General features: G+C 44.4%; 108 protein-coding genes, 1 tRNA gene, 1 rRNA gene and 1 riboswitch (1 of these 111 running past the window's edge). Of the genes, 60 read left to right on the forward strand and 50 right to left on the reverse strand.

All coding sequences use genetic code 11. From position 1 onward, the window contains the following. Positions 1–109, forward strand: a 5S ribosomal RNA gene (gene rrf, locus AC5O63_RS16060); the annotation flags it as partial. Positions 110–198: 89 nt separating this feature from the next. Further along, positions 199–289, forward strand: a tRNA-Ser gene (locus AC5O63_RS16065). 61 nt (positions 290–350) lie between these two features. Here AC5O63_RS16065 and AC5O63_RS16070 read toward each other — a convergent pair. The 6 genes from AC5O63_RS16070 to glnA form a co-directional block, all read right to left on the reverse strand. After that, positions 351–1052, reverse strand: a complete 702-nt coding sequence (locus AC5O63_RS16070; protein WP_494505589.1) for a substrate-binding periplasmic protein — start codon at positions 1050–1052, stop codon at positions 351–353. A 126-nt stretch (positions 1053–1178) separates the two neighbouring features. Then, positions 1179–3719, reverse strand: a complete 2541-nt coding sequence (gene gepA / locus AC5O63_RS16075; protein ID WP_494505590.1) for a phosphodiesterase GepA — start codon at positions 3717–3719, stop codon at positions 1179–1181. A 167-nt stretch (positions 3720–3886) separates the two neighbouring features. Then, on the reverse strand, positions 3887–5290 hold the full coding sequence (gene glnG / locus AC5O63_RS16080; RefSeq protein WP_494505591.1) for a nitrogen regulation protein NR(I): 1404 nt from the start codon (positions 5288–5290) through the stop codon (positions 3887–3889). A 34-nt stretch (positions 5291–5324) separates the two neighbouring features. Continuing rightward, positions 5325–6371 carry a nitrogen regulation protein NR(II) gene (gene glnL, locus AC5O63_RS16085; RefSeq protein ID WP_494505592.1) on the reverse strand — a complete coding sequence of 349 codons (1047 nt, stop codon included), beginning with the start codon at positions 6369–6371 and terminating at the stop codon, positions 5325–5327. A gap of 112 nt (positions 6372–6483) precedes the next feature. Next, on the reverse strand, positions 6484–7056 hold the full coding sequence (locus AC5O63_RS16090; RefSeq protein ID WP_494505593.1) for a DUF4124 domain-containing protein: 573 nt from the start codon (positions 7054–7056) through the stop codon (positions 6484–6486). A 128-nt stretch (positions 7057–7184) separates the two neighbouring features. Beyond that, a complete protein-coding gene (gene glnA / locus AC5O63_RS16095; RefSeq protein ID WP_004749011.1) occupies positions 7185–8594 on the reverse strand; it encodes a glutamate--ammonia ligase in 1410 nt (469 codons plus the stop codon). Positions 8595–9085: 491 nt separating this feature from the next. Between glnA and typA the strand changes: the two genes are divergently transcribed. Next, on the forward strand, positions 9086–10915 hold the full coding sequence (gene typA, locus AC5O63_RS16100; RefSeq protein ID WP_004749012.1) for a translational GTPase TypA: 1830 nt from the start codon (positions 9086–9088) through the stop codon (positions 10913–10915). A gap of 77 nt (positions 10916–10992) precedes the next feature. Next, the gene (locus AC5O63_RS16105) at positions 10993–11547 is read left to right on the forward strand and encodes an AAA family ATPase (RefSeq protein WP_494505594.1); all 555 of its coding nucleotides are present in this window, start codon (positions 10993–10995) and stop codon (positions 11545–11547) included. A 27-nt stretch (positions 11548–11574) separates the two neighbouring features. Here the strand turns inward: AC5O63_RS16105 and AC5O63_RS16110 are convergent, their stop codons facing one another. Together AC5O63_RS16110 and AC5O63_RS16115 are read right to left on the reverse strand one after the other, a co-directional pair. Continuing rightward, positions 11575–11889, reverse strand: a complete 315-nt coding sequence (locus AC5O63_RS16110) for a hypothetical protein (protein WP_494505595.1) — start codon at positions 11887–11889, stop codon at positions 11575–11577. A 154-nt stretch (positions 11890–12043) separates the two neighbouring features. Next, on the reverse strand, positions 12044–12685 hold the full coding sequence (locus AC5O63_RS16115) for a DUF2959 domain-containing protein (protein ID WP_494505596.1): 642 nt from the start codon (positions 12683–12685) through the stop codon (positions 12044–12046). Between the two features lie 35 nt (positions 12686–12720). On the opposite strand from AC5O63_RS16115, the gene AC5O63_RS16120 reads away from it, so the two are divergent. The 3 genes from AC5O63_RS16120 to AC5O63_RS16130 are packed head-to-tail and all read left to right on the forward strand — an operon-like array spanning position 12721 to position 15052. After that, positions 12721–13662, forward strand: coding sequence for a virulence factor BrkB family protein (locus AC5O63_RS16120; RefSeq protein ID WP_494505597.1), 942 nt, complete (start codon positions 12721–12723; stop codon positions 13660–13662). Next, complete coding sequence (dtd, locus tag AC5O63_RS16125; protein WP_069667708.1) at positions 13634–14068, forward strand: D-aminoacyl-tRNA deacylase; 435 nt, start codon at positions 13634–13636, stop codon at positions 14066–14068. The genes AC5O63_RS16120 and dtd overlap by 29 nt, the downstream gene beginning before the upstream one ends. Positions 14069–14116: 48 nt before the next feature. Next, positions 14117–15052, forward strand: a complete 936-nt coding sequence (locus tag AC5O63_RS16130; protein WP_239852534.1) for a bifunctional GNAT family N-acetyltransferase/hotdog fold thioesterase — start codon at positions 14117–14119, stop codon at positions 15050–15052. On the opposite strand, the gene AC5O63_RS16135 is transcribed toward AC5O63_RS16130, so the two are convergent. The 4 genes from AC5O63_RS16135 to hslR all read right to left on the reverse strand — a co-directional run bounded on the left by AC5O63_RS16135 (position 15010) and on the right by hslR (position 20343). Further along, positions 15010–16968: an AsmA family protein gene (locus AC5O63_RS16135; RefSeq protein ID WP_494505598.1), complete on the reverse strand. Its 1959-nt coding sequence runs from the start codon at positions 16966–16968 to the stop codon at positions 15010–15012. The two genes, AC5O63_RS16130 and AC5O63_RS16135, sit on opposite strands and share 43 nt — an antisense overlap. 114 nt (positions 16969–17082) lie before the next feature. After that, positions 17083–18714 carry a phosphoenolpyruvate carboxykinase (ATP) gene (gene pckA / locus AC5O63_RS16140; RefSeq protein ID WP_004746111.1) on the reverse strand — a complete coding sequence of 544 codons (1632 nt, stop codon included), beginning with the start codon at positions 18712–18714 and terminating at the stop codon, positions 17083–17085. Between the two features lie 337 nt (positions 18715–19051). Next, complete coding sequence (gene hslO / locus AC5O63_RS16145; RefSeq protein ID WP_494505599.1) at positions 19052–19927, reverse strand: Hsp33 family molecular chaperone HslO; 876 nt, start codon at positions 19925–19927, stop codon at positions 19052–19054. Positions 19928–19956: 29 nt separating this feature from the next. Continuing rightward, a complete protein-coding gene (gene hslR / locus AC5O63_RS16150) occupies positions 19957–20343 on the reverse strand; it encodes a ribosome-associated heat shock protein Hsp15 (protein ID WP_004746109.1) in 387 nt (128 codons plus the stop codon). Between the two features lie 286 nt (positions 20344–20629). On the opposite strand from hslR, the gene gspC reads away from it, so the two are divergent. The 12 genes from gspC to AC5O63_RS16210 are packed head-to-tail and all read left to right on the forward strand — an operon-like array spanning position 20630 to position 31817. Further along, entirely contained in the window at positions 20630–21505 is an 876-nt protein-coding gene (gspC, locus tag AC5O63_RS16155; RefSeq protein WP_494505700.1) for a type II secretion system protein GspC, read from the forward strand. Between the two features lie 38 nt (positions 21506–21543). Continuing rightward, positions 21544–23571 carry a type II secretion system secretin GspD gene (gene gspD / locus AC5O63_RS16160; RefSeq protein WP_494505600.1) on the forward strand — a complete coding sequence of 676 codons (2028 nt, stop codon included), beginning with the start codon at positions 21544–21546 and terminating at the stop codon, positions 23569–23571. Then, complete coding sequence (gene gspE, locus AC5O63_RS16165) at positions 23571–25061, forward strand: type II secretion system ATPase GspE (RefSeq protein WP_494505601.1); 1491 nt, start codon at positions 23571–23573, stop codon at positions 25059–25061. The genes gspD and gspE overlap by 1 nt, the downstream gene beginning before the upstream one ends. Further along, the gene (gspF, locus tag AC5O63_RS16170; protein ID WP_494505602.1) at positions 25061–26284 is read left to right on the forward strand and encodes a type II secretion system inner membrane protein GspF; all 1224 of its coding nucleotides are present in this window, start codon (positions 25061–25063) and stop codon (positions 26282–26284) included. The genes gspE and gspF overlap by 1 nt, the downstream gene beginning before the upstream one ends. Positions 26285–26325: 41 nt before the next feature. After that, the gene (gene gspG, locus AC5O63_RS16175) at positions 26326–26769 is read left to right on the forward strand and encodes a type II secretion system major pseudopilin GspG (protein WP_069667717.1); all 444 of its coding nucleotides are present in this window, start codon (positions 26326–26328) and stop codon (positions 26767–26769) included. 23 nt (positions 26770–26792) lie between these two features. Continuing rightward, positions 26793–27380: a type II secretion system minor pseudopilin GspH gene (gspH, locus tag AC5O63_RS16180; RefSeq protein WP_494505603.1), complete on the forward strand. Its 588-nt coding sequence runs from the start codon at positions 26793–26795 to the stop codon at positions 27378–27380. Beyond that, positions 27367–27723, forward strand: coding sequence for a type II secretion system minor pseudopilin GspI (gene gspI / locus AC5O63_RS16185; RefSeq protein ID WP_004746102.1), 357 nt, complete (start codon positions 27367–27369; stop codon positions 27721–27723). Before gspH ends, gspI begins: the two co-directional genes overlap by 14 nt. Further along, positions 27710–28360: a type II secretion system minor pseudopilin GspJ gene (gene gspJ, locus AC5O63_RS16190; protein WP_494505604.1), complete on the forward strand. Its 651-nt coding sequence runs from the start codon at positions 27710–27712 to the stop codon at positions 28358–28360. The genes gspI and gspJ overlap by 14 nt, the downstream gene beginning before the upstream one ends. Next, positions 28353–29366 carry a type II secretion system minor pseudopilin GspK gene (gene gspK / locus AC5O63_RS16195; protein ID WP_494505605.1) on the forward strand — a complete coding sequence of 338 codons (1014 nt, stop codon included), beginning with the start codon at positions 28353–28355 and terminating at the stop codon, positions 29364–29366. The genes gspJ and gspK overlap by 8 nt, the downstream gene beginning before the upstream one ends. Then, positions 29332–30546, forward strand: a complete 1215-nt coding sequence (gspL, locus tag AC5O63_RS16200; RefSeq protein WP_494505606.1) for a type II secretion system protein GspL — start codon at positions 29332–29334, stop codon at positions 30544–30546. Before gspK ends, gspL begins: the two co-directional genes overlap by 35 nt. 10 nt (positions 30547–30556) lie before the next feature. Then, positions 30557–31048 carry a type II secretion system protein M gene (locus tag AC5O63_RS16205; RefSeq protein ID WP_494505607.1) on the forward strand — a complete coding sequence of 164 codons (492 nt, stop codon included), beginning with the start codon at positions 30557–30559 and terminating at the stop codon, positions 31046–31048. A 4-nt stretch (positions 31049–31052) separates the two neighbouring features. Next, positions 31053–31817: a type II secretion system protein N gene (locus AC5O63_RS16210; protein ID WP_494505608.1), complete on the forward strand. Its 765-nt coding sequence runs from the start codon at positions 31053–31055 to the stop codon at positions 31815–31817. 61 nt (positions 31818–31878) lie between these two features. Here the strand turns inward: AC5O63_RS16210 and envZ are convergent, their stop codons facing one another. Continuing rightward, positions 31879–33186 carry a two-component system sensor histidine kinase EnvZ gene (gene envZ / locus AC5O63_RS16215; protein ID WP_171323900.1) on the reverse strand — a complete coding sequence of 436 codons (1308 nt, stop codon included), beginning with the start codon at positions 33184–33186 and terminating at the stop codon, positions 31879–31881. A 79-nt stretch (positions 33187–33265) separates the two neighbouring features. After that, a complete protein-coding gene (gene ompR / locus AC5O63_RS16220; protein ID WP_239826857.1) occupies positions 33266–33985 on the reverse strand; it encodes an osmolarity response regulator transcription factor OmpR in 720 nt (239 codons plus the stop codon). 175 nt (positions 33986–34160) lie between these two features. Between ompR and greB the strand changes: the two genes are divergently transcribed. Then, positions 34161–34640: a transcription elongation factor GreB gene (gene greB, locus AC5O63_RS16225; protein WP_494505609.1), complete on the forward strand. Its 480-nt coding sequence runs from the start codon at positions 34161–34163 to the stop codon at positions 34638–34640. Positions 34641–34675: 35 nt separating this feature from the next. Here greB and AC5O63_RS16230 read toward each other — a convergent pair whose 3' ends face one another. Continuing rightward, the gene (locus AC5O63_RS16230) at positions 34676–36568 is read right to left on the reverse strand and encodes a putative ATP-dependent zinc protease (RefSeq protein WP_494505610.1); all 1893 of its coding nucleotides are present in this window, start codon (positions 36566–36568) and stop codon (positions 34676–34678) included. Between the two features lie 224 nt (positions 36569–36792). Here AC5O63_RS16230 and AC5O63_RS16235 point away from each other — a divergent pair, with 224 nt between their 5' ends. Continuing rightward, positions 36793–39117, forward strand: a complete 2325-nt coding sequence (locus tag AC5O63_RS16235) for a Tex family protein (RefSeq protein WP_494505611.1) — start codon at positions 36793–36795, stop codon at positions 39115–39117. Between the two features lie 92 nt (positions 39118–39209). Here AC5O63_RS16235 and AC5O63_RS16240 read toward each other — a convergent pair whose 3' ends face one another. Then, positions 39210–39680, reverse strand: a complete 471-nt coding sequence (locus AC5O63_RS16240) for an ATP-dependent Lon protease (RefSeq protein ID WP_494505612.1) — start codon at positions 39678–39680, stop codon at positions 39210–39212. Between the two features lie 121 nt (positions 39681–39801). Continuing rightward, positions 39802–40596: a pimeloyl-ACP methyl ester esterase BioH gene (gene bioH, locus AC5O63_RS16245; RefSeq protein WP_494505613.1), complete on the reverse strand. Its 795-nt coding sequence runs from the start codon at positions 40594–40596 to the stop codon at positions 39802–39804. A 59-nt stretch (positions 40597–40655) separates the two neighbouring features. Between bioH and AC5O63_RS16250 the strand changes: the two genes are divergently transcribed. The 4 genes from AC5O63_RS16250 (at position 40656) to cysQ (ending at position 43628) form a co-directional block, all read left to right on the forward strand. After that, positions 40656–41357: a phosphoribosyltransferase family protein gene (locus AC5O63_RS16250; protein WP_494505614.1), complete on the forward strand. Its 702-nt coding sequence runs from the start codon at positions 40656–40658 to the stop codon at positions 41355–41357. A gap of 86 nt (positions 41358–41443) precedes the next feature. Next, complete coding sequence (gene nfuA, locus AC5O63_RS16255) at positions 41444–42031, forward strand: Fe-S biogenesis protein NfuA (protein ID WP_054962683.1); 588 nt, start codon at positions 41444–41446, stop codon at positions 42029–42031. A gap of 163 nt (positions 42032–42194) precedes the next feature. Next, positions 42195–42740, forward strand: coding sequence for an ADP compounds hydrolase NudE (gene nudE / locus AC5O63_RS16260; RefSeq protein WP_004746086.1), 546 nt, complete (start codon positions 42195–42197; stop codon positions 42738–42740). Positions 42741–42800: 60 nt separating this feature from the next. Then, positions 42801–43628: a 3'(2'),5'-bisphosphate nucleotidase CysQ gene (gene cysQ / locus AC5O63_RS16265; protein ID WP_494505615.1), complete on the forward strand. Its 828-nt coding sequence runs from the start codon at positions 42801–42803 to the stop codon at positions 43626–43628. A 282-nt stretch (positions 43629–43910) separates the two neighbouring features. Here cysQ and recG read toward each other — a convergent pair whose 3' ends face one another. The 5 genes from recG to gmk form a co-directional block, all read right to left on the reverse strand. Next, positions 43911–45989 (reverse strand): ATP-dependent DNA helicase RecG, encoded by a 2079-nt coding sequence (recG, locus tag AC5O63_RS16270; protein ID WP_494505616.1) that lies wholly within the window; start codon positions 45987–45989, stop codon positions 43911–43913. Between the two features lie 356 nt (positions 45990–46345). Next, positions 46346–47029 carry a tRNA (guanosine(18)-2'-O)-methyltransferase TrmH gene (gene trmH / locus AC5O63_RS16275; RefSeq protein ID WP_004746080.1) on the reverse strand — a complete coding sequence of 228 codons (684 nt, stop codon included), beginning with the start codon at positions 47027–47029 and terminating at the stop codon, positions 46346–46348. Between the two features lie 68 nt (positions 47030–47097). After that, positions 47098–49215 (reverse strand): bifunctional GTP diphosphokinase/guanosine-3',5'-bis pyrophosphate 3'-pyrophosphohydrolase, encoded by a 2118-nt coding sequence (gene spoT, locus AC5O63_RS16280; RefSeq protein WP_004746079.1) that lies wholly within the window; start codon positions 49213–49215, stop codon positions 47098–47100. 41 nt (positions 49216–49256) lie between these two features. After that, positions 49257–49529 (reverse strand): DNA-directed RNA polymerase subunit omega, encoded by a 273-nt coding sequence (rpoZ, locus tag AC5O63_RS16285; RefSeq protein ID WP_004410883.1) that lies wholly within the window; start codon positions 49527–49529, stop codon positions 49257–49259. 96 nt (positions 49530–49625) lie between these two features. Beyond that, positions 49626–50249 (reverse strand): guanylate kinase, encoded by a 624-nt coding sequence (gene gmk, locus AC5O63_RS16290; RefSeq protein WP_004746077.1) that lies wholly within the window; start codon positions 50247–50249, stop codon positions 49626–49628. A 295-nt stretch (positions 50250–50544) separates the two neighbouring features. After that, positions 50545–50644: riboswitch (purine riboswitch) on the forward strand. A gap of 54 nt (positions 50645–50698) precedes the next feature. Between gmk and AC5O63_RS16295 the strand changes: the two genes are divergently transcribed. Beyond that, on the forward strand, positions 50699–52069 hold the full coding sequence (locus AC5O63_RS16295; RefSeq protein WP_069667880.1) for an NCS2 family permease: 1371 nt from the start codon (positions 50699–50701) through the stop codon (positions 52067–52069). 110 nt (positions 52070–52179) lie between these two features. After that, positions 52180–52605: a phosphate-starvation-inducible protein PsiE gene (locus AC5O63_RS16300; protein ID WP_494505617.1), complete on the forward strand. Its 426-nt coding sequence runs from the start codon at positions 52180–52182 to the stop codon at positions 52603–52605. Positions 52606–52650: 45 nt separating this feature from the next. On the opposite strand, the gene AC5O63_RS16305 is transcribed toward AC5O63_RS16300, so the two are convergent. From AC5O63_RS16305 to AC5O63_RS16320, 4 genes are all read right to left on the reverse strand, one after another. Next, complete coding sequence (locus AC5O63_RS16305; protein ID WP_494505618.1) at positions 52651–53127, reverse strand: hypothetical protein; 477 nt, start codon at positions 53125–53127, stop codon at positions 52651–52653. A 202-nt stretch (positions 53128–53329) separates the two neighbouring features. Next, complete coding sequence (locus AC5O63_RS16310; RefSeq protein WP_494505619.1) at positions 53330–54745, reverse strand: winged helix-turn-helix domain-containing protein; 1416 nt, start codon at positions 54743–54745, stop codon at positions 53330–53332. 129 nt (positions 54746–54874) lie between these two features. After that, on the reverse strand, positions 54875–56809 hold the full coding sequence (locus tag AC5O63_RS16315; RefSeq protein WP_494505620.1) for an LTA synthase family protein: 1935 nt from the start codon (positions 56807–56809) through the stop codon (positions 54875–54877). Between the two features lie 111 nt (positions 56810–56920). Beyond that, positions 56921–57787 carry a YicC/YloC family endoribonuclease gene (locus AC5O63_RS16320; RefSeq protein ID WP_494505621.1) on the reverse strand — a complete coding sequence of 289 codons (867 nt, stop codon included), beginning with the start codon at positions 57785–57787 and terminating at the stop codon, positions 56921–56923. A 169-nt stretch (positions 57788–57956) separates the two neighbouring features. Here AC5O63_RS16320 and rph point away from each other — a divergent pair, with 169 nt between their 5' ends. Then, positions 57957–58673, forward strand: coding sequence for a ribonuclease PH (gene rph, locus AC5O63_RS16325; RefSeq protein ID WP_004410877.1), 717 nt, complete (start codon positions 57957–57959; stop codon positions 58671–58673). A gap of 116 nt (positions 58674–58789) precedes the next feature. Beyond that, positions 58790–59431 carry an orotate phosphoribosyltransferase gene (pyrE, locus tag AC5O63_RS16330; protein WP_494505622.1) on the forward strand — a complete coding sequence of 214 codons (642 nt, stop codon included), beginning with the start codon at positions 58790–58792 and terminating at the stop codon, positions 59429–59431. A 334-nt stretch (positions 59432–59765) separates the two neighbouring features. On the opposite strand, the gene lpxM is transcribed toward pyrE, so the two are convergent. The 4 genes from lpxM to coaBC all read right to left on the reverse strand — a co-directional run bounded on the left by lpxM (position 59766) and on the right by coaBC (position 63648). Further along, positions 59766–60758: a lauroyl-Kdo(2)-lipid IV(A) myristoyltransferase gene (gene lpxM, locus AC5O63_RS16335; RefSeq protein WP_494505623.1), complete on the reverse strand. Its 993-nt coding sequence runs from the start codon at positions 60756–60758 to the stop codon at positions 59766–59768. A gap of 15 nt (positions 60759–60773) precedes the next feature. After that, positions 60774–61724, reverse strand: coding sequence for a Kdo(2)-lipid IV(A) acyltransferase (locus tag AC5O63_RS16340; RefSeq protein WP_367937283.1), 951 nt, complete (start codon positions 61722–61724; stop codon positions 60774–60776). Positions 61725–61729: 5 nt separating this feature from the next. After that, positions 61730–62320 carry a nucleoid occlusion factor SlmA gene (gene slmA / locus AC5O63_RS16345; protein ID WP_004743839.1) on the reverse strand — a complete coding sequence of 197 codons (591 nt, stop codon included), beginning with the start codon at positions 62318–62320 and terminating at the stop codon, positions 61730–61732. 122 nt (positions 62321–62442) lie between these two features. Further along, positions 62443–63648 (reverse strand): bifunctional phosphopantothenoylcysteine decarboxylase/phosphopantothenate--cysteine ligase CoaBC, encoded by a 1206-nt coding sequence (coaBC, locus tag AC5O63_RS16350; RefSeq protein WP_494505624.1) that lies wholly within the window; start codon positions 63646–63648, stop codon positions 62443–62445. A gap of 239 nt (positions 63649–63887) precedes the next feature. Between coaBC and radC the strand changes: the two genes are divergently transcribed. The 5 genes from radC to mutM all read left to right on the forward strand — a co-directional run bounded on the left by radC (position 63888) and on the right by mutM (position 66902). Then, positions 63888–64556 (forward strand): RadC family protein, encoded by a 669-nt coding sequence (gene radC, locus AC5O63_RS16355; protein ID WP_494505625.1) that lies wholly within the window; start codon positions 63888–63890, stop codon positions 64554–64556. A 276-nt stretch (positions 64557–64832) separates the two neighbouring features. Then, the gene (rpmB, locus tag AC5O63_RS16360) at positions 64833–65069 is read left to right on the forward strand and encodes a 50S ribosomal protein L28 (protein ID WP_004743834.1); all 237 of its coding nucleotides are present in this window, start codon (positions 64833–64835) and stop codon (positions 65067–65069) included. A 13-nt stretch (positions 65070–65082) separates the two neighbouring features. Continuing rightward, complete coding sequence (gene rpmG, locus AC5O63_RS16365; RefSeq protein WP_004410866.1) at positions 65083–65253, forward strand: 50S ribosomal protein L33; 171 nt, start codon at positions 65083–65085, stop codon at positions 65251–65253. A gap of 323 nt (positions 65254–65576) precedes the next feature. Next, complete coding sequence (locus tag AC5O63_RS16370; protein WP_494505701.1) at positions 65577–66059, forward strand: hypothetical protein; 483 nt, start codon at positions 65577–65579, stop codon at positions 66057–66059. Between the two features lie 36 nt (positions 66060–66095). After that, positions 66096–66902, forward strand: coding sequence for a bifunctional DNA-formamidopyrimidine glycosylase/DNA-(apurinic or apyrimidinic site) lyase (mutM, locus tag AC5O63_RS16375; protein WP_494505626.1), 807 nt, complete (start codon positions 66096–66098; stop codon positions 66900–66902). Between the two features lie 228 nt (positions 66903–67130). Here the strand turns inward: mutM and coaD are convergent, their stop codons facing one another. Then, positions 67131–67625, reverse strand: coding sequence for a pantetheine-phosphate adenylyltransferase (coaD, locus tag AC5O63_RS16380; RefSeq protein ID WP_494505702.1), 495 nt, complete (start codon positions 67623–67625; stop codon positions 67131–67133). Between the two features lie 106 nt (positions 67626–67731). Here coaD and AC5O63_RS16385 point away from each other — a divergent pair, with 106 nt between their 5' ends. Beyond that, positions 67732–68766: a glycosyltransferase family 9 protein gene (locus AC5O63_RS16385; RefSeq protein ID WP_494505627.1), complete on the forward strand. Its 1035-nt coding sequence runs from the start codon at positions 67732–67734 to the stop codon at positions 68764–68766. 39 nt (positions 68767–68805) lie between these two features. Here AC5O63_RS16385 and AC5O63_RS16390 read toward each other — a convergent pair whose 3' ends face one another. Continuing rightward, entirely contained in the window at positions 68806–69591 is a 786-nt protein-coding gene (locus tag AC5O63_RS16390) for a glycosyltransferase family 2 protein (RefSeq protein WP_494505628.1), read from the reverse strand. Then, positions 69591–70667 (reverse strand): glycosyltransferase family 9 protein, encoded by a 1077-nt coding sequence (locus tag AC5O63_RS16395; protein WP_494505629.1) that lies wholly within the window; start codon positions 70665–70667, stop codon positions 69591–69593. The genes AC5O63_RS16390 and AC5O63_RS16395 overlap by 1 nt, the downstream gene beginning before the upstream one ends. A gap of 93 nt (positions 70668–70760) precedes the next feature. Here AC5O63_RS16395 and AC5O63_RS16400 point away from each other — a divergent pair, with 93 nt between their 5' ends. Beyond that, positions 70761–71477: a 3-deoxy-D-manno-octulosonic acid kinase gene (locus AC5O63_RS16400; protein WP_494505630.1), complete on the forward strand. Its 717-nt coding sequence runs from the start codon at positions 70761–70763 to the stop codon at positions 71475–71477. Between the two features lie 11 nt (positions 71478–71488). Further along, positions 71489–72430, forward strand: coding sequence for a WavE lipopolysaccharide synthesis family protein (locus AC5O63_RS16405; RefSeq protein WP_494505631.1), 942 nt, complete (start codon positions 71489–71491; stop codon positions 72428–72430). Positions 72431–72452: 22 nt separating this feature from the next. On the opposite strand, the gene AC5O63_RS16410 is transcribed toward AC5O63_RS16405, so the two are convergent. From AC5O63_RS16410 to rfaD, 10 genes are all read right to left on the reverse strand, one after another. Further along, complete coding sequence (locus AC5O63_RS16410) at positions 72453–73376, reverse strand: WavE lipopolysaccharide synthesis family protein (RefSeq protein WP_494505632.1); 924 nt, start codon at positions 73374–73376, stop codon at positions 72453–72455. Between the two features lies 1 nt (position 73377). Beyond that, positions 73378–74115: a glycosyltransferase family 2 protein gene (locus AC5O63_RS16415; protein WP_494505633.1), complete on the reverse strand. Its 738-nt coding sequence runs from the start codon at positions 74113–74115 to the stop codon at positions 73378–73380. Next, positions 74112–75695, reverse strand: a complete 1584-nt coding sequence (locus tag AC5O63_RS16420; RefSeq protein WP_494505634.1) for a capsular biosynthesis protein — start codon at positions 75693–75695, stop codon at positions 74112–74114. The genes AC5O63_RS16415 and AC5O63_RS16420 overlap by 4 nt, the downstream gene beginning before the upstream one ends. Further along, positions 75686–76066: an HAD-IIIC family phosphatase gene (locus AC5O63_RS16425; protein ID WP_494505635.1), complete on the reverse strand. Its 381-nt coding sequence runs from the start codon at positions 76064–76066 to the stop codon at positions 75686–75688. Before AC5O63_RS16425 ends, AC5O63_RS16420 begins: the two co-directional genes overlap by 10 nt. Before the next feature lie 12 nt (positions 76067–76078). Continuing rightward, positions 76079–77347, reverse strand: a complete 1269-nt coding sequence (gene waaA / locus AC5O63_RS16430; RefSeq protein WP_494505636.1) for a lipid IV(A) 3-deoxy-D-manno-octulosonic acid transferase — start codon at positions 77345–77347, stop codon at positions 76079–76081. Positions 77348–77364: 17 nt separating this feature from the next. Next, complete coding sequence (locus AC5O63_RS16435; protein WP_494505637.1) at positions 77365–78147, reverse strand: glycosyltransferase family 32 protein; 783 nt, start codon at positions 78145–78147, stop codon at positions 77365–77367. A 110-nt stretch (positions 78148–78257) separates the two neighbouring features. Then, positions 78258–79286 (reverse strand): lipopolysaccharide heptosyltransferase II, encoded by a 1029-nt coding sequence (gene waaF / locus AC5O63_RS16440; protein ID WP_494505638.1) that lies wholly within the window; start codon positions 79284–79286, stop codon positions 78258–78260. 2 nt (positions 79287–79288) lie between these two features. Continuing rightward, positions 79289–80488: an O-antigen ligase family protein gene (locus AC5O63_RS16445; protein ID WP_494505639.1), complete on the reverse strand. Its 1200-nt coding sequence runs from the start codon at positions 80486–80488 to the stop codon at positions 79289–79291. Positions 80489–80520: 32 nt separating this feature from the next. Next, complete coding sequence (locus AC5O63_RS16450) at positions 80521–82305, reverse strand: bifunctional glycosyltransferase family 4 protein/polysaccharide deacetylase (RefSeq protein WP_494505640.1); 1785 nt, start codon at positions 82303–82305, stop codon at positions 80521–80523. A 94-nt stretch (positions 82306–82399) separates the two neighbouring features. Beyond that, positions 82400–83341 (reverse strand): ADP-glyceromanno-heptose 6-epimerase, encoded by a 942-nt coding sequence (gene rfaD, locus AC5O63_RS16455; RefSeq protein ID WP_494505641.1) that lies wholly within the window; start codon positions 83339–83341, stop codon positions 82400–82402. Between the two features lie 369 nt (positions 83342–83710). Between rfaD and AC5O63_RS16460 the strand changes: the two genes are divergently transcribed. From AC5O63_RS16460 to AC5O63_RS16525, 14 genes are all read left to right on the forward strand, one after another. Next, positions 83711–84751 (forward strand): Gfo/Idh/MocA family protein, encoded by a 1041-nt coding sequence (locus tag AC5O63_RS16460; RefSeq protein ID WP_494505642.1) that lies wholly within the window; start codon positions 83711–83713, stop codon positions 84749–84751. A 16-nt stretch (positions 84752–84767) separates the two neighbouring features. Further along, positions 84768–86042 carry a Vi polysaccharide biosynthesis UDP-N-acetylglucosamine C-6 dehydrogenase TviB gene (tviB, locus tag AC5O63_RS16465; protein WP_494505643.1) on the forward strand — a complete coding sequence of 425 codons (1275 nt, stop codon included), beginning with the start codon at positions 84768–84770 and terminating at the stop codon, positions 86040–86042. 47 nt (positions 86043–86089) lie between these two features. Continuing rightward, entirely contained in the window at positions 86090–86671 is a 582-nt protein-coding gene (locus tag AC5O63_RS16470; RefSeq protein WP_494505644.1) for an acyltransferase, read from the forward strand. An 11-nt stretch (positions 86672–86682) separates the two neighbouring features. Further along, entirely contained in the window at positions 86683–87756 is a 1074-nt protein-coding gene (locus AC5O63_RS16475) for a DegT/DnrJ/EryC1/StrS family aminotransferase (protein ID WP_494505645.1), read from the forward strand. A gap of 99 nt (positions 87757–87855) precedes the next feature. Then, positions 87856–88935: a glycosyltransferase gene (locus AC5O63_RS16480; protein WP_494505646.1), complete on the forward strand. Its 1080-nt coding sequence runs from the start codon at positions 87856–87858 to the stop codon at positions 88933–88935. A gap of 1 nt (position 88936) precedes the next feature. Further along, positions 88937–90346: a lipopolysaccharide biosynthesis protein gene (locus AC5O63_RS16485; protein ID WP_494505647.1), complete on the forward strand. Its 1410-nt coding sequence runs from the start codon at positions 88937–88939 to the stop codon at positions 90344–90346. Continuing rightward, positions 90333–91736, forward strand: coding sequence for an O-antigen polymerase (locus tag AC5O63_RS16490; protein WP_494505648.1), 1404 nt, complete (start codon positions 90333–90335; stop codon positions 91734–91736). Before AC5O63_RS16485 ends, AC5O63_RS16490 begins: the two co-directional genes overlap by 14 nt. 18 nt (positions 91737–91754) lie before the next feature. Further along, positions 91755–92903 carry a glycosyltransferase gene (locus tag AC5O63_RS16495; RefSeq protein WP_494505649.1) on the forward strand — a complete coding sequence of 383 codons (1149 nt, stop codon included), beginning with the start codon at positions 91755–91757 and terminating at the stop codon, positions 92901–92903. A gap of 38 nt (positions 92904–92941) precedes the next feature. Next, positions 92942–94768 carry a glucosamine 6-phosphate synthetase gene (locus tag AC5O63_RS16500; RefSeq protein ID WP_494505650.1) on the forward strand — a complete coding sequence of 609 codons (1827 nt, stop codon included), beginning with the start codon at positions 92942–92944 and terminating at the stop codon, positions 94766–94768. A 96-nt stretch (positions 94769–94864) separates the two neighbouring features. After that, positions 94865–96001, forward strand: coding sequence for a glycosyltransferase family 4 protein (locus AC5O63_RS16505; protein WP_494505651.1), 1137 nt, complete (start codon positions 94865–94867; stop codon positions 95999–96001). A 16-nt stretch (positions 96002–96017) separates the two neighbouring features. Then, positions 96018–96617: a sugar transferase gene (locus AC5O63_RS16510; protein WP_494505652.1), complete on the forward strand. Its 600-nt coding sequence runs from the start codon at positions 96018–96020 to the stop codon at positions 96615–96617. Beyond that, the gene (locus AC5O63_RS16515) at positions 96610–97239 is read left to right on the forward strand and encodes an acetyltransferase (protein WP_494505653.1); all 630 of its coding nucleotides are present in this window, start codon (positions 96610–96612) and stop codon (positions 97237–97239) included. The genes AC5O63_RS16510 and AC5O63_RS16515 overlap by 8 nt, the downstream gene beginning before the upstream one ends. Positions 97240–97243: 4 nt before the next feature. Continuing rightward, positions 97244–98419 (forward strand): DegT/DnrJ/EryC1/StrS family aminotransferase, encoded by a 1176-nt coding sequence (locus tag AC5O63_RS16520; protein ID WP_494505654.1) that lies wholly within the window; start codon positions 97244–97246, stop codon positions 98417–98419. Positions 98420–98482: 63 nt separating this feature from the next. Next, positions 98483–100420 (forward strand): polysaccharide biosynthesis protein, encoded by a 1938-nt coding sequence (locus tag AC5O63_RS16525; RefSeq protein ID WP_494505655.1) that lies wholly within the window; start codon positions 98483–98485, stop codon positions 100418–100420. A 57-nt stretch (positions 100421–100477) separates the two neighbouring features. Here AC5O63_RS16525 and pssA read toward each other — a convergent pair whose 3' ends face one another. The 3 genes from pssA to murB form a co-directional block, all read right to left on the reverse strand. Further along, positions 100478–101818, reverse strand: coding sequence for a CDP-diacylglycerol--serine O-phosphatidyltransferase (gene pssA / locus AC5O63_RS16530; protein ID WP_494505656.1), 1341 nt, complete (start codon positions 101816–101818; stop codon positions 100478–100480). A gap of 109 nt (positions 101819–101927) precedes the next feature. Then, the gene (birA, locus tag AC5O63_RS16535; RefSeq protein ID WP_494505657.1) at positions 101928–102890 is read right to left on the reverse strand and encodes a bifunctional biotin--[acetyl-CoA-carboxylase] ligase/biotin operon repressor BirA; all 963 of its coding nucleotides are present in this window, start codon (positions 102888–102890) and stop codon (positions 101928–101930) included. A gap of 2 nt (positions 102891–102892) precedes the next feature. Next, on the reverse strand, positions 102893–103933 hold the full coding sequence (gene murB / locus AC5O63_RS16540) for a UDP-N-acetylmuramate dehydrogenase (protein ID WP_494505658.1): 1041 nt from the start codon (positions 103931–103933) through the stop codon (positions 102893–102895). A gap of 67 nt (positions 103934–104000) precedes the next feature. Here murB and AC5O63_RS16545 point away from each other — a divergent pair, with 67 nt between their 5' ends. From AC5O63_RS16545 to groL, 6 genes are all read left to right on the forward strand, one after another. Further along, on the forward strand, positions 104001–104423 hold the full coding sequence (locus tag AC5O63_RS16545; protein ID WP_494505659.1) for a GNAT family N-acetyltransferase: 423 nt from the start codon (positions 104001–104003) through the stop codon (positions 104421–104423). A 57-nt stretch (positions 104424–104480) separates the two neighbouring features. Continuing rightward, positions 104481–105104 (forward strand): helix-turn-helix transcriptional regulator, encoded by a 624-nt coding sequence (locus AC5O63_RS16550; RefSeq protein ID WP_494505660.1) that lies wholly within the window; start codon positions 104481–104483, stop codon positions 105102–105104. A gap of 106 nt (positions 105105–105210) precedes the next feature. Next, on the forward strand, positions 105211–105546 hold the full coding sequence (locus tag AC5O63_RS16555) for a DUF3135 domain-containing protein (protein ID WP_494505661.1): 336 nt from the start codon (positions 105211–105213) through the stop codon (positions 105544–105546). Between the two features lie 139 nt (positions 105547–105685). Continuing rightward, on the forward strand, positions 105686–106807 hold the full coding sequence (locus tag AC5O63_RS16560) for an LPS O-antigen chain length determinant protein WzzB (RefSeq protein ID WP_494505662.1): 1122 nt from the start codon (positions 105686–105688) through the stop codon (positions 106805–106807). A 232-nt stretch (positions 106808–107039) separates the two neighbouring features. Continuing rightward, a complete protein-coding gene (locus tag AC5O63_RS16565) occupies positions 107040–107330 on the forward strand; it encodes a co-chaperone GroES (protein WP_004410737.1) in 291 nt (96 codons plus the stop codon). A gap of 75 nt (positions 107331–107405) precedes the next feature. Then, the gene (gene groL, locus AC5O63_RS16570; RefSeq protein WP_004742940.1) at positions 107406–109052 is read left to right on the forward strand and encodes a chaperonin GroEL; all 1647 of its coding nucleotides are present in this window, start codon (positions 107406–107408) and stop codon (positions 109050–109052) included. A gap of 57 nt (positions 109053–109109) precedes the next feature. Here the strand turns inward: groL and AC5O63_RS16575 are convergent, their stop codons facing one another. Continuing rightward, positions 109110–109685 carry a uracil-DNA glycosylase family protein gene (locus AC5O63_RS16575; RefSeq protein WP_494505663.1) on the reverse strand — a complete coding sequence of 192 codons (576 nt, stop codon included), beginning with the start codon at positions 109683–109685 and terminating at the stop codon, positions 109110–109112. After that, the gene (locus AC5O63_RS16580) at positions 109685–110611 is read right to left on the reverse strand and encodes a D-2-hydroxyacid dehydrogenase (protein WP_494505664.1); all 927 of its coding nucleotides are present in this window, start codon (positions 110609–110611) and stop codon (positions 109685–109687) included. The genes AC5O63_RS16575 and AC5O63_RS16580 overlap by 1 nt, the downstream gene beginning before the upstream one ends. An 84-nt stretch (positions 110612–110695) precedes the next feature. Here AC5O63_RS16580 and AC5O63_RS16585 point away from each other — a divergent pair, with 84 nt between their 5' ends. Continuing rightward, on the forward strand, positions 110696–111283 hold the full coding sequence (locus AC5O63_RS16585; protein WP_494505703.1) for a YjaG family protein: 588 nt from the start codon (positions 110696–110698) through the stop codon (positions 111281–111283). Between the two features lie 201 nt (positions 111284–111484). On the opposite strand, the gene AC5O63_RS16590 is transcribed toward AC5O63_RS16585, so the two are convergent. After that, on the reverse strand, positions 111485–112600 hold the full coding sequence (locus tag AC5O63_RS16590; RefSeq protein ID WP_272786131.1) for a hemolysin family protein: 1116 nt from the start codon (positions 112598–112600) through the stop codon (positions 111485–111487). A gap of 330 nt (positions 112601–112930) precedes the next feature. Between AC5O63_RS16590 and hupA the strand changes: the two genes are divergently transcribed. Together hupA and AC5O63_RS16600 are read left to right on the forward strand one after the other, a co-directional pair. Next, the gene (gene hupA, locus AC5O63_RS16595) at positions 112931–113203 is read left to right on the forward strand and encodes a nucleoid-associated protein HU-alpha (RefSeq protein WP_004742945.1); all 273 of its coding nucleotides are present in this window, start codon (positions 112931–112933) and stop codon (positions 113201–113203) included. Positions 113204–113284: 81 nt separating this feature from the next. After that, positions 113285–113986: a DUF1481 domain-containing protein gene (locus tag AC5O63_RS16600; protein ID WP_494505665.1), complete on the forward strand. Its 702-nt coding sequence runs from the start codon at positions 113285–113287 to the stop codon at positions 113984–113986. 74 nt (positions 113987–114060) lie between these two features. Here AC5O63_RS16600 and purD read toward each other — a convergent pair whose 3' ends face one another. Continuing rightward, on the reverse strand, positions 114061–115343 hold the 3' portion of the coding sequence (purD, locus tag AC5O63_RS16605) for a phosphoribosylamine--glycine ligase (RefSeq protein ID WP_494505666.1). The gene runs 7 nt beyond the window's last position; 1283 of the gene's 1290 nt are visible here — the last part of the coding sequence; its start codon lies beyond the right edge, outside the window; it ends in the stop codon at positions 114061–114063.

The raw sequence follows: 115343 nt of genomic DNA on the forward strand, positions 1-115343 counted from the left end.
ACCATAGCGATTTGGACCCACCTGATTCCATGCCGAACTCAGAAGTGAAACGAATTAGCGCCGATGGTAGTGTGGGGCTTCCCCATGTGAGAGTAGGACATCGCCAGGCTTACTTTATGTTTTCAGATTTTGAAAAATCTGAAGGCAAAACTAAAACATAGCATTATTAAGTAAGACTAAGTTTTAGGAACAATTTGTGGAGAGATGGCTGAGTGGTTGAAAGCACCGGTCTTGAAAACCGGCATACGTTAATAGCGTATCTAGGGTTCAAATCCCTATCTCTCCGCCACTATTTAAACCCCAGCAGAAATGCTGGGGTTTTTTCGTTCTTGCTGTATTAGAGTTTGATATTACTGAGTTTCGCATGCGGAACTGCTTCTTAAAGCGGAATTGAAGTGAGAAATAATCGCTTCTGCTAATGGGTGCTCACGACTTACAGCGATGTGTAGAGGAACTCTCTTTACCGCAAGATCTGATACGTAAAAGTCTTTTTGCTTGAGCTCCATCGTTTTTAGATTCCAAGAGAAGACAGCCTCATCCATCAAGATGGCATCCGCTCTTTGTTTAGTTAAATACAGAATGTTCTCTTTGACATCTTTCGCTGCAAGAATATTAAGCCCTGTCTTAGACTTTAATGCCTCCCCATAAGCGTACCCAGAGACTAAACCTAGCCTGATCTCGCTAAGGCTCTGAGCGTCTTGATACTTAATAGGTGCCGACTTGGGGCTTATTAATTTAATTTGATTGATGTAATAGGGATGGCTAAATAGAAAGTCTTGCTCTCTTTCCGGTGTTTTCCACACTCCAAGTAAGACGTCTGATTTTGCTTCTAGCGTTGACTTATACGCTCTCTTCCAGGGTAGAAAATGTGTTTCTAATGCATACCCCGCAAGACATAGTGTGTCTTTGACTATCTGATGGGCATAGCCAAGAGGTTGAGACGGAGCATTAAAATACGGCGGCCACTCGTCTTGAACACCAGTCAGAGGTTTCAATGCATAGCTGTGACTCGAAAAGATGAAACACAGTACTATTAAGGCATACTTTGCCACTTCAAGCTTCCTTGCTTACCATAAGTTGTTCTTTTCATCTTAGGAGGAAGGTAATCAAGAAACCGTGACTCGCTCAAAAGATATGATTATCAATACAACTTGGAGCGTTGCTTATAAAGAAGGGCCTTATTTTATGTTAACTAGATTGCTTGGCCATTCTTCATAAGGAACAGGTCTGCTGTATAAGAAGCCTTGGCCAAGTGGACAGTTGAGCTTTGATAACAATTTGGCCTGTTCATCCGTTTCAATACCTTCTGCAATAAGCGATACCTTCATTCCTTTGGTCATATTGACAATCGCAGCGACAATCGAGGTATCAAGCTCTTCAGGGTTAAGGTTATTAACGAAAGTGCGATCAATCTTAAGGCAGTTAAAGGGCAGCTTGTGCAAGTAAGCGAGCGAGCTGTAACCAGTACCAAAATCATCAATCGCGATATGAACACCGAGATCACGTATTGCCTGCATGTTCTGAATAGTGACGGGATCGTTGTCAACGATGCGTGATTCAGTAATTTCCAAGGTCAGATTGTTAGCGCTCAATGTCGACTGAGCGAGAACCTTTTGCAACGTTGAAATGAAGTCTGGTTGAGATAGTTGATTTACTGACAGGTTGACGTGTATATGGAACGATGAGTCCCATTTGCCCTCTTTCATCCCTTGAACTGTGTCGTTACAGGCTTGAAGCAGTATCTGTTCGCCAATTGCGCCAATCAGTCCACTTTCTTCTGCAATAGGAATAAAGTCCATTGGCGATACCAAACCAGCAGAAGGGGAGAGCCAACGTGCTAAGGCCTCTGCGCCGACGACTTCTCCAGTCTTAAGGTCAACAAGGGGTTGATAGAAAGGTACAAACTCATTGTGTTCCAATGCATCTTTAATTTTGACCTGCATTAGCGTGCGGTTACGAGAAATATCTGCCATTTCAGGACGGTAGTGGCTAATACTCGTCAAATCTTGTTTCGCATTACTTAGTGCGATACTGCCGTTTCTTAGCCACAGAGTCATGTTTTCATCCGGGCCATTTTCAACAATACCGATTGATACACTGACAACAACGCTTTCTTGCTCCATGACAAAAGGAGAGGCGAATGTATTTAGAACTCGATTTGCAGTTTGAAGGGAGCTCTCGCCATTTTGTTGTTCGGGTATATAAATGGCGAACTCATCTCCGCCAATTCGTGCCAAGTAATACTCACCAGTGAATACTGATTTGAGACGTCGCGAAATAGTAATCAGTAGTTGATCACCTTGATAATGACCTAGGCTGTCATTGATATCTCTAAACTTATTGATACCAACCAGCATCAGTGTGCCATTTAGAGCAGGAAGTTTGTCACAGGTATCTATCAACCCTTCTCGACTATAAAGTTTGGTTAAAGAGTCGTAGAGAAGCTGAGAGCGAAGCGCTCTGAACGAAGCTTTAAGGTTATTCGCCATCTCATTAAAGGCGTAAACCAGCATAGTTGTTTCGTAAATACTTCCGGGCTTTGGCATATGACTATCCCAATCCCCTTTCGCTAGACGCTTAGCCGCTGCCGCTGTCGATGTGATTGGCGCGACGATACGGTTAAAAGCGACCAGACCTAAACCTATGCCGATAAAACTGGCAATGACACCAATTATCCAGCTATTTCTTTGGCTTTCAGGAAGTTTACCCAATAAGTGATTTTCTGAAATGGCGACGCCGATATACCACTTCAATCCATGTTCGTCAGTGTAAGGGGTAAAATGATTGAAGTAGCGCTCACCTTCAATATCAAGCGTGTACCTTTGAGTCTCGCTTTTCTGATGCAGCTGGCGAGATGAGAAATAGTCAGCGTTAGCTTTGACGATAGGATCTGAGCTTTCGGTAGCAAGCAGCCGTTCACCTTTCTTACTTTGTGGTGTACCCCAAGAGACAATTCGCCCACTGGTCGACTGGGCGACAACACGATTCTTATCGTCGACGATGTAGAGCACGGCATTGGTTTTTTGTTGTTGAGCTTTTAGAAAGGTATTGAAGGTATCGATTTTGATGTCCGTGACGACAACACCTTGAAAAACTTGGTCGTAAAAGACCGGAGTTAATGCCGAGAGAGTGATTTCTTGTCGCTCATCCGCGTTGGCATATATTGATGACCACATAGGCACTAGACTTTTGGCAACAGGTGCATACCAAGGACGAATCCGTGGATCGTAACCTTCAAATACTGATCGAATATCTTCGCTGATCACCTGTCCACGGTAAATGACAAGCTTTCCGTCAGTGCGGTCATCTTGCACCATTAGGGTATAACCTTTATTCGGCTCCTTGCGAAAGCCGATATACTCAGCACTTTCTCCGCCAAAACCAATTACATCAAGTTGCGGGAAATTGTTGTAGAGGTTCCGAAATGAGGTAAGCAAATACTGCTCAATCTCTGTGGTGTCACCCGGAGTATAGAGTCGATTGAAACCTATGGAGTGGCTCAAAGCTAAGCTTGCTTGAAAGGGTTCGTCTAGAAAACTGTGAAGTTCAAGGTTAACGTTGTCGGTCAGGGCAGTGAGCTGCTTGTCACTGATATCTACTACCATCTCTTCGTAACTATTTTTTTGAACAGTGACGATCACGCCTATGGTGAAGATAAAAATCATCACAAACGGTAGTACTACGGCGGTTCTAAGAGTGATTTGAGTGGTCGCTGACATCCGTGTTCTTCTGCTGATACAGTACTCTGAATTTATTATTGTATTAAATGCGAGCGAGTGTATTGATTAAAAAGTAGGTGATTTATCCTTATTATTCAAGCTAATGAGTTTAGCTGTGTTGATTAAATCACCTCTATATCAATCAAGTTGTGACGTTTGTTCCAGTGTTAATAGAGTTCCTTGAGCTTACGTGTTAGTGTATTTCGTCCCCAACCTAATACTTTTGCTGCATCTTGCTTATGCCCGTTGGTATGCTCCAACGCCGCTTCCAAAAGTATACGTTCAAATTCAGGAAGTGCATAAGAAAGTAGCTCCGTATCGCCTTGTGATAGTGAACTTTTGGCCCATGTTGCGAGTTGTTGCTGCCAAGAGCCTGAAGAGGAAACATCGTTGTGTGTTTTTTCTTCAAGCAGCTCAGTGGGAAGATCGGCAGGTAAAACTTCAGTACCGCTCGCCATGACGGTTAGCCAGCGGCAGATGTTCTCGAGCTGACGTACGTTGCCTGGCCAATCTAAACGGTTGAGTGTTTCAACTGTGCTTGGATGAAGTGTTTTTACATCGACGCCAAGTTCTTCTGCGGCAAGAGCGAGGAAATGTAGCGTGAGCTTTTCAATATCTTGTTTGCGCTCTCTTAAGGCTGGGATCTGGATGCGAATAACATTGAGGCGGTGAAACAAATCTTCACGGAAATCCCCTTTATGCACCAGCTTTTCAAGGTTTTGGTGGGTTGCTGCGACAATTCTTACATCCACTTTAATTGGCGAGTGGCCGCCAACACGATAAAACTGACCATCCGCGAGAACACGCAGCAATCGCGTTTGAATATCGAGCGGCATGTCGCCAATCTCATCCAAGAACAGAGTACCGCCATTGGCTTGTTCAAAACGGCCTTGGCGAACGCTATTTGCGCCGGTAAATGCTCCTTTTTCATGACCAAACAACTCAGACTCGATTAAGTCTTTTGGTATCGCGGCCATATTCAAGGCGATAAAAGGCTTACTGGCTCTTGGGCTGTGGCGATGAAGGGCATGAGCGACCAGTTCTTTACCAGTACCTGATTCACCATTGATCAGCACAGAGATAGATGAACGCGACAAACGACCGATAGCGCGAAACACTTCTTGCATAGCGGGCGCTTCACCAATAATTTCTGGTGGTGTGTAGTTATCGTCAGCAAGGGAAGCCTGTTCTTGTTTTTGTTCTTGGCTATGGGTAATGGCGCGCTCAACTAAGGTCAGCGTTTCATCAACATCAAATGGTTTAGGTAAATACTCAAATGCCCCTTTCTGATAAGCATTTACAGCTGCATCGAGATCGGAGTGGGCAGTCATAATGATCACGGGTAATTCAGGCGAGCGTTCATGGACTTGCTTAAGGAGCTCAATGCCGTCAATACCAGGCATGCGTATATCGGAAACAAGCACATCAGGTGTTTCACGTTCAAGCGCCATCAGCACGCTCTCTGCATCAGCAAAGGTTTCACACTTGATATTGGCAGATGATAGGGTCTTCTCCATGACCCAGCGAATGGAGCTGTCGTCATCGACCACCCAAACATATCCTTTACTCATATTGTTTTCCTTACAGCAATGCCACTAATGTTGTTTAAATAGGTAAATAAATCGTAAATGTTGTTCTACCTGGCCAACTCTCAACATCAATTTTACCTTGATGTTGGTCGATCAGATTTTGTGCAATCGAAAGCCCAAGTCCTGTCCCCCCCTCACGGCCACTGACCATTGGGTAAAACAGCGTGTCTTGTAACTCGGCTGGAATACCCGGCCCATTGTCGATAATTTCGATCCGAGCGGCTAATTTGCATCTCTGGCCATGTATGTTGGCTTGATGCACCGTTCTGGTGCGAATGGTGATTTGGCTATTCGATTGGTTTTTTAGTATGTGTCCAGCATTGCTAACAATGTTAAGCAGTGCTTGTTCTATCTGATCCGCATCCATTAAGATTTCTGGCAAGCTCGGGTCATAGTCTCGTTCAATCGTGACACTTTGATTGACTTCAAGGTCGACAAGCTGGCGAACTTTTTCCAAAATCAGATGCAGATTCTCTGGTTGCTTCTTACCGGGTTTTTGCGGGCCCAACAACCTGTCGACTAACGCGCGAAGCCGGTCTGCTTGCTCAATAATGATCTGGGTATATTCCGCTAAGCTTGGGTCTGGCAAGGTTCGCTCAAGCAGTTGTGCCGCTCCTCTCAACCCTCCTAGAGGATTCTTAATTTCATGGGCTAATCCGCGCACCAGAAGCTTGGCCGCTTGTTGCTGCGCATGTTGATTGAGCTCTTGAGATAAACGACGCTGTTGGCCAATCTTTCTCATCTCGACAAGCAGCATTAACTCTTTTTTCCAAGAAATAGGGCTAACGGTAACTTCTAACATCAAAGGCTTACCATCGACCACAAAAGTCACGTCACTATCTGTGATGCTTTGACCGCTTTGCAAAGGCTGAGAGAGCAAGGCGAGATCCATCGAGGCGTGCTGAATTAAGTGGGAAAGAGGATGGTCAACGATTCGCTTAGCGCTCTGGGAAAAAAGCTGCTCTGCGGCTGGGTTGGCGTATTTGACCAACAGCGATTCGTTCATGATCAAAATCGCCGTGACTTGATGATTTAAAATAATGTCGTTGAGTTCGCTATCCACTGCTTTTGCCCCATCCTTGAACTTGAATTGTGCAATGCACCAATATGGTGCGTTAAGTAATTCAAGTATGGCGCATTGAATGTGAGAACTGAAGCGAAAATAGGTGAAAGTCCTAGGAATTAGGGATTGGTTTCACCGATTTGATGGTTGCTCGCAGTAAATGCACCGTAATAGGTTGAGACGATGCAATAAGCTTGCCGTCTCTAAATGCTTGAATGCTCAATGAGTGTTGACCTCGATCGAGGTTTTCTAACTGCCAATTGGGCTGAGTGTTAAGGTCGCCATAACTAACCCCGTTGACAAGAAGTTGTAGTTGCTCATTTCGGGCAAGATTACGGTTGAGCGTCGCTTTTATTTGCAGCGAGCCGTTATTGCTTCTTACCGCTGAGTCTGGCTCCGGCACGGTAATGTTTACTTCCAGTGGTATCGTTAGTGGGGGTGAGGAAGAGGGAACTTGCTGTTGCTCAATATTGTGCTGATCCAAGGTTTGGCCTTCTTCTTGTTGATCTGAAGGAGCAGTTATTGGTTCATGCTGAGGCAAGGTAATTGCACTGGCCGTGTTTTCGGGCTGTGAGTCACTGAAATGACGAGTACCATCATCATCAACCCAGGTATACACAGTTTGAGCTGCTGTTATAGCGCAGAAGAGTAGACTAGTTGTGAGAGCGAGTTGAAGTAGGCGCATAACCGTTCCTGATTTGATGTCACTGTCATGGTATCAGGCGCAATAAACGGCATAGAAACAAAAAGACTCACCTGCGAGGTGAGCCTTAGTTTTATGTAACTCGACGCGCTAGCGCGTACTAAAGTTGATTATACAGAGTAGTACAATTCGAACTCTAGTGGGTGAGTTGTCATGTTTACTTTCTCTACGTCTTGAGACTTAAGATCGATGTAAGAGTCGATGAAGTCGTCAGAGAATACGCCGCCAGCTGTTAGGAACTCACGGTCAGCGTCTAGACACTCTAGTGCTTCTTTTAGTGAGTAAGCAACAGTTGGGATTTCAGCTGCTTCTTCTGCTGGTAGGTCGTAAAGGTCTTTATCCATTGCTTCACCTGGGTGGATCTTGTTCTTGATACCGTCAAGACCAGCCATAAGCATTGCAGCGAAACATAGGTATGGGTTCGCAGATGGATCACCGAAGCGTAGCTCGATACGACGTGCTTTAGGGCTTGGTACCACAGGGATACGGATAGAAGCAGAACGGTTACGTGCTGAGTAAGCAAGCATAACTGGCGCTTCGAAGCCCGGTACAAGACGCTTGTACGAGTTAGTTGAAGCGTTAGCAAATGCGTTGATTGCTTTAGCGTGCTTGATAACACCACCGATGTAGTAAAGCGCCATTTCAGATAGGCCGCCGTACTTGTCACCAGCGAATAGGTTAACACCGTCTTTCGCTAGAGATTGGTGAACGTGCATACCAGAGCCGTTGTCACCAACAAGTGGTTTAGGCATGAATGTCGCTGTTTTACCAAATGCGTGAGCAACGTTGTGTACCACGTACTTGTAAACTTGGATTTCGTCCGCTTTCGCCGTTAGCGTGTTAAAGCGAGTTGCGATTTCGTTCTGACCCGCAGTTGCTACTTCGTGGTGGTGCGCTTCTACTACTTGGCCCATCTCTTCTAGGATTAGACACATTGCGCTACGGATGTCTTGAGAAGAATCCACTGGTGCTACTGGGAAGTAACCACCTTTCACGCCTGGACGGTGACCTTTGTTACCGCCTTCGATGTCTGAACCTGTGTTCCAAGCTGCTTCGATATCGTCAATCTTGAAGAAAGAACCAGACATGTCAGTTGCGAACTTAACGTCATCAAATAGGAAGAACTCTGGCTCTGGACCAACAAGTACTGTATCAGCGATACCAGTAGCGCGTAGGTAGTCTTCAGCGCGTTTTGCGATTGAGCGAGGGTCACGGTCGTAGCCTTGCATTGTTGCAGGCTCAAGGATGTCACAACGAACGTTTAGCGTTGCATCTTCAGTGAACGGGTCTAGTACAGCAGATGATGCGTCAGGCATCATTACCATGTCTGATTCGTTGATGCCTTTCCAGCCAGCAACTGATGAACCGTCAAACATTTTACCTTCTTCGAAGAAGTCTGCGTCAACTTGGTGAGCAGGGATAGATACGTGCTGCTCTTTACCTTTAGTGTCGGTAAAGCGTAGGTCAACAAACTTAACTTCGTTTTCTTGGATCAGAGATAGAACGTTTTCTACTGACATCTTGGATAACCTCCAGTGTTATTAAAGCGGTTTAGCTCGATTCGGTTTATGAAATCCAGCATTGATTAATTTCATTTCAATCGTATTAATCGATGCTATTTCTCTTAAAGCCAAAAGCGTGCCAAAAAAATTAATCCATTAATTTCAATAAATTAGCGATTTTGGTGTTAATTTGGTGCAGCTCTTTGCACCAAAATGATCTTTGTTTGCACTTAATTGGTGCGTTTGGTGTGTGTTGCACCAAGATAAGACAAAATCGACATTCATTCAGCCGAGTTTTCGACCGCATGTCAATGGGGATTTCCCTTTACTCGGAGTGAGCTTGCGTTTCATCAATAAAAAATTCGTCGAAATGGAGCGAATCAGATCACATATTTCTGGGTTTTTCGCTAGAATCTGGTACATTACGGTCGTTTTTTTAATCAAATAGGCAGTGCTCATTAAATGTTCAATTTAAGAGGGTTGCTTCTTTTATAAGTGAATCAAAATCCATGGCTACTCCACAGATTGATAATTTAAGAAATATCGCGATCATCGCGCACGTTGACCACGGTAAAACTACACTGGTTGATAAACTACTACAGCAATCAGGTACTTTAGAGTCTCGCGGTGAAGCTGAAGAGCGAGTCATGGACTCGAACGACATCGAGAAAGAGCGTGGTATTACCATTCTTGCTAAAAACACAGCAATTAACTGGAATGATTACCGCATCAACATCGTAGATACTCCGGGACACGCGGACTTCGGTGGTGAAGTAGAACGTATCATGTCGATGGTAGACTCAGTGCTACTTATCGTTGACGCAGTTGACGGCCCAATGCCGCAAACGCGTTTCGTAACGCAAAAAGCCTTTGCTCACGGCCTTAAGCCAATCGTTGTAATCAACAAGATTGACCGCCCAGGTGCGCGTCCTGATTGGGTTATGGATCAAGTATTCGACCTATTCGACAACCTAGGTGCAACTGACGAACAACTAGACTTTAAAGTGGTTTACGCTTCTGCACTAAACGGTTGGGCATCTCTAGAAGAAGGCGAAACTGGCGAAGACATGGAACCATTGTTCCAAACTATCGTTGAAGAAGTATCTGCACCACAAGTTGACCTAGAAGGTCCACTACAGATGCAGGTTTCTCAGCTAGATTACAGCTCTTACGTTGGTGTTATCGGTGTTGCTCGTGTAACTCGTGGTAGCGTTAAGCCAAACCAACAAGTGACAGTTATCGGTGCTGACGGTAAGACTCGCAACGGTAAAGTCGGTACGGTAATGGGTTACCTAGGTCTAGAGCGTCACGACGTAGATCAAGCGAACGCGGGTGACATCATCGCGATCACTGGTCTGGGTGAGCTGAAGATCTCTGACACTATCTGTGCACAGAACCAAGTTGAAGCGCTACCTGCGCTATCTGTTGATGAGCCAACAGTAACAATGACGTTCCAAGTGAACACTTCTCCGTTCGCGGGTAAAGAAGGTAAGTTCGTGACTTCACGTAACATCCTTGAGCGTCTAGAGAAGGAACTGGTACACAACGTTGCACTACGTGTAGAACAGACTGACGATCCAGACAAATTCCGCGTATCTGGTCGTGGTGAACTTCACCTATCTATCCTGATCGAAAACATGCGTCGTGAAGGTTTTGAGCTAGCAGTATCTCGTCCAGAAGTAATCATCAAAGAAGAAGATGGTCAGCTAATGGAACCGTTTGAGACGGTAACTATCGACGTGATGGAAGAGCACCAAGGTGGCATCATGGAGAACATCGGCCTACGTAAAGGTGAGCTGAAAGATATGTCTCCAGATGGCAAAGGCCGTGTACGTATGGACTTCGTAATGCCATCTCGTGGTCTGATTGGTTTCCAAACTGAGTTCATGACACTGACGTCTGGTTCTGGTCTTCTATACCATACGTTTGATCACTACGGCCCTCACAAAGGCGGTAACATTGGTCAACGTATCAACGGCGTACTGATCGCGAACGCGGCAGGTAAAGCACTAACTAACGCACTGTTTAACCTTCAAGAGCGTGGTCGCATGTTCATTGGTCACGGTGTTGAAGTATACGAAGGCATGGTTATCGGTATTCACAGCCGTGATAACGACCTAACGGTAAACGCGCTAAAAGGTAAGCAGCTAACCAACGTACGTGCATCTGGTACTGATGACGCACAGGTACTGACTCCGCCAATCATCATGACTCTAGAGCAAGCGCTAGAATTCATCGATGACGACGAGCTAGTAGAAGTTACGCCAGAAAGCATCCGTATCCGTAAGAAGTTCCTAACGGAAAGTGATCGTAAGCGTGAAGCACGTAACGCTAAGTAATATCACTTAGTTGTTATTCAAGCTTTAAAGCCCTGAGTTGATACCAACTTGGGGCTTTTGTTTTTTAGGGTGTGGAAATGAAACCTATCATAATTACTGGCGGCCCGGGTGCAGGTAAAACAACCTTGCTTGAGGCTTTAGATGAATATGGCTATGCCACATTTACTGAAGGATCTCGCGCGTTGATTGAGCAGCAGAGCCTGCTGCCAGATGGTATTTTGCCATGGACCGGCTTACCTAAATTCGCGCGTTTATGCTTAAGGTTTATGGGTAACCAAAAGCTCACTGCGCAGCAATCACAGGTGGCTTTTATGGATCGAGCCATTCCTGATATTGTTGGCTATCTTAAAGTGGGCGGCTGCGAGGTGGAGCAAGAGTTCCTAGACCAAAGTGCTGGATACCATAGTCAGGTGTTTGTGTGCCGACCTGAAGCCTCGATTTATGTTCAAGATGCGGTGCGCCCACATAGCTTTGAAGAAGCGCTTCAAATCCACCAAGTGCTTGTCGAAACCTATTCGGAGCTAGGTTATCAAGTGGTTGAGGTGCCATGGGGCACGCTGACTGAGAGGGTTGCTTTTGTTCGCCAAGTTTTAGGTTTAGATGCTGAACAAAACCAAACAGTCATCTTGTAAACACTAGATCACCGTTGGCTTCGCTGGTTATTTATAGCTGCTACTACATTGGTACATGTCATAGTTTGCACCAGACATACGGTCCCTATAATCCTTCGAAATGATTTCAGTGATACGATAGTGTGTCGCCCCTTTCATATAGGCTTGGTTGCGAATTGTTGGTGTGACATTATTTGCATGCAAGTCAGACACCGAGCCACTACCCAAAAACTCGCATGCATAGAGTTGCTCTGTGCGAGCGGTCATTGACCTTACGGAGTGAGCGCCATCAACCAGAGTTACTTTTGCCGTGCAGCCAGAGACGATGGTAATTAAAGAGATAAGAGTGAACTTTCTAAGCACTAGAATGAGTCCTCGCAGAAAATAGTAGTCATTGATTTGGCTGCATTCTTACCGTGTAGCAAGCAAAAGTGAAGTTAATTTTGCTTGTTAAGGGGCACTATTTTCTGGAGGAATATTAGGTGATTAAATGAGTCTAAAAGCTAATGGATTTATCTTACTTTTGACTTAGCTTTCGCAGAAACTTATCCGATTCTGCAATCGCAGCATTCATATCTTGTATTGCGTATTGGATATCTTGTTCCAAGCTTGCAAACTCACCCTGTAGAGAGCCAATCGCGCTCGCGTTAAGGTTGTGCTTTAGATAAAGAGTATTGTCGCGCAGTGTATTGAGTACTGGGGTCATTTTGTCTTCTGCGCGCTTCATCGCTGATAACATAGTATTGTATGAGCGCTGAGTCTCTTTAAGTTTTTGTTCACTCGAACGCTTAAGCTTGGAACTAGTGTATAGCTTTAGCTCTTCTTGCCATTCGGCAAATAGCGCATCAGACACATCTTCAATCGCGGCAATGCGGTCACTGACATCTTGCGCGGCTTTTTCACTGTCTTGGTACTTGTCGTTGATCTGGTTGTAGACGGTTTCTAGTTCTCCACCGTCGAAGTTGGTTAGTGCAGAAAGCGCTTCCAGTGCACTAGTAAATTCTTGCTGCGCGTCTTGTTGTGATTGTTTAGCGTCTTCAACACGATCCACCATGATGTCTCGTTTATGGTAGCCTACTTGTTCCATTGCAGAGTAATAGGCTGATTGACACCCTGTTAGGGTAAAAATCGACAATACAATAGCCAGTAAGTACGGCATGATGGTTTCCTTTCCTTTAGAATTAGATTGTTAGGATGACTGAGATAGTAGGGAGTTACAAGTTGAAAATCGAGCCAGTGATTAAGCAAACCGTATTATTTGCGCGCTATCTGCTGACTAGAATGGGTCACGATAGAGTCAATGTTAATGCTGGCTATCTGGCGTACATTACCCTGCTATCAATTGTGCCTATGCTCACAGTGTTGCTATCAGTATTATCCTCTTTTGCTATTTTTGAAAATGCTGGTACTGCACTGCAAGATTTTGTGATTACTCATTTTGTGCCTGCCGCAGGAGATGCGGTTAAGAATGCCTTGTTAGAGTTTGTCGCCAACACAGGAAAAATGAGTGCTGTCGGTGGTGCCTTCTTGTTTGTGGCGGCTTTGATGCTGATCTCGAATATTGATAAAAATCTCAATTACATTTGGCGCGTAACAGAAAAGCGCCGTGCTGTGTTTTCCTTTTCAATGTACTGGATGGTACTGACGCTTGGGCCAATACTTGTTGGCGCCAGTATTGCTGCGACTTCCTATGTCACTTCTCTGAAAATACTTGAGAGTGAGGCAATATCTGGTGTCTATAACCTGTTGTTACGTTGGCTACCCTTCTTACTGTCGTTCTTCGCTTTCGTCGGTTTATATCTATTAGTGCCAAACAAGAAAGTGCGATTCCCCCATGCGGTTATTGGCGCAATTGTCGCCGCACTGCTGTTTGAGGCGAGTAAGAAAGGATTTGCCGCTTATATTACCGAGTTCCCTTCTTATCAGTTGATTTACGGCGCTTTGGCTGCGATTCCTATCCTGTTTGTTTGGGTCTACTTATGTTGGCTCATTGTTCTAGTTGGTGCTGAGGTGACGGCGGCATTGGGTGAAAGAGAGCAGTGGAGTGAGCAACAAGAAATGGTAAACTCAACCCAATCTAATATTGAGCCAGACAAAGGAAAGCAGAGTGATAGCACTGATCCAGAGAGTAAGTGAGGCAGCCGTACGCGTAGATGGTGAAGTGGTAGGAGAGATCGACAAAGGTCTACTTGTGTTGTTAGGCGTAGAAAAAGACGATGATGAAGCGAAAGCAAAACGTTTGATGGAGCGCGTAACGACTTACCGTGTGTTTGGTGACGATGAGGACAAGATGAACCTCAACGTGAAACAAGTCGATGGTAAAGTGCTGGTGGTCTCTCAATTCACGTTACCCGCTGATACTAAGAAAGGCACTCGAGCCGGATTTTCTCGTGGCGCACACCCAGCGGACGCTGAGCGTTTGTATGAATACTTTGCGGATCGCTGCGCAGAAGTATTACCGACGGAGCGAGGACGCTTTGCGGCAGATATGAAAGTGTCGTTAGTTAATGACGGCCCCGTAACCTTCTGGTTGCAAGTATAATTATAAGGTTAGTAGAGAGGCGATCTCGTCTCTATAAAAAGGATTTTTATGTTTAAGCTGATCACGCCAAAAACAGATAACCAACTGAATAAGTATTATCACTTTCGTTGGCAAATGTTGCGCGAGCCATGGCGAATGCCGATTGGTTCTGAGCGCGATGAATACGATCCGATGAGCCATCACCGCATGATTGTTGATGGTCGCGGTAGACCAATGGCTATCGGACGCCTGTACATCACGCCAGACAGTGAAGGTCAAATCCGCTATATGGCGGTTAAAGGCTCGCGTCGTAGCAAAGGCATGGGTTCACTTGTCTTAGTGGCGCTGGAGTCTTTGGCGCGTCAGGAAGGAGCAAAGCGCTTGGTGTGTAATGCTCGTGAAGATGCGATCTCTTTTTATGAGAAGAATGGTTTTGAGCGACGCGGTGAACTGACCGACGAGCGTGGCCCGGTGAGACACCAGCAAATGGTCAAGCAGCTCGATCCGATGGCGAATGTACTGCGTAAACCAGAGTGGTGTACTGAGCTTCAAGAGCGATGGGAGCATCAAATCCCGATTAGTGACAAGATGGGCATTAAGATAAACCAATACACTGGCTATCAGTTTGAGTGTGGTGCGCAGCTTAACCCGAACCTCAACCCGCACAATACTATGTTTGCTGGCTCAGCGTTTACTTTGGCAACGCTGACTGGTTGGGGCATGACTTGGCTACTGATGAAAGAGCGTGGTTTAAGTGGCGATATTGTGTTGGCAGATAGCCAAATTCGTTACCGCCATCCAGTGACGCAAAACCCAGTCGCTTCAACTTCATTAGATGGTATTAGTGGTGATTTAGATCGTTTGGCGTCAGGACGTAAAGCGCGAATTGTCATTCATGTCACAATTCACAGTGGCGATCAGGCCGCGGTAGAATTCATCGGTACCTATATGCTCATCCCCGACTATAAGTCTGTGCTTGGTGATGACTCTTCAGCGTCGGTGTAAGCGTTCGCTTCTTGTTCGGCCGTTTCAGGTTTAGGCTTATCGGCCTGGCAAGTCTGCTTAATCACGTTGGCACCATTGAGGATATCTGACCAAAGTTCAGCGCACTCTTGCTGTGATTTAAACAGCAAGGTCGCAAACTGAGGTTTGGTCAAATCTATTTCACCAGCAACCTGTGAGTGGCTAGTTGGGCTACTGACAGAGATTCTTCCTCGATCTGCAATCATTTTTACAGCCCCTAAATCTAGTGGGTGCAAATACTCTTGTTCACCATCGACACTTTTCGCTGCTAGAGTGGCTTGGTGGAAATAGGTGGTTATCTTTCCTGACAAGCTATGTGACAGCATTGAATAGTCGCCAGATAGGCCTTCAAGTTCAACTTCTGCTTCTGCCAGTCCGGTGATAGAAAATGGCAGTGCTTGCTCTAGTAAATAATGTTCTAGGGGTAGACCATCGGCATGGAGTGTTAGCTGCCACGGTGCGCTTAATGTGCTTCTATCCCAAATACCATTAGCTTCTATGTAGCCCTGTTCTAGCGGAATAAAGGCGCGATCTAAGGTGAGTTTGTTATTGCTAGCATGTGCGGTCAGGTGGGCCTGTGTGGTGAGTAGCTTATCTATGCTGGCCGCATTGGCGCTTATCTCTAGTTTTCCTTCTAACAGACCGTATTGACCTTGCTCAATCAGCATCAGGTCAGAGCCTTCAATATTCAAACCTGAAACTTGCCAGTATGGCTGCTTTTCAACTTGGATAAACTGAGTGTTTTCAACCTCTAGTTGGCCAATGGCTAGATGCTGTACGGAAGCGGTGGCGTTTTTTAAACTGGGTATTAGCTGCTCGGTTTGTTCTAGCCATTTTATGCCGTCAAGTTTGAGCTGTGAGAGCGTGATGCTTTGTGGTGAAACTGCGCCTTGGAGTTGCACGCGTCCTTGTTTGAAGTCGGCGTCGAACTCTTCAATATTGATTCGATTGGAACTGAAAGCAAGCTTTGCTCTTGGAGAGAAGAGCTGCAACTCTCCGTTGCCAATGCTTTCGGCGTTAAATGAGGCATAGCCAGTCTGTTGTTGCCACATAGTCTGAGTAAGGTCGAGATCCTCTAGTGAGGCATCAAGGTGTTCAAAGCGCCAATGGCGATAGTTAAACGAGCTATTAAGAATATCTAAGCTGTTGATATGGTAGATCGGCAGATTAAGGTTACCCAGTGTGGTTGAAAGCGTTTCTATCTGGCTCGAAAGTGGCAGCTTTAGTTGGTCGATGGTGACGTTAATTAATGACCAACCTTGCGGATACTGCTCTGCTTGTCCGGAAATATTCGCTCCGCGCCAATTAAAAGAACTGCCAAAGATTGTGCTGTTGGCGGCTTGGTAACGCATATCGATGAGCAAGTTATCAAGAGCTTCTCCTTGCATGTAAAGTTGCTCAACAGATAGCTGGATATCGCCATAAGGTAGCCCGTGTTGATAGCTGTGCCACACTGGGTTTTCTATCTGCATATTCACACCACGAGCCGACCATTTGTTAGCACTGATATCGACATGTTTAAAAGCTAGCTGGTGGAGCTTAACTTGTTCGAAAAGGGGAGATTCAAGTTCATTCAGGTCTAAACTTGCGCCTTCGACTAAAATAGAGTCGAAGCTTAATTTGCCTTGCTGCCAAGGGAATTGGCTCAGCCATAAAGTGAGTTTAGGGAGCTGGATCGCCTTGTCGTCATGTTGCAGTTCAACGTCGTTTAACGTCAGTTGGAATGGAGGAGAATATTCAGCGTGGGTGGTTTCGAGTTGATAAGGCGTCAGGGTATTAATAAAAGTGGTGACGAGTTTTGCGGCATAGCTGGTTTGCATGACCGTATACAAGGCAAGTAAGGATAGAGTGATGGTACTGACTACTAGAATAGTAAGCAGCAAGAGTGCTTTTTTCACGTTGAATCACTTTCCCTCGTCTATAGATGCTACTAGCTTGGAACACTTTTTCTTTTCAGGCAACAAAAAGCCCCTCAATAGAGGGGCTTAGCTAAACAATTTCCAAGCAGGTCACTAATCTAGCTGAGGTCCAGCAGCAACCAGCGATTTACCTTCGTCATTGTCAGTGTACTTATCAAAGTTGTTGATGAAGCGCTCAGCTAGATCTTTCGCTTTGCTTTCCCATTGTAGTGGGTCAGTGTAAGTATCACGAGGATCTAAGATTGCAGGGTCAACGTCATGCAATGCAGTTGGTACTTCCAAGTTGAAGATTGGAATATGCTTGGTTTCCGCATTCTCAATTGAGCCATCTAGAATTGCATCAATGATGCCGCGAGTATCTTGAATTGAGATACGTTTACCGCTGCCATTCCAGCCTGTATTGACTAGGTAAGCTTCAGCACCCGCTGCTTCCATACGCTTAACCAGTACTTCCGCATATTTTGTTGGGTGTAGCGTTAGGAACGCAGCACCAAAACAGGCTGAGAAAGTTGGCGTCGGTTCAGTAATACCGCGCTCTGTACCCGCTAGTTTGGCGGTAAAGCCAGATAGGAAGTGGTACTTAGTTTGCTCTGGAGTCAGCTTAGACACTGGTGGTAGTACGCCAAACGCATCAGCAGATAGGAAGATAACCTTGTTTGCATGGCCTGCTTTCGATACTGGCTTAACGATGTTCTCAATGTGTTCGATTGGGTAAGAAACACGGGTGTTCTCGGTTTTAGAACCGTCATCGAAGTCGATTGAACCGTCGCTACGTACTGTGACGTTCTCTAGTAGAGCATCGCGACGAATCGCATTGTAGATGTCCGGCTCAGCTTCTTTCGATAACTTGATCGTCTTAGCGTAACAACCGCCTTCGAAGTTGAAGATACCGTCATCATCCCAGCCGTGCTCATCATCGCCGATTAACTCACGTTTAGGATCAGTAGATAGTGTGGTTTTACCTGTACCAGATAGGCCGAAGAACACAGCAACATCGCCGTTTTCTTTACACTTGTTGGCGCTACAGTGCATAGAAGCAATATCTTTAAGAGGAAGGAAGTAGTTCATCATGGCGAACATGCCTTTCTTCATCTCACCACCGTACCAAGTACCGCCAATCAACTGCATGCGTTCAGTCAGGTTAAATACCGTGAAGTTTTCAGAGTTGAGGCCGTGCTCTTCCCATTTCTGGTTAGTACACTTAGCACCGTTCATTACCACGAAATCAGGTTCGAAGGTGGCTAGCTCTTTTTCAGATGGGCGGATGAACATGTTTTTCACGAAGTGCGCTTGCCACGCGACTTCAGTGATGACACGAATGCTTAAACGAGTGTCTGGGTTGGCACCACAGTAACCGTCAATGACGAAAACGCGTTTGCCTGACAGCTGATTAGTGACGAGCTGTTTAAGATCATTCCATACCGCTTGATCAATAGGTTTGTTGTCGTTTTTCACCGCATCGGATGTCCACCACATATGTTCTTCTGTAGTTGCGTCTTTTACGATGTACTTATCTTTTGGTGAGCGTCCAGTAAAAATACCGGTATCAACAGCGACTGCGCCTAGCTCGGTGACCACGCCTTTTTCATAGCCTTCCAGATCCGCGCGAGTTTCTTCTTCGAACAACATCTCGTAGCTTGGGTTACGAATAACCTCTTTAACGTTTTGAAGCCCGTGTTTGGTAAGATCGATTGTTGCAGCCTTTGTATGTTCCATAACGGTCATAGGTGCTCCTTATAGGAATATTTTGTAGGGATTTTGTAATGATTTTTTAATTTTTATCTGCTCACCATGCTAGCAATGGGCCTCGTAGAAAACAGGGATATAGCTCAAAAAATATCCGCATTTTTAATGGGGTTTTAAGCGACACATCACATATTGGTGGAGTTAGTTTATCGTGTGCGCAAAGCTTTGCGCTAGAGCAAAATAATTATTAATTGATAAAAATTAACAGGTTAATTTATTACGGCTAAGGCTAGGTATTGCGGGGGATTGATCACAAAAAGGCCAGCGTGTGCTGGCCTTTTGAAGGGTAAATTACAGTCTTGCTATGCTGTAAAAATTAATGCAGTGTTTTGTTGCCTGAATCTGTTTGATTGAACAGCTCAGACACCTGTGCTTCGTCAAACGAATAATTCGTGCCGCAGTAATCACAATGTAAAGAAATTGAACCAACCTCGGCCAAAATGTCGTTCACTTCTGCTCGATCGATGGTCACGATAGCTGCACCGCTACGTTCACGAGAACAGCCACAGAAAAACTCGACGGCTTGCGGATCAAACAGACGAACTTTTTCTTGGTTGTAGAGGCGGTAGAGCAATTCATTCGCCTCTAGGCTAAATAGCTCTTCATCTTTTACAGTATCTGTTAGTTGCTCAAGGTGTTCGAAATCTTCAGGTGTGCCAGTACCATCAGGCATAACCTGAATTAGCATACCAGCCGCACGTTGTTGGCCTTCGTGCTCACCAGTGCGTAACCAGATGCGAGTTTTAAGCTGTTCTGAGTTGGCAAAGTAGCTTTCTAAGATTTCAGATAAGTTGTCGCCGTCTAGACCAACGATACCTTGGTAACGTTCACCTTTCTTAGGGTCGATGGTAATCACCAGATGACCTTTACCCATCATGTCATGAATAGTCGCGTTATCTGCGATATCACCTTCCCAGCGAGCAACACCACGGATTTTCTGATCGTGATCGCCATTGATGACAGCCAGTGATACAGGGCCATCACCTTGCAATTGCATCGTGATAGAACCTTCAAACTTCAACGTTGCTGTTAATAGGGTGGTTGAAACCAATAGCTCACCAAGCAGCTTTTGTAGTGGTGCTGGGTATTCCTTGCTAGAAATAATACGTTGGTAAGCGTCATCCAATTGTACCAACTCACCACGAACTGAAAGATCTTCAAATAAGTAGCGGTTCAAAACATTGCTTGCCATGTGGCGATTCCTCGTAAATCTGCTAGAGCTTATTGGTGTTTAAATTTAATAATATCGCGGCGCTGCTTTTTATCAGGACGGCGATCTGGGCTAGGGTTATGGGCGTGAAGTTTGCGACGTGCTGCATTCTCTTCACGTTTACTTAGACTCTCTGCTGTTTCAGAGTAGAGCGTTTGCGCTTCTGGGGCTCCGCGACGTTGGTCAGAAATTTTCTCTATGACCACCGTCTTTTCTTCGTGCCCTTGTCTCAATGTAATCACCGCACCGAGTTCGACAGCCTTACTTGGCTTGCTGCGTTGGCCATTATAATGGACTTTGCCGCCATCGACCATGTTGCGCGCGATGGAGCGAGTTTTATAAAATCGTGCAGCCCATAGCCATTTATCGAGTCTTACTGCTTCGGTTTGGGAACCCATCGTGTCTCTTGCCCTCTAAGGTGATGAATGTTTGTTCCATTCAGATGCAGTAACAATGGTGACGAATGTGGCATTTTTCAAGCGAGATCATAAAAATTAAGCTCTAAGAAAGTGACGTTCGATGGTTTTATGTTTAGCTTGTTTCATATTTTGATACAATGAACGGCTACATCTTTGATAACTAATATTAACTTCCGTTATACAGGGCTTAGTACCATATTCTTAACGGGTGTAACAAAGCTCCAAGCTAGCGAGATAGGGACAGCGAGTGAAGCAAAACAGTGTAATGGCACTACTTAAATTCGGTGAGGCGCTCAAAGACGTGACTATGCAGCAGCGTATCAGCTACATAGTGATGATGCTTCTACTCACAATCAGTGCTTGGATTGGTGGGCAGATGCTTTGGCAACCGTGGAGTACATCGTCAGTGTCGCAATGGCAGCCGAGTGGCGTGGTTAGTGCAGGCTCGTCTAGCTCATCGCAACTCGATATTTCAGAGCTGCAGAACAGCAATCTTTTTGGCAAGTATCAAGAAAGTGCGCCAGTGGTCGAACAACCAAAAGTACAAGATGCGCCGAAAAGTCGCTTGAACGTGGTTTTGGTTGGCGTGGTGACTAGCTCGAACCCAGAAAAAAGTTTAGCAGTGATTGCCAATCGCGGTCAGCAGGCAACGTATGGCATAAATGAAGTGATTGAAGGTACTCGCGCCAAACTTGTCCAAGTTCAGTCTGATCGAGTCATCATCGATAATTCAGGCCGCAATGAGACCGTTATGTTAGAAGGTCTGAAATATACCAAACCATCAGTAACGGCAGTTAAAGCGCCAGAAAGTGTGACACGCAGTCAGGTTTCACCAGACTCATTAAATAAAATTCGCGAAGAAATCCGCCAAGATGCTAAACAGATCTTCCAATATGTGCGGATGTCGCAAGTAAAACAAGATGGAGAGGTGGTTGGCTACCGCCTTTCTCCGGGTAAAGATAGAGCGTTGTTTGACGCTGTTGGTCTTAAACCGGGTGATATCGCAATTTCAATAAATGGACTGGATCTCAAAGATTCTGCGGCAATGGGAGAAGTGTTTAGAAGCTTGTCCCAGTTGACTGAACTCAACTTAACAGTAGAACGAAACGGTCAACCACACGAAATATACATTGAATTATAAGGTTGTCGCAGCAGCGTCAGCGATCCGAGGAGTACAGAGTGAACCATTGGCTTAAAAAAAGCGCATGGCTTTTAGCAGGAAGCTTATTAACGTCACCTGCAGTGGTGGTAGCAAATGATTTTAGTGCCAGCTTTAAAGGCACAGATATTCAAGAATTTATCAATATTGTTGGCCGTAACTTAGAAAAAACCATCATTGTTGACCCTTCGGTGAGAGGTAAAGTCGACGTGCGTAGCTACGACATGTTGACTGAAGAGCAGTATTACAGCTTTTTCCTCAATGTACTCGAAGTGTACGGCTTTGCTGTGGTGGAAATGGACAATGGCATCTTAAAAGTCATCAAAGACAAAGATGCGAAAACGTCGGCAGTGCCTGTTGTCGGTGATGGCAGTATCAATGGTGATGAAGTCGTCACTCGAGTCGTAGCGGTGCGGAATGTCTCAGTGCGTGAATTATCGCCTCTATTACGTCAGCTTAATGACAATGCGGGTGCGGGTAACGTGGTCCACTATGACCCAGCAAACATTATCCTAATTACGGGTCGTGCGGCGGTGGTGAATCGTCTGGCAGATATTATCAAGCGTGTTGACCAAGCGGGTGACAAAGAAATTGAAGTGGTTGAACTAGATAATGCTTCAGCTGCAGAAATGGTGCGTATTGTCGAAGCTCTCAACAAAACCACCGATGCCAAAAACACTCCTGCCTTTCTTCAGCCTAAATTGGTCGCTGATGATCGAACCAACTCGATTCTGATCTCTGGTGATCCGCAAGTGCGTGAGCGCCTACGTAAGTTGATCAAACAGCTCGATATTGAGATGGCGTCAAAAGGTAATAACCGCGTGGTTTACCTTAAATATGCCAAAGCAGAAGATTTAGTTGATGTGCTAAAAGGTGTGTCTGATAACCTGCAAGCAGAGAAATCATCCGGTTCGAAACAGGCGAGTAGCGCTAAACGTGGTGAAGTGATGATTGCCGCTCACCCAGATACCAACGCATTAGTGGTAACCGCACCGCCAGATATCATGAACGCGCTGCAGGATGTGATTGCTCAGCTTGATATTCGCCGTGCCCAAGTCCTAATTGAAGCGCTGATTGTTGAAATGTCTGAAGGTGATGGCCTTAATTTTGGTATTCAGTGGGGCTCGTTAGATACCGGTGCCGTGATTCAGCACTCTAATGCTGGCGCCCCAATTGGCAGTGTGATGGTTGGCTTAGAAGAAGCCAAAGATACCACCACAACCAAAGCGGTTTATGACAGTGATGGTAACTTCCTACGTAATGAAACAACGACAGAGAAAGGCGATTACACCAAGCTCGCTTCAGCACTTTCTGGTGTTAATGGTGCTGCTTTAAGTGTAGTCATGGGCGACTGGACAGCATTGATTAGTGCGGTATCGACCGACTCCAACTCAAACATTCTGTCTTCGCCTAGCATTACCGTAATGGATAATGGTGAAGCGTCATTTATTGTTGGTGAAGAAGTGCCTGTCATTACTGGTTCTCAGACTGGCTCAAATAATGATAACCCATTCCAGACCGTTGAGCGTAAAGAGGTCGGTATCAAGCTTAAAGTGGTACCGCAAATCAACGAAGGTAACTCGGTACAGTTAAAGATTGAGCAAGAAGTCTCTAACGTACTGGGCGCTAACGGTGCGGTCGATGTGCGATTTGCCAAGCGTCAACTGAATACCTCTGTAATGGTAGAAGACGGTCAGATGATAGTCCTTGGTGGTCTTATTGATGAGCGTGCACTCGAAAGTGAATCTAAAGTGCCACTACTGGGTGATATTCCTTACCTAGGCCATCTATTTAAATCAACCAGCACTCAGGTTGAAAAGAAAAACCTTATGGTGTTTATCAAGCCAACCATCATTCGTGATGGCATGACGGCAGACGGTATTACTCAACGTAAATACAACTTTATTCGTGCAGAGCAGCTCTACAGGGCAGATCAGGGCTTGAAGCTAATGGACGACGGTCATATTCCGGTATTGCCAGAATATGGTGAAGAGATTGGTCACCCTGTCGAGATTCAAGCATTTATTGATCAGATGAGCGCTAAGTAATGGACGTCGAGTTAAATCTAAGCTTTAAACGCTTGCCGTTTAGTTTTGCCAATCGCTTTAAGCTTGTTTTAGAGCCTGCGGACAGTGGTTTAGTGCTTTACTATATCGCGCCGATTTCAGTGCAGGCTTTGATTGAAGTGAAGCGTGTTTGTGGTCAGTCTTTTACTTTGCAAGCTCTAAGCAAAGAAGCATTTGATGGCAAGCTAACCGAAGCTTATCAGCGTGACTCTTCGGAAGCGCGCCAACTGATGGAAGACATCGGTGCCGACAATGATGATTTCTTCTCTTTGGCGGAAGACTTACCGCAAGATGAAGATTTGCTTGAGTCAGAAGATGACGCACCGATCATCAAGCTTATCAACGCGATGTTGGGCGAGGCGATTAAAGAAGGGGCGTCGGATATCCATATCGAGACGTTTGAGAAAAGCCTCTCTATTCGTTTCCGTATTGATGGTGTACTTCGTGATGTTCTCTCACCGAGCCGCAAGTTAGCGCCATTGCTAGTATCGCGTGTTAAGGTCATGGCCAAGCTTGATATCGCTGAAAAGCGTGTCCCACAAGATGGTCGTATCTCGTTGCGTATTGGTGGTCGCGCTGTTGATGTTCGTGTTTCAACGATGCCGTCTTCACACGGTGAACGTGTGGTAATGCGTCTGTTAGATAAAAATGCGACGCGTTTGGACTTACATAGTCTTGGCATGACAGAAACCAACCACAACGCGTTCCGTCAGATGATCGCTCGTCCGCACGGCATCATTTTGGTCACGGGCCCTACAGGTTCTGGTAAGTCAACCACCCTGTATGCTGGCCTGACAGAGATTAACAGCAATGAACGCAATATTCTGACGGTCGAAGATCCGATTGAATTTGATATCGATGGTATCGGCCAAACTCAGGTTAATCCCAAAGTGGATATGACTTTTGCTCGTGGCTTACGTGCAATTTTGCGCCAAGACCCGGATGTGGTCATGGTGGGTGAGATTCGTGACCTAGAAACGGCGCAAATCGCGGTTCAGGCTTCTTTGACTGGTCACTTAGTGATGTCGACGTTGCACACCAATACAGCTGTCGGTGCGATTACACGTCTACGTGATATGGGCATTGAGCCTTTCCTAATTTCCTCTTCCTTACTCGGTGTTTTGGCACAGCGATTAGTGCGCACGCTATGTTCTGACTGTAAAGAGCCGTATGAAGCGGATAAAGAAACCAAAAAACTGTTTGGTTTGAAGAAGAAAGAGGACTTAACTCTCTATCGCGCATGTGGCTGTGAAGCATGTAATTATAAAGGTTACCGTGGACGTACAGGCATTCATGAATTGCTTGTGATTGATGAAGATGTTCAGACCTTGATTCACAGCGAGTCAGGAGAGCAGGCGATTGAAAAGCAGATTCGCGAGCATACTCCGAGCATTCGCGATGATGGTCTAAGTAAAGTGCGTGCAGGTATCACCTCGCTTGAAGAAGTGATGCGGGTGACCAAGGAAGGCTAATGGCGGCATTTGAATATAAAGCGCTCGATGCGAAAGGTAAGACCAAAAAAGGCGTTATCGAAGGCGATAATGCTCGTCAGGTGCGTGCAAGGCTTAAAGAACAAGGCCTAATACCGGTTGAAGTGAGTGAAACAAGGCAGAAAGCGAAAAAGCAGACTAGCCAAGCGACATTTCAGTTTAAACGTGGTTTAAGCACACCTGATTTAGCTTTAATCACTCGTCAATTGGCGACTTTGGTTCAGTCCGGTATGCCGCTCGAAGAGTGTTTAAAAGCCGTTTCTGAACAGTCAGAAAAACCGCGCATCCGTACTATGTTGCTTGCTGTCCGCTCCAAGGTGACGGAAGGCTATACCTTAGCCGACAGCTTGGCCGATTTTCCCCATGTCTTCGACGAGCTGTTTCGTTCGATGGTTTCAGCGGGCGAAAAGTCAGGGCATTTGGACTCAGTGCTAGAACGTCTCGCGGATTATGCTGAAAACCGTCAAAAGTTACGTTCTAAATTGCAGCAAGCGATGATTTACCCTGTCGTGCTGGTGGTCTTTGCGGTCGGTATCGTGGCGTTCTTGCTTGCCGCTGTCGTACCAAAAATCGTGGGTCAGTTTGTCCAAATGGGCCAAGAGCTGCCTCAATCCACTCAGTTTTTGCTCGCAGCCAGTGACTTTATCCAGCATTGGGGGCTCACCCTGCTTGTTGCTTTGATTGTGGTTATCTACCTAGTTAAGTTTGCGTTCAGTAAGCCTAAGTTACGTTTAAGTTGGGATCGCAAAGTTATCTCTATGCCATTGGTTGGCAAAATTGCTCGTGGCCTAAACACTTCGCGTTTTGCACGCACATTATCTATCTGTACTTCGAGCGCGATTCCAATTTTGGAAGGAATGCGCGTTGCAGTGGACGTTATGTCGAACCATTACGTTAAACAGCAGGTCTTAATCGCGACAGATAATGTTCGTGAAGGTGCCAGCTTACGCCGCGCTCTTGAGCAAACCAAATTGTTCCCTCCTATGATGCTGCACATGATAGCCAGTGGTGAACAGAGTGGTGAGCTCGAAGGCATGCTCACTCGTGCCGCGGACAACCAAGACTCAAACTTTGAATCGACAGTTAATATCGCCCTGGGCATCTTTACTCCGGCTTTAATCGCTTTAATGGCAGGGTTGGTGCTGTTTATTGTCATGGCGACACTAATGCCAATTTTAGAAATGAATAACTTAATGAGTTCATAACAGCTTTTAGCAAATCTAAGCTGCTTTTTGTGGAGAATAAAATGAACAAAAAAATGAAAAAACAGTCTGGCTTTACCTTGTTAGAAGTTATGGTTGTTGTGGTGATCTTAGGTATTTTGGCAAGCTTTGTCGTACCTAACCTACTTGGCAACAAAGAAAAAGCGGATCAGCAGAAAGCGATTACCGATATCGTTGCGCTAGAGAATGCGCTTGATATGTACAAGCTTGATAACAGCGTTTACCCGTCAACAGACCAAGGTTTAGAAGCGTTAGTGACGAAGCCTTCTAGTCCGGAGCCGCGCAACTACCGTGACGGTGGCTACATTAAGCGTCTACCTTCAGACCCATGGGGCAATGATTACCAATACCTAAGCCCAGGTGACCATGGCAATGTCGATATCTTTACGCTAGGTGCAGATGGTCAGGAAGGTGGCGAAGGTGCCAACGCTGATATCGGCAACTGGAATATTCAAGATTTTCAGTAATTAGCAGCTAACGCTTAGCCTTTATGCGTCGTCATTCTGGATTTACTCTGCTTGAGATTTTGCTGGTATTGGTGCTGATTTCACTCGCATCCGTAGCGGTGATTTCTACCTTGCCAGTCAGTGCAGAAGACGGCGCGAAAAAGCACGCTCAATCTTTGTATCATCGTGTTCAGCTTCTTAATGAAGAGGCGATGTTGAGTGGTAATGACTTTGGTCTACGCGTTGATGAGAAGAAACCACGCTACCACTTTATGCGACTAAAATCGCAGGGATGGCAAAAGCTTGAACAGCACCATATACCGCCCGAGACTGAGCTCGCGGATAACCTTGCCATCATGCTAACGCTAGGAGGCAACGTCTGGAACGACCAAGAGCGTTTGTTTAAACCCGGTTCGCTCTTTGACGAAGATATGTTCGCTGAGTTTGACCAAGAGAAGAAAAAGCTGCCACCACCGCAAGTTTTCATTATGTCGAGCGGCGAAGTGACACCATTTTCTATTGCTATTTACCCGCAGGATCGCAGTGCTGAAAACGATGCATGGCGAATAGTGGCAAAAGAAAATGGTCAGATCATATTGCTAGCACCTGGAGAAAGTGATGAAGAAAGCTAAGCAAGGCTTTACGCTTCTTGAGGTGTTGGTCGCGTTAGCGATCTTTGCTACTGCGGCTATAGCAACCATACGCTCGGTCAGCCAACACATTAATACGCTTAACTTTCTCGAAGAGAAAACTTTTGCCGCTATGGTGGCAGACAATCAAATGGCGAAGGTGATTTTATCTGGTAGTAAGCCAAGTAAGAAAAAAGGCAAAGAAACACTTGCACAGCGAGATTGGTTCTGGACAGTGGAACCCGTTTCCACCGCTGGGGATATGCTACAAGCCTTTGATGTTAAAGTCGCGACCAGTGAAAAAGGATCGCCAGTGGTCACGGTGAGAAGTTATGTCCCGAAATAGTCTTAATCGGTCACAGGGCTTTACCCTGATTGAGGTGCTGGTGGCGATTGCGATTTTTGCTAGCTTAAGTGTGGGGGCTTATCAGGTTCTCAATCAGGTTCAGCGCAGCAATGAAATTTCGATGGAGCGTAGTGAGCGTTTAAAAACGCTACAACGAGCCTTAGTGTTTATGGACAATGACTTTCGCCAAATGGCGCTGCGTCAAGCTCGTACCAATGGCGAAGAGCCTTCTCCTATGTTGCTGCAATGGAAAGACTATTTGCTCGACTCTGATGCAAAAGGGGTGATGTTCGTTCGCGCTGGTTGGCACAATCCGCAGCAGCAGTTTCCGCGTGGTGAAATAAGTAAAGTCGGTTATCGGATTAAAGATAAGCAGCTGCAACGAGTATGGTGGCGTTATGCGGACACACCCGCTGGGCAAGAAGGCATTGTGATGCCATTGCTCGATGGTGTGGAAGATTTTGAGATGCGTTTTTTCGATGGCAAGCAGTGGCAGAAAGAATGGCAAACTAAGTTTGCTCTACCACAAGCGATAGCGTTGAATTTAGAGCTAGAGGATTATGGCAAGATTGAGCGCATCTATCTGACATCAGGGGGCACTTTGGAGCTGTCTGAGGAGCAGAAGCAAGATGGTTAGAAAGCAGCGCGGCGTCGCACTTATTATCGTGCTGCTGTTGCTGGCGGTTATGGTCAGTATTGCTGCAAGTATGGCAGATCGTCTATTTAGTCAGTTTAAACGAGCGACTAACCAGATCAATTATCAGCAAGCTTACTGGTATAGCGTTGGGGCTGAAGCATTGGCGAAGGCAGGCCTTGAGCAAAGCTTTAAAGACTCAGATACGATTAATCTTTCGCAGCCATGGGCTTTAGAAGAGCAAACTTACCCGTTGGACTACGGGACGTTAAAAGGCCGTTTAGTTGATCAGCAGGCCTGCTTTAATCTCAATGCTCTGTCGAGCTTAGCCTCGACAGCTGGCTCTGATAAGTCCCCATACTTGGTCGATGTTTTTCAAAACTTACTCGAAGAGTTGGAAATTGAAAATTACCAAGCAGAAACAGTTGCACAATCTACTTGGGAGTACGTCGACAGTAATAACTCGGTTAACTCGACGGTTGGGGTTGAAGACAGCTTCTATGAGTCGATGTCTCCCGCCTATATGGCGGCAAATAGCCTGATGGCGGATAGCTCAGAGTTACGCGCGGTCAATCAGGTTTCGGGTGAAGTGATGGAAAAAGTATTGCCTTACGTGTGTGCTATTCCAACCACCGATTTGAGATTAAATGTAAACACGATCAAGCCAGAGCATGCTGCATTGTTGGCAGCTTTGTTTCAACCTGCTCTTAGTGTCACTCAAGCTAAGCAGGTGTTGGAAAATCGCCCTTTTGATGGCTGGGCGAGTGTTGACGACTTTTTAAATGAGAAAGAGTTTGCCAACGTAACGGCTGATGCACGTAAAGAGGGCAAAGGCTATTTGGCTGTGACCAGTGCCTATTTTGAGTTGGATGTTGAATTATTAGTTGGGGATTCTCGCGTGAGAGTGCGCAGCTTGCTATTTAGTCGTGATAAACAAACTGCGACGGTCATTAGCCGTCGCTTCGGAGGTATCGGTGAACGAGTTTCTGATCGTTCGACTGACAAATAATACTGCTCAGGCTATCCAGTGGTTAGTCTGGTCGGAGTCGCAAAAGGAAGTGATTGCGAGCGGAGAGCTAGACAGTTATCAGGCACTGCCAGAGATCGCGACATACGCGGAAGGGCGTCGCACGATTGTTTTGTTGTCAGCAGAAAGCTTGGTTCTAACCGATGTAGAAATTCCCGCGGGTGCCAGTCGTCAGCTTGAATCTATGTTGCCCTATGTGCTTGAAGATGATTTAGCGCAGGATGTCGATCAACTGCATTTTACCATTCTAAACAAATCGCAAGGTCAAGCGCAGGTGTGCGCGGTGGATTCACAGTGGCTAGAAAAAGTCCTCATGGAGCTTGGCGATATTGGTTGTCAGATCCAAAAGGTCATGCCCGACGTATTGGCGCTTCCAGATAGTGAAGGATTGTCTGCGGTTGAGATTGGTCAGCAATGGCTATTGAAGAAGTCTAGCTACCAAGGTATGTCGGTTGAGAGTGATTGGCTATCGCTGGTGGCTCAGTCTGAATGGGTACAGCAAGACGAAGAATTCCTACCGCTAACTTCATATTCGGCTTTGCCTGCTTCTCTTGAGCTTGCTGAACAGCAGCAGTGGCTGAACGGCGAGCCTAAGTTAGTGATGCAGTTACTCGCTGAACAAGCGATCATAAGCAAAATTAATCTTCTGACTGGGCAATTTAAGCCTAAATCGTCTTTCAGTCGCTATTGGAAAATATGGCAGAAAGTCGCTGTTGCGACGGTGCTGCTATTGGCGGTGGTGGTTGTCGATAATGTGCTTAAAATTCAAAAGTATGAAGCGCAGGCGAGTGCTTATCGTACGGAAAGTGAGCGTATTTTCCGCCAGTCCTTACCGGGTAAAACCAAGATACCGACCGTGAGCTATTTAAAGCGTGAAATGGAGCGTGAAGCGAGTCGTTTGTCTGGTGGCTCTGATGGCAATGAACTCATTAGTTTGATGGTGAAGCTGCCTCCTTTACTCAATCAAGTGCCTGGTTTAGATCTCACCAGTTTTAAGTATGACAGTGGACGTAATGAAGTTCGCTTACAAGCGCAAAGCAAAGATTTCCAAACCTTTGAAAAGGCTGCAGAGCTGTTGGGCTCTAATTTTGCGGTCGAGCAGGGGCAACTTAACCGCTCAGGGAGCCTAGTCAATGGCTCTTTTGTTCTAAAGCCGTTGTGAGGGATTAAGCATGAATAAATTGGTCAATACCTTACAAACTTGGTGGTTGAGTATTTCACAACGTGAGCAGCGCTTAGTGGTTGCTTGCTCTCTATTGGTGGTCATTGGCGGCCTGTATTGGGGCGTCGTTCAACCTGTCGCCGAGCGAGCAAATAACGCTCAAATGCGCATTCAAAGCGAGAAGCAACTGCTTTCTTGGGTGAAAGACAAAGCGGATCAGATCAGTCAGTCTCAAGGGCAGGGTGGCAGAGCGGTTTCTAGCATGCCTATCAACCAAGCGGTTTCTTCAAGTGTTGGACGCTTTAAAGTTGAGTTGATTCGTGTCCAACCGCGTGGCGAGCAGTTTCAGGTGTGGGTTGCGCCTATGCCTTTTAATCAATTTTTAAACTGGATAACCTTTTTGCAAGAGACGCATGGAATCAAGGTGGTATTTCTTGATATCGATAAAGGAAACCAAGACGGTATGATTGAAGTTAATCGACTTCAGCTTGGCAGAGGGTAATTGAGTGAAGAAAACAGTGTTATCGGGCTTATTTCTTAGTTCCGTGTTTGTTGCCAGTGCGATGGTGCATTTACCCGCTCAGTTCGTGGTGCAATATGCACCTTTACCCCATCAACTTAGTTTAATTGGGGTTGATGGAACTGTATGGCAGGGCTCAGTGCACCAAGTGAAATGGCAAAACCAAAACTATGGCGCGCTAAACTGGCAGCTTAACGTTGTTAAGTTGTTGACTGGGACTGCAGAGGCTCAAGTACGTTTTGGTCGTGGTAGTGATCTATCGCTTCAAGGTCGCGGAATTGTTGGTTATTCGCCAAGTGGTTTATACGCTGAGAACTTAATTGCTTCGTTGCCCGTTGAAAAAGTGATGCAGTTTGCGCCTTCTCTTCCGGTTCCTTTAGAACTGAACGGGCAGGTAGAGCTTAGCCTGCGCTCATACGCTTACGCGTCTCCTTATTGTGAGAGTGCCCAAGGGAGTGTGGTGTGGAATACCGATACTGTTGGCACGCCAATGTCTGACTTAGAAGTTGGCCCTGTGATTGCTAACTTTAGCTGTCAGTCGAGCAGCTTTGATGTGGTTGGCGAGCAGAAGAGTAATCAAGTCGAAAGTGGCTTCACTGCTAAGTTGAACTCTGATCAGAGTTACACCTCAAATGCTTGGTTTAAGCCTCAGTCAGAGTTTCCAAGTGCGTTTCAGCAGCAGTTAAAATGGTTACCAACCCCCGCAGACAGCGAAGGTAAGTTCCAGTTTAGTTACCAAGGTCGACTCTAAACACTAGATCTAAAAACGAACAAGGGCAGCGATTAAGCTGCCCTTGTTCGTTGACTCCCTGTTACTTTGTCGCAGGGAAGCTGATTTGTACTTTTAAGCCACCGCCACTGCGATTATTGACGATCACTGAACCATTGTGCTGACTGACAATGCGTTTAACAATCGCTAAGCCAAGCCCTGTTCCTTCGCTTCCTCGCGCGGTATCGCCCCGAGTGAAGGGTTCAAACAGTTTCGCAATCTGGCTCTGTTCTATCCCGGGCCCATTATCTTCAACGCACACCCAAACCAACTTGTTATCCGCGGTAATGCCGGTGCTTACTTTTGTCCAGCCATTACCATAGCGAATCGCGTTGACTACTAAATTGCTCACTGCGCGCTTGATAGCAATTGGGCTGCCTAAGGTCTCTTTGATTGGCTGGTGGAGCTCGGTATCAATTTGCACCTCGTAACCGCCTTCAGATGAAGCGACATCGTTGGCGATTTCGTTAAGGTCGACTTCAATGAAAGATTGTTTATTTACTGGTTTAAGATAATCCATAAACTGGCTGATGATCTCGTTGCACTCTTCGGTATCGCTGATAATGCCTTCAGCTAGATAGCTGTCTTCAGGGGACATCATTTCTGTCGCAAGACGAATTCTAGTTAACGGAGTACGCAGATCGTGGCTAATGCCCGCCATCAGTAGAGCCCTGTCTTCCTCTAGTGCTTGGATGCCTTTAGACATCTGGTTGAAAGCGCGCGTTACTGAGCGAATTTCCGAAGCGCCTTTTTCAGGTAACGGTGGTGGAATCTCACCACGACCAACCCCTTTGGCCGCTTTTTCCAACGCAATGAGCGGACGATTTTGCAAGCGGATGAACAACCAGCCTCCCGCAACAATCAACAACGCCATGATCAGGCTATTGCGAAACAGTGGCGTAAAATCTTCTTCTTGCAGTTCAGAGAGAGGAATGCGTAAGAGGGAGTCAGGTAGGGAGTCAATCTTCATCCACAGGATGTAGCTATTTTCTCCGAGCATCATACGAACATCAGTTGGCGAGCCAAGTTCATTGGTCATCTCTTCACTCATCAGGTCGATGCTCACCGCATGGTAATACTCTTCTGCCATTGGACTATCTTCAGCATGAACGGTTACCCCTAGCTGCTCCAATACACGCCTACGCAGTGGCGCATCCATTGCTAAGCCATCTTCTAGGGTGGCGGAGTCATCCAGCATCAGATTAATTTCGTGGCCGAGGATTTTATTAAACTGCTGCAAGCTCGGCATCAGCGCGTAATTAAACACGGCGTAGTAAGAATACACTTGGCTGGCAATAAGCAGAGTCAGAAAGATAAAAATGGATTGAGTAAATGAGCTGCGGATGCGCATAACACCTACCTTGAGAAAGGTTAGTCTAAAACAAAGAGTGCGAGACTAAGTCTCGCACTCTATCAAAACATATTGTTGGCTACGCTTCTTTGCCATCTGGGACAAAAACATAACCTAAGCCCCATACAGTTTGGATGTAACGAGGTTTACTTGGATCGACTTCGAGCATACGACGTAGACGAGATATTTGCACGTCAATCGAACGTTCCATCGCAGAATATTCGCGACCGCGAGCCATGTTCATTAACTTATCACGCGACATTGGCTCACGAGCATTGGTCACGAGAGCTTTCAGTACGGCAAACTCACCAGAAGTTAGCGGCATGGATTCATCGCCACGGAACATTTCACGTGTACCTAGGTTTAGGCGGAAATCACCAAACTCAACCACCGATTCTTCACTACTTGGCGCACCAGGTAGCTCGGTCGTTTGACGACGCAAGACCGCTTTAATACGCGCTAATAGTTCACGTGGGTTAAACGGTTTTGGTAAGTAGTCATCTGCACCTACCTCAAGGCCGACGATACGATCGATCTCGTCCCCTTTTGCGGTCAGCATCAGAATCGGTAACGTGCTGTTGGCATTACGCAGGCGACGGCAGATCGATAGCCCGTCTTCGCCCGGTAACATCAGGTCTAGCACCATCAAATGGAAAGTTTCACGCGTTAGCAGGCGGTCCATCTGCTCACTGTTTGCAACACTACGAACTTGGAATCCTTGTTCAGACAAGTAACGCTCTAGTAGTGCACGAAGTCGTGCATCATCATCAACAACTAAGATCTTGTGATTTTCTTGCATGTAATGGGTCCACCTAGTTAATAAGCTTGCGCGACTTCAGGCTGTGGAAACAGTCACCTTTATGCGCAACTTAAAATGTAACACTGTTCTTAAGCTATTGGTGCAAAGAATTGTTAACGTTTATTTCCTTTTTAGCTAATGTATATCGGAACTTCAATTTAATAACGTCAGAAATATGAAAACGAACCTAATAACAAGAGAAGGCTTTGATCGACTTAAAAAAGAGCTCGATTTTTTGTGGAAAGAAGAGCGTCCGGAAGTGACAAAAAAAGTGACTTGGGCGGCGAGTCTCGGTGACCGGAGTGAAAACGCTGACTATCAATACAACAAAAAGCGTTTAAGAGAGATAGATCGCCGCGTACGTTATTTGCGTAAGCGTTTAGAGCAAGTAAAAGTGGTTGATTACTCGCCGCAGCAAGAAGGCAAAGTGTTCTTCGGTGCTTGGGTAGAAATCGAAAATGAAGCGGGAGAAATCAAAGCCTTCCGTATTGTTGGCCCTGACGAAATTTACGGTGATGCCAAAGGTTATATTTCGATTGATTCACCGATGGCGCGCGCCTTATTGAAAAAAGAAGTCGATGACGAATTCAGCGTTAAAACTCCAGACGGTTACAAAGAGTGGTTCGTTAACACTATTCGCTACAGCGCTGAATAACAAAAAGTCCCGCGGGGCGGGACTCTTGGCTGTGATTATTTTTCGTAGTCAGGTTTTTCAGTGAGGATGTAATTATGCTCACTGCCCACTACAGCGCCATACTTGAGGAAGTTTTTACCTAAGATCATGCTGTAGTGGAAACGGCTGCGGTCTTTGAGGTTCACCCGTATCTTCTTCTCGAGTTCGCCCAGTTTGACTTGCATTTCAACGACTGGGCGAATGGTCGGTTTCTCACCTTTTTTCGCCCTGATTTTCATACTATCGACGACCTCTAGGGTAAAGTCCTTCTCCATACCGAGATCATTTTGATAGCTAAAGCTGACCATAGGCTTGCCGTCTTTTTCAAACTGTTTGATGTTCTGCGCATTGATAGAGCTGACGTCTGCACCAGTATCGAGTTTGACGGGGAAGCTAAGACCTTCTACTTGCGCTACCTCGATATGACCTGCCTTAAATAGCGGGTAGGAATCGAGTAGATGATCAGTGCGAGTGTTTATGAGCACGCCATTTTTGGACATCTTCTGGCCTATGACGAAGTAATCACTGGTCTCGTCTTCATCGAGCACATCAATGGCGTACGGCAGTTCAACTTTCTCGCCGTATAGGGTGAAGGTACCAAATACCACTGGGCGAGTGGAGTCACCGACTTTTAGGGTTTTATTGATCGGTTTAGAAAACTGCTTGGCCTCGCCGTCTTGGTCAGTGAGGTAGTAAGTTACCCATTCTTTGCCTTTCTTTTCAAAAATCTCGAAGCTTGCGACTTTTAGCAGCGGTGTTTTCACTACCAGTGATGGTTCTGCCGTTAATTCAATGCCATCAAGTAACAGTGACTCCTCACCGGAAACCTGCATCGCTTTTGACTTGCTACTGATGGTTTTAGGCTTGCCATCTAACAAAGATGTCGCGCCAGTATCGATCATAAAGCGTCGATTGAGCGTGCCTTTGCCGAGACGTAGCTGTGAATTAAGTTTGCTCCGGTCAGTTAAGTAGACGAACCAGTATTGAGTTTCAGCGCCGTTAGTGTCGATTGGAACGAACACCATGGGGCGCTTTTTGCCACTCACGTTCAACATACGTACCAATGGGCGTGTGAGTGTCTCGCTGCTGCCATTGCCATCTTCGACATCGAAAGAGACTAGTTGCTTGTTAGAGTCGATGTTTATATTGGTGGCATGCAGTGAAGAGTAGTTGTTTTGCAGTGAGTAGCTGATCTTCTGCTTTACACCAGCGATTTCAACTGACTCTTTCTTACCAACAAGTTGCGCGTTCTTTTGCTCTTGAAGGTAATCGTAGCCTGCGTAAACCCAAGCGTTGTTATCAAGAAAAGTTTTGCCAATCAGAATTGGCGCGGAAAACTGGTTTCTATCGGTCAAGTTAACTTGTGTCATGACGGTTTTGCCAGCAATGGTCATTGGCAAGGTGATGGTTGGGCGCAGAATAGGTTCTTTTTGTGTTCGATTGCGAATCACGCCGACACGTTCAATTGGCCTGGTCACCTCTATGCTCTCACCGGTGTGCGGATGCTTAATGGTGAAAGTCACTTCAACACCGTAAGGGGCAAAAAGTTCAGCATTCCAATCATCGTAATCGACATCATCAATAGGATCGAAGTCGATCAGCGCTTTCATCAGCTTGTGATCTTTGAGTTGGCTAAACTGGGGATCAGAGCTCGAAACGTGAATGTTGGTGGCATGCATCGATGTCGTGTCTGCGCCAGTATCAATCTTACCAGCAAATGAAACCCCTTTTAGTGCCTCGATCTCTTCGAGATAAACGCTTTCTACCCGCCCTAAGACAAGTTTGTCATCAAGGGTGTAAACAGGAGACTGGGTAGAAGCATTGATCGCAGCGCTAGCTTGATCAGCTAAGGCCAGAGGAGAAGCTAAGGATACAGATAGTACAGAAAGGGCCAGTAAGATTTTTTTCATAGCGGTTCCAACTACTCGTTATTCGCACAAGGTCTTGAACGAAATTAGTTCCATTTTTCAGATCTAAGTTCTGACTTATCTCTATTTCTGACACAACTTTCACATAATTGCCAAACTATTGGCAAAACAATTGCGTAACCTTGCTCGCGGTAACAAAAAGTATTGGGTTTTACATTAAGAATCCCAATATAAAGAAGGTTAAAATACAACAAGAGATTCAACGGATGAGCCAAGCTATCTGTAATATGATTGCTCAGGAACTGAGTGTTCGACCTGAGCAGGTCACTGCTGCTGTTAACCTCATTGATGATGGAAACACAGTCCCTTTTATTGCCCGCTACCGTAAAGAAGTCACGGGTGGATTGGATGATACTCAGCTGCGTAACCTTGATAGCCGTTTATCCTACTTACGCGAGCTAGATGAGCGTCGTCAAACCATTCTTAAATCGATTCAAGAGCAGGGGAAGTTAACCTCTGAACTTGAAGCTGAGATAGCGCAGGCAGACAGTAAAACACGTCTTGAAGACCTTTACTTGCCTTACAAACCAAAGCGTCGTACTAAAGGCCAAATTGCGATTGAGGCAGGCTTAGAGCCACTAGCAGACAAGCTTTGGAATCATCCGCAAACCGAACCTGAAGCGGAAGCGGCAAACTACCTAGATGCAGACAAAGGCGTTGCTGATACCAAAGCAGCTCTGGATGGCGCTCGTGCTATCGTGATGGAACGAATCGCTGAGGATGCCAATCTACTAGAGAAAATTCGTGCTCATCTGAATCGCAACGCGGAACTTGTTGCTAAAGTGGTCGACGGCAAAGAGCGCGAAGGTGAGAAATTTAAAGATTACTTTGAGCACAATGAAGCCTTGAGTAAAGTGCCATCGCACCGCGCACTTGCCATGTTGCGTGGTCGAAATGAAGGTTTCTTAACTCTTGCGATGAATGCTGACCCTGCTCAGGAAGAAGGCGTTCGTCAGTCTCATTGTGAGACGATTATTAGTGACCACTATGGTATTTCCCTAAGCAGTGCTCCGGCAGATGGCTGGCGTAAGCAGGTGATTAGCTGGGCGTGGCGCATCAAAGTTTCGATGCACATGGAAACTGAGTTGATGGGCGCGATGAAAGAGCGTGCAGAGATTGAAGCGATTGAGGTTTTTGCCACTAACCTGAAAGATCTACTGATGGCAGCACCTGCGGGCCCTCGTGCCACACTTGGTCTCGATCCTGGTCTTCGTACTGGTTCTAAAATTGCGGTGGTTGATTCAACCGGTAAAGTGCTAGCAACTGAAACCATCTATCCTCATCCGCCACAAAAGCAATATGATAAATCTGCGCAAATTGTTGATGCTTTAGTACGTAAGTACAACGTGGATCTGATTGCGATTGGTAATGGTACCGCTTCACGTGAAACCGACAGCTTTGTCGCTGATTTGATTAAACGTGGCAACCTTAAAGTACAGAAAATCATGGTTAGTGAAGCGGGTGCATCGGTTTACTCTGCGTCAGAGCTAGCAGCAAAAGAGTTCCCGAACTTAGATGTGTCACTGCGTGGTGCGGTGTCGATTGCTCGCCGTTTGCAAGATCCACTGGCTGAACTAGTTAAGATTGACCCTAAATCGATTGGTGTGGGTCAGTACCAACACGATGTCAGCCAAGCCATGTTGGCAAAACGTCTTGATGCGGTAGTCGAAGATTGTGTGAACGCTGTTGGTGTCGATGTGAATACCGCATCACCGGCTCTGCTAACTCGCGTAGCCGGCTTGTCGAGCACAATTGCGCAAAACATTGTTGATTACCGAGATGAGAACGGCCGCTTTGAAGCACGCACGACGCTGAAAAAAGTTGCGCGTCTTGGGCCTAAGGCATTTGAGCAGTGTGCGGGCTTCCTGCGTATTATGGATGGTAAGAACCCCCTTGATGCCTCTTCTGTTCACCCAGAAGCATACCCTGTGGTCAAAGCGATTGCTGAGAAAAACAGCAAAAATGTCAAAGCGCTGATTGGTGATACTCAGTTCCTACGTGGACTTCACGCTGTCGATTACACCGATGAGAACTTTGGTGTTCCAACCGTGAGCGACATCATCAAAGAACTTGATAAACCGGGCCGCGACCCGCGCCCTGAGTTTAAGACAGCCACATTCGCTGATGGCGTTAATCAGGTTTCCGATCTTGAACCAGGCATGGTGTTAGAAGGGGTAGTGTCTAACGTTGCCAACTTTGGTGCCTTTGTTGACATCGGCGTTCACCAAGATGGTTTAGTGCACATCTCTGCGCTGACGGACCGTTACGTTTCTGATCCGCGTGAAGTGGTTAAAGCGGGCGATATCGTCAAGGTGAAAGTGATGGAAGTGGATGTGCAGCGTAAACGTATTGGCCTTTCAATGCGTTTGACCGATGAGCCAGGGCAAGACAACCGAACTCAGCGTTCAAGTGCTCCACGTGGTCAGCAGCGTCAACAACAAGGTGGTCAACGTCGTCGTGACGAATCGTCGAACAATAACAGTGCTATGGGTGGTGCATTCGCTGCTGCCTTTGCAAAAGCTAAGCGTTAAGTTATTGCGCTAAAAATATAAATCCCCGTAGTAGCGATACTAGCGGGGATTTTTTTCGGCATTACCTTATCGAACCAGAGAACGACAAGGTACTACAACACCGCAATTACATCAGAAGGGGTATTTGGAGCCACAGCATCTCCGTAATGAAATTTAATCACGGTTCTGCGCTTTTCCATCATCCCCTCTGTTATCGCCGCATCGATTATGCGCTTCGGTAAACGAAAACGCATGGCATAGCCTTTACCTTGATGTTCGCTATAACTTTCCAGTGCCAACAGTTGGAATAGCCTTTCGAGGGTATCTTTAGGTTCTTCCTGAGAAACTGCAACCACACTCCCACTTTCTTCCGTTTCATAGCTCGGGTGCTCTGAGGGATCCCATGAGGATTGCTTTCGCCGTTTATCGTCTGCTGTCACCTTTCGTTGTGCGTTGCTCTTGGTCAATGCAATCGTCGGTGTAATTGGCTCCCGGACTTTATTGTCGCGCGCCGCTTGCTCCGTTTGCACATTAACCGATGGGGCGATGAGTGGAACGCTTACGTTCGTAGGTGATACGAGCATTCATTAACCTCCTCACGCCCAACCTGAGAGTGGTAACTCTTCCGGTTAGTTTATTTATCGACCAGTTGGGGCAAAGGTTTAGCGCTGATTTTTATTTTTTGTACATTGTTCATTTAATGCGTTAGCGATCAATGAACTGGTGTACTTTCTGACAAAATGTCTCGAATTCAGTCATAAACGGAGCATGAGAAGAGTCAGTGAAAATGTAGCTAGCGCTGTTTGGTGCGAGGTTATCAACGTCACTGGCGACTTTAGCAGGCACAAGACCATCTAAGCGGCCATACAGACGTAGCATCGGGATGGTTAGGTTTTCTAGCTCAGCACGATAATCGATATCGGCCAACAGTTGTAAACCTGCTAACAGAGAGGTTGGGTTTGGCGTTGGTCTTGAGAGAACGGCTTTTTTCAGCTGTTTGACGTCTTGTCTCGCTGAAGGACTCCCCATCGCCTGCAAGGCCATAAAACGTTCGATTGTCAGTTGGAAATCATCAACCAATTGTTCGGTGAAAGCGCAAAGCACATTCGGTTGAATGCCGCGCCAAGGTCTCTCGGCGGCAAATTTAGGTGAGCTTGCGACTGTAATCAGCTTTTCGACTCGTTGTGGGGCATTGAGTGCAATATGGGTTGCCAGTAAACCGCCTAGTGACCAACCAAGCCAGATCGCTTTCTCAGGTGCGTGCAGCAAGACTTGTTCCGCGAGATCATGCATATTCTCGAAGCTAGATTGATGACTATGACCAAACCCTGGCAGGTCGACCACATGGACACAAAAATGCTGGCTAAGAACTTCAACTGTCTGCTGCCAAACCGCGCCATTCATTCCCCAACCATGGAGTAGCACTAGGTCATCACCTTGACCTTGGGATTGCCAATACAAAGATTCACGGTTGTTCTCAGTTTGTAGCACTTTTTCCATCCTCTCGCTCTCAGTCCTGTCTAGACAATCATCAAATACTGTTTCAATGGAGTGGGGTTATGTTAACTCAAAAGGTAGTGAAACACATCGCCGACCTGTTGCCTATGCATTGCGAGGTTTGTCATCTCGCGTTGGCTAAGCCCTACCCACCTAGTGGTATTTGCGATCATTGCTCACGCAACTTCGCGCCTATTCCTCGTTGCCTGCGCTGCGGTTTGCCCGCTCCTTTTGATATAGCAGAGTGCGGAGAATGTCTTAAACATCCGCCTAAATGGCAGCGGCTCTATTGTGTTGCTGACTATCAACCGCCACTTGCGCAATATGTTCATCGACTTAAGTACGAACGGCAATTTTGGCAGGCTAGTAAGTTGGCAGTTCTACTTGCCCCAAGAATAGAAACGCCCGCACAGGTGATTACTTTTGTGCCCTTGCACTGGGGGCGGTATCTAAGGCGCGGATTTAATCAAAGTGAGTTGATTGCCCGTTCACTGGCGCGGCAATTCAACGTACCGTGTCAGCCCCTGTTCAAAAGAGTGAGAGCAACACCTCAGCAGCAAGGTTTAACTAAGGTGGAGCGAAAGCGAAATCTAGACCGCGCTTTCTTACTCAATGGAGAGATTGTTGCTGACCATATCGCGATTGTTGATGATGTTCTCACTACTGGTAGTACGGTGCAGCATTTATGTGAATTACTGCTTGAAGCGGGGGGGAAAAGCGTTGATATTTACTGCATCTGCCGTACTCCTGAACCAGCAAGTTAGTATAAATTGACTAAAACGCTAGATCTCTCAGTTTTCAGGAGTAAAATGGTCAACTAATAGCCTACAAAATTACTCAGGTATTCGTCGTGTCAAATACAATTACTATTACAGAAACTGCCCAAAAACACTTTGCTAACCTATTAGGTCAGCAGCCAGAAGGCACTAATATTCGTGTATTCGTGGTAAACCCTGGCACTCAAAACGCAGAGTGTGGCGTGTCTTACTGCCCGCCAGAAGCGGTAGAATCTACCGATACTGAATTGGCGTTTGAGTTCTTCTCAGCATTTGTTGATGAGTTAAGTTTGCCATTCCTTGAAGACGCTGAAATTGATTTTGTAACTGACAAAATGGGCTCTCAGCTAACTTTGAAAGCACCAAACGCGAAAATGCGTAAGGTTTCTGATGACGCGCCTTTAGTAGAGCGTGTTGAGTACGTGATTCAGACTCAGGTTAACCCTCAGCTTGCGGGTCACGGTGGTCATGTAAACCTAGTTGAAATCACAGACGAAGGCATTGCCATTGTTGCCTTTGGTGGCGGCTGTAACGGCTGTTCTATGGTTGATGTAACACTGAAGGAAGGTATCGAGAAAGAGCTTCTTCAACAGTTTGAAGGCGAGTTGTCTGCGGTACGCGATGCAACCGAACACGATCGTGGTGAGCACTCTTACTACTGATTTAACCGAATGAAATACATAGGGTTGACAGCAATGTCAGCCCTTTTTTTGTTTTCAAAGCTGATAAATTTCTCATATATTAGGAGTGTTGATCTTTCGAACAATACGGTTTTGAAAGAGCGACAGATTCTAGAACCTTCCCTTGATGCAAAGGAGTAAGCTCGTGGCCAAACGGAACCCACCAGAAATTCTGGCGAAACAGACTGTTGCGCAATCTCGACTGTTCTCTATTGAAGCGTTGGATTTACGCTTTAGCAATGGTGAACAGCGGACTTATGAGCGTATGAAACCCAGTGGGCGAAATGCAGTCATGATGGTTCCTGTTACCGAGCAAGGTGACATTTTGTTAGTCAGAGAATATGCGGCGGGCACTGAGAGGTATGAGCTGGGTTTTCCTAAGGGGTTAATCGATCCAGGTGAAACTCCTCAGCAAGCGGCTGAGCGTGAACTGAAAGAAGAGATTGGCTTTGGCGCTCATAAGTTAACGCCTTTAAAAGAAGTCGTTCTTGCTCCTTCTTATTTCTCTAGCAAAATGACCCTGTTCATTGCAGAGCAACTATACTCAGAGCAATTGGAAGGTGATGAACCAGAACCGTTAGAAGTGGTTCGTTGGCCTTTAGCGCAAGCTGAAGAGCTATTAACACACCTCGATTTTAGTGAAGCGCGCAGTATTACTGCGTTATTACTCGCTCTACGAATCTTAAAATAATTAACGTTTTCCTCAGCGATGTCGTCTGAGGAAAGAGTAGGTAGAGCGTAAGGATTTTTTATGCCAATGACAGAAGACCTTTCTCATCATTTGCCCGCAGTGATTGAAATTGCCCGTAGTGCTGGGCAGTTAATTCTCGATATTTACGAGAAAAAAGAGTACCAAGCGTTCACCAAAAGTGACGAAACACCCGTGACCAGTGCTGATATCGCCGCGCACAAACTGATTGTGGAAAGACTAACCGAGCTGACTCCAGATATCCCGGTGTTATCGGAAGAAGCGGCCGATATCAGTTTAGATAAACGCTCACAGTGGGATCGCTACTGGTTGGTTGACCCACTGGATGGTACCCAAGAGTTTATTGCCCGCAGTGGCGACTTTGCCACCATTATCGCTCTCGTAGAAAACAATAAACCCGTGATGGGAGTGGTTTATGGTCCGGTTTCTGGGGTGACGTACTACGCTTACCAAGGCAAAGGGGCGTGGAAAATTCCAGATTTAAGCGAAAGCGTGCGCATCAAAACCCATCAACATGGTGGCAAGCAAAGCCCAATTGCGATTGCGATTAGTCGTCGCCAAGATATCAATCGCATCACAAGCCGAATGAGCAGCGGTTGGAATTATGATTTAGTTCCACTCGGTTCAGCAGCACTGAAAGCCTGTTTAGTCGCTGAAGGTGCGGTCGATTGCTACCTGCGGCTTGGCCCAACCGGTGAATGGGATACCGCCGCAACTCAATGTATTGTCGAAGAAGCGGGTGGACGTATTCTAAGTACCTTACTAGAGCCGCTCTCTTACAATGAACGCGATACGTTAGAAAACCCGAATTTTATTGTCTTGGGTGATGAGAGCTTGCCTTGGGATGAGATTTTAAAGGTTAAGGATTGAAGCGGACTCAGTCCTTAGGAACGCTGCGCTTCGAGAACGGGCTTCGCCCTATGGAAAGCGGGATCGCTACGCTGCTGGATTGCTGGCTCTGATTTTGGTCATTCCTCACTCTTGAGGATGATGAATTGTTTATTCAAACTAAGAGGGTTGACGTTTTCACGCCAACCCTCTTTTTTGTTATCCAGTTATCCAGTTATCTAGTTATCCAGTTATCCAGATATCCAGTTATCCAGATATCCAGTTATCCGTGAGGACGAAGTCCGTTCCCGCGTCCCAATTCCTTTAAGCCTTCGAATACACATCTCTCTCACCCAACCAACGGTCGATTATCGCGACAGCATTATCTGGATAGTTGTCATGAATATGCCGTGCGATGCGCTGAACTTCGGGGATTAAGCGCTGATCACGGACTAAATCTGCAATCTTAAAGTCAGCCATACCGGTTTGCTTGGTGCCTAATAGCTCACCCGGTCCACGGATTTCTAAGTCACGCTGTGCAATCACAAATCCATCGTTGCTTTCACGTAAAACGCCTAAGCGCTTTTGGGCGGTTTTTGACAGTGGCGAATGGTAGAGCAGCACACAGTGACTGGCAACACTGCCTCGACCTACACGGCCACGTAGCTGGTGGAGCTGAGCTAAACCTAAACGCTCGGGGTTTTCGATGATCATTAAGCTTGAGTTAGGTACATCTACACCTACTTCAATCACCGTCGTCGCGACCAAAAGGTGGAGCTTATTGTCTTTGAAGTCTTGCATCACCGCTTGTTTCTCAGCAGGCTTCATTCGACCGTGGACTAAGCTAATCTTTACATCTGGCAGTTTGCGTTGCAGCTCTTCAGCCGTATCCGCTGCCGCTTGAGCTTCTAGCACCTCAGATTCATCAATCAGAGTACACACCCAATAGGCTTGCTTACCTTCATTGAGACAAGCATTTCTGACTCGCTCAACAATATCGTCCCGCTTAGTATCTGGAATGGCGACGGTTTGAATCGGCGTTCTCCCCGGTGGGAGCTCATCAATCACTGAAGTCTCTAAATCAGCATAGGCGGTCATGGCCAGTGTTCGAGGTATTGGGGTGGCAGTCATAATCAGCTGATGCGGATAAGCACCTTGCTTGGCCCCTTTTTCACGCAGCTCTAACCGCTGGTGGACACCAAATCTATGCTGCTCATCAATGATAACTAAAGCTAAGTGATGAAACTCGACATGCTCTTGGAACAGAGCATGGGTGCCGACCACCATTTGCGCTTCACCATTGGCGATTTGAGCAAGCTCCGCTTCTTTGGCTTTACCTTTTAGTTTACCTGCCAACCAACCAACCTTGATGCCCATAGGTTCGAGCCAAGCCGCGAAATTAATCGCGTGCTGCTCGGCGAGTAGTTCAGTCGGGGCCATCAGCGCGACTTGGTAGCCATGCTCAAGGGCGCGCAGAGCAGCAAGCGCTGCGACTAGGGTTTTACCTGAACCTACGTCCCCTTGAACGAGGCGCATCATAGGGTGTGGCTTTTCGAGATCTTGTTCGATTTCACCCACTACGCGTGCTTGTGCATTGGTGGGTGAAAAGGGAAGTTGGTCGAGCAGTTGCTGCTTAAGTTTGTTGCGAGCAGGTAGCGGTAATGCTGTGTCTTGCTGACCTTTGCTGCGCACTGCCAACATCGACAGGTTTTGTGCCAGTAGCTCTTCCATAATCAAACGGATCTGCGCCGGGTGCTTGCCTTCATCAAACTGCTCTAAATCGATGTTTGGTGGCGGGCGATGAATTGTGTGCAACGCTTGCGCTAGGGTGATCTGGTGATCATACAATCCATTGGGTAGCAGTTCTTGCACGGCCGCTTTGTCGAGTAACTCAAGGGCTTGGTCAGTTAAATTACGTAGCGTAACTTGACGCAGACCATCTGTAGTTGGATAAACGGGAGTTAATGTCTGTTCTACATCAGCTTTTTGGTTCGGAGCATAGAACTTGTAGTCTGGGTGGACAATCTCTAGTCCGTAGCCACCACGCTTAATTTCACCATAAGCGTGAACAGTTTTACCTTCGGCGAAGTTGTTCTTCATTCCGGCGGTAAAATTGAAAAAACGCAGCGTGATGGTGCCGTTGCCATCACTGATTTTCACCGACAGCATTTTGCGTTTACCAAACAAGGTATCAACACTCATAACCTTGCCTTGCACCGCCGCCCATAAGCCAGCATGCAGTTTTACAATCGGGTAGATACGAGTGCGATCTTCATAACGCAGAGGAAGGTGAAACAGAAGATCTTGAACGCTATTGAGCCCAACTTTGGCTAACTTCTCGGCGACTTTGGCACCAACGCCAGTCAAAGAAGTGAGAGGAATCGCAGATAGCAGTTGGGACATGACACAGCTCGCTCGTTATTTTGAGTAAGTGACTCAGTGAGTTAGATAAGACCTTGTTAGTTAACCATCGGGCTGTGTTTTTGTACAGGAAAAAATCGGGATTAGAGAGCGGGAACGCTACGCTGTTGGATAACGGGATCGGGCTTCGCCCTGCTGGAAAATTAGTTTTGGCTCTAATGTGTATGGCGGGCAGTTCTAGCCTGTCCGAATGACAAAGGGTTGACCTTAAGAGTCAACCCTACATAATTTCTCCAGCTCTCCAGCTCTCCAGCTCTCCAGCTCTCCAGCTCTCCAGCTCTCCAGCTCTCCAGCTCTCCAGCTCTCCAGCTCTCCAGCTCTCCAGCTCTCCAGCTCTTTTATTTCTTCTGCATCTCTGCCCACCATTCGTCATCGGCGATGATCTGGCCTTGTTCGTCTAGTGGTGGATAAGGAAGCTTTTTGCGCTTGGCGACTTTAGCTAGAACGGGATGACCACGTTCAAACAGTAGTCGGTGGATGGTTTCTTCTGGTACAGAACTGACTTCATTATCATACATGCCAGCGGCTTCGCGTTGGCGCTGCGCTTCATAAAGGATGACTGCACTGGCTACCGATACGTTGAGAGACTGCACCATTCCGACCATTGGGACGATAATATCTTGGTCAGCGAGCTTTTTGGCTTGCTCAGATGCGCCTACTTTTTCACTACCGAGAATGATAGCCGTTGGTTTGGTGTAGTCGATGTCGCGGAAGTCGACTGCAGTTTCAGACAGGTTGGTTACAAGCACCTGCATGCCTTGAGCTTTGAGCTCAGTAATCGCCTCGTCGATAGAGTCATGGGTTTCAACGTCTACCCAGTTACGAGCACCTGCAGAAGTATGGCTCAGTGTGCGCATTTCATTTGGCCAAACTGCGTGAATCTTGTGAATACCCGTTGCATCGGCGGTGCGGATAACAGCAGATACGTTATTTGGCTTGTGAACTTCTTCTAGGCAAAGGGTTAAGTCAGCTTGGCGTGCTTTTAACACTTCTTGGATTCGATTGTAGCGTTCTAAATTCATAATCTTATACAAAAGAAAAGCCCTTGAAATGGTAGTTTCAAGGGCAGTTAGATATTCAAATCAAACGGTTAGTTCTTGCGGCGACGAACTTTAAGCGTCTGTGGCATGGCTTTAATCTTACGCATAATGCCAGCAAGGTGAACACGATCTTTAGTCGTTAGCAGTACTGTTACTGTGTATAAGCGACCATCACGTTCTTCTGTTGAAAGTCCGTGAATGTTGGAACCCGTCTTTGAAATAACATTGGTCAGTTCTGCGAGCGCACCTTGACGATTTTGTACGTCGACAGTGACTTCGGTGATGAACTCTTTATCGTAATCATCAGACCATTCCACCGCCATGTACTTATCCGGTTCTTTCTGATAACCGCGTACATTCGGACACATCTCGCGGTGAACAACTAAGCCTCGGCCCGGTGAAACATGAGCGATAATGTGGTCGTCTGGGATCGGGTGACAACAGTTGGCGAACGTGAGCAAAATACCTTCCGCACCACGGATCGGCAGTTTCTTTTTACCTTCGTTATTGCTCTCAACTTCGGTCAGCTCATCAGCATCGCCCAATAAGCGACGTGCAATGACGATACTCATCAGCTCGCCTAGACCAATATCTGCCAGTAGATCGTCGATTGACTCTACTTTTAGGTCGGTCAGAACATGGTTGATGTTCTCTTCATCGATATCTGATAGAGAAAGCTCACCTAAGGCATGGTTAAGCAGGCGACGACCTAAGGTAATCGACTCTTCACGGCGCATGGTTTTCAGAACCTGACGGATCTTAGTACGCGCACGAGACGTCACTACGTAGTTGAGCCATGCCGCATTTGGACGCGCACCCGGAGCACTGATGATTTCAATCGTTTGACCGTTTTTCAGCGATTTACTCAGTGGATAAGGGTTGCGATCAACACGAGCACCAACACAGGTATTACCGACATCGGTGTGTACGGCATAAGCGAAGTCTACGGCGGTAGCACCCACTGGCAACTCAACAATGCGGCCTTTCGGTGTAAAGACGTAAATCTCATCTGGGAACAGATCTGACTTAACGTTTTCGATGAATTCGAATGAGTTACCTGCGCTTTGTTGTAGCTCAAGCAGGCTTTGCATCCAGCGCTGAGCTTTGACTTGCGCCGTAGTACCTGTTCGCTCACCGTTGCCTTTGTAAGACCAATGAGCGGCAACCCCTTTATCCGCCATTTGATCCATATCTTCGGTACGGATCTGAACTTCAACCGGCACACCATGAGGGCCAACCATTGAAGTATGGATAGATTGATAGCCGTTCGCTTTCGGTACCGCGATGTAGTCTTTCATCCGACCTGGACGTGGCTTGTACAGGCTATGTACCTGACCAAGCACGCGATAACAAGTATCGGCATTGTCGACCACGACACGGAAAGCGTAGATATCCATGATGGTATGGAAGCGCTGCTCTTTGGTCTTCATCTTGTTGTAGATGGAGAAGAGGTTTTTCTCACGACCAAAAACACGCGCTTTAAGACCGACTTCTTCAAGGCGACCTTCAATCTCATCATGGATACGTTGAATCATCTCTTTACGGTTACCACGCGCGGCTTTAACTACCTCTTTAAGAACGCGATAACGGTTCGGGTAGAGCGCTTCAAAACCAAGTTCTTCTAGCTCAGTTTTAATGTTGTGGATACCAAGGCGGTGCGCCAATGGAGAATAGATTTCTAAGGTTTCGCGAGCGATACGACGCTTCTTGTCTGGACGAAGAGCACCGAGCGTGCGCATATTATGCGTACGGTCAGCAAGCTTAATCAGAATAACGCGGATGTCTTGCACCATGGCAAGAACCATCTTGCGGAAGTTTTCTGCCTGAGCTTCCTTGCGATCGCGAAACTTAAGCTTATCAAGCTTAGAAACGCCATCCACCAGTTCTGCAACGGTATTACCAAATTGAGCTTCAAGCTCTTCTTTGGTGACTTCAGTATCTTCAATAACGTCGTGAAGTAGGGCTGCTTGCAGGGTTTCAATATCAAGGCGCATTTCAGCCAAGATACGAGCAACAGCAACAGGGTGGATGATATAAGGTTCACCGCTAGAGCGGGTTTGCCCTTCATGGGCATCTTTCGCTACCACATAAGATTGACGCAGAGCCTCAATTTGAGGCTCTGTTAGGTATTCTTGGGCAACGTCTTTTAGGCTATCGAATAGATACAAACTTTAGGCCCGGAAGATAGTTGTAGTGACGAGACGTCTAATTAACGGCTGTGAGCAATGCTGCTTACAGCTGCTAGTTCAGCGGCTTCTTGCTCTTGCTGCTCTTGACGCTCACGTGCATCAAGAATCTCTTTAGTGATAAGACCTTCTTCGATTTCGCGTAGAGCGATAACCGTTTGCTTATCATTCTCTTCTGGCACTAGTGAATCTTTGCCACCAGTTTGCATTTGACGAGCGCGGCGTGCCGCAATTAGAACTAGGTCGAAACGGTTGCCAACTTTTTCAACAGCGTCTTGAACAGTTACGCGTGCCATGAGAACTCCAAATTAGTTAACTAAAATTTTGAATGACGAGAAATTATACAGGCTGACAGTTCCTAGTGTCTAGGATCTGTTTGTGTTTCCTGCTATTTACTCAGCTAAAAGCGCATCAAGCATGCCTTTATATTTAGCAGCTTGCTTGTCTTGCTTCAATCTTTCTGCGCGGATGATGGCTTTAAAGTCCATCAGAGCAGTGTCGAAATCATCGTTGATGATAACGTAGTCGTACTCACTGTAGTGTGAGATTTCTGATTTTGCTTCAGCCATACGCTTAGCAATCACTGCATCGCTGTCTTGCCCACGAGCGTTAAGGCGACGCTCTAGCTCACCATTTGACGGCGGTAGGATAAACAGGCTTTTTGCCAAAGGCATTTGTTCACGGATCTGACGAGCGCCTTGCCAGTCAATATCTAGGAACACATCGATGCCTTTATCGAGGTTTTCTTCAATCCAAACACGAGACGTGCCGTAGTAGTTGCCAAACACTTCGGCATATTCAAGGAATTCACTTTTCTCGATCAGCTCTTCAAAGTGCTCTTTTTGTACGAAGTGGTAATGAACACCATCTTGCTCGCCAGGGCGCATACCGCGAGTGGTATGAGAGACCGACACTTTCATCGCGTAGGTTGGGTTAGTTTCTAGCATGGCTGAAATCAGACTAGATTTTCCAGCACCACTTGGTGCAGATACGATATATAGAGTGCCTTTACCCATAGGTACGATCCCACATTTGGTTTGATAACTGCCAGTAGATAATACCGACATGTTTAAAGATAGCACTGACCACATAGAAACACCGAAGTGGTGAAATTTAGGCCAGAAAAATGGAGGCGAAGAGTAGCATAAATCGCCTATTTAGGACAACTTGCAATAGCTGCTTAATTGTCACCGTTTTCACGCGTTGAGAACTAAGGGGATATTCAACAAATTTATCGCCCAAAGCAATCGTTTGCTATTTTTGTATATTTAACCGAGAAAAGCGTTGAGTTTTTATTCGAGATCCTTACAATTCGCGCAAACGATTAAATGCTGTATATGTCTAATAAAATGGATTGGACGTTTCTACCACTGAGCCTACCTTAGTGACTACAGTAGCTTATGCGCCATCTCTTTTTGCAGCATTGAACCCGTTTACTGTTTACCCCACTTGTAAAGGTTTCATTGTGAGTCTCGAATCAACTCTAAAAGCCCAGAGTCAGTCTGGTGTGCTGAATTCAGTATTTAAAATTGCTGAGCGTAAAACAACCTTAGGTACCGAGCTATACGCTGGCTTTATTACCTTTTTGGCGATGAGCTACATTTTGGCGGTTAACCCAGCCATTTTGGGCGGCATTCCTGGGATGGATAAAGGCGCAGTCTTTACAGCAACAGCACTGGCTGCGGCTATCGCGACTTTCATTATGGGTGTTTGGGGTAATTACCCAGTTATGCTTGCGCCAGGCATGAGTATGAATGGTTTCTTTAAAGGGATGCTACTCAGCGGCTCGGTCGCTTTGGTTTGGAACGAAGCCCTATTTGGTATCTTTTTGTCAGGTGTGCTCTATCTGCTCCTCTCTCTGACCAATATCCGTAAATCCCTGATAGAGTCGATTCCTAACGATCTGAAGAACGCAATCACGGTATCGCTTGGTCTGTTTATCGCCTTTTTAGGTTTAAAGAACGCGGGCATCATCGTCGAAAACAAGTTTGTTTTAGTTGGTATGGGTAATATCACTGACCCGCAAGTGATCATTGCCTACATCAGTATTTTTATTGCCTTGGGTTGTATGGTTCGTGATATCAAGCTGGCGACCTTTATCTCGTTTGTCAGTGCGATTCTGTTAACCGTTATCGCTGATATGGTGATGGGAACAAGCAATGCCCCAATCCCTGAGCAAATCGTGACGGCACCGCCAAGTATGGCGAGTACGTTTGGTGCTGTGTTTGATTTCTCTGGTCTAACTGCGGACAAGATGTTCGATCTGCTGTTTGTTGTGGTTATCTTCCTGATTGTCGATTTCTTTGATGGCATGAGCACGATAGTGGGTGTTGGCCGTGATGCAGGTATTATCGACAAAGATGGCAAAGTACCTAACGCTCGTTCAGCCCTAGTTGCAGATGCAGGAGGAACTGTGATTGGTTCGGTTCTTGGTACAACCTCGATTACTGCGTTCTCTGAGTCTGGTATCGCCTCTTCGCAAGGTGCGAAAACAGGTCTAGCGGCGGTAGTGGTTTCAGGCTTGTTCCTTGTTTCGCTGTTTTTGTACCCTCTGTTCTCTATTTTCTCTGCGGCTATGGTTGCTCCTGCTATGGTCGTGGTGGGCATCTACATGATAGGTCGCTTAGGCCAGATTGATTGGGAGAAGAAAGAGTCTCGCATTGCTTCATTCTTTACCATTATGTTCACCGTACTGAGCTTCTCGCCAGCCAATGGTATGGCGATGGGCTTTATCAGCTACGCTTTCACTATGGTTGTTGCTGGTAAAGGGAAGCAGGTTCACCCAGTGATTTACGCTCTGTCGGCTATTTTCTTAGCCTACCTGTTGCTACTGTAATTGTTAGAAGAGTTGGCACATTGACTAAAGGATGAATGTTTGCCAACTCTTTTTTATCTTCCTCGTGATAAACTGTTTTTCAATCAATTGGATTGTTTTGGAAACAACGCATGCCTTCTCACTTACCTCAGTCGTTTAGTAAACCGTTTCTTAAGATCTTTTATGCTCTAGAAGCTGTGCTCTTGGTGGCGATTACGCTCGCTACTTTGTACGCCATGGTTGAAGAATTTTTGCATGTGTTTACTGAAAAGCGCGTCCTTCTTACCGATATTCTGCTGATGTTTATCTATCTCGAAGTGCTTGCCATGGTTAAGCAGTTTGTGATGAACGGTAAGATTCCAGTGAGATACCCAATCTATATCGCCATGATGGCGATTGCTCGTTACATCACTTTAGGAATGAAAGAGATGGATGCGACCTTGGTGGTATGGTTGTCTGTCGCGGCATTGATTCTAGCCGTCGCTACTATGGTGATTCGTGTTGGACACCATTACTGGCCTTACGTGGATAGAACCACCTTAGAGAAAGATGAGTAGCTATTTAGACTAAAATGCCCCGCGAGTGAAGCGGGGCATTGTGTTTTAGTGTTGCTCTTCGTGGCGGATATACATAAGCACCACCATGCTAAAGCCCATAAACTGCCATAGGTACTGGCCGTCACTCGCTCCTGAAAGAGTTTGAGTCAACGCCATACAACCAGCGACAAACTGCGACGCGATTGCAGAATAACGCAGCCAAGGTCTTTGCTTGTTAGCCATAAATTCACCGTTGAGGACAGAGCGAATAATTAGAACAAATGGCAAGCACTGCAACACAATCAAAATAGGAAACATAAAGTCGAACGTTGGGCTAAGAAACACGTGGCCAACTTGGCTTTTGTCCCATGTTCCGACGATATAACCTTTCCAGCCAGACCATGTATCACCTGCATAGGCGGTTTCTGGCGTTATTACGCCCAGTAAGACCCCCATCACTTTGTCGATGAAGCCGTTCTTGAACCAAAATACAAACAGAAATATTTGGACTGGAATGATTTGATAAGCGAGTTTTTTCAACATGAACTTGTACCCTAAACGGATGAAACTGAATTGCTCGCTAGTATGCTAAGAGCGGTTTTGTTCATGTTTGATGCAAGGCAACTTGATTTTAAAGCACACAAAATCCCTACTTTTCTAAGTACAGAGAGCTAGGGCTTAAGGGGCTTAAAGCCTTACCAGTTCAAGGGTGGAGTAAGGCTTAGAGTTTGACAAAGTTTGAGGTTTAGAAGAGGTTTGCTTTTTGTGAAGATTCAATAAGATCAAACAGTTGTCCTTTATTCTCTTTCTGTAGGCTTTCAAAACGCTGGTAGTTGTATTGCGAGCTTTTAGGGTTGTTTGCACTTTGCTCGGTAACACTAAGCAGATAGTAACTGATCGGGCTCGGGGTGCTTTCAGCAGCGTAAAAGAGGTAAGGGTATGACTGATCGTGCTGGTTGTTGATCAGTAGCGCCAAACCCAGCGTCAGATTGGCGATGTCGCAGCGCGGATTCATCTCAAATGCTTGTTTAGCTAAGACGAGTGACTGTGATTGACTCTTCTGGTTTTGACCTTCTAGATAGTCGAGAGAAGCCGCATAGGACAACAGAGCATTGACCAAGTAGTTGTCACGGCCTTGTTGCTGAATCTGTTGAAGTTGCTTCGTGATAGGCTTGAAAGCCTCCCCTCCTTTACCTTGATAAAACAGGGAAATCCCAGCAGAGATCGCTTTCCAGTCATCAAAGTTTTCGATTGAGGTAACTCGATGATTTGCCGCTTGATAGTCAGCTGTATTTGGAGCAACGACAGCTTTAACCTCTAGTACCACATCACCAATGGCATCAAAAAAAGAGCCTTCATCAAATGTCTGCTCGATTTTATGATTGTGTTCAGGGTGCTGGTGGTTTTGAACGATTAAGGTGAGAAGGTAGTCTTGCTCTACATGTTTTATCCAACCTTTAATTTCAACCCCTTGTCGCACCAAGTTTTCTTGATCTTGCTGAGCTAACTGAGAGAAATGATAGCCGGTAATACTGCGTGCTGAATTTAATCCATAAAACAGGTAATTAAACACGCTCTCAGCCATGGGGTAATCTTGGCTCGAATCCAGTGTCAGTTCGTGGATATAAACGGGAATGGTCTGTGTTTGTATCTCTGCAGGGTTGGTATTGAGTTGTATTTGCTTGTTGGTGACGAGCAGTAGAGTTGCCAGTACAGCCAAACAGATACTTGCGAGAGCGAGGTAGATTCCCCGTTTATTCTTGGCAGGCGCCTTTATGCTGGCATTAGATACCTCTAGACCTTCAACCGACGCATCTGGTGTTGGTTCATCCTCTTGAGTAACCTTGATCTCAAACAGATAGCCCTGCTTTGGAATGGTTTGAATCACTTGGTATGGCCGAGAAGTATCTTGTAAGTGACTTCTCAATTGGCTAATGACCTGCCTAACGAGATTGTCCGAGACGTGGCTACGCTGCCAAACGGACTCTGCGATTTGTTGAGTGCTGACCACTTGACCTTTGCAGTCGATTAAGTAGCTAAGTAGTCGAGCCTGCAGTGGCTCTAAATGAACCTCTTGCTTGTCAATCATCAAGTGATTTCGTTGAGGATAGAACCTGATAGGGACTTTCAGTTGCAAGATATAGCAAGGAGACGAGGCCATAGGGAAGAGTCTAGGTTACAAATAACCTGATTAGATTATTGGGTTTAGAGTACTGAAGCAAGTGGAGCAATGAGCATTAAAATGCCCCGCGAGTGAAGCGGGGCATTTTGCTTTAGAGGCTATGACTAACTAGTCACTGACAAGCTGGCTTTCGTCTTCAAGCTCTGTAGACGATTGAGGGAAAATAGACGCGAGATGTCGGTAGTCCAGCGTTTTTCCATCAAACAGTAGCTGTTGGGTGAGGTTGTTAAAGTCTCTACCTTGCTGGTAAAGAGGCTGCACCCACTCGGCATTACAATCGGTCTGGGTCAGACTGATGGTATTTTCCTCAATGGTAAAGCACTGCTTAAGTTGACCGTCCGGTGAGTTAATAGTGACGGCATGGCGATTATCAACCCAATAGAACAGGCTACCATCTGAGAAACTACTGCGATAATACTCTTGCTCTTGCAGCAGCGATTGCCCGGTAAACCAAGGAGCGTAGCCGCCCATCCAGTCTAAGATGGTTACCCCAATATCACGCTGTGAAACCGCAGTATCTATTTGTTTAGTAGGGATTGAACCGTCCGTTGCATAGATAAGGAACGGAATTGAGTTTTTCGCTAGATCCGGTTCAGATATCTTAGCAGTATGGTCAGACATAAGGACAACCAGTGTTGGCTTATCGAAGCGCCCCTCGAGTTGAGCAAGGAACTCATGCAAAGCGATATCGGCATGGTTTTGTACACTTGCGCGGATCTGCGACATGTTGTCATCACCAAACGGATAACCAAATGACTCAGGTAGGTAAACGCTGTGTGTAGTACCGGTATTGATCATCATAAAGAATGGCTTGTCTGGATTGTCCGCTTGCATTTCATCTAAGCGATCGAGCGAGTAACGGTAGATACCACCATCCATGTATCCCCATTCATTCGTCTCATCATCGAAGTCATAGTCCATTTTGCCGTATGACTCAGTAAATCCGAGGGTTTTGGCAAATGCGCCGACAATACCTTTACCGCTACCTTGAATGAATCGAGTGTCCCAGCCACGATCTTTCAGCATATGAGGCAAGCAGTAGTACTGGTTGTTTTGCAGTTGAGTGCTTGCCACGATTCCGCCATTTGGGTTGGGGAATGAGCACATGCTAGCAAACATGCCTTGTACGGTGCGGTAACCGTCCGCGTACATAGCGTGTGAGGTGAGGGACTTTTCGCGTAGAGCGTCGAAGAAAGGGCTAGAGTCAATATCAGAACCGTAGCTCTTCATATCGATAGAGACCCAGCTTTCTAGCAGAACAAAGACAATATTGGCATCTTTGAGGTTGTCGAGTACAGCAGGAGACGCGGTGGTTTGAGCTAACTCTTGGTGTAACTCACTACTGGCTGGTTGAGTGACATTACTGGCTGATTTCTTTGCGCCTTTAGCGAGATGGTAAGTCACGCTGTAAGGGGCGCTCCAAGCAATAAAGGCGCGGTCATTGTCACCGATATTGTAAGCACTCATTGGAGACTGAGGATGATCCATCCACCCGCCGCGGATAGCCGTTACCGTAAACAGTAGCCATACGATAATGCTTAGAGAGAAACTCAATTTTGTAGAGCGAGTTTGGATGCAGCGAACAAGGTTAGATTTCCAAATTGCAATACTTGTTAGCAGCATTAAAACGATGCCGACTAAGATCAGATGCCAGTGCAAAGAAAACGCGGTTCGAATAAGTTCTAACTCCAAGCCTTTGGAGGTAAACAGTTCAAAGGTGACATGCTTGTTTGCATCTAGGGAGTAGATGGTATCGGACATCGTGGTGCCGATCAGCCAAATAGAACCGACGATAACCAGCGTTTTGACAAGTCGGCTACCATTGATTTTGGTGTAATGCAGGATAAGTGCTGCGATGATAATCGGAGCCGCAAGTGCAGCCCCAGCTGTCGCATCAAATCTCAAACCATATAAAAGGCTATAAATTCCGTCAGAGGAAAGAAGTGGGATGTTTGAGCTTGAAGCAATACTAAGGAAAATGACCTTAGATGTGAAAGCAATGCCAATCAAGGGCAGAAGAATTCGTAGTATGGTACTGATCATAGTTCTATTTATCGTGGTGGTTGTTTCGGCTTTACAAACCTCGTTGAGCTAAAGAGCTCCTAGCGAAAAAACTCGACTAGGAGCAATTTACGCGATGTTATTCAATCACATTTATTCAATGTTTTGGATCTGCTCACGCATCTGTTCGATCAGAACTTTCAGTTCAACACCCGATGCAGTGATATCAGTGCTGATTGATTTAGACGCTAGTGTGTTCGACTCACGGTTGAACTCTTGCATCATGAAGTCTAGACGGCGGCCACAAGCACCACCTTTCTTAAGGATGTTAGTTGCTTCTTTTACATGCGAGTCTAGGCGGTCTAGCTCTTCTGCGACGTCAGATTTTTGCGCTAGAAGGATCAGCTCTTGCTCAACGCGTGATGAATCAAGTTCAATTTTCGCTTCTTCAAACTTCGAGAACAGACGCTCACGTTGCCACTCTAAAATTTCAGGCATACGTGCACGTACTTTAACCACTTCGCCAGTGATCGCATCTAAGCGCTGGACGATAAGCGCCTTCATGTTTTCACCTTCACGGCCACGCGCTTCAATAAATTCGCTCACTGCTTCATCAAATGCGCCTAGCAGGTCTTTGTTTACTGCATCCATATCTTGCTCAGAGGTTTCCATAACACCCGGCCAGTTCATGACTTGGAATGGATTAAGACGGCTTTCTTCGCCGGTCATCTGCATCACTTGATTGGCAGCGTTGATCACTTGCTGGGCAAGACCTTCATTGATGCTTAGCTCGCCTTTCGCTGCTGGGTTAGCTTCAAAACGCAGTGCACATTCCACTTTGCCGCGCGCAAGACGTTTACGAAAACGCTCGCGTAGCACGGGTTCTAGGCCACGGAACTGCTCTGGTAAGCGGAAGTAAGTCTCAAGGTAGCGTTGGTTTACGCTACGGATTTCCCATACGGCCGTGCCCCAATCACCTTTGACTTCTTTGCGAGCGTAGGCTGTCATACTGTAGATCATCGAATTTTCCTGTATATCATCTTTGAAAATAACGCGAGGCAATAGTAGCACAAAGGTTGGCCAAAGGAGGATAGTTTGACATCGCAATCCAAATAGCTTTGTTTGCTAAACTTCGCTATAATCCTGCTCCAACCAAATTCGTCTCCCCCTTCATATAAGGTAGATGCCCATGCGTCCAAACGATCGCAAGGCGGATCAAGTTCGCCCAATCAAAATTACTCGTAACTACACTGCGTATGCAGAAGGCTCTGTGCTTGTTGAATTCGGCAACACGAAAGTGCTGTGTAATGCGACCGTTGAAGAAAACGTACCACGTTGGCTAAAAGGTCAGGGTAAAGGCTGGGTGACGGCTGAGTACGGCATGCTACCGCGTTCGACTCACTCGCGTATGCGTCGTGAAGCAGCGAGCGGCAAACAAGGTGGTCGTACGATGGAAATTCAGCGTCTGATTGCTCGTAGCTTACGTGCTGTGGTTGATCTAGAAGCAATGGGCGAAATCATGGTGACCGTTGACTGTGACGTGATTCAGGCAGACGGCGGTACACGTACAGCATCTATTTCGGGTGCAAGCGTAGCAATGGCGGATGCATTCCAACACCTAGTTGAGAAAGGCAAGCTAAAAGCGAACCCGATGAAAGGCCACGTAGCAGCTGTTTCTGTAGGCATTCTAGGTGAAGATATCCTTTGTGACCTTGAGTACACAGAAGATTCAGCAGCTGATACTGATATGAACGTTGTGATGACGGAAGACGGTCGCATGATCGAAGTTCAAGGAACGGCAGAGGGCGAACCCTTCACCCATGCTGAGCTGATGAAGTTGCTGGAGTCGGCGACCAAAGGTATTACCGAAATTGTAGCGGCGCAGAAGGCGGCGTTAGAAAATTAATTTTTAGATAGCTCCCACTACGGGGGCTATTTTTTTATCAAAATTTGGCCAAGGTTAAGTTTTGACCTGTTTATAAACCGTCTAGACAACTAGACCTTTTATTTAGAGAGAAAGTAATGAAAGCATACCAGCGTGAATTTATTGAGTTTGCACTAGAGAAAGAAGTCCTAAAATTTGGCGAGTTTACTTTAAAGTCTGGCCGTAAGAGCCCGTACTTCTTTAACGCTGGTCTTTTCAATACAGGCCGAGATTTAGCGCGTCTAGGTCGCTTCTACGCAGCAGCGCTAGCGGATTCTGGCATTGAGTTCGACGTACTATTTGGCCCAGCGTACAAAGGTATTCCTATCGCGACGACAACAGCGGTTGCACTTGCTGATCACCACGATGTGGATACGCCTTACTGTTTCAACCGTAAAGAAGCGAAAGACCACGGTGAAGGCGGTAACCTAGTCGGTAGCGCACTTGAAGGTCGTATCATGCTGGTGGACGATGTAATCACAGCAGGTACAGCTATTCGTGAGTCTATGGAAATCATTAAAGCCAACGGCGCGGATCTAGCGGGTGTGTTAGTTGCTATCGACCGCCAAGAGAAAGGTAAAGGCGAGCTATCGGCGATTCAAGAAGTTGAGCGCGACTTTGGCTGTGCGATTATTTCAATTGTAAGCCTGACTGACCTAGTGACTTTCCTAGAAGAAAAAGGTACTGACGTCGAGCACCTAGAAGCGGTGAAGGCTTACCGTGCTGAGTACGGCATCTAAGACCGGACTTCGTCCGTTAGAACGCTTTGCTCCGAGAATCGGGAGGGGCTTCACCCTTCGAGAAGTTAACTGCCATTCCATAGAGTGACGAAGGAGCGAGTAGGGAATCTCATTAAGAGTTCAATTCGCTTCAAGAGATCCCCAACTCACTCGTTCCTCGTTCTTGAGGATAACGGGTTAAGCTATTGAAATAAAAAGGGTTGACGCTTTCACGTCAACCCCTCATTTTTGAAGCTCTCCAGCTCTCCAGCTCTCCAGCTCTCCAGCTCTCCAGCTCTCCAGCTCTACAGCTCTCCAGCTCTCCAGCTCTCCAGCTTTCCAGCTCTCCAGCTCTTTAGCTCTCTATATCATCCCGATCGCCATAGTGTGAGTTATCGTAAATCTCACGACCATCGCGTTGGGTTTTCAGCAGCGAAAGGTTCCACATATATTGTTCTGGATGTGGACGAACTAAGTCTTCAATCGCTTGATTCATCGCGCGAGCATCGGTCTCTTCATCGCCTGTTGGGAAGTTTTCAAGCGCAGGCAAGATATGCACTTCATACTTACCGGTTTTATCGTTGTAGGCAGGCAGAACTGGGACGACTTTGGCTTTTGATAGACGAGCCATTTTGCCGAAACCTTTTAGTGTGGCTTTCTCTGTACCAAAGAAAGGAACAAACACTGAGTTGGCAGGGCCAAAGTCTTCGTCTGGTAACCAGTAACCTAGATAACCGTCCTTAATTGAGCGAACAAAAGGTTTTACCCCCGCTTCACGGGCAAAGATACGACCACCATACTGCATGCGTTGAACCTGCATCAGCCAGTCACCAATTGGATTGCGCTGTGGCTTCATAATGGTAGTGACTTTGTAGCCCTTTGCGGCAAGCATAACAGCAGGGTAGTCAACCGCCCACGCATGAGGCGCTAGGATGATTACGTTCTCGCCAGCATCTAGCAACGGTAAGATGTTTTCCTCACCGATCATCACGCCACGGTTTTGGTTGTGTTTGGTTGAGCGTACTAAAAATTCAGAGTAACCCAACAGGTATTGCGCAGCCTTGACGAAAGTTTCTTCAAGGATCTCTTGACGCTCTTGCTCAGACTTTTCAGGGAAACAGTATCTTAGGTTAACGCGAGCCCGTCGTACTACACGGCCATTTTTGCGCACGGCAAAGACGGATAACTTGCGTGCAAGCGCATCACGCCAGCGATATGGAATAAAAGCAAATAACCCAGCAAACAAGATACCTAACCAAGTGCCCCAATGTTTAGGATGGAGGAAAGACCACTCAAAAGTTGGGTTGTGCAGGTGTTTATCTATGCTGTTTTTTTCATTGGTGCTCATTCAGCAGGGCCTATTCTATTGATAACGAGAGTTGGTTAGCGTTTCATCTGGCAGTGACTTGAAGCGTTTGTGTAGCCACATCCACTGTTCTGGAGCACGCATAATAATCTCTTCGACAAATTTATTCATATATGCCGCAGCGGCGGTTTCATCTTTTTTCGGGTAGTCAGGTTCAATATTCTTATCAGCGATTATTTCGTATTTACCTTGGCTGTTTCTAAAGCCAGAGCCCGGGATAATGGCACATTTACTGGTGTAAGCAAGAATGCTCGTCCCTGTTGTGGTGCAGGCTTCTTCAACGGCAAAGAATGGCACAAACACGGATTTGTTATGACCGTAATCTTGATCTGGCAGATAGAATAGGCGATGGCCCTGACGCAACACGCGAATCATCTGCTTAAGGTCGGTACGGTAGATAAGTTTGTTGCCATTACGTGTGCGACCACGATATTGAATGAATTCATAGGCAGGGTTGCTATGCGGGCGGTAAGCGCCATAGCCTTGTAAACCCAATACTCCAAAAGCTCGTGCGGTGATCTCAAGGTTGAGGGCATGGACACAACAGAGCAAGACACCTTTGCCTTCTTTACCTAAGCGCTTGAGCTCTTCAACGTCTTTGGTTTGTAGAATACGTTTAAAGCGCCATGTCGGCCAAAACCAGGTAATCCCGGTTTCAATTAAGGCCATACCGGTATTTTTGAAGTTTTCTGCAACGCTTTTGTCGATCTCACTTTGTGACATGTCCGGAAAAGCGAGTTCGAAGTTTCTTCTTGCGACATGTACACGGGATTTGCCAAAGCGCATCCCTAAACGACCGATGCTTTGCCCCAAACGCAGTAATAGCGGGTAAGGGAGAACATTAACAATCAAGGCGAGCAGTCCAAAGCCGAGCCAAACTCCCCAGTTTCTCGGGTGTAGTAAGGAAAGGGTAAATGGAGGCGGTTGATTGTATTTATCTTTACTCATAGTGATTACTTAATTTGTGCGCTTAACAGTGCCCAGTATTCTTCAAAGTTTGCAGTCGGTTGGTATTTAAAATCAGAGCGAACGAATCGGTTTAAGCTTCCTTCTACCTGACCAAGCAGTTGGGCGGCTAACACCTTCTCATCGACAGGAAATGCCTTTCCTTCACGCAGCATACGCTCACGCAGGATCTGACGGATAGAGGTTTCAATACGCTCAAATAGTTGATTGATACGGTCGCGCAAGCGTTCATTTTCAAACATTAGTGCATGACCAGACAAGATACGGCTCAGACCTGGATTGCGCTCAGCAAAGGCTAGAATCAATTGCAGTACGAGTCGAATTCGAGTCAGAGTGTCTTTCTCTTCATCCAGAATACGGTTGATACGCGACATTAAAGACTCTTCGATAAACTCGATTAAGCCTTCGAACATGCGCGCTTTACTTGGAAAGTGTCTGTACAGTGCGGCTTCTGAAACGCCAACTTGCTTAGCGAGTTTTGCGGTTGTAATGCGTGAAGCGCCTTCGTTGGACTCCAGCATTTCAGCCAATGCTTGCAAAATTTCATCTCGGCGGTTGGTTTTTCTTGTTCCGGCCATGAACCTTTTTCCTTATTGTTACCATTCTGAATAAAGCTTTGAGCAAAACAGCTCAAAGCCAACAACTTATGACGATTCCATTTATCGCGAGGGTTTGTTCTTATTGAGAAAAAATATGAGCTTTACGCTTCTAGTTTGTCCGCGATTGTCATGATGATTTGTGAGGCAATTTGTTGCTTCGACGCAAGGGTAAGTGATTGCTTACCATCTTTCCAGTATACGGTGATTGCGTTGTCGTTGCTATTGAAGCCTTGCCCTTCGACAGAGACATCGTTAGCACAAATCATATCAAGATTCTTCTTGCTGAGCTTTGTACGTGCGTAGTGTTCTACGTCTTGAGTTTCGGCAGCAAACCCAACGGTAAATGGTCGAGATTCACTGAGAGCAGCGACAGAAGCGATAATATCAGGGTTTTTCACCATAGTGATGGTCATTTGATCGCTATCATCGGTCTTTTTGATTTTTTGCTCGGCGATAGATTCAGGGCGATAGTCAGCAACCGCGGCACAGCCGATAAAGATGTCATGAGTTTTTGCTTGCTCTATCGCAGCGTTATACATGCTTTGCGCACTGTCGACATCAATACGTTCTACACCTGCTGGTGTCGCAAGGGAGACTGGGCCAGAAACGAGCGTTACTTTTGCTCCCTGTGCCACTGCAGCTTGCGCCAATGCAAAGCCCATTTTTCCAGAACTGTGGTTAGAGATGTAGCGCACTGGATCGATCGCTTCACGGGTTGGGCCTGCCGTAATCACCACTGATTTCCCTTTTAGTGGCTTATCAGCAAAAAACTGTTCACATCGCTCGACGAGCTGCATGGGCTCTAACATGCGCCCAGGGCCCACGTCTCCACACGCTTGTTCGCCTGCCGCTGGCCCCCAAATATGCATACCACGACGCGCAAGGGTTGCGATGTTCTCTTGGGTGGCGACATTGCGATACATCTGTTGATTCATCGCTGGTGAGACGGCAATGGGCGAGTCGGTGGCAAGCACTAATGTCGTGAGTAAATCATTACCCATACCTGCGCTCATGCGAGCAATTAAATCCGCGGTTGCCGGTGCAAGCAAAACAAGATCAGCCCATTTGGCAAGCTCGATATGTCCCATAGAGGCTTCTGCAGCAGGATCGAGTAGGCTATCAGAGACAGGTCTGCCAGAGACGGCCTGCATGGTCAGTGGGGTAATAAATTCTTTAGCTGCTTTGGTCATAACCACTTGAACCTGCGCGCCACGTTCAATAAGGCGGCGAGTCAGCTCGGCACATTTGTAAGCAGCGATACCACCACTAATACCTAATAGGATCTTTTTACCTGCGAGTGTTTGCATGATGATCTTCCTTAAAATTTCTGCCCGTAAGATACCACGGCTGATATTTACGTGCCTAGGGTCGCTATCTGAGTTATTAAATTTGAAAGTTGATTTGGTGCAAAGTTTGCCACACCTCTATCGCTACAGTGTTTCAAGCTCTGCGCTTAGTTAATCGCACTGTTTCTTGCTCGGTTTTATCTATGATGCCTTCTTTATTTACTCTAACTTTTGCTGAGTTCATTACTGATGGGATATAGATGAACGCTTTACCAAAAGAATCCATGCCTAGAGAAAAGCTTCTATCACATGGCCCGCATTCGCTAACGGATGCCGAGCTTCTGGCGATATTTTTAAGAACGGGTACCCAAGGAATGAATGTTCTGGCTCTATCAGACCATTTGATTAAGGAATTTGGCTCACTCAGAGCGCTTTTTTCTGCGGATTTAGACCATTTTTGTCGTCATAAAGGGCTCGGCGTCGCTAAATATGTTCAACTGCAAGCGGCACTAGAAATGACCCAACGCTACTTAGCTGAGACGCTAAAGCGTGGTGATGCCTTAACCAGCCCTGAACAAACGAAACTCTATTTATCTGGACTACTCAGAGATAAGCAGAGAGAAGAATTCTTTGTGCTCTTTTTAGACAATCAACATCGGGTAATATGTGGAGAGCCTCTGTTCCAAGGCACGATAGATGCTGCTTCAGTCTACCCAAGAGAAGTCGTTAAGCGCGCTTTAGAGCACAATTCAGCCGCTCTGATTTTGGCCCATAATCACCCGTCAGGCGTTGCAGAGCCTAGCCAGAGCGATCGACGAATAACCCGACGAATCAGTGATGCGTTAGCGCTGGTGGACATCCGCGTGCTAGACCACTTTGTGGTTGGCGATGGAGAGATTGTTTCCTTTGCGGAGCGCGGTTGGATTTAAATCACATTTTTAGTTGTGAGTTCGCTGATTTCTGCTACAATCCCCCGACATTTTTTAGCACATAAATCAGCTCTGCCTAAAAAAGATCACGAAAACCTGTAAAAAGGATCTGTTCGGGTCTTGAGCAATGCTACTCAAGTTAGTATAATGCGCGACCTTTGATAGCCTTGTATGGGTTTCCATAGCGGTATAAGACCTCAAACTTCTAATTTAGAAACTGAGAGGTTCGGCCACCAAGGTTGATATCGAGCTGAAACGATTTTGGAGAAGACATTCATGTCACGAGTATGCCAAGTAACTGGTAAGCGTCCAGTAACGGGTAACAACCGTTCACACGCACGCAATGCTACTAAGCGTCGTTTTCTGCCGAACCTACAAACTCATCGTTTCTGGGTAGAGAGCGAAAAACGTTTTGTTAAACTACGTCTATCTGCTAAAGGTATGCGTATCATCGATAAGAAAGGCATCGATGCTGTTCTTGTTGATATCCGTGCAAACGGCGTAAACGTTTAAGAGGAAATAGACAATGGCAAAGAAAGGCGTACGTGAGAAAATCCGTCTAGTATCTTCTGCAGGTACTGGTCACTTCTACACGACTGATAAGAACAAGCGTAACATGCCAGGCAAATTTGAGATCAAAAAGTTTGATCCAGTAGTTCGCCAGCACGTTATGTACAAAGAAGCTAAAATCAAGTAATTGATTCTTCTTTGAACTTCCTTCGGGAAGCGTGAATTGAAACCCAATCATAGCAATATGGTTGGGTTTTTTATTTTGGAGAGAAGGAACGGGCTACGCCCTCCGGGAACGGACTTCGTCCTATAGAACGCTGCGCTCCGAGATCGGGCTTCGCCCTGCGAGATAGTCATGTAAGTAGCGTATGAAAAGTCATTGACGTGACTTGCTCTCAAAGAGATACAAGTATCTCGTATCTCGTATCTCGTATCTCGTATCTCGTATCTCGTATCTTTGCCTCTTTTCTGCTACTTTTGAGTCAGTTAAAGACAGAGAAGTCAGACACTATGCGAGTTTCCCCTTCACGTCGTAGACGTTGGAACAATATCCTTATGTTAGGCATTATCGCGTTTATCGCTTTGCTTAACCTTCCTACTTTGATCAAAACCTATCTACTTGAGCCGACGGTGGTTGAAAGTCCTTATCCGTATTTGTTGAACCCTCAGGCAGAGTTACAGGCATTACATTTTTCTGATTGGTCACTGGAGAAAAACCAAGGGCGTTGGCGCAGTACCGTCAATAGTGTCATTCCGGAACAAGAACTTGCCCAGCGTTGGATTGATTTGGTGGGCACTGAAGTGACTCAAGATAACTTCGATAGCTTAAAGCCTCAGCTTAGTAGCCCGAGTTCAATTGAAGCATGGTATTTAGATCAGGAAGAGCCACAAAGGATCACTTATTACCAAACCCCACAATTTTGGTTGCTGAAAAACTGGCAAGATAAGTGGATAGCCATTTCGGTTGAACCTCGCTATCTTATGCCTGAGTAAATCCACACTTTGTGTTGTATGCGATAGGAATAATTGATGCCTGAATTACCTGAAGTTGAAGTAAGCCGAATGGGGATCTCGCCTCACTTAATTGGTCAAACGGTGGCTAAACTGACATTTCGTACTCCTAAGCTACGTTGGGATATACCAGTAGAGCTGAAAAAAATGGAAGGGCAGGTCATTAGGGGGGTTTCTCGTCGAGCCAAGTATTTGCTGATCGAAACCGATGCAGGTAGCGCGATTGTCCACCTTGGGATGTCTGGTTCACTCAGAGTGTTAGATGCCGAGATCTCACCGGCTAAACATGATCATGTTGATCTGAAGTTAGCTAACGGTAAGGTGCTGCGCTACAACGATCCAAGGCGTTTTGGCGCTTGGCTATGGACAGAAGATGGTACTCATGCAGCACTAGGTAGTATGGGGCCTGAGCCGCTAACCCCTGATTTCAATGCCGATTATATTGCTGAAAAGGCCGCGAATAAGCGCGTTGCGGTGAAGCAATTTATTATGGATAACAAAGTCGTGGTTGGCGTAGGTAACATCTACGCTAATGAATCGCTGTTTAGCTCCGGAATTCATCCAACACGACCTGCTGGAAAACTTACCGCGAAAGAGTGGGAATTATTAGTCAAAGAGATTAAGCGAGTACTGGATACTGCAATCAAACAAGGTGGAACGACGCTAAAAGACTTCGCTCAAGCTGATGGAAAACCAGGTTACTTTGCACAAGAGCTGCAAGTATATGGCAAAGCAGGTGAGCCATGCCCAACCTGTGGTGAACTCATCGAAGAGCAGAGAATTGGTCAGCGAAATACTTTTTTTTGTAGTCAGTGTCAGAAATAGAGGGCGGAGCGGACTACGTCCTTCGGGAACGGGCTGCGCCCTACGAGAATCTGGAACGGACTTCGTCCTCCGAGAGGTGGTTGCTGGCTGTGAGGTGCTAGAACCTTTGCTTCAACAAGAAGGATAGGATTTGTTTTTAAGGAGAGATAGAACCTAATAACCTAGCTCTCTAGCTCTCTAGCTCTCTAGCTCTCTAGCTCTCTAGCTCTCTAGCTCTCCAGTTATCCATTAAACATGCGCTTTGGTTTTTAGTGCTTCCGCGACCACTTGTGGCACAAAGTTGGTCACGTCACCACCGTGAATAGCCACTTCGCGTACTATGGTTGAAGAGATAAAAGCATGCTCTTCGGCTGGGGTTAAGAATACACTCTCTAAACCAGGCATAAGGCGGCGATACATATTTGTTAGGCCAAATTCGTATTCGAAGTCGACAGTGGTGCGCAGACCACGAATCAAGACATTAGCTTGCTCTTGCTTGGCAAAGTCGACCATAAGGCCTGAAAAACCCTTAGAGCTGACGTTGTCTAGGTGCTTTGTAACTTGTTGAGCGAATTGAACACGCTCATCCAAGGTAAACATAGTGTTTTTACTTGGGCTGGCTGCAACGGCGATGATGACTTCATCAAACATATCTGCGGCACGTTCAATCAAGTCTAGGTGTCCGTTAGTAATAGGATCAAATGTTCCCGGATAGATGACTCGGGATAGGCGTTTTTGGCTCACTTTGCGCGTCTCTAATTTTTCCATCTCCTTCAATGTTAACAAAAAGGCTCACAATTACCCACTGAAGCCGTTATCATTGGGACAAAAGATAGATGTGGATTGAGTGATGAAAAAAATACTGGTAGTGAGAAACGACAAAATCGGTGACTTTATGTTGGCATGGCCGAGCTTTGCCATGCTTAAAGCTTCGCTACCAGATTGTCAGGTTACAGCTCTAGTGCCTAATTATACGGTTGCGCTTGCTAAGCTATGCCCGTGGATTGACCATGTGCTGATCGACCCGACAAAGAATGCTTCAAAACATGCGCAGAAAGAGCTGATTGAGCAGATTCGTCACGAGCAGTTTGATGCTTCCATTAACTTGTTCTCAACCACTTATAACGCCAAGCTAGTTTGGAAGGGAAAGATCCCTTATCGCTTAGCTCCCGCGACTAAGTTAGCGCAGATCTTCTATAACAAGCGCATTAAACAAAAGCGTTCTCAATCGGCTAAGCCAGAGTTTGAATACAACCTAGATCTTATTCGCGCCTTTTTAAGCGATATTGGCAAGCCTATCGTTGAACCTTCAGCGCCTTACTTATCGTTTAGCTCACAGCAGTTAGAGCAGCAAAAAGGCAAGTTGGCACAACAACTCGAATTGGATGTAAACAAGCCTTGGGTCTATGTTCATGCCGGTAGTGGTGGCTCAGCTAATAATCTTTCTTTAGAGCAGTACACACAACTTGTCAGCGGCTTAGCGGGTGAATTTGAAGTGGTTTTAACCGCTGGGCCTGGTGAAGAACAAAAAGCCGCTGAGTTGCAGCAATTGATGGCTAGCCGCGGCAGAAATGCGGCGCTTTATGATAAGAATGATGGTTTGGTTGATTTTTCTTGCTCTATTGCTTGTGCCGATATGTTTATCGCAGGCTCGACTGGCCCGTTACATATTGCGGCGGCGATTGATGTGCCCACCGTTGGTTTCTTCCCAAGTAAACGTTCTGCCACGCCACTACGCTGGCAACCGATTAATTCAGAAGGGAATCATATCGCTTTTTGCCCACCACAAGCCGATGATAAAGCAAGCCAGGAAGATATGGCGCGTATTGATGTCGATAACGTGTTGGAAGAGTTACAGCCTTGGGCTAATGAAAAGTTAGTGTAGAAAAAGGCGACCTTATCGGTCGCCTTACAATTCAAGCGTTTAAAACTTTTCAGGCATCTTATCTGTTTCTGTTCGAATCCATAAATCCGCGTATTTGACAAAGGTAGAATGCGCAGAGAGTAGTGACAGCAGGAAGCCCTGTTTACCATCTAAGAAGCCGCCCTTAACGACATACATTTTCAAAAAGCAGCCTAGCGCATGAAGAATACCTTGTGAGATGCTGCTCTTTTTACCCTTTTTCTCTCGCTGCTCTGCCCACGCTTTCGCATAGCCTGCTGACTTAACCAAGTAATGGTTCATATCATTGTAGGTAAAGTGAATCAGGTCACCGGTAAGGTTTTGAACCTTCATCTCCCCAGTTACTTCGACTTTCTCATGCACCAAAGCATCATTGTACTGAGTCAGTTTCGTAGGATATAGACGCAGAACGCGATCTGGGTACCAGCCACAATGGCGAATATAACGGCCAAACACCCAACTTAAGCGCGCGGTTTGATAGATGGTTGAAGGCTCATTACTAGCAACCGCCGCTAAAATGCTCCCTTTCAGTTCAGGCGTGACACGCTCATCAGCATCGAGCCACAGAATGTAATCTGACTCGACATAAGATTGTGCGATACGGCGCTGAGGCCCAAACCCTGGCCATTCTTGATTGACGAAAAATTTGTCGGTAAAGGTTCGTGCCACTTGTTCTGTTTTATCTGTGCTTCCAGAATCGAGGACGACAATCTCATCAACCCAGTCATGGACGGTTTCCAAGCAAGCTTTAAGGTGCTGCGCTTCGTTTTTAACGATTAAGGCCACGGCAATGGTTGGTTTACTCACTAGGATACCTCGGGAGTGGATGATGGTAGGTTTAAATCAGAGACTACTTTATCAAACATAGTGATAACTTGCTGAGCCTCAATACGTTGCATTGCGTTTTTGTCTTTTACTCTTGCACGCCAACTCAGCTCTTTTGATGTTTTGCCTGTCTCGGCTTGAATCGCTTCTTCATAAGCGGACACAACATAGTGGCGATACTGATAAGGCCCTGTTCGCTCTGGATTATGATGAACATAAAGGCCAATAATAGGAGTGTTAACCGCGTTAGCCATATGGGCAGGGCCTGTATCTGGTGCAACAACGAGATTGGCTTTATCCAATAGCGCTAACATCTCTTTTAGAGAGCTTTTGCCAACCAAATTACTCACTGCAACATTAATCAAACTTTCGATTTGTTCGGCAAGATCTAGCTCTACCTGAGCAGGGCTTCCCGCTAAAACAATGTTCCAGCCTGTTTGATGAGCATGTTGAATCAGTTTGGCATAGCCTTCTGCTGTCCAGTTTTTATAGGCTTTACTCGCTGCCGGAACAATCACTAGGTTTGGCTTGGTCGCGTCAAGTTGAGCGGTTGCCCAAGCTAAATCATTCGCAGAGTAGTCAATCCGCCATTTCGGTGACATATCTTGCACACCGAGCGTTTCACCAAAGGCAAGTAGCCCATCGAGAACATGCATGGTTTGCGGAGAGGGGACTTTGACATTGGTAAACAAGCTTTGAAAATCTTGGCTACGCGTGGAATCAAAGCCGAGTTTGTACTTCGCCTTTATTCCTACAGTTGCAATGCTGGCTCTAAACGCGTATTGCATATGCAGAAGAGCGTCGAACCGATAATCTTTTAGCTCACGCCACAGCGATTTATAGCCAGACCAGCCCTCTTTTTTATCAAACACCACTACGGTGAGGTTGTCTAAATCTTCAATTAGCTTTGCTTCCAGTTTGCCTGTTACCCAAACGATTTCAGTCTCAGGCCACTGGCGCTGTATCGCTTGTACAGCCGCAACGGTATTACAGACGTCACCAATTGCAGACAAGCGTAGTACGCAGAGAGATTTAGGAGCAGAGGAAAAAAGTGGCATAGTGATTTCAATTAGCGTGTATTAGCCAAGATTATGCAGAGAGGCTCAATAAATGTAAAATGGCGGCGCAAATAAATTGAGAGATCACCACGCATGAAGACTTTGCAGTTTGATAATCAGACCATATGGTATGACGAAGAGCTACTCAAAGAAGACCCTAAACAAGTTTTCGAACCAAGTTATTGGCAGCAAAACGACAAAGTTATTGGCAGCGCTCAAGGGCGTGGTACAACGTGGTTTGTGCAAACAGAGTCAATACCTGCAGCGCTGCGACACTATCGTCGTGGTGGTCTATTCGGCAAACTGGTTAAAGACAGTTACCGCTTTTCAGGTTGGGAGCAAACGCGCAGTTATCAAGAGTTTCAGCTTTTGAATACGCTAATCCAAGCGGGCGTCAATGTTCCTAAGCCAATTGCTGCTCGTGCAATCAAAAGTAGCTTGAGCTATACAGCGGATTTGTTGAGTGAAAAGATACCCAATGCCAGAGATTTGGTATCTATTCTGGTAGAAAGGCCACTTTCTGCACAGATATATCAGAAAATTGGTCAAGAAATCAGTAAGATGCATAAAGCGCAAGTGAACCACACTGACCTCAATATCCACAATATCTTGCTTGATGAAGACGAAAAAGTTTGGATTATCGACTTCGATAAGTGCTACCAACAATCTGGCGAAGAGTGGAAGCAGAGCAATTTAGCAAGACTAAAGCGCTCTTTTGAGAAAGAAGTGGGGAAGAGTCAAATTTCTTGGCATTACACCGACTACGCTATACTCTTAGAGGGCTACAATAGCGATAGCAACCACTATTAATACTCATAAAAATGAAGTTTGAAGATATAACCTTTGTTGTTCAAGGTCCAATACATCCTACTATTACCCAACGTTCAATATCGACATTGAGAGATGTGTTTCCTGGAAGTCACATTATCCTCTCAACTTGGGAAGGAGAGGATGTCTCGGGACTTAATGCCGATGTAGTGATTTTTAATGAAGACCCAGGCTCAACGACATTTGTATACAGCAAAAAGGATGAAGCGGTTAAGATAAATATTAATCGACAGATTGCTTCGACTTACTACGGCTTAAACGCAGTGAGAACTAAGTACGCCGCTAAGCTACGTGCTGATAATGTTCTTCATAATACGAAAATTATCAAGTTGTTTGAGCAATACTCGCAGCGCGATGAGCGCTATTCGTTTCTCAATCAAAGGTTAGTGTGTTCTAACTTCTATGCAAAAGAGTTTGAGCGTGGACTTCCTGTCCCATACTTCTATTCAGACTTTTTCCAGTTTGGAGAAACCACGGATTTGCTGAACGTATGGAATATAGAGTATTTCTCAGACTACGTTTTTCGAGAAGAGTTAAGTGGAAAAAAACAACACGAGCACTATCCCAAAGATAGCGTTAATGTTGAACAGAAAATATGGAGTCATTTTGTTAATCAGTTTATCCCTACTAAACTGACTGATGAACATGGAACTAGAGAAGATATAAAGAACTCTCGAAATGTGATGTTAAACAATCTAGTTATTGTGGATGGGGATGTATTGGGCTTAGAGGTGCCAGAACGTTTACATCAGAATAATGGGTATCCATATTACTTCTATACCTATCGACGTTGGCAATGGCTTTATGAAAGGGAGTTTGGAGTTAATTTGGGAATACCTTTTCTGTTCAAGGCTAAGTGGATTCTAGCAACATCATGGATGTTTCTTAGGAAAGGAATGCGCCTAAAAATTAGAAAGTTGGTTAAGAGAAGTTAGCCACAATAGGGCTAACCTAGCTCTATTGTTTTATAACTCTGAGTGCCAGACCTATAAATTCTTTGTAGCGGCGGTAGAGTCTTTTTTTGTCTATTGGCTTATTCGTTTGGTTGTTGAAATAAAGCCAATCTTTCAAATCATACTCTAGCGCTAAATTTCCCCGTTTATAAAAGCGTTCTGTAACATCTAGCCCGATGTTTTCGGGTAAATCGACAATAAGATTATTGGCAATAAACTTCTTCCAAAAATCTTTGCCAAGTCCAGCGTGATCACCAGCTTTAGTATTGAGCATGTAGTCAATGCCTAACAAGCGAGAAATCCAACTCAAGCATAAAAATTGCTCTGTTGCAGGATAGCGAGATTTGTAGCCAGGTACTTTATTAAAGCGTAATTCAGGTACAAAGTTCCCGTTCCAAATTTTTAGCAAATCTGCTGTTTCACCAAAATCAAATAGATCGCTTTTATGGAAATGGACCTCTCTTCCCACATGAGATGAAATAAAGAACGTACTACTAGTAACTACACGTGAGTTTAGCAAGGCATGTTTGCTGTCTCTCGGTGTTCCTGAATATTTCTCGTACAGATAAACAAAGCCCCTACCAGTTAGTCGATTATCTGTCCTCATTTTTACGGCGAACTTAGTTTCAACTTTAGCTAACCCCATGTGTGAGCTATGTAGTTGACGGTTATTGTTGAGTTGAATTCGTTCGTCACCATGATAAATGAAATTAGGCCCTGGGTCGTCTAGCTCTAGGACGAGATCATAGTCTAAACCTTGGTGAGGCTGTCCCTTCCATGTCGAGAGGATAATTTTAGACTCAGGGAAGCTGTCTCTAATTGAACGCAAACATTGCTCGGTAATGCCTACAAGCTGTTTACGATCTTTACTAGCCTGAATGGGCCCCTGAACAACAAAAGTAATATCTTTATCTGCTATTTTGTTCATGCTAGTCCCTATTCAGAAAAGCTTTGTACTCGTCAGGAACTCCGCAAAAAATGACGTCATCTCTCTGAATAAGATGGTAGTGGATGTTGGCTCCTTTTTCGATCAAGAGGTTGTAAAGTGGTGCAATATACAGCTCACCTTTTTCCCACTCGTGTTGAGGCTTGGATAGGTATGCTTGATAAGCACTTAGGTAATCTTGCTTACTATTGAAGTGGTAAAGACCAGTACTACATAAATCAGATATAGGGTTCTTTTCTGCAGTTTTTATTACTTTGGTACCGCTTTCATTTTCCGGCTTTGCAAATGACCAGTTGTCGCCCGTGCCTTTGAATACTTCTAAGTAACCATCACTCTCTTTAGCTATGCTAGGTAGAACAAAGTTAGGACGGAATGTGTCAATATTAAAGACCGTAATTGCATCCTGATAGTTTGGAAGTTGTTGTTCAAGCAATTCTAAACCTAGAGCTACAGTCTCTGCTTGACCTCTTGTTTCTTGATCTAGAACTGTGATGTAAAACTCTTTTATACCTAACGCCTGAGCTCTTTCTTTTACAAACAGTTTGGTGTCATATACATCCCTTACAATGAACAAGAAAGGAAGTGATGAAAAGTAAGCTTCAAAGCTTCTAACAGAGTGATCAAAAAGAGTTTGACCATGTGCCTCAAGCATATACTTTGGCTGAGTATAGCCAGCTTTGAAGAATCGCGAGCTCATACCCGCCATAGGAATTACGATCATTGTTCTAATCTCTGTAAAATTTGATATAAGCGGAATGCATTGGCAAATAAGGCGTCTTGGCGACGCATGTCATCCGCATGCAGAGGTAACATAGAGAGGAATAGTTGAATTTGCATGGCATATAGGTTTTGTGCAGTAATGCCAAACTCTTGCTCTACCATCTGAATAAACGCCTGTTGAGTATCTCTATGCACACCGTCGTCGGCAATATTCAATGTGATGTTTCTGCCTTCGATTGTTACCTCATAGTAACCAGCGATTATCCAGTCATAAAGTCCTAAGATTGAATGACTTAACTTGGCAAGATCGTAGCGAATGTCACCATAGATAGTTTGCTGACCATCAGGTGTCATTCCTCGTGGGTCAATGGTTTTGACCTTGCTCGCTCTAAAATCGTAGAGTATGTTGCTGAAGCAAAAATCACCGTGAAGCACGCTAATATTTGCTTTGCTAGTGGGTAAGTGTTTTTCACTTTGTGACAATATCTGCTGGAGGCTTATTTTTTGCTCCTCAAAATGCCACTCAGTGTTTAAGTTGATTTTACGAGAATTACAAAATTCCGCTAGGCGGCTTGGCGTTTTCTCACCAAATAGGACTTCTAAGTTGTTGGTACAACTCTCATTGCCTATTTCCTGCTTACTACAGTTAGATAGAAACTCTATGCATCCAGATAAGATTTGCTGCCATACTTGGGGTGGGAGCTTTGAAAAGACGAATAGCTCATTTAATGCCGTCAAGTGTAGGTATTCTAATCTATAAGAAATTTTTCCTTGTTCACTATTGCTACCCATAAACTGAGGGATGTAGCCACGAAGTGTGTAAGGAAGTGTATCGAACCAGTTAGCTTCTGCGGCTATTTTTTCGTTTTTTACGCTTGCCTTCTCGATCCATTTAGGTGTGATTGTTAACTCATTAAATGCGCGCTGAGTCGTATATTCGGCTTTTGAACGGTAGTAGGTGTTTACATGGCCAAAGTCGAGCCAGCCGTGCGAATCAACTGGCGTTAGACCAACTGACTGATGATAGCGGTTCAGACCTTCAATAAACTTCCATTCGCTTTGTGTAATACAACGAACTAACTCTCGCGGTTGACTAAATTTGAAATACCCATCAATAATTCGATTAGCTTCTGAGCTTAATTGTTGCTCGGTATCTTTTAGCCAATGTGCTTTGTCATCGGTGAGTACAGCCCAGTTATAGCTATCCTTAGCTATCGATACACTCGCGATATCGTCTCCTATGGGGAGTTGTCCAAACAGGGTATCTCCATAGAGAATGTGGAGTGGACTGCTCAACGAATGTCCGCTGATGTTGATAGCTGCGACCATTGATGCGCCAAGGCTAAGTCCGTCAGGTGTATGGATGATCTCAACGTGATTCTGCTCCAGCCATTGTTGGTCAAGTTTTGACACAGAATAGGACTCTGGAACTGATAGATAGATAGAAACACCATCAGGGGCTAGAGCTACTTGATGCTGAAAAAGTCTACGGTTGCCAAGCGGCAGGAAGCTAGGTGGGATATGTCCAAACTCTGATTCTAATTCTAGTCCGACATAGGCTCCAGACATGATCAGGAACATACCTTTTCCTTCTCAATTAATTTATTAATCTCTTCAATTGTTAAGTTTGCAAACTCAGATGGGCGAACGGCTCTATCATCAATATAAAAACCTTCATGGCCGCACCAGGGTTTACCAACAAGTATTTCGTCATAAGGAACGTTATGCTTATCTAGCCACTCTGTGATGATAGGTAAAGTATGAATGTTAATTTTACCCACATTACCTTCGTAGGTACGCATATTACGTGCTGTGGATATAACAACTTCAAACCCTTGCTCTTTGTAGTTTTTAAGTTGCTCAATCACATCTAGGCGAGGAAGAACATTTTTGTAGTCAGAGGTATTTGCTTGGGTGAGGGTTCCGTCTAGGTCGACGATAAGCTTTTTCATAATGTTCAGTTCCTAGTTTATATTTAGCTGAGCAAGTGATTTTTCTATGGCACCGATGTTTTTTCTAACTACTGTGAGTGCTTGGTCACCGCTCTTTTCACGTGATTTCTGGTCTATTAGCCACTGCTTCAGCTGACTGGTAATTTCTAACTTGTCTTGAGTGATTATACATGCTCCAGCAGCCTCAAGAGCGTGAGTAATATCTGTAAAGTTGTAATAACTTGGGCCAATGATTGTTGGCCTTCCTAAAGCGGCAGGTTCGAGAAGGTTATGCCCTCCGACCTTTTTTCCTATAAGGCTACCACCCATAAAGCAAACGTCAGCAGCTTGCAATAAAGTCAGCATTTCCCCCATCGTGTCACCAATATAAACTTGAGTATTTGGAGTGGTTATGACTTTGCTGCTACGAGCGACGGTGGAGAACCCCTTACTTTTAGATAGCGCAGTAACACTCCTAAAACGCTCTGGGTGCCTAGGAACAACTATTAATAGGGCATTTGGAATGTCAATAAGTAATTGCTTATGAACGGAAAGCAAGGCCTCCTCTTCCCCTTCGTGTGTACTGGCTGCAATCCAGATAGGGCGATGTTGGCCAAGTTGCTCCCTAAGTTGGTCACCTTTCATTAAGACTGTGTCAGTGATAGTTATATCAAACTTTATAGAGCCGGTAACAACAAGATTGCTTTCACCTACTCCTAGCTTATTAAAGCGCTTGGCGTCGGCGTCAAATTGGCACAGAACCTTAGATAACTGTTTGGTCATTGATTTGACTAAAGGAGAAATTTTGAGATAGCCGCTGTACGATTTTTCGGATAGGCGAGCATTGAGCAAGGTAATTGGAATTCCTGATTTAGATACTTCATTCAATGTATTAGGCCAAAGTTCAGTCTCTACAATTATCAACTGAGAAGGTTGGACAATGTGTATGAATCGTTTTATGGCAAATGCAAAATCGACAGGAGTATATCGATGGTAAACTAAGTCACCCAATCGTGCGGCTTGCTCAGCTCCAGTAGAGGTCGTTGTAGTTAGAAGAATAGTTAAATCTGGATTATGTGCTTTAAGAGCCTTTATGAAAGGGGTGACGGCTACCGTTTCACCTACAGAAGCCGCATGAATCCATATTGGTTGTCCTGAAGACTTTAGAGGAGGCGTAACACCAAAGTGCTCTTTCCAACGATTACCTACGCTTGGTTTCCCCTCTTTCTTCTTATACAAGCTGTACAATAAAAATGGAGAAGCACAAGCGAGTAACAGAGTATATAACCAACGAATAAGCACGGTGATAATCCTGTAAGTTATTTTTTGATTAAGTTGTTAGGATCCTGATGAGTCCATTTTCCACGAGGCTTGTCTAAATACTGGAAGTACTCATTGGTGAATGTTCCTTGTATACATACGTAGCGACGACGGCGAGAGTTGACCTTGTCTCCATCTAACACTTCGTTGAATACCTTAGGGCCTGTAGTGCCATACACGCCTTCAGCAGGGTCGTAGTTCTCGATATTGTGAACGATTGCATCCATAACTGATTTATATTCTGGGTTGTTAGGTCTGGTTGCTAAAAAGTAATTGGTAATTTCAGTATCATTTTTAATCTTAATGAAAAGTGAGTCTTTGACGCCTTGTAATATCTTTTTCAAAGGCCAGACTAATGTCGCATCAATATCCATATAAATCCCCCCCTGTTGGTAAAGGGTGGTTACGCGCCAAAGGTCGGCTTGAGCGGCTCCATCTGTGAGTTTTAAATAGGCTTCATAGACTTCTTTTGGAGCAGACTCTTTTAAATATGCTTCACGAGCTTCTGTGCTCACATAGCGATACTCATAATCAAGTGACATGAGTCGGTTAAACAGATAGTTGAGGTAAACGGGTAGCGTAGACCTGTTGGAGTAGTTTGTTTGCCAAATAATCTTGGTTACACCACTTGATTGAGCAGAACGAACCATCGCAGGTGAATGTTCAGGGATTGTAAAGCGCAATTTTGGTAGAACAAAGTGAAAGGGATATGACAAGACTTTAAATATATTACCAATAAGACGAATTGATCTGTTGACTATCATTATTGGGAGAGTTTTCATAATTTGCCTTAGTATTTATTTTGATTGCTGCCGTGTTTTCTCTCGTTATGGCAGGTATTAGGTGTGTGGCGTCAGTTCACAATTTATTACTATACCAATAAAGCTTAGCGTTATTCGATAAACTCTTTTAGGGCGTTAACAACAGTGCTTGGTGCCAGTTTGTTTAGACAATCTAAGTGGCCGAGAGGGCATTCTCTCTTAAAGCATGGTCGACACTCAACATCAGTGTGAACCATTTTTAACTTATTGGTGAGAGGCGGGGTATATTTTGGTGAACTTGAGCCGTAAATAGCGACGATGTTGCAGCCGACAGCGGCAGAAACATGCATCAGTCCTGAGTCATTACTGACGACAGTGTGGCAGGCAGCTAAAAGATCGACTGCTTCAATTAAAGATGTCTCCCCTGCCAAATTAAAACAAAGTTGACCTTGCTCGTTTGACAGTTTGGAGCAGATTAGCTCACAGACTGCTCTATCTTTGGCTGAGCCAAACAACCATATCTGATAGCCTTGTTCTATCGCGTACTTTGCTACTTCAGCATAGTATGTATCTGGCCAACGCTTTGCTGGGCCAAATTCTGCTCCTGGGCATAGCCCTATAATAGGTCGAGTGCTTTCTAGACCTAAGCGATCTCTTGCGTTTTTTTGGTTTGCTAAGTCGACGGTTAGATTTGGTCTAGGGCAATTTGCTAGCTCGACTTCGTTAAGCATACCGCTTTTAGAATGCGCTAAAGCAACGTACCTTTCGACCATATACTGGAAAACACGCTTATTTGGCCGCAAGTCATTGAGTAGACCATAGCGCATTTCTCCTTTCCAACCTGTTCTTGAACTGATACCTGCGAAGAATGGAATCAAAGCAGACTTGGCGGAGTTAGGTAAAATATAAGCGTGGGTATACCCTTTTTTAGCCAACGTTCGAGCCAACTGCCAGCGACCTTTCAGGTTGAACTCACCATGTCCCATAGGCATCTCAATGGCTCGATTGACTTCTGGCATGCGCTCCAATATAGGCTTACACCAAGCAGGAGCAAGGACATTTATCTCAGCATTTGGCTGTTGATGCCTTAACGTCGTATAAAGGCTTTGCGACATGACCATATCGCCAACCCAAGATGGACCAATAACTAGAACTTTCATTGTTAAAGTACCGATTTACCTTGTTTCTCTGCGGCAATTATGGCGAAAAATACTGCTAGCATAAAGCCGTAAAAAGAGCCTATTAAATTGGCTGTTAAGGGAACCTCGGTTAAGCCAAATACAATGAATCCGGAAACAAAGATTGAAGCGGATAGGGACCAATGGCTCTTATGCTTAAGATAATGATTAACAAATATTAAGAAAGGAATAAAAAATATACCGAATACACTGAGAATTCCAATTACGCCATTAGATGCTATCAGTTCAAAGTATTGATTGTGAGCGTGTCCCCTGGAGATAATTGATGCGCCTTCGCCTATTTCTCCATCTAAATATAGTTGGTGATTTAGTTTTTCTCTTTCATGGTAGGGTAATCCAATTAAAGGGCTAACTTTAAATGCTTCCAATGCACCATACCAGTAATGAAGACGATAACCAGAGGACGTTGATTTTTCAATTTCTCCGGACGCAATTAACGTAAGTTCATGAGCAGTATAGTTAATGCGACTTTTAAAATTCTCAGAAGTGTTATAAAAAACTGTAGAGACTATTAGAAAACTCAATGCACCAACTAAGATGTATTTCTTCTTAATATTGTTAAAGTTGATAATAACTAGTAACGTTAGCACAAGAGGAACTGCAAAAATGGCTCCACGAGTATAGGTGAATATTACTGCTACTGTACAGAGCGCTGCTCCTATTAGCAGGATAGGTCTTCTTTTTGAGTTAAAGCTAAAAGTAAATGTTAGAAAAGCCAAAGTACATGCTAGGTAACCAAAGTTTATACTAAATAGAAACCCATCAACTCTAGGCATTTTTAAAATAAAGTACTGATAGTATGATATTATAAAGGTTCCAATAGAACCCAAAATGAGCCCAACCTCTAGGTTGGGTTTGATTTTTAGTTCACTGTTTTCTATGCATGTTTTTAAAGCAAAATAAATTGGCAAGCACAGAATTAGTCTAATGCCACCCTGAAAATATCTTGCTGTCGTTCCATCAAAAATAGCTATAGGTATAGCACCTATAAAATATATTGAAAGACAGAATGTGACGGCTAGATCGAACCTATTGAACGTGCAAAGATGGCGATTAGTATATAGATACGCCATGGATAGTAAGACAGCTAAAACTATAAAGAATACACTGAAGTTATTTGTGGTAAGCAAAAAAGAAAGAACGAATAATAATATCCAACGCATGAAAATTTCATAGGACTTGTGAGACAGCATATTTAGCCTATAGAGTTATAGTTTTTGAATTTATTAAAAACGTAATTACCACGGACTTTTCGGTATAAGCCAAAAACAGATGTGCGCGGAAAAATTGCAATTCTACGAATTTGAAATGGATCTTGATGGGCAGATAGAGGACCACTATTAGTCGCCACTGCAAACTGATAGCCAAGTCTTTCGACGATGGATTTAGAATCAGCATCTAATGAGCCGTAAGGGTATGCAAAAGAAGTTAGAGGCTTACCTAACAGGTCTTCTAACTCTTGCTTGTTCTTCTTGATCTCAGCTTCTTGTTTTTCTGGAGGTAAAGTATTTAAATGTGGATGGCTAACCGTATGACCCCCAATTTCGACGAGCTCCGATACTGATAAGGCTCTAAGTTCGTTTGCATTCATTAACGAAACGGGCTTCTCTGGATTATCTTTAACTTCAACATCCCAGCGGTTAAAAGTTTCACCTGTTACCGCATACACAACAGCTTTGAAGTTGTACTTTTGAAGGAGAGGAAGAAGCAATTCATAGTTATCTCTATAACCATCATCAACAGTAATGACAATATAGCGTTTGCCATATTCTAGCCGACTGATTAAGCCCTTTTCGGCTAAATCCTCAAAGGTGATAGTTTCAAATCCCATCTTTTTGATTAGCTTGAAATGTTTTTCTAGCATATCAATATGCAAATATGTGCCATGTACGCCTTTTTCACTATCATCTTTGATAAAACGGTGGTACATAATGATTGGCATCTCTTTACGCATTTTGTCAACGTAAACCGTTTGGTAGATGTCTTCTACTTGGTCGACGATTTTCGTTAAGCTATAGTTTTCTCTAATCGCTTCAACAATTTCTTTGTAACAATGTTTGCTTTGTAAACCTAGATTCACTTGCTGCTCAATTGATGAAAAGTCTATTTCGAGATCTTTCGGGCCAATATCGCCAAAGTTGCTCGCCATTGCTTCCTTGATATTACTTTCGTCAACTAAACCAATCGCTTTTGCTTCACCTATCGCTAGAGTGGGCCTTCCACACAGCAAAGACTCCATTGCTACGCGACCTGCACCGATCACAAGATCGGACGTGGCCAAAACCGAGGCGACATCATCGGAGTAGCCACAAAAATCTACTCGCTGCCTAAATTTATCAAACCGAGATTCAACTAACGAGCCCGAAACTACTTTTACATTGTAAGATTCGATATCTAGACATTCATCGAGCAGTCGATAACAAAGGTCACCTTTAGGGCCTGTTAAGCGACCAATAATTGTCACAATCGGCTTGTCATTCTCCGGCGCTTTTAGCCAGGTGAACTTGTCTGTCTCTATACCGTTTCTGCTTACTTCTAGTTGTGTTTCTGCCACACCTAATTCACGCACTAGCTGCTCTTTAATGGCCTCACATACGGGAAGGGCTTTGTCTCCCATTGCATGGAATTTTTTTCGTGATGCATGAACAGGTTGCCTACCATGAACTGTAGTAACCATCGGCGTCCTAGTGATCTTACATGCTACATGGCAACTCCAACTGGAAGCGCGCGAGTGAGCATGGACAAGCTGAATCTTATGCTTTTTAATCAAATAGACTAGATAGGCGACATGCCAAAAACGGCGAGGGATACTGCGCTTGTTAAAACGTAGTTTGAAATATTCGCCTTTGAAAGGTTTTGTTAACGTGTCAGACACATAATGAACGTTGTGCCCTCTGGCAGTGAGTTCGTTGCCAACCGTAGTGGCATAAACTTCTGCACCCGTTACCTCTAACTGCGAGAGTGCCATTAAGATATTCATTATTTAACTCTAATAATTTGAAAAACGCTAAGCAGATTATAGATGAGCGGGTGAGCATAGCGTTTTATTGAAGCCCATGTCACCCCTAAGTGATCTAAGAGTTGATGGTTTGCATATATTCAGCAACGCCTTCCGCCACTGATTTAAAATCATGCTCACAACCTGCTGCGCGCAGTTTGGTTAGATCTGCTTGCGTAAATTCTTGGTAAGCACCTTTTAAGTGCTCAGGGAATGGTATAGTTACAATTTCACCTGTGCCATGAAACTTAATGACCGCTTTGGCCACTTCTTCGAATGACTCTGCATTACCAGTACCTAGGTTAAATATACCTGAAGCACCACTTTCCATAAACCACAAGTTAACAGCCGCTACGTCACCTACATAGACGAAGTCACGCTGGAAAGTTTCACTTCCTTCAAATAATTTTGGATTCTCGCCTGCGTTCATCTGGTTGTTGAGGTGGAAAGCCACGGAAGCCATAGAACCTTTATGTTGCTCACGAGGACCGTAAACATTGAAGTAACGGAAGCCTGTGATTTGAGAAAGTTGTTCACCATGCTCTTCAGCATCTTGCCAAATTCGACGAACATAGTTATCAAACTGCTGTTTTGAGTAACCGTATACATTCAATGCACCTTCGTACTCTTTTTCTTCGATAAAGGTATCCGTTTCACCATAAGTAGCTGCAGAAGATGCGTAAAGGAAAGGAATCTCACGTTCTAGGCAGTAGTGAAGTAACTCTTTAGAATACTCATAGTTATTGAGCATCACGTACTTTCCATCCCACTCGGTGGTTGCTGAGCAGGCACCTTCATGGAAAATTGCTTCGATCGGTCCGAAGTCGTCGCCAGCCATAATTTGCGTAAGGAAGTCATCACGATCCATGTAGTCAGCGATATCTAGGTCAACTAAGTTTTGAAACTTTCTACCATTTTTTAGGTTATCAACTACGAGGATGTCGTTGATGCCTTTGTCATTAAGTGCTTTAACGATGTTGCTGCCAATCATGCCTGCACCGCCAGTTACAATGATCATAGTTAAACCTTTAATAAATAAAAACTTAAATCATTATATCACACAACATGTGAACTGGCAGCTATGTTACTCATGTTATAGTTCTAGTACATAGGGTAACGTTTTGTTCCTCAAAATCAGAAATGATGATCAAGGTCATACTCCCTTTAACGTAGAGAGTCGATTATTTCTATTCGTTCTTGTATCATCCTTGGCACTTCGTATTAATTTTATAACTACGTGTTCTTCATAGTAAGCTGACTTTAAGCTAAGCATATCCTATTGACTCTAGCTCGACATCTATGGACAAGAGCGATCTTTCTGCTTCTATAGGGTTATGCAGCACTCTCAACTTCTATGCAAGACAAATTGATAAGGCTTTTTACTGCTATGGAAAAAAATAAAAGAATCCGGATCGCTGTCGTTGGTTGTGGGCGTATTTCGAAAAACCATTTTGGTTCAATTGAGCAACTTGACACTGAGTTCGAACTAGTAGCTGTATGTGACAACCAGCCTTCAGTGCTTGAAGAACATATGAATAAGTATAATGTGCCTGGCTACTTGTCCATTGACGAGCTATTGGAGAAGGAGAGTTTAGACTTAGTTACACTGTGTACACCAAGTGGGTTGCACGCGGCTCAAACCATCAAGGCAGCTAAGTGTAAGGTTAACGTTGTTACTGAAAAACCAATGGCGACTAAATGGGAAGATGGTCTAGCAATGGTGAATGCTTGTGAAGAGGCAGGTGTTCATTTATTTGTAGTAAAACAGAATAGACGCAATTCAACATTGCAGCTTCTAAAACGTGTTGTTGAAGAGAAGCGCTTTGGAAAAATTCATATGGTACACCTCAATGTTTTTTGGACTCGTCCTCAAGAATATTATGATCGCGCTAAGTGGTCAGGAACTTGGCATATGGATGGTGGAGCTTTCATGAACCAGGCCACTCACTATGTTGATCTACTTCATTGGCTAATCGGCCCTGTAGAAAAAGTTCATGCGATGACTTCTACAAATAGAGATATTGAGGTAGAAGACACTGGGGTAGTGAACATTAAATGGCGAAATGGTGCTTTAGGTTCAATGGCTGTGACTATGTGCACTTACCCTAACAACCTTGAGGGCTCGATAACAATTCTTGGCGAAAAAGGAACAGTACGTGTAGGTGGTGTCGCAGTCAACGAAATCCAAGAGTGGAAATTTGAAGATGTTCGTGACTATGACGCTGAGATAGAAAATGCAAACTATCAAACAACATCAGTTTACGGTTTTGGTCACCCTCCATATTTCCAAAATGTAGCAGATGTCCTAAGAGGTAAAGCTGACCCAGAGACAGATGGAAGAGAAGGTTTAAAATCGCTAGAGCTTTTAATTAGTACTTATCGCTCAGCACGAGACAATGAAGAAATTGGCTTGCCACTTTATTTATAATAGCTTGGAAAAAAACATGAAATTGGAAAACCTAAATATTGGCATTATCGGTTTAGGATATGTTGGTCTGCCTTTAGCTGTAGAGTTTGGGAAAAAATACCAGACAACTGGCTTTGATATTAATGAGCCTAGAGTTGAAGAGCTTAAAACAGGAATAGATTCTACGTTAGAGTGTACTTCTGAAGAATTAGCTAGCGCTCCATTACTAACTTATTCTTCTGAGCTAGAAAGTATTGCTAGCTGCAATTTTTATGTGGTGACGGTACCTACGCCAATAACAGAAGACAATACACCTGATTTAACGCCTCTCAGGAAGGCATCAGAAGCTCTAGCTCAAGTAATTCGTAAAGGAGATGTTGTTGTCTTTGAATCGACAGTATACCCTGGCGCTACTGAAGAAGTATGTATACCAATAATAGAAAAGTTATCTGGCCTTGTTTTTAATAAGGATTTCTTCGCCGGCTATAGTCCAGAAAGGATTAATCCAGGAGATAAAGAGAATCGGTTAACAACGATTATGAAAATCACCTCTGGTTCAACTGAAGAGATTGCTGATTTTGTTGACTCAGTTTATGCATCTATAGTAGAAGCAGGCACACATAAAGCATCGTCTATTAAAGTTGCTGAGGCGGCGAAGGTTATTGAAAATACTCAGCGTGACTTAAATATTGCAATTATTAATGAGTTTGCCAAGATTTTTAATAAGCTAGACATCGATACCGAAGAGGTTTTAAAAGCGGCAGGTACTAAATGGAACTTTCTACCATTTAAGCCTGGGCTGGTTGGTGGGCATTGTATCAGTGTAGATCCATACTATTTGACCCATAAAGCGCAAGAAGTAGGGTATCGCCCAGAAGTTATACTAGCAGGGCGTCGAATAAATGATGGTATGGGTGAGTATGTTGCTACTCAATTAGTTAAAAAGCTCGCGAGCAAGAAAATACACATCGATGAGGCTAAAGTACTTATATTAGGGTTTACTTTTAAAGGTGACTGTCCTGATGTGCGAAATACCAAAATTATCGATATTGTTCGTGAACTAGCAGACTTTAACATGTCGGTAGATGTTTTTGATAGTTGGGCGTCTCATGCTGAAGTTAAACATGAGTACGGGCTTGAGCTAATTCCAGAGCTAAAAGAAAACACCTATGATGCGATAGTGCTCGCGGTTGATCATAGTGAAACCAAGGAAATGGGGGTAGATGCACTTCGACGTTTAGGTAAGTCAGAGCATGTGCTATACGATGTTAAGCATGTCTTGAGTGTCGGTGAAGCAGATATTCGTTTATAAAGTGAAATTGGGAGGGGTAACCCTCCTTGTTTAGGCTTGGAGTTAGGATGAACTATTTCAAACACGAAACTGCAATCATCGATAATGGTGCCCATATAGGGGCGGATAGCAGAGTTTGGCATTGGGCTCACGTTTGCAGCGGTGCCCAAATTGGGGCAAAAGTTTCATTGGGGCAGAATGTTTTTGTCGGGAATAAGGTGATCATTGGAGATAATGTAAAAGTTCAAAACAATGTCTCTGTATACGATAATGTGATTCTTGAAGACGATGTTTTCTGTGGTCCGAGTATGGTTTTCACAAATGTTTATAACCCCCGCTCGTTTATTGAGAGAAAGACAGAATACCGTAATACTGTTGTTAAGCGTGGTGCAACGCTAGGCGCAAATTGCACTATCGTTTGCGGTGTGACTGTAGGTGAATACGCACTTGTTGGGGCTGGAGCTGTGATCAATAAGGATGTACTTCCTTTTGCGCTAATGGTTGGTGTCCCTGCTAAACAAATAGGTTGGATTAGTAAGTATGGTGAGCAATTAGAGCTGCCTCTTACCGGTGATGGCGAGGCGACATGTCCGCACACTGGTGATAAATACGTACTGATTAACAACGTAATCCAAATAATTGAATCTTAGTGGAGTTTTTTGTGCAATTTATTGATCTAGCTGCTCAGTATCAGCATCTGAAAGACAAAATTGATGCTCGTATCCAGAATGTACTGGAACACGGTAACTATATTATGGGGCCTGAGGTTTACGAGCTAGAAAAGCAGTTGGCTGATTATGTAGGTGTTAAGCATGCGATAACATGTGCCAATGGTACAGACGCATTGACGCTGGCCTTTATGGCTTTGGGTGTCGGGGAAGGGGATGCAGTTTTTTGTCCTACCTTCACATTCTTTGCTTCAGCTGAAACTATTGCTTTTGAAAACGCCACACCTATTTTTGTAGATTCGGACGAGGACACTTTCAATATCTGCCCTGTCGATTTAGAGGCAAAAATTAAACAAACTATAATGGAAGGTGAGCTAACTCCAAAAGCTATTGTCGCTGTAGATCTATTTGGATTGCCAGCTGATTACCCCGCTTTGCAGAGAATCGCTAAAAAGTATGGGCTCAAGTTGATTGAAGATGCAGCCCAAGGCTTTGGTGGTGAAATTAACGGTAAAAGAGCTGGTAGCTTTGGCGATATAGCAACTACAAGCTTCTTTCCAGCGAAACCGCTAGGCTGTTATGGTGATGGTGGTGCTATTTTTACCGATGATGATGGTTACGCTGAACTGATTCGCTCATTGAGAGTACACGGTAAAGGAGACCATAAGTACGACAATGTTAGAATTGGTATGAATAGTCGGCTTGATACTCTTCAAGCAGCGATCTTAATCGAAAAACTTGCTGCTTTTCCAACAGAGTTAATTGCTAGAAATCAGGCTGCTGAAAAGTATAGTGAAGAGCTTGAAAATAAAGTGAAAACCCCTCACGTACCAGAGGGGTATTTGAGCTCGTGGGCGCAATATACAGTTGTTTCTGATGAGCGAGAAAAAGAAATGGCTGCATATAAAGAACAAGGCATCCCTACAATGATTTACTATGCGACTTGTATGCACGAGCAAACTGCTTTTGCACACCTTGGCTATAAAGAAGGTGATTTTCCTACCGCTGAGAAGTTATCTAGAAGCGTATATAGTTTGCCTATGCACCCCTATTTGACAGTAAAATAGATTTAGTTATCTTGCCTTTGAGCTTGGTTTTCAATCTGAGATTTAGGAAAACTAATTAGCTCAAGGGCAACGACCAGATGATTTTAAAGGATATCTTAATTGAAGGTTTTGGTAGTAGGTCCATTTAAATCTCCGATTATTAAACGAATGGTGAGTAATTTAAAACTTAGCGGTGTCGATGTATATTTGGCATCGCACAATGCGTCAGGTGTTGATGGTGTACTTGACTTGGGAGAGATCAGGTCTATTCTTGACTATTTCAAGTTTTGGAAAATAAATAAAATCATTGACCTTATCCAACCTGATATTATTCACGCCCATGTGCTAAATCATTACGGAGTAATGTGTTCATTTAATTCAAAACCTTTAGTCGTGGGGTTATGGGGTTCGGATGTTATGCTTGCTCCATATGAAGGCAATATTCTAAAGAGATTGTTTTACAGATACCTGAACTGGTTTGTGTTAAAAAGATCAACTCGATGCCATACTTCAAGTGAACATATAAAAGTAGAAGCAGGTCATCAGGCTCAGGGAGTATTGAGAAAAATTGACACGTACTATTGGGGTTTTCCGTTAGAAATACCGAGTTCCGATCTACTGGATATTACTAAGAAGAATCTTGACTCAGAGTTTAATCTTTTTGGAAGAGGATATTATATATTTCCCAGAGGGCTAGGCTATGTTTATAACCCTGAAGGCGTTGCGAAAATAATACATGCTTTGGTTAAGTCTGGGGTTGAAGAAAATAAAATAATCGTGCTCAAAGGTTTTTCTAGCGAAGAGGATGTTTCTAGATTTGCTAGCATGGTGTATAACCATAAAATAGTATTTATTGATAGGTTACTTAACGATTGCGAACTTTATTATTTATATAAAATAAGTAGATATCATTTCTCGATACCAACTTCAGATGCATTAGGTGGAGGTGTCATTGAACCCGCTTTATTAGGCAGTTTTCCAATACTTAGCAGTATTAAACCATATGTAAGTTATGTAGGAAAACATGGAGGATATATTTTAGAGAATATGCAAAGTTCACAAATTGAAAAGCTGACCCAGTTTCTATCTACATATCCCAAGACCATCGATAAAAGTGAGTTTGATAACTTAGATTGTTATTCTGCTGATGAGGTGACAAAGCTAATTGTCCTAACATACAAAAACGCTATAAGAGAATAGTATGAAGTTTAAAACGATCATAGGGTTTTCGTTAGGTCCCATAGGCAGTGCGATCATTGGCCTTGTATCAGTGCCCATTATAGCCTGGCTATATAACCCTATTGATGTAGGGAGATACGCTATGCTCCAAGCTGTTATAAATTTTGCAGTGCTTTTCTTAACGCTAGGATTAGATCAAGCATATGTAAGAGAGTATTTCGGTTCTTCGAATAGAAAGTATCTTTTTAGACTTTGTTTGGTTCCTGGAGTTATATTTTCTCTGGTCACTTCACTTGTTGTACTATTATTACCTTGGTCTATATCAGAGGTGTTTTTTGATCTGACCTCACTTGAGGTATCAGTATTAGTGATGATTACGGTCATTATTAACTTTTTTATCAGATATATATCCTTGAAGTTTAGAATGGAAGAGCGGGGGGTGGAGTATTCACTAAGTTTAATTTTCCCCAAAATCTTCCTATTGCTAGTTATTCTGATTTACTGGATAACGGATGTGGATCTTGATTTTGAAACGTTATTGGTTGCTAACGTAATCTCATTTCTACTGGTTATGATTTTTATGATTTCTATGACTTTTAAATCTGAAGAAAAAAAAGACGATACTCAGTCTAAGCGTCATTGTAATAGCCTGAAAGAAATGTTTCGATATTCGCTGCCATTATTATTTAGCGCTACGGCTTTTTCTGCACTAATTAGTGTGGATAGGTTTTTTATTAGATCTATGTCTACTTACGATGAATTAGCGTTGTTCTCTGTATCTATAAGCTTTGCTGGAGCAGCTGTAATATTTCAGTCTATTTTTTCAACGATATGGGCTCCAGTAGTTTATAAGTGGTCTTCTCACAATGATGGGCCCGTTAAAATCGAAAAATCTATTAATACTATAACATGTATAATGCTATGTGTTTGGTCGATATCGGGAGCATTATCTTGGGTGATACCATATTTTTTACCAAACGAGTATAGTAATGTAGAGTTGATATTTATTTCGGTAATGGCCTATCCAATACTGTATACAATTTCTGAGGCTACATCAATTGGTATAAATATTCAAAGGAAAACTGGTTATATATTAATAGTAACATTTATTTCTTTGATTACTAATATTGTGCTAAATTACGTGTTGATACCGTCATATGGAGCATTGGGTGCAGCTACTAGTACAGCTATTTCTTTTTATATTTACTTTGCACTAAAAACTTATATATCATTCAAAATATACATTAGTTTTCAGTATGCTAAAGGTTGGTTTTTGGTGACGATTTTTTCTATTGTAAACATATTGCCAATTACTCCCTACTCAAGCCTTGTTGTAACTCTAAACTTGGTTTTATTTGTTGTTACCTTATTCTGTTATCACCAAGATATTAAATATTTAGTAAGGAGTGGGCTACATTATGCGACTAAATGATATACATAAAGCTTTGATTATCTCCCTGCTATTATTCACTTTTTCTTATACTATTGTTATTGAATTGAATTCGACGTCACCGTATTTGGCTTCTCTTAGTTTTGTATTATTATTTTTTATGGTAGGGTTTAACCTTATCTCAATAAGAAACTTGGTTAACCCACTATTGTTCTTCTCTGTAATGTATTCGGGTTATATAGTCGGTGGGTACTATTATTCACAAAGTGAGGGGTATTTTGGGAAGTTTCTATACTTTTTAGATATTGGAAAGGAACAAGCTGAATGGTATCTTGTTTTATCGTTGATATATTCAATAATTTGCTTTTTTTTTCTATCATTGGGATATTATATAAATGGGCTGCATAATAAGGCTGATTTCCAACTTAATGTTTCTACTTTTGATACATTTCTAGGTAGGTACTATAAGTATATTTCTTACTCATTTATATTTATTGGGCTTGTCTATTGGATATGGGTTTCTAATACTATTGCAGGAGGGGTAGTAGACTCACTTATACTATTTCAAGTTTTCCCTCATCTAGCAAAACAACATAATATATCCATTGCTCCTTATTTGCTCTATTATTCGGGTATTTATATTTGGTTAATAGGTATTAGCGTGACAAACGATAAATTCAGTAAGAGGTTTGTGTTATTTTCTCTAATCGGATTTGTAATTTGTATATCTACCGCCAGAATATCAATGTCAGTAACCTATATATTAGTTCAGTTAGTTTTTGTCTATCTGATTAGGCCTAGCTCGCGCAAAAAAATCTCATTAGTTGCGGTTGCTTTATTATCAAGTGCTTTTGTTTTACATTTATTAAGAGAAGTTAGCAACCACTATTTTCTCCATGGGAGTGTTGAAGGATTTAATTTGAATGTTCTACGAACAATTATTGGTGGAGGGAATGTCAGTGATCTTCAGCAAATTGCAATTGTTTTTTATAGTTTCGATCTAAATAACGCTCTAGTTGGAAGCTCATACATAGATTGGTTTAGGAACTTTGTTGGTGTCTATTTGGGAATGGAGCCGTCTTCCATTGGGTTGCTAATTCATGAGAAATACATCCCTTCAACATCTGGGGCTCCAACGCCTGGTGCGATAGGGGAGGCTTTTGCTAACTTTAACTTAGGAGCTCCTCTGTTTATGTTTTTAGTGGGTTACGTTTTTTCATATATCCATTTCATTAGCTTAAAAAGCTCCAGTGCTATTGTACTTTTTGTCTATGCTAGCTTTCTAGTTTGTTTCGTCTTTTTGTACCCCAAAGTTGATTCTACAATGATTGTTAACTTAATCTGGGGTATACTACCGACTATTTGTTGTATCCTAATTTACTACGTGCTTTTTTTAATAGCGGGTACGAAAAGTAATATAAAAAAAACTTAGGTTTTGGTTTAGTCTTTTATGAAAAAAATTGTTCATCTTTCTCATACAGACATCAATAGTGATGGTAGAATATTGAAAGAAATTAATGCCTTAGCTAAAGGTGGTTATCATGTAAATGGCGTGGGCGTGATCATGAATGAGGGAACTGAAGAGTCTTCTCTTTTGGATGAAAACGTGACTGTGGAATCAATACGTGTTCATAGTCGAAACTTTAAGTGGCTACCTAAAACAGTCATGCATTCACTGTCAGTTGTTGAGATTACTTTGAAAATGCTCTTTGGGGTAATTAAAGCCAAACCTGAAGTCATCCATTGTCACGACACAATAGTACTTCCTTTAGGGGTTGTTGCGAAATTTTTTACACGCTCGAAGCTAATTTACGATGCGCATGAACTCGAGTCCGATAGGAACGGACTATCCAAAACCCAAGGTCGGCTAACGCTGTTTTTCGAAAAATCTCTATGGAAGTACATAGATAGGCTGATTGTTGTTAGTCCTTCGATTGCTCAGTGGTATCTAAAGAATGTTGGTCATAAGCCCGTAACTATTATACTGAACGCGCCATCGATGAACTCTAGTACCACGGAAAAAAAACTAAGCAGAAACTATTTAAGAGAAGTTTTCTCGATTCCTGACCATAAAAAAATATTTGTATATGTTGGCATCTTAGCTGAAGGTCGTGGTATAGAGCAGATTTTATCGATATTCAAAGGCGACTCAATCAATGCTTGCGTCGTGTTTTTGGGATATGGTGGGCTAAAGAAAGAAATTGAAGAAGTTTCTGCAAACTATAAGAATGTATACGTACATAAACCTGTCGAGCATGAAAAAGTAACATCAATTATCGAATCAGCAGATGCGGGGCTTTGCTTGATTCAAAATGTATCACTTAGCGATTACTTTTGTTTGCCGAATAAGCTGTTTGAGTATTCTCTAGCGGGACTTCCAGTCTTGGCCTCAGATTTTCCCGATATACGCAACTGCGTCAGCAAGTATAATTTGGGGATTTGTTGTGACTTAACAGAAGAAAGTATTAGAGATGGAGTGGTTAAACTTTCCCAAGATGTTTATGACTACAAAGTTAAGTGTATAGAACTAGAGGACCTCAGTTGGGAAAGCCAAGAAATAAAACTATTGGATATGTATAAAACGCTTGGAAATCAGTAAATTTGTAGCGTGTTTAAAAAATAAGTTAAGGTAAATGTATGTGTGGTATATTTGGTATAGTTTCAGATAAGGGAGTCGAGCGAGCAGATCTAAATGTTCTGGCGAAACACTCCCAGCAAAGGGGTAGAGATTCGAGTGGTCTTATCATCTATAACAATGATCATTATGAAGCATATCGCGCAGATTATAGTGTCGAAAAGCTAAAAGATCAGGTGTCTCTAAAACAGTCTTCTGTCGTATTTGGGCATAGTAGACTGATTACAAATGGTCTTTCAGACAACCAACCCGTTGTTAGAAATAATATCCTAGCTATCCATAATGGAATTATTGTAAATGACGATGAAGTTTGGAACCAGGTAGATGTTCCACGAACCCAAAAAATCGATTCTGAAGTTATTCTTGGTATTGTTATTGATGCATTGGGTAAAGGCGCTCAAATAGAAGAACTACCTCCGAAGGTTCTTAGTATTTGTAAAGGTGTAATTGCTTGTGCATTATTCTTGCCAACTCTTGGCAAGATGGTTCTATTCTCGAATAACGGTAGTTTATATCTCGGTGAAAAAAATGGTAGTAAGATATTTGCATCAGAATCATATGCGCTAAAACAAATCGAATGTAAGAATATTCATCAAATTATCGGTGAAGACTTTGTTATATTGGATATCCCTACTAGTAGCATAGATGTGACTATAGAAGACTTTGAGGGTCGTAAAATAAACTTAGTACCAGAACTAAAGTTTCGCCCAGAAGAAGTTCACTTAGAGTATCACGATCATGACCTAAAACGTTGTACGAAATGTATTCTGCCTGAAACAATGCCATTTATCCATTTTGATCAACAAGGTGTTTGCAATTATTGTAATACTTATAAACCACGTAATATACCTAAACCTAAAGAAGAGCTATTTGAGTTAGTGAAGCCCTACCGAAGAAAAGGGGCTGAACTTGACTGTATTGTTCCTTTCTCTGGCGGTAGAGATAGTTGCTATGGTCTTCATCTCATTGTTAACGAGCTTAAGATGAAGCCTGTCACTTACACTTATGATTGGGGAATGGTGACTGATCTCGGTCGTCGAAATATCAGCCGAATGTGTGCTCAGCTAGGTGTAGAAAACATCATTGTCGCTGCAGACATTACTCAAAAGCGTAAGAATATTGCCAAGAACTTGACGGCATGGACAAAATCACCTCATTTAGGAATGATGAGCATTTTAACGGCAGGTGATAAGCATTTCTTTAGATATGTTGAAAGTGTCAAACAACAAACCGGGATTAATTTAAACTTGTGGGGTGTAAATCCACTCGAAGTTACCCACTTTAAGACTGGTTTTTTGGGTATTGCTCCTGATTTTGAAGAAAAGAGAGTATATTCTCACGGTGCACTTAAACAGTTACGTTATCAAAAGAAACGTTTTGGCGCCATGATGAAAAGCCCAGGCTATTTCAACAGTTCTCTGTGGGACACTTTGTCCGGTGAATATTATCGCAGTTTTACTGAGAAAAAAGACTACTATCACATCTTTGATTATTGGAGATGGGATGAAAATATTATTGATGACACTCTGCTAAATCAATATGACTGGGAAAAGGCAATAGACACTGATACTACGTGGCGAATTGGTGATGGCACTGCTGCCTTTTATAATTATGTATACTATACAGTAGCTGGTTTTACAGAGCATGACACCTTTAGAAGCAACCAAATTCGCGAAGGAGACTTGACTAGAGATGAAGCTTTAGCGCTAGTGAAAGAGGAAAATAAACCACGATATCCAAATATTCGCTGGTATCTTGATACGCTGGGTTTGGATTTTAAAGAAGTTATACGTGTTGTGAACAATATCCCTAAACTATACAAAGTCTAAGAGAGAATTGATTAAGTGAGTAAATGTATCTGGTATGTTACCAAGTATTTTTCTCCCAAAACTACAACCTCGCCTGGTGGGCGAGGTTGGTTTTTAATGAGAGAACTTGCACTCATGGGACATCAGCCCATTGTAATCACGTCGGACTCAAATAACCTGGTGGATGTCCCTACACTCAACAATGCTGTTGAAATGCAATATAAAGACGGCGTCACATTAGTATGGCTCAAAACATTAAAGTACAAAACAGCGAAATCTTTTCATAGAGTTATTAGTTGGTTTCACTTTGAGTTGAACTTACTTAGACTTAACAAGGACACATTACCTAAACCAGATGTTATCGTAATTTCGAGCTTATCCTTACTAACCATACTGAATGGTATAATATTAAAGAAGAAGTTTAATTGCCCATTGAGTTTTGAGGTTCGGGATATATGGCCACTTACATTAGTCGCTGAAGGAGGATTTAGCCCTAATAATCCACTAGTGAAGTTCCTTGGCGTAATTGAAAAGCTTGGTTATCGAAAATCTGATTCGATAATTGGTACTATGCCAGCGTTAAACAAACATATTGAGAGAGTTGGCGTACATGGGAAAAAGGTTACTTGCGTTCCTATGGGGTACTCTGAAGAGCATTTATATGGACTCCAAGAACTTCCTCAAAGTTATGTAGTGCAATACCTGTCTAGTGATAAGTTTAAAGTTATACACGCTGGGACCATAGGTATCACGAATGCTCTTGATACTTTATTTGATACAGCATATAAACTTCGCAGTAACACTCGTATCGAGTTTATAATCGTAGGTGATGGTGCTTTAAAAGATCACTACAAGAACCGATATGGCTCTTTACCGAATATAGTTTTTGCCCCAAAAGTCAATAGACTTCAAGTACAAGCTGTACTTCAAAAATGCCAGTTGGTTTATTTCTCTGTGTACAAATCAGAAATTTGGGATTATGGGCAATCTCTAAATAAATTAATTGATTATATGTTATCTGGGAAGCCAGTTGTTGCATCATTTTCCGGATTTCCGTCGATGATAAATGAGTCTGGGTGTGGAACATTTGTTGAGGCTGAAAACTCCGAAGCATTGAAGAACGAGCTTGTTCGGTATTCGAGTATGACTGAACAAGAGTTAGCTGAAATTGGTAATTTAGGTAGAGAATGGCTTTTGGAAAATCGTAGCTATAAAAAACTTTCTCGAGAGTTTCTGGAAGCTACTCAGCGTTGATATATTGGGGTAATTTGTGGTAAAGAGACTTTTTGACATAGTTCTATCGTTACTGGCTTTAGTTATACTTTCACCTTGTTTTGTGCTTATTTCATTGAAAATCAGGAAGCATTTGGGCAGCCCGATATTCTTCCGTCAAAGTCGTCCCGGACTCAATGGTAGAACTTTTCAAATGATAAAGTTCAGAACGATGAGGAATACTTTTGATCTTCAAGGTTTACCTTTGCCCGATGATCAGCGAATGTGTTCATTTGGTAACAAACTTCGAAGTTCAAGTTTAGATGAGTTACCCGAGCTCTGGAATGTGTTGAAAGGCGATATGAGTTTGGTGGGGCCACGCCCACTACTAGAGGATTATTTACCTCTCTATAATGAAGAACAAGGTAGGCGTCATGAAGTGCGCCCAGGACTTACTGGCTGGGCTCAAATTAACGGAAGAAACGCGATTAGTTGGGAAGAAAAATTCACTTTAGACGTATGGTATGTAGATAATAGGAATTTATGGCTAGATATTAAAATTTTGCTACAAACAGTGCGAAAAGTATTGGCTAAAGAGAACATCTCATCTCAAGGTAATGTGACTGCCGAGCCATTTAAAGGAAACCAGAATGAGTAGGTGTGCAATATTAGGTGCTAGCGGTCATGGCAAAGTTGTTGCTGAGATTGCAGAGCTCAATGGCTATAACAGTATTTGTTTCTTTGATGATCGTTGGCCTGAGGTCTCTCAGGTTGCTCATTGGCAAGTTATTGGAACGACAAAGCAATTGCTGGAAAATTGTTCGTGTTTCGATGCTGTTATTGTCGCCATTGGCCATAATCAGACCCGAATTGAAAAGCAGTCCCTCCTTTCTCAAAAAGGTGCTCACTTTCCTACATTTACTCACCCAACCGCGACTGTAAGCCAGTACTCTCAAATAGGCGAGGGAACCGTTGTCATGGCGGGGGCTGTTATTAATCCATTTTCTACTATTGGACCTAGCTGTATAATCAATACGTCAGCCACAATTGATCATGATTGCGTATTGGATGAGGGAGTTCATATTAGCCCTGGAGCTAATATGGCCGGAGGAGTTCATGTAGGCGTAGGGAGCTGGGTTGGCATCGGTGCGAGCGTAAAGCAATTAATAAAAATTGGTAATTATACAGTTATTGCTGCAGGTGCCGTTGTAGTACAAGATGTTCTCGATGAGCAAGTTGTAGCTGGAGTTCCTGCTCAGCAGCTTAATAATAAGGATTAAAAAAGTGTTAAATACTCCCTTTTCACCGTGGCCTTCTTTTACTCAAGAAGAAGCAGATGCAGTTAGCCAGGTATTACTTTCAAATAAAGTCAACTATTGGACAGGACAAGAGGGACGAGAATTTGAAAAAGAGTTTGCGGCTTGGGTTGGTTGCGATTATGCAGTAGCTTTGGGGAATGGAACCCTAGCATTGGACGTTGCTTTAAAGGCTCTAGGTGTTGGGCAAGACGATGAAGTAATTACTACCTCAAGGACTTTTTTAGCGTCAGCATCTTCTATAGTCACTGCTGGAGCTAAACCAATTTTTGCAGACGTTGACCTTAATAGCCAAAATATAACTGCTGAAACAATCAAAGCAGTGTTAACCGAGAAAACTAAAGCTGTCATTGTTGTACACCTCGCTGGAATGCCCGCTGAGATGGATGCAATTATGGATCTATCTGATAAACATGGTTTCAAAGTAATAGAAGATTGCGCTCAAGCTCATGGTGCAAAATACAAGGGCCGTAGTGTAGGTACTATTGGTCATATTGGGGCTTGGTCTTTCTGTCAAGATAAGATTATGACGACCGGCGGTGAAGGAGGGATGGTAACGACGAATGACAAAAATCTCTGGTCTTTTATGTGGTCATACAAAGATCATGGTAAGAGTTTTGATGCTATTTACAACCGCGAGCACCCACCAGGTTTCCGTTGGCTTCATGAGAGTTTTGGTACCAACTGGCGCATGACGGAAATGCAGGCGGCTATCGGGCGTATCCAAATTCGGAGAATGGCAGAGTGGACAGAAAAACGTCAGGCAAATGCTTTAGCTATCGAGATGGCAATAGCTGAACTCCCAATTGTGCGTAGGGTAGAAATACCAAGCTACATTGAGCATGCTGAGTACAAACACTATATATTTGTTCGACCAGAGCACCTTAAACCTGATTGGACTCGAGATAGAATTATAGAAACGATAGTAGAGCAAGGCGTCCCAGCATATCAAGGCAGTTGTTCCGAGGTATATAATGAAAAGGCCTTTGATGAAACAGAGTTTCGACCTCAAAAGCCATTGAAGAATGCAGTAACCTTAGGCGAAACTAGCATTATGCTTCTTGTTCACCCAACCTTGGCTGAATCAGAAATCAAGCTTATGAGTCAAGTGGTTAGAAATGTACTGTTAGAAGCACAGGCCTAAAACTAAGTATAAATTTATGCGGTGCCAGAGTGCTACTGGCGCCTGTTTTTATCAGAGATTGGTATGGCTAGATTGAACTACATTTGGGAATTGCCAAGAACCCACAAACGGCTTATCAGTGTGGCTATAGATGCACTGTTTATTATAGCTTCATTTTATGCAGCGTATTGGAGTCGCATCGGACATCTTAAACCTCTTGATAGTCATCTGACATGGTATGTGGTTGGTGGGACGTTATTGGTAACGGTTGTTACATTTACCAAGTTGGGGCTGTATCGCGCTGTCCTAAGGTATCTTACATTTCACGCTCTAGCTGTTGTTAGTATAGGTACTATCATTTCAGCAGCTTCAATATCGGTGTTGGCATTTTATTTTGATGCCCCCGTTCCGCGGTCTGTGCCTATTATTTATGGTGCGTTTCTTTGCTTGTTATGTGGTGGATCTCGCTTAATTGTTCGAGTATTGGTCGCCCAAGCAAATGACAAAGGCAGTAAACGAGTATTAATATATGGTGCTGGTGCTGCTGGTCGACAACTTGCCTTAGCCCTTCGTTCTTCTGAGACTCACAAAGTTGTGGGCTTTATTGATGAAGACAAAACCCTGTACAACACAATTATAATGGGTCTTAAAGTTAAGGGTATTGGTCGTGCGGAAAAGCTTATAGAAAAGCACTCCGTCTGCCAAATCTTACTTGCGGTTCCTAGTGCATCAAGGGCTCGTCGTAAAGAAATTTTAGACTCTTTAGTTCACCTATCAGCAGAAGTTCTTACTGTTCCTGACATGAAAGATATTGTCGATGGAAAAGCTCAAATCGATGAGTTAAAGGACGTCGCAATTGAAGACTTGCTTGGACGTGATTCTGTAGCACCTCAGCAAGCTTTAATGGAAGCAAATATCAAAGACAAGGTGGTTATGGTCACTGGGGCAGGCGGGTCTATCGGATCCGAGCTCTGCCGTCAAATTATCAGACAGAAGCCGAAGGCTTTAGTCCTGTTTGAGCTTTCAGAGTTTGGACTGTATCAAATTGATCGAGAATTATCGAACTTAGTCGAAGCTGAGAGTTTGAATGTAGAAATTGTTCCACTACTTGGTTCTGTACAACGTATAAATCGACTAGCCACCACCATGAAAAGCTTTGGTGTTCACACGGTTTATCATGCTGCTGCTTATAAGCACGTACCTTTAGTTGAATACAATGTGGTTGAAGGCGTTCGCAATAATGTCTTCGGAACTTATTATACTGCGAAAGCGGCAATTGAAGCTCAAGTTGAATCGTTTGTTCTGATTTCTACAGATAAAGCTGTAAGGCCTACCAATGTGATGGGGACCACTAAACGCATGGCTGAGCTAGGTCTTCAGGCATTAGCCGAACAGGAAAATGCTAATGAGAGTGGGACCCGTTTTTGTATGGTTCGATTCGGCAATGTCTTAGGTTCTTCTGGTTCTGTTATCCCTCTGTTTAAAAAGCAGATCGCAAGCGGTGGTCCAATTACTGTCACCCACCCAGAGATCATTCGCTACTTCATGACAATCCCTGAAGCAGCACAACTTGTGATCCAGGCTGGAGCTATGGGTAAAGGTGGTGATGTGTTTGTCCTGGATATGGGTGAACCCGTGAAAATCACTGATCTCGCAGTTAATTTAATTCAGTTGTCAGGATTAGAATTGAAAGATGACAATAATCCATACGGTGACATAGCCATAGAGTTCTCTGGACTACGCCCAGGCGAAAAGCTATTTGAAGAATTGTTGATTGGTGACAATGTTGGTGAAACGGCTCACCCAAGAATTATGACAGCTAATGAACGTTTTCTTCCTTTGGATGAATATATTAAGGTTATTGACAATCTAGATAAGGCTTGCCATAACTTTGAGCATGATAAAATTAGAGAGCTATTACTAGAAGCACCTACGGACTTTAATCCAACTGATGGCATTGGTGATTTAGTTTGGCAAAAGCTTCATGACGGCAAAGAAGAGAAAGTCGATACAATCCATTAGATAAAGAAAGAGCTCCAAATATGGAGCTCTTCTTACATTCTTCTTTTGTCCAGAAATTTACAAAATCTGCTTTAACACTCGATCTGCACTAACCCTAGTAATCTTCCGCATGAGCTTCTGCACTGCATCGGGATAGTCTTCCGCTTTCTCCAATTGTCTGTAAGTACAAATGAGCTGAGTATGCTTAAGAATATTCTCCACCTCTTTCTCAAACTGAGGTGTTAGATGGTGGAAGTTGTCTTGGATAAAGAGAGCGTTCTCCAGGTCTAAGCTCCAAGCTCTTGGGTTGAGGTTATTACCCGTAATTAGCATGTAACGCTTGTCTACCCAGACTCCTTTTAGGTGGAAGCTGTTTTCTTCATGCTTCCATAAGTGGATTGAAAGCTTGCGACTGGCGATATTGGCCTCATTCGACTTAGCAAACTGACGCAAATTTCGCTCATAAAGGTAAGGCAAGCCACCGATGGTTTTAAACTCTTGCTCTGGGGAGATATAAAAGTCATTCGCCGTTTTATCACCAACGACGATAGTCACTCTCACACCACGCTTTAGTGCTTTTTTAACTTCCTTTGCCACGCTGCGCGGGAAGTTAAAATAAGGTGTACAGATGAAAATCTCATCTTTGGCCTGAGCAAGTAACTGGTTGATGCCTTGATTTAGTTTATTACGCTTTTTACCCACGCCCACGATAGGTGTTACAGCAACCTGTTCTTGAGAGACCGTTTGTGCGTCAAATTGATAAGAGGACTTAGCAAGAGAAGCTCTTAATTGGCGAATCTGAGCTTTTATCTCTTTGGTCTCCGGCTTATTTGAACAGGCTAGATTGTTCACTGCAGGGTGGTCGATCATCTCTTTCTGAACGAAGTTGACCATACTATCAGCTAGTGCTTTGTTGTTTAGCACATGATAGCGGTCGAAACGATAACGTTCTTTGTAGTTGAGATAGATGTTGTTAATACTTGCGCCACTGTAGATAACTTGGTCATCAATAATGAAGCCTTTTAAGTGCAAAACGCCGAATACTTCACGTCCACGAACCGGGACTCCATAGATTGGAATTCTGTGCTCGTAATTGTCCGCGAAGCTTTTATACATAGAGGCGTTGGTTTCGCCCGGTTCCGCACCGATTAAGCCGCGCTGAGCGCGATGCCAATCAACGCATACATTGATCTCTAGACCAGGGTTGCGCTGTTTGGCTTCATAGAGCTCAGTTAAGATCTCTCTTCCTGCTTCATCATCCTCCAAATAAAGAGCAACCAGGTAGATTCGTTTACTTGCCTGACGAATCGCTTCTATTAAGCGAGTTCGAAAATCTTTAGCGGCATAAAGTGTCTCAAACTGAGCTGGGTCTTGCGCCAAAGTAGGAAGTTGTTCGAATAAGTTCCTATTAGTCATCATGTTGGATGGGTTACCTTTACTTAAAGTGGACAAGGATATTAGCAAAATGTGCTAGCAGTTCCTAGTTACCAGATCCTAGTTCGACAATGCGAGTTGTAAAACCTGTGATTTATTGATTAGGACGAAGGCTGATCTCACCACCGATGTAGGTTTCCAAGCCATTTTCGGTTTCTAATAGAACCGCGCCTTGTTCGTTGATGCCTCTGGCGATTCCGCTAATCTCCCTCGGCCCCATAAGCAATTTTACAGGTCGGTTGATAAAGTTATCCAAGCGATTCCATCTCTCGACAAAGCCTGCCATCCCATACAGCTCATAGTCATCTAAAGCCTTGTGGAGGGTGGTTATCATGCTAATCGCAAGTTGGTTTCTATCAATCTGTTGATTATCGGCAACTTCATCTAGGCTGGCCCAAGGCTGGGTAATGCCTTCTGTTGCCTCTGACATCATCAAGTTGAGGCCCATACCAATGACAAGGTTGGCCGCTGCACCAGCTTGGCCTGACATTTCGACCAGAATGCCTGCGAGCTTCTTGTCTTGATAATAGAGGTCATTCGGCCACTTTAGTTTTACCCCTGTCAGTCCCATTTCTTCGAGGGACTCAACGATTGCCACGCCAACTACTAGACTTAGTCCCATTGCGGCTGCCATACCTGCATCTAAACGCCAAAACATCGAGAGGTATAGGTTTGAGCCAAAAGGGGATACCCACTCGCGCCCGCGGCGACCTCTGCCTTTAGCCTGATACTCAGCAAGACACACTGATCCAGATTCTAAGCTATCAACTCGATCAAGTAGATATTGGTTGGTTGAGTCAATAATAGGTATCAGTTCTACTCGATTAGCTAAACTAGTTTGAAGAATTTCTTTGTCGAGCAATTGCATCGGCTTGGCGAGTTGGTAGCCCTTGCCCTGCACGCGAAACACATCGACCCCCCAAGCTTGGATGCCTTTAATATGCTTACTGATCGCAGCTCTGGATACGCCAAGCTTGTCTCCTAGCTCTTCACCGGAGTGAAATCCCCCTTGTGATAAAGCCTTCAAGATAGAAAGTTTTACGGAATGCTCTTTCATTGCTAGCTCTCTAATATTGTTTCTAGATTCGTTTCTGCATGAGAACCGATAAATCTCACTTCATGCTCTAACGCTATCTGATATTTTTCCAATACAGTTTGGCGCACTGTTGCTGCTAATTTGATCACATCGTTTGCGGTCGCATTGTCTGTATTAACTAGCACCAATGCCTGTTTAGGGTGGACTTGAGCACCACCGATTTGATGCCCTTTCAATTGGCATTGATCTATTAGCCAGCCAGCGGCGACTTTTACGCCATCTTGTGTTGGGTAGGCGGCAATATTGGGGAATTGTTTACTCAAACTTTCGAACTGCTGGTTCGAGATAACCGGGTTCTTAAAGAAGCTCCCTGCATTGCCTAGCTTGGCAGGGTCAGGCAGCTTTTCCATTCGAATTTGGCAAACTCGCTCAAACACTTGCTGCGCGGTGAGCGTTTCGCTTTGTAGAGATTGAAGCGGGCCATATTCGATATTTGCTGACCACTGTTTTGGAAGTTTCAAGCCGATCGCTGTAACCATGACTTTCTCAAACAGCTCATGTTTAAAAATGGAATCTCGATAGCTAAACTGACACTCTTCAGTACTCAATCGTTTTGTATTGAAGGTTTCTAAACAAAGTACGTCGACATATTCGCAGATGTCTTTCAGCTCAACACCATAAGCGCCGATGTTCTGAATCGGAGCGCTGCCCGCACAGCCGGGGATCAGAGCGAGATTCTCTAATCCAAAGTAACCTTGTTCAACACTCCATTTCACCAAGCTTGGCCAATCTTCACCGCCAGCGATATGCAGATGCCAATGCGTGTCGGTTTCACTGACCGACTTACCGAGCAATTTATTGACTACCACCACGCCTTGGTAGGGTTGGGTAAACAATACATTACTGCCTTTTCCCAAAATCAGTTTAGGAAGGCTCAACCACTCTTGTTTTTGATACACATGTTTGATTTCTTCAACGGTTGCAACTTCAACCAGATAAGAGCAGGTTTGCGAGATAGAAAAGGTGTGAGAGCGACTAAGATCTGCGTTAGCTAATATTTGCATCGGATTTATCGAGTAATCTAAACTGCCTGCATTCTACCCTAAATTGAAGTTGGTGATAATGAGCCCAATGCAGATTGAAACCTTAGACCCAATAAAACTCCCCATTGTCTCGCGGTTGTACAAAGCTCACTATCCTTCAGGCAAGGCGAAAAAGGATGAGCTGACCATTGTTGGTACCATTGATCAACAAATCGTCTCACTGGTCCGTTTTAGAAATATTGAGCAGTATCGTTTGCTAACCGGAATGCTAGTTTTACCAGAACATAGGGGAAGTGGCTTAGGTCATCAGTTAATGGGCCACTGTGCTCAGCATGTTTTATCGGAGCATGACTTCTGCTTTGCCTACGCACATCTAGAAACATTTTATGCTCAACATAACTTCAAGACGATTGATGCGAGTCAATTACCTAACTCGCTAAAAGGGCTGTTTGAACGTTATAGCCTGAAGAAGCAACTTGTAGCGATGAAGTTCGTCAAACCTTCTCGGTAAAGCGTTTGCTTTATAAAGCTGATGCTCCATAATATTTCAGTGATTGAGGGAGCAAGCATGAAAAGCGCCGACAAAATATTACAGACCATAAAAAGAAAGGGGGCTGTTACCGCTAAGCAGCTTGCCGACGCACTCGATATGACTACCATGGGGGCGCGTCAACACCTACAAACTCTTGAGAATGACGATTTACTCATCTTCGAAGACCTAAAAGTGAAAGTGGGTAGGCCTACCCGGCATTGGTCGCTGACAAAGAAAGGTCATGCTCAGTTTGCTGATCGTCACAGTGAGTTGACCATTCAAGTCATAGAAGCGGTCGAAAACTTGTTTGGTCAAGAGGGTTTGCAAAAAGTGGCGGATGAGCGAGAAGCGAAAACGTTAGCTCACTATCAAGAAGAGCTCAGCCTTTGTGCCGACTCCTTTTCTAAGCTGAAAAGGCTGGTTGAATTGCGGCAACAAGAAGGCTACATGGCGGAGCTTGAAAAGACAGACTGTGGTTACTTGTTGATTGAAAACCACTGTCCTATTTGTAAGGCTGCGACACGTTGTCCGAGTTTGTGTCGCTCAGAGCTAAGTATCTTTCAGACTCTGCTTGGTGACGGGTTATCTGTCGAACGTACAGAGCATATCGTTGCTGGGCAGAGAAGATGTGTCTATCAAATTAAAGGTATGCCATTTTAAAGCGTCTCAAATGTAAGAAAAAGATTCTCAAGCTCCCCAACTTTGTCTGAATCGCCTATCCTTACATTGCAGTGTTGATAATTTAGTCATCACTACGGGAGGCAGTATGAGTTCACCTTTAATCAATCAAACCTTACCTTCTTTCGATGAGTTAATGGCACTGGCAGAGGATAATCCAGAAGGCTTTACTCAGCTAAAGCAGAATATGTGTAAAGAGATGATTCTTTCGGCTTCAGAGGAAATGCAAGACAGACTATGGGCGCAGCAAAGTCATATCGATCGTGTTGTAGGAAACTGCAAAAACCCCAATCACGCCAATGTGCTCCTCATGCGCGAGCTTGTTTCCCAAATGGTAAAATTTCAAGATGTGCTTGATGGTGATGTGAGCGAGATAGACTCTCAGCACAGTGCGCAGGTTATTCCTTTGGATGACTGGCGTTAATTAGCTGCTAATTGATGATCTTGCTCTCCTTTTTTATAGGGGGCTAATAGTGTCCGATGGCACAGGCTATGTTAGTATTCACAGATTAAAATGAACATCTTTAATAAACATAAGCAAGTTGCTTGTAAAAGGACTACGTGTGAGCGAGCAAAATCAACCACTAACAAATCAACATTACTCACCTCAAATACCTTCAGCTTTTCAATCTAATGATGAAATTGACCTTCGAGAGTTACTCAAAGCTCTTTGGGTGGGTAAGTTGTTGATTTTTATTACTACTCTAATATTTACTGTTGGTGCAGTAATTTATGCCCTGAATGTTCAGGAATGGTGGTCATCTAAAGCGAAAATCACTCAAGCTCAGCCTCAAGATATGGCAGCGTATCAACAGCTAGTGAGGCAGTTTCAGCCGGTATTCGATATCTATCAAGAGGATGGTACCGTCTTAGTTAGTAGAGAATTAGATAAACTAGTGGATACTGGAGTTTTATTTAAGCGCTTTGTTGACGCTTTTAACTCAAGTATTAATAAAAGAAACTTTTTGGATTCAAGCGAAGAGTTCCACTTCTTCAAAAGTAAAGTTGATACAGATACAAATGATAGTGCACGTCGTTTGTACGCATATTGGTTCGAAAAAATTAACGCTAAGAAAGATAGCAAGGTTGAGCAGACACCATATGACATCTCGCTTCAATCAACGACCAAAGAAAGTAGTTACTCTTTACTTAATGAATACATTGCAATTATTAAGCGCAAGGCTCATCAAGATGCACTAAACAATTTACAGGTAATGGTGGATGGTAAGCGCGATGAACTAGTTCAGCAGAAGCGAATATTAGAGAACCAAGCGGCCAATAAATTGCTTGTTGAAGCAGAAAGAGCCAAGTATGCAATGGATATAGCCAAAGCAGCTGGTGTGACACAACCTATCCAAACTAATAGTAGCAATGAACTATTTGGTATTGATTTGGGCACCAAAGCGCTGGAAGCAAAAGTTAAGGCATTAGAATCTGTAAAAAATTTAAGCGTTGTGGAACCGCGCCTTCAACAAATCAATGCTAAATTGGATATGCTTGAAAATCTTAAGATTGACCGCACAGTTGAGTTCCAAACCTTCCGTTTCTTAGAGAATGTCGAGCAACCCATCACACGCGATAAGCCTAAACGAGCTTTAATTGCTGTTTTAGGTACCTTACTTGGCGGTATGTTAGGCGTAGCTATTGTTCTTATTCGTTTCGCGTTTCGACGAGAAGAAGATTAGGTAGGTTTAACTTCCTTGCTTATAAACGCCTCACAAGCTAAAAACTTGCGAGGCGTTTTTGTTTACTCCGCTATGATTGAACTTATCTCTGAACCAGATCACAAAAATCCACTACTTCCCCCTTGGGTTTCCTGAATTTATCCCTCATATAGATAGCACAAGACTTTGAAGCCTTGTGCTTTCGCGCAATGCAATTATCAAACAACATGGAAATTTTCAGGAGAGACGACCGATGAACATTCGTCCATTACACGACCGAGTTATCGTAGAACGCCAAGAAGTTGAATCTAAGTCAGCAGGTGGCATCGTTCTGACTGGTTCTGCTGCAGAGAAATCGACTCGCGGTGTTGTACTAGCTGTGGGTAAAGGCCGCATCCTAGAAAACGGTACAGTACTACCGTTGGACGTTAAAGTTGGCGACACTGTTATCTTCGCTGAAGGTTACGGTACTAAAACTGAAAAAATCGACGGAAAAGAAGTGCTAGTTATGTCTGAAAACGACATCATGGCAATCGTTGAATAATAGCAATCATTGAGTAATTTTTTGCTCAGGTTCAGCTGAAAATCAAAACAAAGAATTTAGAAAAGGAAACTAAAGATGGCTGCTAAAGACGTTAAATTTGGTAACGACGCACGCGTAAAAATGCTTGAGGGTGTAAACGTTCTGGCTGACGCAGTAAAAGTAACACTTGGCCCTAAGGGCCGTAACGTTGTTTTAGACAAATCTTTCGGTGCACCAACGATTACTAAAGACGGTGTATCTGTAGCGCGCGAAATTGAGCTTGAAGACAAGTTCCAAAACATGGGCGCGCAAATGGTTAAAGAAGTTGCGTCTCAAGCAAACGACGCGGCGGGTGACGGAACAACAACGGCAACTGTACTTGCTCAAGCTATCGTAAACGAAGGCTTAAAAGCGGTTGCTGCTGGCATGAACCCAATGGACCTTAAGCGTGGTATCGACAAAGCGGTTGTTGCTGCTGTTGAAGAGTTAAAAGCGCTGTCAGTACCATGTGAAGACACTAAAGCGATTGCTCAGGTAGGTACTATCTCTGCTAACTCTGATTCAAGCGTTGGTAACATCATTGCTGAAGCGATGGAAAAAGTCGGTCGTGATGGCGTTATCACTGTTGAAGAAGGTCAGGCTCTACAAGATGAGCTAGACGTGGTTGAAGGTATGCAGTTCGACCGTGGTTACCTATCGCCTTACTTCATCAACAACCAAGAAGCAGGCTCTGTTGATCTAGAGAATCCTTTCATTCTTCTAATCGACAAGAAAGTATCAAACATCCGCGAACTACTTCCGACTCTAGAAGCAGTAGCAAAAGCGTCTCGCCCGCTACTTATTATCGCTGAAGATGTTGAAGGTGAAGCACTAGCTACGCTAGTTGTGAACAACATGCGTGGTATCGTGAAAGTAGCGGCGGTTAAAGCGCCTGGTTTCGGTGATCGTCGTAAAGCTATGCTACAAGACATCGCTATCCTAACGGGCGGTACAGTGATTTCTGAAGAAGTAGGCCTAGAACTAGAGAAAGTGGTTCTAGAAGATCTAGGTCAAGCGAAGCGTGTTGCTATCACTAAAGAAAACACAACTATCATTGATGGTATTGGTGAAGAAGCAATGATCTCTGGTCGTGTCGCTCAAATCCGTCAGCAAATCGAAGAAGCGACTTCAGACTACGACAAAGAGAAGCTACAAGAGCGTGTTGCTAAACTAGCGGGTGGTGTTGCAGTGATCAAAGTTGGCGCAGCGACTGAAGTTGAAATGAAAGAGAAGAAAGACCGCGTAGAAGATGCGCTTCATGCTACTCGTGCAGCGGTTGAAGAAGGTGTTGTTGCTGGTGGTGGTGTAGCACTAATCCGCGCAGCTTCTAAGATCACTGAACTTCAAGGCGACAACGAAGAGCAAAATGTCGGTATTCGCGTAGCTCTACGTGCAATGGAGGCGCCTATCCGTCAAATCACTAAGAACGCTGGTGACGAAGAGTCAGTGGTTGCTAACAACGTGAAAGGCGGTGAAGGCTCTTACGGCTACAACGCTGCAACGGGTGAGTACGGCGACATGATCGCAATGGGTATCTTAGATCCAACTAAGGTTACTCGTAGCGCACTTCAGTTTGCTGCATCAGTAGCGGGTCTAATGATTACGACTGAAGCTATGGTGACAGACCTACCACAAAAAGATGCTCCTGCAATGCCTGATATGGGCGGCATGGGTGGTATGGGTGGCATGGGCGGTATGATGTAATCCCCCGATCTACTTATAGCGATTTAAAAACGGAGACTTCGGTCTCCGTTTTTGTTTTTATAGGTCTAATTGTTGGTGCACATAGCCGCGAATAAACGGAACAATCTCAGCTTCAAACCACGGGTTTTTCTTTAACCACAAAGTATTGCGTGGTGACGGATGAGGCAGGGGGAGGTAGCTGGGTGCCCAGCGTTGCCATTGCTGAACCGTCTCGGTTAGTGTTTTCGGTTTATCTGGCAAATAGTAGTTCTGTGCATATTGTCCGATAAGTAAAGTCATACCTATGTTTGGTAGTTGCTCAAGAATGCGTTGATGCCAGAGTGGCGCGCACTCTTTCCGTGGCGGCAAGTCGCCGCTTTTGCCTTTACCCGGATAACATAAGCCCATAGGCATAATGGCAATCTTATTAGGATCGTAGAATGTTTCTTTGTCGAGCGCTAACCACTCACGCAGCCGATTACCGCTTGGGTCATTCCAAGGTATTGAGGTTTCATGGACTCTTGTTCCTGGCGCTTGGCCTATGATCAACAATTTTGCAGATCTCGATGCCTGGATGACAGGGTTGGCTCTCAGGGGTAGAGAAGGCTCGCAGACCTTGCAAGCTCTTATCTCATTCAATAGCGGTTCTAACATCAGTAACCTTTATTCAGGTCGACCACATTTATCAGCCCGAAGCCATCACGCCAGCGCTGATAGTTTTCGGCAAAAATGTCGATAACTTGTTCAGGGAAACTCAGAGCTGCGATATGGGGAGTAATAGTTATCCCCTCATGTTGCCAGAATCGGTGCTCTTGATTCATTGGCTCTTGTTTGAACACATCTAGATAAGCATGACAGATGCAGCCACTATCAAGCGCTGCGAACAACCCATCTTCATCAACTGCACTACCGCGGCCGACATTAAACAGCAGAGCATTTGAACAGTGACCCAAGCTCTCACCATTGAGGATATTTTCTGTTTCAGGAGTGTTTGGCAAGGTATTAACGACGATGTCCGCCTGTTTTAACGCTGTAGCCAATTCCTGAATATGATAGGTAGCCTCAAAAGGGGACTGTTTGCCAGGAATGCCACTTCTGTTAACGCCAATCGGTTCGATGGCAAACCCCTTAGCGACGCTCGCAAGATAAGCGCCTATCGACCCCGTACCTAGGATAACCATCTTCTTTTTCGCCAGAGATAGGTAAGGCTTGGGCTGCCACTGATTTTGTGTTTGCAGCTGTCTATAGTGATTAAAGTGACGATAGTGCTCAATGGTATAACCCAAGACGTATTCGGCGATTTGCTGACCGAAAATACCTTTTACATTGGTTAGCTCGCCTGAGAAATCGTCTAGTTTGCTCACTAAGGCATCGACACCAGCATAAATAGATTGAATCCACTCAAGATTCACAAAATCATCAAGATGTTTAGCAGCGAGCGGAGGAGAAGCAAGTAGGATAGTTGCCTCACTGCGCGATGTAGTGAATTGGAGTTCAGGAAGTGCCGCTTGTTCGAGTAACTGTTGGTAACGGCCATCATCTTCGGTAAGAAGATAAACTTTATGAGTGAAATTGTTCATCGCCTTGCTTTTTTCCCCGTTGGTTATCAAGTACACTTTCGCTGTCTAATTCAGCAACTAGGTCAACTGACCCAAAGAGTCTCTATGCTACAGAACCCTCTTCAGCTTCGTCTTGAGAAGCTAGAACCATGGCAACAGATTACCTTTATGGCGAGTCTGTGTGAACGTATGTACCCAAACTATGCAATGTTTTGTGATAGCACCGAGTTTGCCGAAGCGCGTGTTTACCGTGATATTTTAGACAGCATTTGGGAGCAGCTCACTGTCAAAACAGCAAAAGTGAACTTTGAGCGTCAGCTAGAAAAGCTAGAAGAGATCATTCCAAGCTCAGAAGATTTTGATTTTTACGGTGTCTACCCAGCGATTGATGCTTGTGTCGCCTTGTCTAACCTTCTACATGGCTTGCTAGATAGAGATTATCTGTTTGAAAACATGCACAAAGTAAGTCAACAGTCGGTGATGACGGTCGCTCAACTTGAAGAAGCTCAAACAGGTGAAGAGATTACTAACGATAACCAAAAACAGAATAAAGCAGTGTGCGGTGAATGGGATGTTCAGTGGGCGATCTTCCGTCCATTGAGAGAAGCTGAACAGCGTGACATTGAACTGATCAAAGATTTACGTGCTGAGCTTCGCGATGAAGGTGTCAGCAATATTGGTATCGAGCTATAGAACACTCTTCCATAGTTAGGTATTCCCTACTTGAGTTTATTAAAATAGAAGAGGGTTGACGCTTTCACGTCAACCCTCTTTTTTGTTATCCAGTTATCCAGTTATCCAGTTATCCAGTTATCCAGTTATCCAGTTATCCAGTTATCCAGTTATCCAGTTATCCAGTTATCCAGTTATCCAGTTATCCAGTTTTCTAGCTAACTAGCTCTCGTCTTTATTGTCTTTCGGTTTATCTACTGGTTCTTCAACAACTTCTTCGTCTTCATCGTCATCACGATTTTCGATTACGCCGTGCTTTTCTTTCCACTTCTCCCAGCGGTCAAAAGCAAGTTCTTGCATGTCAGTGGTGCGGTCTGCTTCATCGACAATCTCTTCACCAACTAAGTGTTCAAACACATCTTCCAGAGTCAAAATACCTTGAATGGTGCCGTATTCATCGACGATCATCGCCAATTGCAGGCGCTTCGCCATCATCTGCTCAAACGCTTTTGGCAGTGCCATAGTGTTGAAGAGTACATGCACAGGGCGCATTATTGCTCCCAGTTGTTTGTCACCACAGCCCGCTTGTTGCAGCTTAAATAACTCAAGGCGGTGCACAAAACCAATGATGTTATCTGTCGACTGGCTATAAACCAGAGGGCGTGAGAACGGCGTCTCTTTATGTTTATCGAGAAACTCATTAATCGTCATTTCGGCATCAACGCGGAAAACGACAGGACGAGGCGTCATCACCTGAGTGACGGGTACATCTTGGATGCCGAGCAAGTTAGTCAGAATCTTAGATTCACCTTCCGCAAATTCGCCACTCTCTTTGGCTAAAATGGCCATAGCGGATAGTTCATCACGCATCTTTGGCGCTTCATGCCCACGAGCCAAGCGCTTAGTGATCTGCTCTGAGAACCACACAAATGGAGTTAGCGCCCAAACCATCCAACGCAGAACCACAGCTGAAACTGGGGCTAGCTGACGCCAGTAAGTGGCACCAATGGTCTTAGGCACGATTTCTGATAGCACTAAGATACCTAAAGTTAGCACGCCAGAGAAAACGCCTAGCCACTCGCTACCAAATACAACGGCAGCTTGTGCACCTGCACTCGCCGCACCAATGGTGTGGGCAATCGTGTTCAAGGTCAGGATCGATGCCAGTGGGCGGTCAATGTCCGCTTTCAGCTTAGCCAGTTGCTCAGCCGCAGGGTGCCCTTGCTGGCGCAATTGGGCGATATAACTTGGTGAGATACTCAGAAGAACCGCTTCTAATACGGAGCAGATAAACGATACGCCAATCGCAACAGTGACGTATATGGTTAGCAACAACATAAGTGTCCTATGTAGATTTACACCCCTATCAATTCTTGCCGGAAAAGTGCGACTTTTCGTACCTGTGCATTATTGATATGAGCATTTTGTATTCGCTTTAGGTCCCGAAATATCAGGCTTTACGGGCTCTCGCATGTCTATAAATAAGGCCAAAATAGGTTAAAAACAAGTATTAAGTCTTGCTGACAGAGTAACAAATTGTGAGTTAATGCTCAGAATATGGTTAAAAGTGCGTCATGAGAGCTAAAGATCGCTTACAAACCTTTGCCAGATGGGGCATTTATGTTTTAGAGTGAGTTGAATTCGATAACATATGAGAAGGGAAACCTAATGAACAAGACCCAATTAATCGACTTTATCGCAGAGAAAGCAGACCTATCTAAAGCGCAAGCTAAAGCTGCTCTTGAAGCAACTCTTGAAGGTGTGACTGATGCACTTAAAGAGGGTGACCAAGTTCAACTAATTGGTTTTGGTACATTCAAAGTTAACCACCGCGCAGCACGTACTGGTCGTAACCCTAAGACTGGTGCAGAGATTCAAATCGCTGCGGCTAACGTTCCTGCATTCGTAGCAGGTAAAGCACTGAAAGATTCAGTAAAATAATTTATTGCTGATTTCAGAGTTTCAAACTCGGAATTGTATATAATACGCCAAGGTAGCTGCTATCTTGGCGTATATTTGTTTATGACGATGAAAAAACTTCTAGCACCTTCACTAATCGCTTCTTTAATGATTGGATGCTCTTCGAGTATTCCGACTCCCAACTTAGACCAGTTTACTGAGTATACTGGTGGTCAGAGTATGGGGGATGCGACCAGCCTATATTGGTACACCGAACGTTTATCTTTTCCTTACACCGCTGCGGACTATGTGAGCGCCGGAGACTATGGTTGGTATAAGTCTGACTATCGATGGGAAGATGGCGAGATTCGAGAACTGATTCGTGAAGGGCAACAGCTAAAAGACAATCAAGGCTTAGTTCCGTACCGTATTCATGTTCGCTTTAGCAAAGATGGTGAAGCGATCTATCAGCAGTATCGACTCGACGGGAAGGTCTTGCCCTTGAAAGCCGACAAGATTGCTTGGCTTAAGCAAGAGGCTTTGACTATTCCAACCCGCACCAAAGAGCAGAGCAATTCAGGTGTTCGTTTGATTCAGGGCTATTGGGATGGCTCAAGCTTTGATACTTGTTCAGGACAAAGCTATGAGCAAGTAGAGTTTAACGAGACATTACCAAGCTTTGTGATCAACCGCTTGTCGAGTGTAGACAGCTATGCGGCGTTTTTAGGTACCACGCAAAGCAAAAAGGTTATCGTAAACCAATTACTCATGCTGGCGGAAGATAGCCATGACTGCATCGAACGACCTGCTCTGATCGAAGAGTAATAAGCGGCAAAAGATAGATAAAACAAAGGCGCTTAATGAGCGCCTTTTTACGATAAGCCAACTGATGTTGTTATTTACTGTTCTTGCTCGCGCGCAATCGCTCTGTAGCCGATGTCATTGCGGTGGAACATACCATTCCAGCTTACTTGCTTAGCTAGCGCGTACGCTTGCTCCTGAGCCTCAGAAACGCTATTACCAAGTGCTGTTGCACAAAGAACGCGGCCACCGTTTGTCACGATCTCACCTAATGCGTTGTTAGCAGTACCGGCGTGGAAGATTTTCTGACCAGAGGCTTCTGTTGCTGGTAGAGAAATAACATCGCCTTTAGCGTAATCTGCTGGGTAACCACCTGCAGCGAGTACCACACCGATAGAGGCGCGTGGATCCCATTTAGATTCAGCTTCATCTAGCTTCTCGTCGATAGCCATTAGACATAGCTCGACAAGATCAGATTCCATACGCATCATGATAGGTTGCGTTTCAGGATCGCCGAATCGGCAGTTGTATTCGATAACCTTTGGTGTGCCGTCTTTATCGATCATTAGACCTGCGTAGAGGAAGCCTGTGTATGGGTGGCCTTCCGCATCCATACCGCGAACTGTTGGGTAGATAACCTCTTCAAGGATACGCTCGTGGATTTCAGGAGTTACGACAGGAGCTGGAGAGTAAGCACCCATACCACCTGTGTTAGGGCCAGTGTCTTTGTCACCGACACGTTTGTGGTCTTGGCTAGTGGCCATTGGTAGAACGCTCTTACCATCGACCATCACAATGAAGCTTGCTTCTTCACCGTCTAGGAACTCTTCGATAACCACGCGGCTACCCGCTTCACCAAACGCGTTGCCAGCGAGCATATCTTTGATTGCGTCTTCAGCTTCTTCTAGAGTCATCGCAACGATAACGCCTTTACCTGCTGCAAGACCATCGGCTTTGACCACGATAGGTGCGCCTTGCTCACGAACGTAAGCCAATGCAGGCTCGATTTCAGTGAAGTTTGCGTAAGCACCGGTTGGGATGTTATGACGAGCTAGGAAGTCTTTAGTAAAAGCTTTTGAGCCTTCTAACTGTGCTGCTGCTTCGGTTGGGCCAAAGATTGGCAGACCCGCTTCACGGAACGCATCAACCACACCGATAACAAGCGGAGCTTCAGGGCCAACAATAGTTAGCTCGATTTTCTTCTCTTGCGCGAAAGCAACCAGTTCAGAAATCGCTTCAACACCAATGTTTACGTTCTCAAGCTTAGGCTCAAGAGCAGTACCTGCGTTACCAGGCGCAACAAATACCGTTTCTACGTTTGGGTTTTGTGCCGCTTTCCAGCCTAAAGCGTGCTCACGACCGCCAGAACCAATGATAAGTA

The sequence above is a fragment of the Vibrio sp. SCP2 genome (assembly GCF_059295395.1).

Excerpts from the sequence above, each read along its gene's own strand:
- gepA (WP_494505590.1), bottom strand. The coding sequence starts at position 3,719 with ATGTCAGCGACCACTCAAATCACTCTTAGAACCGCCGTAGTACTACCG.
- glnG (WP_494505591.1), bottom strand. The coding sequence starts at position 5,290 with ATGAGTAAAGGATATGTTTGGGTGGTCGATGACGACAGCTCCATTCGC.
- AC5O63_RS16090 (WP_494505593.1), bottom strand. The coding sequence starts at position 7,056 with ATGCGCCTACTTCAACTCGCTCTCACAACTAGTCTACTCTTCTGCGCT.
- glnA (WP_004749011.1), bottom strand. The coding sequence starts at position 8,594 with ATGTCAGTAGAAAACGTTCTATCTCTGATCCAAGAAAACGAAGTTAAG.
- typA (WP_004749012.1), top strand. The coding sequence starts at position 9,086 with ATGGCTACTCCACAGATTGATAATTTAAGAAATATCGCGATCATCGCG.
- AC5O63_RS16105 (WP_494505594.1), top strand. The coding sequence starts at position 10,993 with ATGAAACCTATCATAATTACTGGCGGCCCGGGTGCAGGTAAAACAACC.
- AC5O63_RS16115 (WP_494505596.1), bottom strand. The coding sequence starts at position 12,685 with ATGCCGTACTTACTGGCTATTGTATTGTCGATTTTTACCCTAACAGGG.
- AC5O63_RS16120 (WP_494505597.1), top strand. The coding sequence starts at position 12,721 with ATGACTGAGATAGTAGGGAGTTACAAGTTGAAAATCGAGCCAGTGATT.
- AC5O63_RS16130 (WP_239852534.1), top strand. The coding sequence starts at position 14,117 with ATGTTTAAGCTGATCACGCCAAAAACAGATAACCAACTGAATAAGTAT.
- pckA (WP_004746111.1), bottom strand. The coding sequence starts at position 18,714 with ATGACCGTTATGGAACATACAAAGGCTGCAACAATCGATCTTACCAAA.
- hslO (WP_494505599.1), bottom strand. The coding sequence starts at position 19,927 with ATGGCAAGCAATGTTTTGAACCGCTACTTATTTGAAGATCTTTCAGTT.
- hslR (WP_004746109.1), bottom strand. The coding sequence starts at position 20,343 with ATGGGTTCCCAAACCGAAGCAGTAAGACTCGATAAATGGCTATGGGCT.
- gspC (WP_494505700.1), top strand. The coding sequence starts at position 20,630 with ATGGCACTACTTAAATTCGGTGAGGCGCTCAAAGACGTGACTATGCAG.
- gspE (WP_494505601.1), top strand. The coding sequence starts at position 23,571 with ATGGACGTCGAGTTAAATCTAAGCTTTAAACGCTTGCCGTTTAGTTTT.
- gspF (WP_494505602.1), top strand. The coding sequence starts at position 25,061 with ATGGCGGCATTTGAATATAAAGCGCTCGATGCGAAAGGTAAGACCAAA.
- gspG (WP_069667717.1), top strand. The coding sequence starts at position 26,326 with ATGAACAAAAAAATGAAAAAACAGTCTGGCTTTACCTTGTTAGAAGTT.
- gspH (WP_494505603.1), top strand. The coding sequence starts at position 26,793 with ATGCGTCGTCATTCTGGATTTACTCTGCTTGAGATTTTGCTGGTATTG.
- gspI (WP_004746102.1), top strand. The coding sequence starts at position 27,367 with ATGAAGAAAGCTAAGCAAGGCTTTACGCTTCTTGAGGTGTTGGTCGCG.
- gspJ (WP_494505604.1), top strand. The coding sequence starts at position 27,710 with ATGTCCCGAAATAGTCTTAATCGGTCACAGGGCTTTACCCTGATTGAG.
- gspK (WP_494505605.1), top strand. The coding sequence starts at position 28,353 with ATGGTTAGAAAGCAGCGCGGCGTCGCACTTATTATCGTGCTGCTGTTG.
- AC5O63_RS16205 (WP_494505607.1), top strand. The coding sequence starts at position 30,557 with ATGAATAAATTGGTCAATACCTTACAAACTTGGTGGTTGAGTATTTCA.
- envZ (WP_171323900.1), bottom strand. The coding sequence starts at position 33,186 with ATGCGCATCCGCAGCTCATTTACTCAATCCATTTTTATCTTTCTGACT.
- ompR (WP_239826857.1), bottom strand. The coding sequence starts at position 33,985 with ATGCAAGAAAATCACAAGATCTTAGTTGTTGATGATGATGCACGACTT.
- greB (WP_494505609.1), top strand. The coding sequence starts at position 34,161 with ATGAAAACGAACCTAATAACAAGAGAAGGCTTTGATCGACTTAAAAAA.
- AC5O63_RS16230 (WP_494505610.1), bottom strand. The coding sequence starts at position 36,568 with ATGAAAAAAATCTTACTGGCCCTTTCTGTACTATCTGTATCCTTAGCT.
- AC5O63_RS16235 (WP_494505611.1), top strand. The coding sequence starts at position 36,793 with ATGAGCCAAGCTATCTGTAATATGATTGCTCAGGAACTGAGTGTTCGA.
- AC5O63_RS16240 (WP_494505612.1), bottom strand. The coding sequence starts at position 39,680 with ATGCTCGTATCACCTACGAACGTAAGCGTTCCACTCATCGCCCCATCG.
- bioH (WP_494505613.1), bottom strand. The coding sequence starts at position 40,596 with ATGGAAAAAGTGCTACAAACTGAGAACAACCGTGAATCTTTGTATTGG.
- AC5O63_RS16250 (WP_494505614.1), top strand. The coding sequence starts at position 40,656 with ATGTTAACTCAAAAGGTAGTGAAACACATCGCCGACCTGTTGCCTATG.
- cysQ (WP_494505615.1), top strand. The coding sequence starts at position 42,801 with ATGCCAATGACAGAAGACCTTTCTCATCATTTGCCCGCAGTGATTGAA.
- recG (WP_494505616.1), bottom strand. The coding sequence starts at position 45,989 with ATGTCCCAACTGCTATCTGCGATTCCTCTCACTTCTTTGACTGGCGTT.
- trmH (WP_004746080.1), bottom strand. The coding sequence starts at position 47,029 with ATGAATTTAGAACGCTACAATCGAATCCAAGAAGTGTTAAAAGCACGC.
- rpoZ (WP_004410883.1), bottom strand. The coding sequence starts at position 49,529 with ATGGCACGCGTAACTGTTCAAGACGCTGTTGAAAAAGTTGGCAACCGT.
- gmk (WP_004746077.1), bottom strand. The coding sequence starts at position 50,249 with ATGGGTAAAGGCACTCTATATATCGTATCTGCACCAAGTGGTGCTGGA.
- AC5O63_RS16300 (WP_494505617.1), top strand. The coding sequence starts at position 52,180 with ATGCCTTCTCACTTACCTCAGTCGTTTAGTAAACCGTTTCTTAAGATC.
- AC5O63_RS16305 (WP_494505618.1), bottom strand. The coding sequence starts at position 53,127 with ATGTTGAAAAAACTCGCTTATCAAATCATTCCAGTCCAAATATTTCTG.
- AC5O63_RS16310 (WP_494505619.1), bottom strand. The coding sequence starts at position 54,745 with ATGGCCTCGTCTCCTTGCTATATCTTGCAACTGAAAGTCCCTATCAGG.
- AC5O63_RS16315 (WP_494505620.1), bottom strand. The coding sequence starts at position 56,809 with ATGATCAGTACCATACTACGAATTCTTCTGCCCTTGATTGGCATTGCT.
- AC5O63_RS16320 (WP_494505621.1), bottom strand. The coding sequence starts at position 57,787 with ATGATCTACAGTATGACAGCCTACGCTCGCAAAGAAGTCAAAGGTGAT.
- rph (WP_004410877.1), top strand. The coding sequence starts at position 57,957 with ATGCGTCCAAACGATCGCAAGGCGGATCAAGTTCGCCCAATCAAAATT.
- pyrE (WP_494505622.1), top strand. The coding sequence starts at position 58,790 with ATGAAAGCATACCAGCGTGAATTTATTGAGTTTGCACTAGAGAAAGAA.
- lpxM (WP_494505623.1), bottom strand. The coding sequence starts at position 60,758 with ATGAGCACCAATGAAAAAAACAGCATAGATAAACACCTGCACAACCCA.
- AC5O63_RS16340 (WP_367937283.1), bottom strand. The coding sequence starts at position 61,724 with ATGAGTAAAGATAAATACAATCAACCGCCTCCATTTACCCTTTCCTTA.
- slmA (WP_004743839.1), bottom strand. The coding sequence starts at position 62,320 with ATGGCCGGAACAAGAAAAACCAACCGCCGAGATGAAATTTTGCAAGCA.
- coaBC (WP_494505624.1), bottom strand. The coding sequence starts at position 63,648 with ATGCAAACACTCGCAGGTAAAAAGATCCTATTAGGTATTAGTGGTGGT.
- radC (WP_494505625.1), top strand. The coding sequence starts at position 63,888 with ATGAACGCTTTACCAAAAGAATCCATGCCTAGAGAAAAGCTTCTATCA.
- rpmB (WP_004743834.1), top strand. The coding sequence starts at position 64,833 with ATGTCACGAGTATGCCAAGTAACTGGTAAGCGTCCAGTAACGGGTAAC.
- rpmG (WP_004410866.1), top strand. The coding sequence starts at position 65,083 with ATGGCAAAGAAAGGCGTACGTGAGAAAATCCGTCTAGTATCTTCTGCA.
- AC5O63_RS16370 (WP_494505701.1), top strand. The coding sequence starts at position 65,577 with ATGCGAGTTTCCCCTTCACGTCGTAGACGTTGGAACAATATCCTTATG.
- mutM (WP_494505626.1), top strand. The coding sequence starts at position 66,096 with ATGCCTGAATTACCTGAAGTTGAAGTAAGCCGAATGGGGATCTCGCCT.
- AC5O63_RS16385 (WP_494505627.1), top strand. The coding sequence starts at position 67,732 with ATGAAAAAAATACTGGTAGTGAGAAACGACAAAATCGGTGACTTTATG.
- AC5O63_RS16395 (WP_494505629.1), bottom strand. The coding sequence starts at position 70,667 with ATGCCACTTTTTTCCTCTGCTCCTAAATCTCTCTGCGTACTACGCTTG.
- AC5O63_RS16400 (WP_494505630.1), top strand. The coding sequence starts at position 70,761 with ATGAAGACTTTGCAGTTTGATAATCAGACCATATGGTATGACGAAGAG.
- AC5O63_RS16405 (WP_494505631.1), top strand. The coding sequence starts at position 71,489 with ATGAAGTTTGAAGATATAACCTTTGTTGTTCAAGGTCCAATACATCCT.
- AC5O63_RS16410 (WP_494505632.1), bottom strand. The coding sequence starts at position 73,376 with ATGAACAAAATAGCAGATAAAGATATTACTTTTGTTGTTCAGGGGCCC.
- AC5O63_RS16415 (WP_494505633.1), bottom strand. The coding sequence starts at position 74,115 with ATGATCGTAATTCCTATGGCGGGTATGAGCTCGCGATTCTTCAAAGCT.
- AC5O63_RS16420 (WP_494505634.1), bottom strand. The coding sequence starts at position 75,695 with ATGTTCCTGATCATGTCTGGAGCCTATGTCGGACTAGAATTAGAATCA.
- AC5O63_RS16425 (WP_494505635.1), bottom strand. The coding sequence starts at position 76,066 with ATGAAAAAGCTTATCGTCGACCTAGACGGAACCCTCACCCAAGCAAAT.
- AC5O63_RS16435 (WP_494505637.1), bottom strand. The coding sequence starts at position 78,147 with ATGAAAACTCTCCCAATAATGATAGTCAACAGATCAATTCGTCTTATT.
- waaF (WP_494505638.1), bottom strand. The coding sequence starts at position 79,286 with ATGAAAGTTCTAGTTATTGGTCCATCTTGGGTTGGCGATATGGTCATG.
- AC5O63_RS16445 (WP_494505639.1), bottom strand. The coding sequence starts at position 80,488 with ATGCGTTGGATATTATTATTCGTTCTTTCTTTTTTGCTTACCACAAAT.
- AC5O63_RS16450 (WP_494505640.1), bottom strand. The coding sequence starts at position 82,305 with ATGAATATCTTAATGGCACTCTCGCAGTTAGAGGTAACGGGTGCAGAA.
- rfaD (WP_494505641.1), bottom strand. The coding sequence starts at position 83,341 with ATGATCATTGTAACTGGCGGTGCAGGCATGATTGGCAGCAACATCGTT.
- AC5O63_RS16460 (WP_494505642.1), top strand. The coding sequence starts at position 83,711 with ATGGAAAAAAATAAAAGAATCCGGATCGCTGTCGTTGGTTGTGGGCGT.
- tviB (WP_494505643.1), top strand. The coding sequence starts at position 84,768 with ATGAAATTGGAAAACCTAAATATTGGCATTATCGGTTTAGGATATGTT.
- AC5O63_RS16470 (WP_494505644.1), top strand. The coding sequence starts at position 86,090 with ATGAACTATTTCAAACACGAAACTGCAATCATCGATAATGGTGCCCAT.
- AC5O63_RS16485 (WP_494505647.1), top strand. The coding sequence starts at position 88,937 with ATGAAGTTTAAAACGATCATAGGGTTTTCGTTAGGTCCCATAGGCAGT.
- AC5O63_RS16490 (WP_494505648.1), top strand. The coding sequence starts at position 90,333 with ATGCGACTAAATGATATACATAAAGCTTTGATTATCTCCCTGCTATTA.
- AC5O63_RS16495 (WP_494505649.1), top strand. The coding sequence starts at position 91,755 with ATGAAAAAAATTGTTCATCTTTCTCATACAGACATCAATAGTGATGGT.
- AC5O63_RS16500 (WP_494505650.1), top strand. The coding sequence starts at position 92,942 with ATGTGTGGTATATTTGGTATAGTTTCAGATAAGGGAGTCGAGCGAGCA.
- AC5O63_RS16505 (WP_494505651.1), top strand. The coding sequence starts at position 94,865 with ATGAGAGAACTTGCACTCATGGGACATCAGCCCATTGTAATCACGTCG.
- AC5O63_RS16515 (WP_494505653.1), top strand. The coding sequence starts at position 96,610 with ATGAGTAGGTGTGCAATATTAGGTGCTAGCGGTCATGGCAAAGTTGTT.
- AC5O63_RS16525 (WP_494505655.1), top strand. The coding sequence starts at position 98,483 with ATGGCTAGATTGAACTACATTTGGGAATTGCCAAGAACCCACAAACGG.
- pssA (WP_494505656.1), bottom strand. The coding sequence starts at position 101,818 with ATGATGACTAATAGGAACTTATTCGAACAACTTCCTACTTTGGCGCAA.
- birA (WP_494505657.1), bottom strand. The coding sequence starts at position 102,890 with ATGAAAGAGCATTCCGTAAAACTTTCTATCTTGAAGGCTTTATCACAA.
- murB (WP_494505658.1), bottom strand. The coding sequence starts at position 103,933 with ATGCAAATATTAGCTAACGCAGATCTTAGTCGCTCTCACACCTTTTCT.
- AC5O63_RS16545 (WP_494505659.1), top strand. The coding sequence starts at position 104,001 with ATGCAGATTGAAACCTTAGACCCAATAAAACTCCCCATTGTCTCGCGG.
- AC5O63_RS16550 (WP_494505660.1), top strand. The coding sequence starts at position 104,481 with ATGAAAAGCGCCGACAAAATATTACAGACCATAAAAAGAAAGGGGGCT.
- AC5O63_RS16555 (WP_494505661.1), top strand. The coding sequence starts at position 105,211 with ATGAGTTCACCTTTAATCAATCAAACCTTACCTTCTTTCGATGAGTTA.
- AC5O63_RS16565 (WP_004410737.1), top strand. The coding sequence starts at position 107,040 with ATGAACATTCGTCCATTACACGACCGAGTTATCGTAGAACGCCAAGAA.
- groL (WP_004742940.1), top strand. The coding sequence starts at position 107,406 with ATGGCTGCTAAAGACGTTAAATTTGGTAACGACGCACGCGTAAAAATG.
- AC5O63_RS16575 (WP_494505663.1), bottom strand. The coding sequence starts at position 109,685 with ATGTTAGAACCGCTATTGAATGAGATAAGAGCTTGCAAGGTCTGCGAG.
- AC5O63_RS16580 (WP_494505664.1), bottom strand. The coding sequence starts at position 110,611 with ATGAACAATTTCACTCATAAAGTTTATCTTCTTACCGAAGATGATGGC.
- AC5O63_RS16585 (WP_494505703.1), top strand. The coding sequence starts at position 110,696 with ATGCTACAGAACCCTCTTCAGCTTCGTCTTGAGAAGCTAGAACCATGG.
- AC5O63_RS16590 (WP_272786131.1), bottom strand. The coding sequence starts at position 112,600 with ATGTTGTTGCTAACCATATACGTCACTGTTGCGATTGGCGTATCGTTT.
- hupA (WP_004742945.1), top strand. The coding sequence starts at position 112,931 with ATGAACAAGACCCAATTAATCGACTTTATCGCAGAGAAAGCAGACCTA.
- AC5O63_RS16600 (WP_494505665.1), top strand. The coding sequence starts at position 113,285 with ATGACGATGAAAAAACTTCTAGCACCTTCACTAATCGCTTCTTTAATG.